92 protein-coding genes, 3 tRNA genes, 1 other RNA gene and 1 riboswitch (2 of these 97 running past the window's edge) are annotated in these 115,343 nt (G+C 69.3%); of the genes, 44 read left to right on the plus strand and 52 right to left on the minus strand.

Going from position 1 to position 115,343, the window contains the following annotated elements; all coding sequences use genetic code 11:
* The 3 genes in view from ACIA1L_RS12545 to ACIA1L_RS12555 are tightly spaced (at most 17 nt apart) and all read left to right on the plus strand, a layout consistent with a single transcriptional unit that may run on beyond the window.
* A protein-coding gene (locus ACIA1L_RS12545; protein ID WP_396072768.1) for an FtsK/SpoIIIE domain-containing protein crosses the window boundary here: on the plus strand, positions 1-274 show its end. The gene continues 2,312 nt to the left of window position 1, outside the view; only the last 274 of its 2,586 coding nucleotides appear in the window; its start codon lies beyond the left edge, outside the window; it ends in the stop codon at positions 272-274.
* A complete protein-coding gene (locus tag ACIA1L_RS12550; protein ID WP_396072769.1) occupies positions 267-905 on the plus strand; it encodes a hypothetical protein in 639 nt (212 codons plus the stop codon). The genes ACIA1L_RS12545 and ACIA1L_RS12550 overlap by 8 nt, the downstream gene beginning before the upstream one ends.
* 17 nt (positions 906-922) lie before the next feature.
* On the plus strand, positions 923-1,183 hold the full coding sequence (locus ACIA1L_RS12555; protein WP_396072770.1) for a hypothetical protein: 261 nt from the start codon (positions 923-925) through the stop codon (positions 1,181-1,183).
* A gap of 46 nt (positions 1,184-1,229) precedes the next feature.
* Here the strand turns inward: ACIA1L_RS12555 and ACIA1L_RS12560 are convergent, their stop codons facing one another.
* From ACIA1L_RS12560 to dacB, 7 genes are all read right to left on the minus strand, one after another.
* Positions 1,230-1,634 carry a RidA family protein gene (locus ACIA1L_RS12560; RefSeq protein WP_396072771.1) on the minus strand — a complete coding sequence of 135 codons (405 nt, stop codon included), beginning with the start codon at positions 1,632-1,634 and terminating at the stop codon, positions 1,230-1,232.
* Positions 1,624-2,298: a GTP cyclohydrolase I FolE gene (gene folE / locus ACIA1L_RS12565; protein ID WP_396073054.1), complete on the minus strand. Its 675-nt coding sequence runs from the start codon at positions 2,296-2,298 to the stop codon at positions 1,624-1,626. Before folE ends, ACIA1L_RS12560 begins: the two co-directional genes overlap by 11 nt.
* Positions 2,295-4,325: an ATP-dependent zinc metalloprotease FtsH gene (ftsH, locus tag ACIA1L_RS12570; RefSeq protein WP_396072772.1), complete on the minus strand. Its 2,031-nt coding sequence runs from the start codon at positions 4,323-4,325 to the stop codon at positions 2,295-2,297. Before ftsH ends, folE begins: the two co-directional genes overlap by 4 nt.
* A 380-nt stretch (positions 4,326-4,705) precedes the next feature.
* Positions 4,706-5,281, minus strand: coding sequence for a hypoxanthine phosphoribosyltransferase (gene hpt, locus ACIA1L_RS12575; protein ID WP_396072773.1), 576 nt, complete (start codon positions 5,279-5,281; stop codon positions 4,706-4,708).
* A 116-nt stretch (positions 5,282-5,397) separates the two neighbouring features.
* Positions 5,398-6,375 (minus strand): tRNA lysidine(34) synthetase TilS, encoded by a 978-nt coding sequence (gene tilS, locus ACIA1L_RS12580; protein WP_396072774.1) that lies wholly within the window; start codon positions 6,373-6,375, stop codon positions 5,398-5,400.
* 9 nt (positions 6,376-6,384) lie between these two features.
* The gene (locus tag ACIA1L_RS12585; RefSeq protein ID WP_396072775.1) at positions 6,385-7,443 is read right to left on the minus strand and encodes a zinc-dependent metalloprotease; all 1,059 of its coding nucleotides are present in this window, start codon (positions 7,441-7,443) and stop codon (positions 6,385-6,387) included.
* A 49-nt stretch (positions 7,444-7,492) separates the two neighbouring features.
* Positions 7,493-9,103 (minus strand): D-alanyl-D-alanine carboxypeptidase/D-alanyl-D-alanine-endopeptidase, encoded by a 1,611-nt coding sequence (dacB, locus tag ACIA1L_RS12590; RefSeq protein ID WP_396072776.1) that lies wholly within the window; start codon positions 9,101-9,103, stop codon positions 7,493-7,495.
* 251 nt (positions 9,104-9,354) lie between these two features.
* Here dacB and ACIA1L_RS12595 point away from each other — a divergent pair, with 251 nt between their 5' ends.
* Positions 9,355-9,858, plus strand: coding sequence for an inorganic diphosphatase (locus ACIA1L_RS12595; protein ID WP_396072777.1), 504 nt, complete (start codon positions 9,355-9,357; stop codon positions 9,856-9,858).
* Between the two features lie 62 nt (positions 9,859-9,920).
* On the opposite strand, the gene eccD is transcribed toward ACIA1L_RS12595, so the two are convergent.
* Positions 9,921-11,360 (minus strand): type VII secretion integral membrane protein EccD, encoded by a 1,440-nt coding sequence (eccD, locus tag ACIA1L_RS12600; protein ID WP_396072778.1) that lies wholly within the window; start codon positions 11,358-11,360, stop codon positions 9,921-9,923.
* A 166-nt stretch (positions 11,361-11,526) separates the two neighbouring features.
* Here eccD and eccCa point away from each other — a divergent pair, with 166 nt between their 5' ends.
* The 3 genes from eccCa to ACIA1L_RS12615 all read left to right on the plus strand — a co-directional run bounded on the left by eccCa (position 11,527) and on the right by ACIA1L_RS12615 (position 17,522).
* Positions 11,527-15,498, plus strand: a complete 3,972-nt coding sequence (eccCa, locus tag ACIA1L_RS12605) for a type VII secretion protein EccCa (RefSeq protein WP_396072779.1) — start codon at positions 11,527-11,529, stop codon at positions 15,496-15,498.
* Positions 15,499-15,707: 209 nt separating this feature from the next.
* A complete protein-coding gene (gene mycP, locus ACIA1L_RS12610; protein ID WP_396072780.1) occupies positions 15,708-17,066 on the plus strand; it encodes a type VII secretion-associated serine protease mycosin in 1,359 nt (452 codons plus the stop codon).
* A gap of 126 nt (positions 17,067-17,192) precedes the next feature.
* Positions 17,193-17,522, plus strand: a complete 330-nt coding sequence (locus tag ACIA1L_RS12615) for a hypothetical protein (RefSeq protein ID WP_396072781.1) — start codon at positions 17,193-17,195, stop codon at positions 17,520-17,522.
* Positions 17,523-17,632: 110 nt separating this feature from the next.
* Here ACIA1L_RS12615 and ACIA1L_RS12620 read toward each other — a convergent pair whose 3' ends face one another.
* From ACIA1L_RS12620 to nth, 4 genes are all read right to left on the minus strand, one after another.
* Positions 17,633-18,811 (minus strand): MarP family serine protease, encoded by a 1,179-nt coding sequence (locus ACIA1L_RS12620; RefSeq protein WP_396072782.1) that lies wholly within the window; start codon positions 18,809-18,811, stop codon positions 17,633-17,635.
* A gap of 22 nt (positions 18,812-18,833) precedes the next feature.
* Positions 18,834-19,574 (minus strand): NUDIX hydrolase, encoded by a 741-nt coding sequence (locus tag ACIA1L_RS12625; RefSeq protein WP_396073055.1) that lies wholly within the window; start codon positions 19,572-19,574, stop codon positions 18,834-18,836.
* Positions 19,575-19,699: 125 nt separating this feature from the next.
* Positions 19,700-20,383, minus strand: a complete 684-nt coding sequence (locus ACIA1L_RS12630; RefSeq protein ID WP_396072783.1) for a TlpA family protein disulfide reductase — start codon at positions 20,381-20,383, stop codon at positions 19,700-19,702.
* On the minus strand, positions 20,380-21,177 hold the full coding sequence (gene nth / locus ACIA1L_RS12635) for an endonuclease III (RefSeq protein ID WP_396073056.1): 798 nt from the start codon (positions 21,175-21,177) through the stop codon (positions 20,380-20,382). The genes ACIA1L_RS12630 and nth overlap by 4 nt, the downstream gene beginning before the upstream one ends.
* Positions 21,178-21,591: 414 nt before the next feature.
* On the opposite strand from nth, the gene ACIA1L_RS12640 reads away from it, so the two are divergent.
* The 3 genes from ACIA1L_RS12640 (at position 21,592) to ACIA1L_RS12650 (ending at position 26,004) form a co-directional block, all read left to right on the plus strand.
* The gene (locus ACIA1L_RS12640) at positions 21,592-22,269 is read left to right on the plus strand and encodes a Crp/Fnr family transcriptional regulator (RefSeq protein WP_364162541.1); all 678 of its coding nucleotides are present in this window, start codon (positions 21,592-21,594) and stop codon (positions 22,267-22,269) included.
* A gap of 254 nt (positions 22,270-22,523) precedes the next feature.
* Positions 22,524-23,969 carry a carboxyl transferase domain-containing protein gene (locus tag ACIA1L_RS12645; RefSeq protein WP_396072784.1) on the plus strand — a complete coding sequence of 482 codons (1,446 nt, stop codon included), beginning with the start codon at positions 22,524-22,526 and terminating at the stop codon, positions 23,967-23,969.
* 28 nt (positions 23,970-23,997) lie between these two features.
* The gene (locus ACIA1L_RS12650; protein ID WP_396072785.1) at positions 23,998-26,004 is read left to right on the plus strand and encodes a biotin carboxylase N-terminal domain-containing protein; all 2,007 of its coding nucleotides are present in this window, start codon (positions 23,998-24,000) and stop codon (positions 26,002-26,004) included.
* A gap of 5 nt (positions 26,005-26,009) precedes the next feature.
* Here ACIA1L_RS12650 and ACIA1L_RS12655 read toward each other — a convergent pair whose 3' ends face one another.
* The 5 genes from ACIA1L_RS12655 to ACIA1L_RS12675 all read right to left on the minus strand — a co-directional run bounded on the left by ACIA1L_RS12655 (position 26,010) and on the right by ACIA1L_RS12675 (position 32,727).
* Positions 26,010-27,521: a serine/threonine-protein kinase gene (locus ACIA1L_RS12655; protein ID WP_396072786.1), complete on the minus strand. Its 1,512-nt coding sequence runs from the start codon at positions 27,519-27,521 to the stop codon at positions 26,010-26,012.
* A gap of 31 nt (positions 27,522-27,552) precedes the next feature.
* Positions 27,553-31,197, minus strand: coding sequence for an adenylate/guanylate cyclase domain-containing protein (locus tag ACIA1L_RS12660; protein WP_396072787.1), 3,645 nt, complete (start codon positions 31,195-31,197; stop codon positions 27,553-27,555).
* Positions 31,194-31,985, minus strand: coding sequence for an MBL fold metallo-hydrolase (locus tag ACIA1L_RS12665; protein ID WP_396072788.1), 792 nt, complete (start codon positions 31,983-31,985; stop codon positions 31,194-31,196). Before ACIA1L_RS12665 ends, ACIA1L_RS12660 begins: the two co-directional genes overlap by 4 nt.
* A gap of 116 nt (positions 31,986-32,101) precedes the next feature.
* Positions 32,102-32,578 carry a RidA family protein gene (locus tag ACIA1L_RS12670; RefSeq protein ID WP_396072789.1) on the minus strand — a complete coding sequence of 159 codons (477 nt, stop codon included), beginning with the start codon at positions 32,576-32,578 and terminating at the stop codon, positions 32,102-32,104.
* Positions 32,575-32,727, minus strand: coding sequence for a hypothetical protein (locus ACIA1L_RS12675; RefSeq protein ID WP_396072790.1), 153 nt, complete (start codon positions 32,725-32,727; stop codon positions 32,575-32,577). Before ACIA1L_RS12675 ends, ACIA1L_RS12670 begins: the two co-directional genes overlap by 4 nt.
* A 160-nt stretch (positions 32,728-32,887) precedes the next feature.
* On the opposite strand from ACIA1L_RS12675, the gene ACIA1L_RS12680 reads away from it, so the two are divergent.
* From ACIA1L_RS12680 to ACIA1L_RS12690, 3 genes are all read left to right on the plus strand, one after another.
* Positions 32,888-34,012, plus strand: a complete 1,125-nt coding sequence (locus ACIA1L_RS12680; protein WP_396072791.1) for a hypothetical protein — start codon at positions 32,888-32,890, stop codon at positions 34,010-34,012.
* A 28-nt stretch (positions 34,013-34,040) separates the two neighbouring features.
* Positions 34,041-34,991: an ArsA-related P-loop ATPase gene (locus ACIA1L_RS12685; protein ID WP_396072792.1), complete on the plus strand. Its 951-nt coding sequence runs from the start codon at positions 34,041-34,043 to the stop codon at positions 34,989-34,991.
* Between the two features lie 83 nt (positions 34,992-35,074).
* A complete protein-coding gene (locus tag ACIA1L_RS12690; RefSeq protein ID WP_396072793.1) occupies positions 35,075-36,220 on the plus strand; it encodes an ArsA family ATPase in 1,146 nt (381 codons plus the stop codon).
* A gap of 1 nt (position 36,221) precedes the next feature.
* Here the strand turns inward: ACIA1L_RS12690 and ACIA1L_RS12695 are convergent, their stop codons facing one another.
* On the minus strand, positions 36,222-36,524 hold the full coding sequence (locus tag ACIA1L_RS12695) for a WhiB family transcriptional regulator (RefSeq protein WP_041832981.1): 303 nt from the start codon (positions 36,522-36,524) through the stop codon (positions 36,222-36,224).
* 307 nt (positions 36,525-36,831) lie between these two features.
* On the opposite strand from ACIA1L_RS12695, the gene ACIA1L_RS12700 reads away from it, so the two are divergent.
* Entirely contained in the window at positions 36,832-39,246 is a 2,415-nt protein-coding gene (locus tag ACIA1L_RS12700; RefSeq protein ID WP_396072794.1) for a transglycosylase domain-containing protein, read from the plus strand.
* Positions 39,247-39,356: 110 nt separating this feature from the next.
* On the opposite strand, the gene ACIA1L_RS12705 is transcribed toward ACIA1L_RS12700, so the two are convergent.
* Complete coding sequence (locus tag ACIA1L_RS12705) at positions 39,357-39,809, minus strand: GatB/YqeY domain-containing protein (RefSeq protein ID WP_396072795.1); 453 nt, start codon at positions 39,807-39,809, stop codon at positions 39,357-39,359.
* Positions 39,810-39,834: 25 nt separating this feature from the next.
* Here ACIA1L_RS12705 and ACIA1L_RS12710 point away from each other — a divergent pair, with 25 nt between their 5' ends.
* Complete coding sequence (locus ACIA1L_RS12710; protein ID WP_396072796.1) at positions 39,835-40,728, plus strand: metallophosphoesterase; 894 nt, start codon at positions 39,835-39,837, stop codon at positions 40,726-40,728.
* Positions 40,729-40,859: 131 nt separating this feature from the next.
* On the opposite strand, the gene ACIA1L_RS12715 is transcribed toward ACIA1L_RS12710, so the two are convergent.
* The 4 genes from ACIA1L_RS12715 to ACIA1L_RS12730 form a co-directional block, all read right to left on the minus strand.
* Positions 40,860-41,174, minus strand: a complete 315-nt coding sequence (locus ACIA1L_RS12715) for a DMT family transporter (RefSeq protein WP_396072797.1) — start codon at positions 41,172-41,174, stop codon at positions 40,860-40,862.
* A 14-nt stretch (positions 41,175-41,188) separates the two neighbouring features.
* Positions 41,189-41,255: riboswitch (guanidine-III (ykkC-III) riboswitch) on the minus strand.
* 190 nt (positions 41,256-41,445) lie between these two features.
* Positions 41,446-41,850, minus strand: coding sequence for a hypothetical protein (locus tag ACIA1L_RS12720; protein WP_396072798.1), 405 nt, complete (start codon positions 41,848-41,850; stop codon positions 41,446-41,448).
* Positions 41,851-42,493: 643 nt separating this feature from the next.
* Positions 42,494-42,570 (minus strand) — tRNA-Pro (locus ACIA1L_RS12725).
* Positions 42,571-42,655: 85 nt separating this feature from the next.
* Entirely contained in the window at positions 42,656-43,354 is a 699-nt protein-coding gene (locus ACIA1L_RS12730; protein WP_396072799.1) for an SDR family oxidoreductase, read from the minus strand.
* A 59-nt stretch (positions 43,355-43,413) separates the two neighbouring features.
* Between ACIA1L_RS12730 and ACIA1L_RS12735 the strand changes: the two genes are divergently transcribed.
* Together ACIA1L_RS12735 and cutA are read left to right on the plus strand one after the other, a co-directional pair.
* Positions 43,414-43,782, plus strand: a complete 369-nt coding sequence (locus tag ACIA1L_RS12735; RefSeq protein WP_396072800.1) for a MerR family transcriptional regulator — start codon at positions 43,414-43,416, stop codon at positions 43,780-43,782.
* Entirely contained in the window at positions 43,779-44,204 is a 426-nt protein-coding gene (gene cutA / locus ACIA1L_RS12740; protein WP_396072801.1) for a divalent-cation tolerance protein CutA, read from the plus strand. Before ACIA1L_RS12735 ends, cutA begins: the two co-directional genes overlap by 4 nt.
* Here the strand turns inward: cutA and pyrE are convergent.
* Positions 44,201-44,725 (minus strand): orotate phosphoribosyltransferase, encoded by a 525-nt coding sequence (pyrE, locus tag ACIA1L_RS12745; protein ID WP_396072802.1) that lies wholly within the window; start codon positions 44,723-44,725, stop codon positions 44,201-44,203. The two genes, cutA and pyrE, sit on opposite strands and share 4 nt — an antisense overlap.
* A 146-nt stretch (positions 44,726-44,871) precedes the next feature.
* Here pyrE and ACIA1L_RS12750 point away from each other — a divergent pair, with 146 nt between their 5' ends.
* Positions 44,872-45,168 carry a hypothetical protein gene (locus ACIA1L_RS12750; protein WP_396072803.1) on the plus strand — a complete coding sequence of 99 codons (297 nt, stop codon included), beginning with the start codon at positions 44,872-44,874 and terminating at the stop codon, positions 45,166-45,168.
* A gap of 174 nt (positions 45,169-45,342) precedes the next feature.
* Here the strand turns inward: ACIA1L_RS12750 and ACIA1L_RS12755 are convergent, their stop codons facing one another.
* Positions 45,343-46,407, minus strand: a complete 1,065-nt coding sequence (locus ACIA1L_RS12755) for an aspartate-semialdehyde dehydrogenase (RefSeq protein ID WP_396072804.1) — start codon at positions 46,405-46,407, stop codon at positions 45,343-45,345.
* A gap of 9 nt (positions 46,408-46,416) precedes the next feature.
* Positions 46,417-47,682: an aspartate kinase gene (locus tag ACIA1L_RS12760; RefSeq protein ID WP_396072805.1), complete on the minus strand. Its 1,266-nt coding sequence runs from the start codon at positions 47,680-47,682 to the stop codon at positions 46,417-46,419.
* Between the two features lie 268 nt (positions 47,683-47,950).
* Between ACIA1L_RS12760 and ACIA1L_RS12765 the strand changes: the two genes are divergently transcribed.
* The 5 genes from ACIA1L_RS12765 to ACIA1L_RS12785 all read left to right on the plus strand — a co-directional run bounded on the left by ACIA1L_RS12765 (position 47,951) and on the right by ACIA1L_RS12785 (position 53,387).
* Complete coding sequence (locus ACIA1L_RS12765) at positions 47,951-48,766, plus strand: hypothetical protein (protein WP_396072806.1); 816 nt, start codon at positions 47,951-47,953, stop codon at positions 48,764-48,766.
* A gap of 196 nt (positions 48,767-48,962) precedes the next feature.
* A complete protein-coding gene (gene leuA / locus ACIA1L_RS12770) occupies positions 48,963-50,702 on the plus strand; it encodes a 2-isopropylmalate synthase (protein ID WP_396072807.1) in 1,740 nt (579 codons plus the stop codon).
* A 66-nt stretch (positions 50,703-50,768) separates the two neighbouring features.
* On the plus strand, positions 50,769-51,446 hold the full coding sequence (locus ACIA1L_RS12775; protein WP_396073057.1) for an HNH endonuclease family protein: 678 nt from the start codon (positions 50,769-50,771) through the stop codon (positions 51,444-51,446).
* Positions 51,446-51,769 carry a hypothetical protein gene (locus ACIA1L_RS12780; protein WP_396072808.1) on the plus strand — a complete coding sequence of 108 codons (324 nt, stop codon included), beginning with the start codon at positions 51,446-51,448 and terminating at the stop codon, positions 51,767-51,769. Before ACIA1L_RS12775 ends, ACIA1L_RS12780 begins: the two co-directional genes overlap by 1 nt.
* 40 nt (positions 51,770-51,809) lie before the next feature.
* Positions 51,810-53,387 carry a family 20 glycosylhydrolase gene (locus ACIA1L_RS12785; protein ID WP_396072809.1) on the plus strand — a complete coding sequence of 526 codons (1,578 nt, stop codon included), beginning with the start codon at positions 51,810-51,812 and terminating at the stop codon, positions 53,385-53,387.
* 141 nt (positions 53,388-53,528) lie between these two features.
* On the opposite strand, the gene ACIA1L_RS12790 is transcribed toward ACIA1L_RS12785, so the two are convergent.
* The 10 genes from ACIA1L_RS12790 to ffs all read right to left on the minus strand — a co-directional run bounded on the left by ACIA1L_RS12790 (position 53,529) and on the right by ffs (position 66,584).
* Positions 53,529-54,542, minus strand: a complete 1,014-nt coding sequence (locus ACIA1L_RS12790) for a calcium-binding protein (protein WP_396072810.1) — start codon at positions 54,540-54,542, stop codon at positions 53,529-53,531.
* A gap of 366 nt (positions 54,543-54,908) precedes the next feature.
* Positions 54,909-55,961, minus strand: a complete 1,053-nt coding sequence (locus ACIA1L_RS12795; protein ID WP_396072811.1) for an ABC transporter ATP-binding protein — start codon at positions 55,959-55,961, stop codon at positions 54,909-54,911.
* Positions 55,962-56,037: 76 nt separating this feature from the next.
* Positions 56,038-57,105 (minus strand): ABC transporter ATP-binding protein, encoded by a 1,068-nt coding sequence (locus ACIA1L_RS12800; RefSeq protein ID WP_396072812.1) that lies wholly within the window; start codon positions 57,103-57,105, stop codon positions 56,038-56,040.
* Between the two features lie 10 nt (positions 57,106-57,115).
* Positions 57,116-58,117 carry an ABC transporter permease gene (locus ACIA1L_RS12805; protein WP_396072813.1) on the minus strand — a complete coding sequence of 334 codons (1,002 nt, stop codon included), beginning with the start codon at positions 58,115-58,117 and terminating at the stop codon, positions 57,116-57,118.
* A 118-nt stretch (positions 58,118-58,235) separates the two neighbouring features.
* Positions 58,236-59,990, minus strand: coding sequence for an ABC transporter substrate-binding protein (locus tag ACIA1L_RS12810; RefSeq protein ID WP_396072814.1), 1,755 nt, complete (start codon positions 59,988-59,990; stop codon positions 58,236-58,238).
* Between the two features lie 83 nt (positions 59,991-60,073).
* On the minus strand, positions 60,074-61,081 hold the full coding sequence (locus tag ACIA1L_RS12815; RefSeq protein WP_396072815.1) for an ABC transporter permease: 1,008 nt from the start codon (positions 61,079-61,081) through the stop codon (positions 60,074-60,076).
* 728 nt (positions 61,082-61,809) lie between these two features.
* Positions 61,810-62,403, minus strand: a complete 594-nt coding sequence (recR, locus tag ACIA1L_RS12820; RefSeq protein ID WP_396072816.1) for a recombination mediator RecR — start codon at positions 62,401-62,403, stop codon at positions 61,810-61,812.
* Positions 62,404-62,407: 4 nt separating this feature from the next.
* On the minus strand, positions 62,408-62,731 hold the full coding sequence (locus ACIA1L_RS12825; RefSeq protein WP_396072817.1) for a YbaB/EbfC family nucleoid-associated protein: 324 nt from the start codon (positions 62,729-62,731) through the stop codon (positions 62,408-62,410).
* Positions 62,732-62,807: 76 nt separating this feature from the next.
* A complete protein-coding gene (locus ACIA1L_RS12830; protein ID WP_396072818.1) occupies positions 62,808-66,419 on the minus strand; it encodes a DNA polymerase III subunit gamma and tau in 3,612 nt (1,203 codons plus the stop codon).
* A 75-nt stretch (positions 66,420-66,494) separates the two neighbouring features.
* Positions 66,495-66,584: signal recognition particle sRNA small type (gene ffs / locus ACIA1L_RS12835), an RNA gene on the minus strand.
* Between the two features lie 84 nt (positions 66,585-66,668).
* On the opposite strand from ffs, the gene ACIA1L_RS12840 reads away from it, so the two are divergent.
* Positions 66,669-66,753, plus strand: a tRNA-Ser gene (locus ACIA1L_RS12840).
* A gap of 378 nt (positions 66,754-67,131) precedes the next feature.
* Positions 67,132-67,509, plus strand: a complete 378-nt coding sequence (locus ACIA1L_RS12845) for a hypothetical protein (protein ID WP_396072819.1) — start codon at positions 67,132-67,134, stop codon at positions 67,507-67,509.
* A 134-nt stretch (positions 67,510-67,643) separates the two neighbouring features.
* Here ACIA1L_RS12845 and ACIA1L_RS12850 read toward each other — a convergent pair whose 3' ends face one another.
* From ACIA1L_RS12850 to ACIA1L_RS12860, 3 genes are all read right to left on the minus strand, one after another.
* The gene (locus ACIA1L_RS12850) at positions 67,644-67,985 is read right to left on the minus strand and encodes an STAS domain-containing protein (RefSeq protein ID WP_396072820.1); all 342 of its coding nucleotides are present in this window, start codon (positions 67,983-67,985) and stop codon (positions 67,644-67,646) included.
* A 243-nt stretch (positions 67,986-68,228) separates the two neighbouring features.
* The gene (locus tag ACIA1L_RS12855) at positions 68,229-68,438 is read right to left on the minus strand and encodes a hypothetical protein (protein ID WP_396072821.1); all 210 of its coding nucleotides are present in this window, start codon (positions 68,436-68,438) and stop codon (positions 68,229-68,231) included.
* Positions 68,439-68,884: 446 nt separating this feature from the next.
* Positions 68,885-70,444 (minus strand): SLC13 family permease, encoded by a 1,560-nt coding sequence (locus ACIA1L_RS12860; protein WP_396072822.1) that lies wholly within the window; start codon positions 70,442-70,444, stop codon positions 68,885-68,887.
* 242 nt (positions 70,445-70,686) lie between these two features.
* Between ACIA1L_RS12860 and ACIA1L_RS12865 the strand changes: the two genes are divergently transcribed.
* The gene (locus tag ACIA1L_RS12865; protein WP_396072823.1) at positions 70,687-71,211 is read left to right on the plus strand and encodes a tRNA adenosine deaminase-associated protein; all 525 of its coding nucleotides are present in this window, start codon (positions 70,687-70,689) and stop codon (positions 71,209-71,211) included.
* Positions 71,160-71,648 (plus strand): tRNA adenosine(34) deaminase TadA, encoded by a 489-nt coding sequence (gene tadA / locus ACIA1L_RS12870; protein WP_396073058.1) that lies wholly within the window; start codon positions 71,160-71,162, stop codon positions 71,646-71,648. The genes ACIA1L_RS12865 and tadA overlap by 52 nt, the downstream gene beginning before the upstream one ends.
* Here the strand turns inward: tadA and deoD are convergent.
* A complete protein-coding gene (deoD, locus tag ACIA1L_RS12875; RefSeq protein WP_396072824.1) occupies positions 71,638-72,345 on the minus strand; it encodes a purine-nucleoside phosphorylase in 708 nt (235 codons plus the stop codon). The two genes, tadA and deoD, sit on opposite strands and share 11 nt — an antisense overlap.
* Positions 72,346-72,453: 108 nt before the next feature.
* Here deoD and ACIA1L_RS12880 point away from each other — a divergent pair.
* From ACIA1L_RS12880 to ACIA1L_RS12890, 3 genes are all read left to right on the plus strand, one after another.
* Positions 72,454-72,543: transfer RNA gene (locus ACIA1L_RS12880), tRNA-Ser, on the plus strand.
* A gap of 164 nt (positions 72,544-72,707) precedes the next feature.
* A complete protein-coding gene (locus tag ACIA1L_RS12885) occupies positions 72,708-73,379 on the plus strand; it encodes a permease-like cell division protein FtsX (RefSeq protein WP_396072825.1) in 672 nt (223 codons plus the stop codon).
* Positions 73,376-73,927 carry a SigE family RNA polymerase sigma factor gene (locus ACIA1L_RS12890; RefSeq protein ID WP_396072826.1) on the plus strand — a complete coding sequence of 184 codons (552 nt, stop codon included), beginning with the start codon at positions 73,376-73,378 and terminating at the stop codon, positions 73,925-73,927. Before ACIA1L_RS12885 ends, ACIA1L_RS12890 begins: the two co-directional genes overlap by 4 nt.
* A gap of 41 nt (positions 73,928-73,968) precedes the next feature.
* Here ACIA1L_RS12890 and ACIA1L_RS12895 read toward each other — a convergent pair whose 3' ends face one another.
* Together ACIA1L_RS12895 and ACIA1L_RS12900 are read right to left on the minus strand one after the other, a co-directional pair.
* A complete protein-coding gene (locus ACIA1L_RS12895) occupies positions 73,969-74,553 on the minus strand; it encodes a DinB family protein (protein WP_396072827.1) in 585 nt (194 codons plus the stop codon).
* Positions 74,554-74,593: 40 nt separating this feature from the next.
* Positions 74,594-75,544, minus strand: a complete 951-nt coding sequence (locus ACIA1L_RS12900) for a prephenate dehydrogenase/arogenate dehydrogenase family protein (protein ID WP_396072828.1) — start codon at positions 75,542-75,544, stop codon at positions 74,594-74,596.
* A gap of 101 nt (positions 75,545-75,645) precedes the next feature.
* Between ACIA1L_RS12900 and ACIA1L_RS12905 the strand changes: the two genes are divergently transcribed.
* Entirely contained in the window at positions 75,646-76,797 is a 1,152-nt protein-coding gene (locus ACIA1L_RS12905) for a hypothetical protein (RefSeq protein ID WP_396072829.1), read from the plus strand.
* A gap of 54 nt (positions 76,798-76,851) precedes the next feature.
* On the opposite strand, the gene ACIA1L_RS12910 is transcribed toward ACIA1L_RS12905, so the two are convergent.
* Complete coding sequence (locus tag ACIA1L_RS12910; protein ID WP_396072830.1) at positions 76,852-77,604, minus strand: M23 family metallopeptidase; 753 nt, start codon at positions 77,602-77,604, stop codon at positions 76,852-76,854.
* 722 nt (positions 77,605-78,326) lie between these two features.
* Here ACIA1L_RS12910 and ACIA1L_RS12915 point away from each other — a divergent pair.
* Positions 78,327-78,635, plus strand: a complete 309-nt coding sequence (locus ACIA1L_RS12915; RefSeq protein ID WP_396072831.1) for a hypothetical protein — start codon at positions 78,327-78,329, stop codon at positions 78,633-78,635.
* 103 nt (positions 78,636-78,738) lie between these two features.
* The gene (locus ACIA1L_RS12920) at positions 78,739-78,906 is read left to right on the plus strand and encodes a hypothetical protein (protein ID WP_396072832.1); all 168 of its coding nucleotides are present in this window, start codon (positions 78,739-78,741) and stop codon (positions 78,904-78,906) included.
* 189 nt (positions 78,907-79,095) lie between these two features.
* Here the strand turns inward: ACIA1L_RS12920 and mtnA are convergent, their stop codons facing one another.
* From mtnA to ACIA1L_RS12935, 3 genes are all read right to left on the minus strand, one after another.
* The gene (gene mtnA / locus ACIA1L_RS12925; RefSeq protein WP_396072833.1) at positions 79,096-80,058 is read right to left on the minus strand and encodes an S-methyl-5-thioribose-1-phosphate isomerase; all 963 of its coding nucleotides are present in this window, start codon (positions 80,056-80,058) and stop codon (positions 79,096-79,098) included.
* A gap of 386 nt (positions 80,059-80,444) precedes the next feature.
* Complete coding sequence (locus ACIA1L_RS12930; protein WP_396072834.1) at positions 80,445-82,115, minus strand: DUF885 domain-containing protein; 1,671 nt, start codon at positions 82,113-82,115, stop codon at positions 80,445-80,447.
* A gap of 39 nt (positions 82,116-82,154) precedes the next feature.
* Entirely contained in the window at positions 82,155-83,219 is a 1,065-nt protein-coding gene (locus tag ACIA1L_RS12935; protein WP_396072835.1) for a PHP domain-containing protein, read from the minus strand.
* Positions 83,220-83,746: 527 nt separating this feature from the next.
* Between ACIA1L_RS12935 and ACIA1L_RS12940 the strand changes: the two genes are divergently transcribed.
* From ACIA1L_RS12940 to ACIA1L_RS12965, 6 genes are all read left to right on the plus strand, one after another.
* Positions 83,747-84,886, plus strand: coding sequence for a hypothetical protein (locus ACIA1L_RS12940; RefSeq protein ID WP_396072836.1), 1,140 nt, complete (start codon positions 83,747-83,749; stop codon positions 84,884-84,886).
* A complete protein-coding gene (locus ACIA1L_RS12945) occupies positions 84,873-87,773 on the plus strand; it encodes an ATP-binding protein (protein ID WP_396072837.1) in 2,901 nt (966 codons plus the stop codon). Before ACIA1L_RS12940 ends, ACIA1L_RS12945 begins: the two co-directional genes overlap by 14 nt.
* Entirely contained in the window at positions 87,770-88,210 is a 441-nt protein-coding gene (locus tag ACIA1L_RS12950; RefSeq protein WP_396072838.1) for a roadblock/LC7 domain-containing protein, read from the plus strand. The genes ACIA1L_RS12945 and ACIA1L_RS12950 overlap by 4 nt, the downstream gene beginning before the upstream one ends.
* Positions 88,207-88,680, plus strand: a complete 474-nt coding sequence (locus tag ACIA1L_RS12955; protein WP_396072839.1) for a DUF742 domain-containing protein — start codon at positions 88,207-88,209, stop codon at positions 88,678-88,680. Before ACIA1L_RS12950 ends, ACIA1L_RS12955 begins: the two co-directional genes overlap by 4 nt.
* Complete coding sequence (locus tag ACIA1L_RS12960; protein ID WP_396072840.1) at positions 88,658-89,290, plus strand: GTP-binding protein; 633 nt, start codon at positions 88,658-88,660, stop codon at positions 89,288-89,290. The genes ACIA1L_RS12955 and ACIA1L_RS12960 overlap by 23 nt, the downstream gene beginning before the upstream one ends.
* 91 nt (positions 89,291-89,381) lie before the next feature.
* Positions 89,382-89,897, plus strand: a complete 516-nt coding sequence (locus tag ACIA1L_RS12965) for a hypothetical protein (RefSeq protein ID WP_396072841.1) — start codon at positions 89,382-89,384, stop codon at positions 89,895-89,897.
* A gap of 23 nt (positions 89,898-89,920) precedes the next feature.
* Here the strand turns inward: ACIA1L_RS12965 and ACIA1L_RS12970 are convergent, their stop codons facing one another.
* The 6 genes from ACIA1L_RS12970 to ACIA1L_RS12995 form a co-directional block, all read right to left on the minus strand.
* The gene (locus ACIA1L_RS12970) at positions 89,921-94,774 is read right to left on the minus strand and encodes a DNA repair ATPase (RefSeq protein WP_396072842.1); all 4,854 of its coding nucleotides are present in this window, start codon (positions 94,772-94,774) and stop codon (positions 89,921-89,923) included.
* On the minus strand, positions 94,771-96,768 hold the full coding sequence (locus tag ACIA1L_RS12975) for an SPFH domain-containing protein (RefSeq protein WP_396072843.1): 1,998 nt from the start codon (positions 96,766-96,768) through the stop codon (positions 94,771-94,773). The genes ACIA1L_RS12970 and ACIA1L_RS12975 overlap by 4 nt, the downstream gene beginning before the upstream one ends.
* A gap of 10 nt (positions 96,769-96,778) precedes the next feature.
* Positions 96,779-97,357 carry a hypothetical protein gene (locus ACIA1L_RS12980; protein ID WP_396072844.1) on the minus strand — a complete coding sequence of 193 codons (579 nt, stop codon included), beginning with the start codon at positions 97,355-97,357 and terminating at the stop codon, positions 96,779-96,781.
* A 220-nt stretch (positions 97,358-97,577) separates the two neighbouring features.
* Complete coding sequence (locus ACIA1L_RS12985; RefSeq protein ID WP_396072845.1) at positions 97,578-97,973, minus strand: hypothetical protein; 396 nt, start codon at positions 97,971-97,973, stop codon at positions 97,578-97,580.
* Positions 97,974-99,023: 1,050 nt separating this feature from the next.
* Entirely contained in the window at positions 99,024-109,352 is a 10,329-nt protein-coding gene (locus ACIA1L_RS12990; RefSeq protein WP_396072846.1) for a LamG-like jellyroll fold domain-containing protein, read from the minus strand.
* 102 nt (positions 109,353-109,454) lie between these two features.
* Positions 109,455-110,039, minus strand: a complete 585-nt coding sequence (locus tag ACIA1L_RS12995; RefSeq protein WP_396072847.1) for a hypothetical protein — start codon at positions 110,037-110,039, stop codon at positions 109,455-109,457.
* A gap of 353 nt (positions 110,040-110,392) precedes the next feature.
* Between ACIA1L_RS12995 and ACIA1L_RS13000 the strand changes: the two genes are divergently transcribed.
* The 5 genes from ACIA1L_RS13000 to ACIA1L_RS13020 form a co-directional block, all read left to right on the plus strand.
* Entirely contained in the window at positions 110,393-111,775 is a 1,383-nt protein-coding gene (locus ACIA1L_RS13000) for a glycosyltransferase family 2 protein (protein ID WP_396072848.1), read from the plus strand.
* 35 nt (positions 111,776-111,810) lie between these two features.
* Positions 111,811-113,004 (plus strand): non-hydrolyzing UDP-N-acetylglucosamine 2-epimerase, encoded by a 1,194-nt coding sequence (gene wecB / locus ACIA1L_RS13005; RefSeq protein ID WP_396072849.1) that lies wholly within the window; start codon positions 111,811-111,813, stop codon positions 113,002-113,004.
* Positions 113,004-114,638, plus strand: coding sequence for a DUF2334 domain-containing protein (locus tag ACIA1L_RS13010; RefSeq protein WP_396072850.1), 1,635 nt, complete (start codon positions 113,004-113,006; stop codon positions 114,636-114,638). The genes wecB and ACIA1L_RS13010 overlap by 1 nt, the downstream gene beginning before the upstream one ends.
* A gap of 68 nt (positions 114,639-114,706) precedes the next feature.
* Complete coding sequence (locus ACIA1L_RS13015; protein ID WP_396072851.1) at positions 114,707-115,066, plus strand: hypothetical protein; 360 nt, start codon at positions 114,707-114,709, stop codon at positions 115,064-115,066.
* A gap of 33 nt (positions 115,067-115,099) precedes the next feature.
* Positions 115,100-115,343: the 5' portion of a VOC family protein gene (locus ACIA1L_RS13020; RefSeq protein WP_396072852.1), read on the plus strand. It continues 194 nt past the right edge of the window; 244 of the gene's 438 nt are visible here — the first part of the coding sequence; its start codon is at positions 115,100-115,102; its stop codon lies beyond the right edge, outside the window.

The following is a 115,343-nucleotide window of genomic DNA, read 5'->3' on the forward strand; positions in this document are numbered from 1 at the left end:
TCGCGTGCTGCGCGAAGGGCCAGGCCGGGGGGTGCACCTGCTGTCCTGGTGGCGGGGAGTGCGTCGGTTCTCCGACGAAACCGGCGGCAGCGCGGGCCGCGAAGACGTCGCCGGTTTGGTCTTCCTCAACGTGCCGCAGCAGGAGGTCAGCCTGATGCTGGGGCAGAGCGTGGACTGGCAGCCCCGGGAGAATCGGGCGCTGCTGCACGACCGGCATGCCGACCGTACGGTGACGATCGTGCCCTTTGCCCGACCCGAGGCCGACGATGACTGACCAACCCAGCGCGTGGGACGACTATCTCGCCGCCGCGCAGCGGCTGGACGCGGTGCGGCGCGCGGCCAGCGCTGCCGCCGGCGAGCAGGCCGTGACCGCGCAGGCGGCGCAGCAGGAGCTGCTGGCGGTGCGCGCCCGGCTGGCGCCGCAGCGGTCCCGGCTGGCGCAGGATTTCGGCGTGCCGGAGGCCCGACTCATTCCGCTGCAGGCCGAGCAGGCCGCCGCCGCGCAGGCCGTCAGCGGCGGTCCGGCAGCCGTCCTCGCTGCGCTGCGCCAGGCGCGTGCGACGGCCGACGCCGCGGACGCCGGCATGCTGGGGCCAGGGCCGGGCGAGCCGCTGCGCCCATGGGCTCGCAATCTCCTCGTGTACGGCCCGTTCGCCGCGGCCGTCCTCATCGTGCAAATCATTCTCTACCTGGTGGCGCCGGCAGGGTCGCTGCCGACGTACGCGCTGCTGTGTGGGTTGAGCCTCCCGCTGCTCGCGTACGCGCTGGGCTGGCTGACGATCGGCTTCGTCTACGGCGGCGGCCCGGAGCGGGTGGACCGTACGCCGGTGGTGGGCGCCGTGACCTGTTTGACGCCGGTCCTGTTGACCTGCATGGGTGTCGGCCTGCTGGCCTTCATCAAATAGCTGCCGGGAGGGCTGCGATGGCGAGCGTCGAGGAGATCAAGGCGAACGTGGCGGCCTCGGTGGATGGCGCGCAGCGGGCGGTCACGGGCATCCAGCAGGTCACGGACCAGCTGGACGACGCACTGGCCCGGCTGCGGATCACCGCGATCGGCTCGCTGCACCCCTCGGTCGCGGCGGCGATCGCCCAGCTTGAGCAGGCCCGCACCCGCTTGGACGAGGCCGCAACCCTCACCCGCGCCGCCATGGACAGCGCCGACACCTACCGCATGATCGTCTGACCGGCTCCGGCCGGCTGGGCTGAGGCCAGGCCGACGAAGGCCGCTGTCAGGCCGGCAGCGCCGCTGTCAGGTCCACCTCGACGAGTTGTCCCTGGTAGCCGAGGGCGGCCACCCCCAGCAACGTGCTGGCCGTGGTGAAGGCCGGTGCCAGCGCCGAGGCGTTCAGCTGTTGCCACACGGCGGCCAGGACGGAGCTGTCCGAGCTGACCACGTAGACGACCGAGCGAACCACGTCGGCGGGCTGCGTACCGGCCGCTTCGAGCACGGCCAGGCAGTTGCTGATCACCTGGTCGGTCTGCGCGGCATAGTCACCGGGCTGGCCGACGACCGCGCCGGCGAGGTCGAGCGGGCACTGCCCGGCGAGGTGGGCCAGGCGACCGGCCGAGGAGATCGTCACATGGCTGTAGCCGGCCGGCTCGTGCACGGTCGGCGGGTTGTACTTAGCGAGCATTGATGAGGGCCATGGCTTCGGCGCGGACCTTGCCGTCGCGCTGGAAGGCGCCGCGGACCGCGGAGGTGACCGTGCGGGCGCCGACTTTGCGGATGCCTCGCATCTCCATGCAGAGGTGCTCGCACTCCAGGACGACTATGACGCCGCGCGGGTCGAGCTTGTCCATCAGCAGGTCGGCGATCTGGCTGGTCAGCCGCTCCTGGACCTGGGCGCGCCGGGCGAACACCTCGACGAGGCGGGCCAGCTTGGACAGGCCGGTGATGCGGCCGTCCGCGCCGGGAATGTAGCCGATGTGGGCGACGCCCTTGAACGGCAGCAGGTGGTGCTCGCAGAGGCTCATCAGCTGGATGTCCCGGACGAGCACGAGTTCCTCGTGGTTGGCCTCGAACGAGGTGGTGAGGACCTTGGCGGGGTCGACGCGCAGGCCGGCGAAGAGTTCCGCGTAGGCGCGGGCGACCCGGGCCGGGGTGCGTTCCAGACCGTCGCGGTCCGGGTCCTCGCCGAGGGCGAGCAGGATTTCCCGGACCGCTTTCTCGATGCGGGCCAGGTCGACGGCCTGCTCGACCGGTGATCCGGTGAGTTTGCCGTCGACCAGCCGCGCCGCGAGGTAGTCGAGCTCGTCGGAGTCGTCGGGCTCCGTTGCGCTCGAGTCGAACGTGTTCAGTGTGCGCCTTCCGAGGTGCCGTTCGGGTTGGGCTCGGCGCTGCTCCCGCCGCCCACCGCGACCTGACCGTCGGCCTCGGCCTGCGCCTTCAGCTTGTCCCGCTCGGTCGGGGTGAGGACGGGCGGCGCCTCGGAGGGCAGCCGCTTGCCGAACCCGTTGAACGGGGACATCGGCGCGCGCTTCTGCACGCGGGCGCAGATGCGGTCCATGTCCTGCTGGGTGATGGTTTCCTTCTCCATCAGCTCCAGCACCATGGCGTCGAGGACGTCGCGGTATTCGACCAGGATCTCCCACGCCTCGTCGTGCGCCAGCTCGATGAGCGCGCGCACCTCGGCGTCGATCTCGGCGGCGACGGCGTCGGAGTAGTCCCGCTCGTGGCCCATGTTGCGGCCCAGGAACGGCTCGTCGTTGTTCGAGCCGTACTTGACCGCGCCCAGCTTGGAGCTCATGCCGTACTGGGTGACCATGGCCCGGGCGAGGCCGGACGCCTTCTCGATGTCGTTGCCGGCGCCGGTGGTGGGCTCGTGGAAGACCAGCTCCTCGGCTGCCCGGCCACCCAGCGCGTACGCCAGGGTGTCGATCATTTCGGCGCGGGTCTGGGTGTACTTGTCTTCGGTCGGCAACACCAGCGTGTGGCCCAGCGAGCGGCCGCGCGGCAGGATCGTCACCTTGTGCACCGGCGCGGAGTGCGGCAGCGCGTGGGCGACCAGCGCGTGCCCACCCTCGTGGTACGCGGTGATCTTCTTTTCGCTGTCGCTCATCGCGCGGGTCCGGCGCTCCGGGCCGGCGATGACCCGGTCGATCGACTCCTCGAGGAACTCGTTGGAGATGGCCCGCTTGTCGTTACGGGCGGTGAGCAGCGCCGCCTCGTTGATGACGTTGGCGAGGTCGGCGCCGGAGAAGCCGGGGGTACGCCGGGCGACCGAGTCGAGGTCGACGTCGGGCGTGAACGGCTTGCCCTTGGCGTGCACCCGCAGGATCGCCTTGCGGCCTTCCATGTCGGGGTTGTCGACCGGGATCTGCCGGTCGAAGCGGCCCGGGCGCAGCAGCGCCGGGTCGAGGATGTCCGGCCGGTTGGTGGCGGCGATCAGGATGACGCCGCCCTTGGTGTCGAAGCCGTCCATCTCGACGAGGAGCTGGTTGAGGGTCTGCTCGCGCTCGTCGTGGCCGCCGCCCATGCCGGCGCCGCGGTGCCGGCCGACGGCGTCGATCTCGTCGACGAAGACGATGGCGGGCGCGTTGGCCTTGGCCTGCTCGAAGAGGTCGCGGACCCGGCTCGCGCCGACACCCACGAACATCTCGACGAAGTCGGAGCCGGAGATCGAGTAGAACGGCACGCCGGCCTCACCCGCAACGGCCCGGGCCAGCAGGGTCTTACCCGTGCCGGGCTGGCCGAAGAGCAGGACGCCCTTGGGGATCTTGGCGCCGAGGGCCTGGTACTTCGCCGGGTTCTGCAGGAAGTCCTTGATCTCCTGCAGCTCCTCGACGGCCTCGTCGGCACCGGCCACGTCGGCGAACGTCGTCTTGGGCATGTCCTTGGTCAGCATCTTGGCCTTGGACTTGCCGAAGTTCAGGACCCGGGAACCGCCGCCCTGCATCTGCGACATGAACAGCAGCAGCAGGATCACGAGGATGGCGATCGGCAGCAGGTTGACCAGCAGGCTCAGCAGGATGCTGTCGCCGTTGACGGTGGCGTCGAAGGTGCCGGTGATCCGGCCCGCGGTCTTCGCCTCCTGGACCTTGGCCCAGACCTCGTCCGACAGCTCGTACGGATACTGGGTCTCGATCTTGTCCGTGGTGGTCTCGCCGAACCGCTCCGGGTTCTCCAGTTCGAGCTGGAGGGTCTGTTCCTTGTCCTCCTGGACGACCTTCTTGATGTTCGGCTGGTTGAGTCGCTCGAGGACGACCGAGGTCTTCTCTCGGTGGTAGCTCGGACCACTGGTGAAGTAAGAGCTCAGCGCAATCGCACCGAGGGTCACCAGAATGATCCAGACCACCGGGCGGCGGAAGAAACGCGTACGTTCCATACTGTTGTCGGGCGGCGATGCGCCCGGACCCTCCTGATCGGCGTCCTGGTCACCTGGGTGGACGTGCCTCCGCCCGCGGGCACCGACGCCGGTATCCGAGTCGCGGAGACGTTGCCGTTTCGATTTCCTCCGGGCGTTGAGGCAAACCCCAGCGACCCGTTCGCTTCCGATCCGGCCCCTCCGGCGCACGTGACACTGCGCCATCGGTCACTCGACGGTACACCGTGGGTGCCTCCCACGACTGCGTCAGCCCGGCTCCCGGAGGGGCCGCAGTCACCCGCAGTTCACGCGCGCGCAGTCGGAAAACCGCCGCAAAGACGGACAATACCCCGCGCGTCGGGACCGGTCGCCCGAATCCTGAGAGTCACCTGGGAGCCTGTTCAGCTACGGGCGTACACCTCGGGCTTGAGCACTCCCACGTACGGGACCTCGCGGTACCGCTCGGCGAAGTCCAGGCCGTAGCCGACCACGAACTCGCTCGGAATGTCGAAGCCGACGTACTTGGTGGGCACCGGGACCTTGATCGCGTCGGGCTTGCGGAACAGGGCCACCACCTCGACGCTCGCCGGCTGGCGGGAGCGGAGGTACTTCATCAGCCAGGACAGCGTCAGACCGGAGTCGACGATGTCCTCGACGACCACGACGTGCCGACCGGCGATGTCGCGGTCCAGGTCCTTGAGAATGCGCACCACCCCGGAGGATGTGGTGCCGGAGCCGTACGACGAGACGGCCATGAACTCCATCTCGGAGTAAGGACCCTGCCGGCCCAGTGCGCGGGCGAAGTCCGCCATGAACATGACCGCGCCTTTGAGCACGCAGACCAACAGCACGCCATCCTCGGCGTCCGCATAGTCGGCGGCCACCTGCTTGGCCAGCTCTTCGGTCTTCTCGCGGATCTGCTCCTCGGAGATGATCACGCGGTCAATGTCGGCGTCGTACCAGGAGCCGTCTGCCATGTGCCTAGCCTGCCGTATGCGGCGGGCTCCGCGCCGGCGGGGGCAGCGGTCGGTATCGGGAAAAGCCCGCGTTATGGAACGAAACAACCGGTTAACGCCACGCTCAGTGACATCTTTCACAAGGGCAGAGGCACTAGATCGGGTCCCTGGCGGCCGACCAGGATGCCGTCGGGCAACGCGGTCGGTCCCTGCCCGTGCCACGCCGTGACCAGGGAATCCAGCGCCATGACGTGCCGGTGGGACAGAGCCGCGCCGCCCGCGCCCAGCTCGGCGGCCCAGGAATGCAGCACCCGGCTCCGGATCGCCGGGGCCAACTCGGTCAGTGCGGCCACGGAGAGTCCTCGAGGCGTGCGGACAGCCTTCAGCGCCACGGCAGCGACGGAATCGAGATAGTCGACGTCCGAAGCGAGCAGCGCCGCGGTCCGGGCCAGGTTGCCGACCACCGCGGGTCCCAGCGCGGCGACGAGCGCGGGCAGCGCGCCGGAACGGACTCTCGCGCGGGTGAACGCCGGATCCGCGTTGTGTGGGTCAGCCCAGGCGGACAGGCCGAGCACGGCACAGGCGTCGCGGGTGTTCGCCCGAGTGACGTCCAGCAGCGGCCGGACGAACAGCCCTCGCCGCCGGGGCATCCCGGAGAGTCCCCGCGGCCCCGCCCCCCGGGCCAGGGCCAGCAGGACCGTTTCCGCTTGATCGTCACAGGTGTGCCCGAGCAGCACCGCGGCAGCGTCGAATCGGGCAGCGGCGGCGGACAGTGCCTCGTAGCGAGCATCACGGGCAGCCGCCTCAGGACCGCCCGGCCGCCCAACGACGTCGACCGTAGCCACCTCGACCGGATCGAACCCGGCCGTGCGTGCCCACTGCGCGACCGCTGACGCGCGCACCGCCGAGCCTTCCTGCAGGCCGTGGTCGACCGTGACCAGCCCGGCGGCAATGCCGAGCCGCGGTGCGACGAACGCCGTAGCGGCGGCCAGTGCCAGCGAGTCAGCGCCGCCGGAGCAGGCGACGAGCACCGGCCCGGCGAGCCCCGGCCCGGCGGTCAACTCCCGCTTGACGGCCGTGCGGATGGTCGCCACGGCAGGCGGGATGCGGGCCACGAGAAGAGGCTACGTCGCGAGACCGACCGGCCCGTGCACCCGCGCCACCCAGGCGTCCGGGTCGCTCAGCTCGTCGAGCCGCGGCAGGGTCAGCGGGGAGCTGAAGATCTTGTTGAAGCCGGTCATCCCGACCCGTTCCACGACGCCGTGCACGAATTTGCGGCCTTCGGCGTACTGACGCATCTTGACCTCGATGCCGAGCAGCCGGCGGATGGCTTTCTCCAGGGGGTTGCCGCTTTCGCGGCGCTGGTTGAACTTGGCGCGAATGGACTCGACGGACGGGATGACCTCCGGGCCGACGCCGTCCATCACGAACTCGGCGTGCCCTTCCAACAGCGTCATAAGCGCGGTCAGCCGGTCAAGGACGGCTTTCTGGGCCGGGGTCTGCACGATGTCGAGCACCGACGACCGGCTGTCCGGGTCGCGCAGCGCGTCCGACAGCGTGGCGACCCCGCGGCGCAAGCGCTCGAGGATGTGCTCCCCGCTTTGCGAGGCGTCCACGAAGGCCTGCACCTCGCCGAGGAAGTAGCCGCGCATCCACGGCACCGCTTGGAACTGGGTGAGGTGGGTGACCTCGTGCAGGCAGACCCACAGCCGGAAGTCGCGGGAGTCGGCGCCGAGTTTGCGCTCCACCTCGACGATGTTGGGCGCGTTGAGGAGGAGCTGACCCGGCTCCGCGGAAAAGACCTCGTATTGGCCGAGGACCCGGCCGGACAGGTAGGCCAGCACCGTGCCGGCTTGCACGCCGGTGACCCGGGAGCCGATGGCATCGGTGAGCGCGCCGGGCTGGCGGTCGCCGGAGAGCCGACTGACCAGCGGGATGATGACTTCCTTGAGCCCGGCGATGTTGACCGCCGCCCAGTCCTTACGGTCGACGATCCGCACCGGCGGCCCTTCGACCTGCGCGGTCAGCCCGGTGTACGCGGCGACGTGCTCCCGCGCCTCGTCGGTGAGCTCCCGCAGCTGGGTGACCACCTGCATGGCTTCCTCGTAGGACACCGCGGGGCCGGATTTCGACAGCGCGCCCGCGGTGGCGGCGGCCAGATCCCAGTCAACGAACTGCGCCATGCTGACCACCGTACCCGCGGAAGACCAGCTCCAGACCCGGAGAAATCCCCTACTGGCAGCCGCAGCTCACGAGTGCGGCGGCGATCCGGTCAAGGGCCGCGCGCGTCTCGTCGTAGCCGCCGGTGTCGTCCGCCAGGATCGCGAAGACCAGCAGGCGCCCGTCCTTGGTGATCAGGTTGCCGGAGATGGCGTGGACCCCGGTGAGCGAGCCGGTCTTGGCGCGGACGAGACCCTGACCCGCCTGGTTGGACTCGGGCGCCACGAACCGCTTCTTCAGGGTGCCGGACCAGCCGGCGACCGGCAGCCCGCCGGACATGCTGCTCAGCGCCGGGTGTTTGCCCGCAGCGGCCAGCGTCAGCAGGTCGGTGAGGAGCCGAGGGCTGATCCGGTTCTTCAGGGAGAGTCCGCTCGCGTCGGACAGCTGAGCCTGGTCGGCGGGCAGGCCCAGCTCGGTCAGCTTGGCGCTCATGGCCGCGGCAGTGCCCTCGAAGGTTGCCGGCTGCCCGGCGGCCAGCGCGACCTGCCGGGCCAGTGCCTCGGCCAGCACGTTGTCGCTCTGGTCGAGCATCCAGTCCAGGACGTGCACCAACGGTGGTGACTGCACGACACCCAGCTCGGAGCCGGGAGCGCCGGCCGTGGGCGCCGCGGAGGACTCCGGCGAGGCGGGTGCCTTACCCTCGCGGACCGCGGAGGGGTCGAGGCCGAGCTGGGCGGCGAACGCTTCCCCGGCGGCACGCGCGGGGTCGGGGAACCGCGGATCGCCGTCCTCGTCGTGCACGGGGTCGATCCGGCCGCCGTTGGTCATCAGCGCCTGGATCCGGGCGGTCTGCCCGCCGCCGATCAGGCCGGGCTCCCAGCCGGGTCCGGTCTCCGAGCCGCTGAACAGCGACTTGTCGATCACGACGGCGGTCGGCTTCTTCCCGCCGAGCGCCTTCTTGACCTGGGCGGCGAGCTGGTCGAGGCGGGCCGCGCCGGGGAACAGGTCGTCCTCGTCGACGGCGAGGGACGCGTCACCGCCGCCGATCAGCACGACCTCACCGGACGCGGCTCCGGCCACGGCCCGGGTGCTGAGCCGGTAGGCCGGGCCGCGGGCGGCCAGCACGGTCGCCGCGGTGATCAGCTTGGTGGTCGAGGCAGGGGTGGTCAGGGCGCCCGGGTTCCGCTCGTACAGGGCGGTGCCGGTCGCCGGATCGACGATCGAGATGTTGACGCGCGATCCCAGCGCGGGTGCGTCGACCAGCGAGGCGATGGCCGCGCGGATTCCGGCGGCGGTCGGTGCGGTTCCGGCGGCGGCGGCCAGCACGGGAGTGGGCGCGGGATCCGGGGCCCGGGTGGCGGCCTGCTTCGCGGCCGGGTCGTCCGACAGCCAGCCGTCGATCGGCCCGGGCCGCACCACGAACAGCACGCCGGCCAGCAGCACGACCAGGATCAAGGACGCCAGTGCCACCATTTTCGTACGCCGGACCGAACCGGTGCCCGGCTTCGCCGCTGCCGCACGCCGGCTCGCCGGGTGGTCCGGCCCGGTGACCTGGCCGCCGGGCGTGGCGGGGGGTCGCTCGACGGGCGGGAAATTTCGCACCGTCTGCGGCACCGGGGCGCCGTTCGGCGGAATCGAGGATCGGCCGTACGTCGTACCGGCGGGGCGCGGCTGCGGTGCCACAGGAGGCACACTGGCCCGCCCTACCCCACTAGCGCCGTTCTGTTGCCTCGACACGCCGTCAGGTTCGGGACCATTCTGTGAATCTTGCCTCCCCACGCGCCCCTCCCCGGTTCGTAGCGTCAGACTTAGGGGAGACTACAAACATCCGGCACACCGGCGCGCACGGATCCTGCGGGGCTCACAGCTGCCCTGCTCCTGCGCCGGACCCCACTGCGGCCGGTCCGAGTCCGGGGCGAACAAGGGAGCGAACTATGGATTTCGACGTATTGGTTGAGATCCCGAAGGGCCAGCGGAACAAGTACGAGGTCGACCACAAGACCGGCCGTATCCGGCTTGACCGCACGCTCTTCACCGCCACGCAGTATCCGGCTGACTACGGATACATCGAGGGCACCCTCGGGCAGGACGGTGACCCCCTGGACGCCCTGGTACTGATCCAGGAGCCGACGTTCCCGGGCTGCCTCGTGCGCTGCCGGGCCATCGGCATGTACCGGATGACGGACGAGAAGGGCCGCGACGACAAGGTCCTCTGCGTGCCGTTCGAGGACCCGCGCCAGGAGCACCTGCGCGACATCCACCACCTGGGCGAGTTCGACCGGATGGAGATCCAGCACTTCTTCACGGTCTACAAGGACCTCGAGCCGGGCAAGTCGGTCGAGGGCGCGACCTGGACCGGCCGGGTGGAGGCCGAGGAGGAGATCCGCGCGTCCTTCAAGCGGGCCGAGGCGGCTGAGGAGCACGGCGAGGGTCACTGACCCACTAGTTCTTTCTGCGATGGCCGGGCTTTTGCCCGGCCATCGTGCTTTATCCGCCGGCGTCAGCCGATGCTGATGCTGCTGACCAGGCCGTACAGGCCGACGACCGAGCAGGCGACCGGGATCACCGCGACCACGGCGAGGCCGTCGAGCAGGTCCGCCGCACGGCCCAGGTAGGGCGAGGGCGCCTTACGGGACCAGGTGGCGCCCGCCGCGACGGTTGCCATCGCCAGCAGCAGACCGGCCACGCTGACGCCCAGCAGCATGGTCTCGCCGGCGCCGGCCAACAGCTCGGCGCCGAGCACGAAAAGGCCGAACAGGCCGCCCGCGATCAGCGGCACCCGCTGGCGCAGCGTCACGAAGAGCCGGGACCGCAGCAGGAGAGCGGCGACGGCAAGGGCGGTCAGGATCCGCGCAGCGGTCCCGTCGGACGACGCCAGCACCACGAAGGCTGCCGCCGCCAACACGGCGTGACCGATCAGCATGCCGGTCAGCAGCTCCTCGGTGCGGCTCACCGCGGCGAAGACCCGCTTGCGCTCGGGCAGCTCCCGCGCGGCGTCGGCGTTTGTCGGCCGAGCACCGGTGAAGCCCTGCTCAGCCTCCGCACCCGTGGGCAGGGTGACCGGCGGTGTGGGCAGCTTGCCGAACCGGATCGCCAGCAGCGGCAGGGCGCCGATGCCGCACACCAGGATCGACATGACGACCGCGGCCGCGCCCGCCGCCGAGGTCAGCAGGCCGGTGAGCGCACCGATCGCGCCCAGCAAGCCGGCGGTCACCCCCGCCGTAAAGATCCGCAGCGACGCCGCCACGCCGACCCCGCACAGCGCCGCGAACAGCAGCAGGGCCGCCGACCCCGCCAGCAGCTCCGGGCCACCCAGCCACGGGAGCAGGGGAAACACCCCCGCCGGGTCGGTCACGCCTTGGCCGACCAGCACTGCGCCGCCGGCGAACGCGTACGGCAGCGAGAGGCCGCCCAGGGCAGCTCCGGCGCGCGCGTCCCCGTACGCACGCGAAGCAGTGACGCCCGCGAGGGCGAGCAGCAGTCCCACGCCGAGGCCCGCGAACGCCGCGCCGCCCCAAGCCGGTCCGGACAGCAGCACGGCGCACAGCCCGAGGGAGAGCAGCACCGCGGCGGCGACGAGCGTGGCCGTACGGGTGGAGGTGGGCGACCAGATGGTGCCGCGTCGGCGTGCGCCTTCGGCGATGGCCTCCACAACGTCGTCGTATTCGAGCTCGGGCCAGTCCTCGCGGGCCGGCACGAGGTGCAGCACTTCGCCGTCGCGCACGCCTTGGGGGAAGAGGCCCTGCCCGGTGGCGAGGGCGACACCGTCGGTGCGGCGCAGGAGCCAGCCGCCGTGCCGCTCGCCGTCGTCGGCCAGGCCTTCGCCCGCGTGCCGCAGGACCTCGGGGAGCAACTCGGCGAGCGGGACGTGTTCGGGCAGTGCCACATCGACGCGGCGCGATGGCGCGCTGATGGTGACCCTGGCCAGGCCGATACTCATGGCCGATCTCCCATCTGCGAGGCTGCGGAACTCGAGGGACTTTACCTATCCTTGGCGCTGCGCGGTGTACCGGCGACGATCATCGCGGACGGGGATGCTGCCGCCGACCTTTGTGGACAACAGCGACGAAGGCCTGCGGCTGCGGACGAAAGGGACAACTTCGGTTATGAGCACGGTGGTGATCAAGCGGGCCGCGCGCCGCCCCGCACCCGAGATCCCGGCCGGTGAGCTCGCGGTCGACCCGCCGCCCGAGATCCCCCAGGCGGCCGGCGGCCGCTGGCAGCAGGCATTCATGGTGCTGCCCATGCTGGGCGGCTCGGTCGCCATGGCCATGATGATGGGCCAGGGTCGCGGCGGTCCGCTGTCCTACGTGATCGGCGGCCTCTTCGGCATTTCGTCGCTGGCGATGCTCGCCACCTCCTTCGGCTCCGGTGCGCCCAAAAAGGCCGAAATGATGGCCGCCCGCCGCGAGTACCTGCGCCACCTCGCCAGCCTGCGCCGCCGGGTCCGCGACACCGCCACCCGGCAACGCACCGGCCTCTTCTATCGGCATCCCGACCCGGCCGGGCTGTGGTCCACCGCGGGCAGCCACCGGGTCTGGGAACGCCGCTACACCGATCCCGACTTCGGTGTCGTCCGGGTCGCGGTCGGCCCGCAGACCCTCGCCACCCCGCTCATCCCGCCGGTCACCCGGCCACTCGAGGACCTGGAACCGATGACCGCGGGAGCGCTGCGCCGATTCCTCGACGCGTACTCGGTGGTGCCGGATCTGCCGGTCGCGGTCTCCCTGCGCGGTTTCGCCCGGGTCTTCCTGCGCGGCAGCGGGCCGGACGGCGAAGCCGACGCCCGCGGCCTGACCCGGGCCGTGCTCACCCAGCTCGCCACCTTCCACGCCCCGGACGACCTGATCATCGCCGTCTGCGCCGGACCGGACCGCCGGGAGCGATGGGAATGGGTCAAGTGGCTCCCGCACAACCTGCACCCGTCCCGGACCGACCGGCTCGGCCAGGTGCGCCTGGTCGCCAGCGCCGGACCTGACCTGGAGAAACTGCTCGAAGACGTGATCGGCAACCGGCCGCGGTTCAACCCGGCCGGCCCCAGCACGGCCGGACCGCACGTGGTCATCGTCCTCGACGGCGCCAATCTCCGAGGCGCCACCCAACTCGACGACGGCATCGACGGCGTCACCGTGCTCGACCTCGACGACGTGCCGCCCCGCATGCTCGACCGCTCCCTGCTCGTCCTCGAGGTACTCGCCGAGGGCGGGCGACGCGAGCTGCACACCTACGCCATGGATCACGCCGCTGAGGTGGGGACGCCCGACCGGCTCGGCGAACAAGAGGCGGAAGCGGTTGCCCGCCGGCTCGCGCCGCTGCGGCTCGCCGCCATCTCCAAGTCGTCGGACACCCCGCTCGCCACCGAAATGGGTCTGGCCGAGCTGCTCAACCTGGGCGACCCCGACTCGTTCAGCGTGGCGCAGGCGTGGCTCCCCCGGCCCAACCGCGACAAGCTGCGCGTACCCATCGGACTCGGCGCCGACGGCTCGGCGATCGAGCTGGACCTGAAGGAATCCGCGCAGGACGGCATGGGACCGCACGGGCTGCTGATCGGCGCGACCGGCTCCGGCAAATCGGAACTGCTGCGCACGCTGGTGCTCGCGCTCGCCGCCACCCACTCGTCGGAATCGCTAAACTTCGTCCTCGTCGACTTCAAGGGCGGCGCGACCTTCTCCTCCCTCGACCGGCTGCCGCACACCGCCGCCGTCATCACCAACCTCGCCGACGAGCTGCCGCTGGTCGACCGCATGGTGGACGCCATCGACGGCGAGCTGGTCCGGCGCCAGGAAGTGCTGCGCAAGGCCGGCAACTACGCCAGCCTGCGCGACTACGAGAAGGCCCGGGCCGGCGGTGCCGCCCTGCCGCCGCTGCCCTCGCTGCTGGTCGTCTGCGACGAGTTCTCCGAACTGCTCTCCGCCAAACCAGACTTCATCGACCTGTTCGTGCAGATCGGACGATTGGGCCGGTCACTCGGCGTGCACCTGCTGCTCGCCAGCCAGCGACTCGAAGAAGGCCGGCTGCGGGGCCTCGACACCCACCTGTCCTACCGGATCGGTCTGCGAACCTTCTCGGCGCTCGAGTCCCGCGCGGTGCTGGGCGTGCCGGACGCGTACGAGCTGCCCCGCTCGCCCGGCCACGGCTACCTCAAGTTCGGCACCGAGCCACTCGTCCGGTTCAAGGCCGCGTACGTGTCCGGCGTCTTCCGGCAGGCCGGCGGCCGCGGTGCCGGCGCGACCCGGGGCGGCGCGGCGCCCGAGATCCTGCCGTACTCGACCCACTACCTCCCCGCGCCTATCCCGGTGAAGACGACCGAGCCCAAGCCGGAGGAAACGCCGGCCGGTGAAAGCCTGCTCGACGTCATGGTGGACCGCCTCAACGGCCAGGGACCACCGGCGCACCAGGTCTGGCTGCCCCCGCTGAGCCGGTCGGCGACCCTCGACGAGCTCCTCGGCCCCGTCGTCGCCGACCCGACCCGCGGGCTCGCCTTCGCCAACCCCGAACTGCACGGCGCCCTGCAGGTGCCGCTCGCGCTCATCGACAAGCCCCGCGAACAACTGCGCGACGTCATGTGGCTGCAACTAGGCGGCGGCGCGGGCCACGTGGCGGTCGTCGGCGGCGCGCAGTCCGGCAAGTCCACCGCGCTGCGTTCGCTGATCTTCGGACTCGCGCTCACCCACACCCCCGCCGAGGTGCAGGTCTACTGCCTCGACTTCGGCGGCGGCTCGCTCGGCACCCTGCGCGACCTGCCGCACGTCGGCGGCGTCTTCGGCCGTCTCGACGCGGTCGGCGTCCGGCGCACCGTCGGCGAGGTGTCCACCCTGCTCAACGAGCGCGAACGGCGCTTCGGGGAGCTGGGCATCGACTCCATGTCCTCCTACCGACGCCGCCGCGCAGCCCGCACCGAGCTGGGCACCGGCGCCGACGCGGACCCGTTCGGCGACGTCTTCCTGGTGATCGACGGGTGGACCACGCTACGCAAGGACTACGAAGAGCTTGAAGGCGTGATCACCGACATCGCGACCCGCGGCCTCTCCTACGGCATCCACGTCGTGACCAGCGCGCCCCGCTGGATGGACTACCGCCCCGCCATCCGCGACCTCTTCGGCTCGCGGGTCGAGCTGCGCCTGGGCGACCCCACCGACTCGTCCGTCAACCGGCGCCAGGCGACAAACGTGCCGGAGAAGCCCGGCCGGGGTCTCGTCGAACACCCCACGGACAAAGCCAAAGCCCTGCACTTCCTCACCGTACGGCCGGAGCTGAGCAACGCCGCCCCCACCGAACTGGTGAAGATGATCGCCACGTCGTGGCCCGGAGCGGTGGCGCCGCGGGTGCGTTTGTTGCCGCCCTCGTTGCCGTACGCGAACATCGACCTGGACCGCTCCACCGGCCTGCACCTGCCGATCGGCATCGCCGAGTCCGACCTGCAGCCGGTGGAGATCGACTTCGCGAGCGAGCCCCACTTCCTCCTCTTCGGCGACGCAGAATGCGGCAAGTCGTCATTCCTGCGCGCCCTGGCGACCACCATCACCCGGCGCTTCCAGCCGACCGAGGCCCGCATCATCCTGGTCGACTACCGCCGCAGCCTGATGGACCTGCCGGAAACCGACCACCGCATCGGGTACGGCATCCAGGCCGCGAAGACCCTCGAGCTGATGGAATCCGTGGCGGGTTACATGGAACGCCGCCTGCCCGGCCCCGATGTCACCGCCCAGCAGCTGCGCGAACGTTCCTGGTGGAACGGGCCCGAGCTGTTCGTCCTGGTCGACGACTACGACCTGGTCGCCTCCGGCCCGCGGAATCCCCTCGAACCCATCCTGGAATACCTCCCCCAGGCCCGCGACGTCGGTCTGCACCTCGTCCTCACCCGCCGGGCCGGTGGCGCGGGGCGTGCGCTGTACGACCCGGTCATCCAGCGGCTGCGCGAGCTCTCCTCACCGGGCCTCGTCATGAGCGGCCCCTCGGACGAAGGCACCCTCATCGGGCCCATCAAACCCGTCCCAATGCCCGCGGGCCGTGGGCGACTGATGACCCGACGTGAGGGCGTTCGACTGGTGCAGTTGCTGCATCAACCGCCGTACTGAGCCGTCGCACGAGCCGGACGCACCCCCGGTGCGATCCGCATCGACCGACCCCAGCGACAACTCGCGGATTCGGAGTAATCTGCCTCCCATCGACCGTCCATCATCAGAATGGCCCGCCGTCCTGTGAGCGCTGTGAGCGAAGCACTGACTACGTCCCGCCCCGCCAGGCGCGACGCTGCCGAGCCCCACCCGGCGTGCGGTGGTGCCCGTTGGTGAGAACCCTCTGCGCGCGGCTCGCCGCTGCCGGTCTAGCCGCTGGCTTGAGCGCTACCCCCGCCCTTGGCTTCCCCACCCCTGCCCTGGCCGTTCCGTCCGCGTCCACCGCTGGCTCGTCATCAGCCTTGGCATTTCCCTCGGCGGGCGCTGGCGGGCTTGCCGGGCCGTTGGCCGCGCAGGTCGGGCGTGCCGGGCCGTTGGCCGCGCCGATTCAGGGCGATTCGATTCGCAACGAGCAGTGGCATCTCAAGACCCTGAACGTCGCCGACGCGTGGACCTATTCGTCCGGCGAGGGGGTGACCGTCGCGGTCATCGACTCGGGCGTCGACCAGACCCACCCGGACCTGCAGGGCCAGGTCCTCAAGGGTCTCGACCTGGTGGACGAGAACGGCGACGGCGACACCGACCTGGTCGGCCACGGCACCACCGTCTCGGCCCTGATCGCCGGCCGCGGCGACGACACCAACGGCGTGGTCGGCATCGCCCCCAAAGCGAAAATCTTGCCCGTCCGCGTCCTGGACCGAGAAAACCGCTACGACGACGCGATGATCGTGGCTAAGGGAGTCCGCTGGGCCGTCGACAACGGCGCGCGGGTCATCAACCTTTCCCTGGGCGGCAACGGCAGCAGTCCAGCCCTAGCCGCAGCCCTCGATTACGCGTTCGCCAAGGACGTTGTCGTCGTCGCCTGCACTGGCAACGCGAGCGCCTCGACCAGCTCCGGAGTCTGGTATCCCGCCCGCGAACCGGGCGTCATCGCGGTCGCGGGCATGGAAAAGGACGGCGACGTCCTCTGGAGCGGCTCGATCACCGGCCGGGAAACCGTCGTCACCGCTCCCGCCACCCAGCTCGTCGGCGCCCGCCCGGGCGGCTACTGGCAAGTCCAGGGCACCAGTTTTGCCGCACCCATGGTGGCCGGCACGGCCGCCCTGATCCGCGCCCGCTGGCCCACCATGTCCGCGGGCGAGGTGGTCAACCGCATCATCAAGACCGCCCGCGACCGCGGCGAGGCGGGCCGTGACGCCGACTACGGCTACGGCCTGGTCGACCCGGCCGCGGCATTGACCACCGAGCTGCCCACGGTCACCCGCAACCCCCTGGACACGACGGCTTCGCCGGGGATCGCCCGCTTTGGCAGCGCCCCGGTCCCGGGCCAGGCCCAATCCGCCCCCAACAACACCACGGCCACCGCCCCGGGCGACCCAGCCCCGGGCGCCAACGCAGGCACCGCGATGACCGCCGCAACGTCCGGCACGGCCGAGGAATCCCGCGGCTGGTGGGCAGCCGTCTCCCTGTTCCTCGCCTCCCTCGTGGCCGCGGCCTGGACTATTCGCCGCTTCGCCGGCCTGGCCTAACCACCTGACACGCCTCAACCGAACCAGCACCCGGGCCGACCCCGGCCGCGTGGCTCCTCAGGTCCTACTGCTCTGCCCAAGCCCGATAGGTGGTTTCTCCTACCCGGACGAGAGAGGATGGCTGACATGGCTGACCTGGAAGCACTGGAACGGCGAATCGCCGCAATCGAGGAACGCCTCGAAATGGAGGCTGGGCTCCGCGCGAGCGGTGACCGCGACCTCGCCGGCATGGCCCAGACACTGCGCGCCCAGCAGCACACCATCCAGGCGCTCGCCATCACGCAGTCGCAACACAACGAGAAGCTCGATCACCACAACGAGAAGCTCGATCAGCAAAATGAGCGCCTGGATCGGCACGAAGCATCGCTGAGCGCGGCGCACGGCAAGCTCGACCAGATCATCGCCCTCCTCGGCCAGCTGACCGAGGAGGAGGACGGCGGCCGGTCCCACGGCTAGAGCCACTCCGCGGGCAGCAAGCCGCCCGCCCCTCGGGCGCAACCCGGACGTTCTATCGAGTCGGCGCGGTTCAGGTTGCAGGCCCGTGGGGGCAGATGGAGGTGGCTGGGTCAGGCGCAGTCGCCGGTTTTGACGCCTCGGGTGCGTTCGATGCCGAGTTGGGCGGTGCCGGCTGCCTCGGCGGCGGTGAGGGCGAATCCGACGTTACGGTCGTCTGCGGCCGCGGCGAAGATGACGCCGAGGACGTCGCCGTTGGGGGCGATGAGGGGGCCGCCGGAGTTGCCGCTCTGCACGAGGGCGCGAATCGTGTAGATCTCGCGGGTCACGTTGCCCGAGTCGTAGATGTCCGGTCCGGTGATGTTGCTGACCTCGCGCACCCGGGCGCCCTGCGCGTTGTACGGCCCGTCGAGCGGGAACCCCAGCACGATCGCGTTGGCGCCGATGCCCGCGGGCTTCCTGACGAACGGCATGACCGGCGCTTTGAGACCTGGGACGTAGAGGACGGCGAGGTCACGGTCGGGGTCGTACACCACCACTTTGCCGTCGAGGCGGCCGTCCTGGGTTTCCACTTCGATGTCGCGGGTGCCTGCCACCACGTGGGCGTTGGTCATGATGCGCTCGTCGGCGTAGACGAAGCCGGAGCCTTCGATGCGGCGGGAGCAGCTGGGGGCCGTACCCAGGACTTTGATGACCGACTTGCGCGAGTTGACCACGACCTGGCTTTTCGCCAGCGCCGGGTCGGGGGGTGCCACCTCGCGGGCGTTGGTGCGGGTCAGGTTGCCGAGGACGTCGGGGAAGCCGTTGGTGTTGAGCGATTCGCTGAGTCCGGCCGACAGCGCTTGGGCCTGGTTCGGCATGATTTCGTTGATGCCGTTGAGGATGGTGCTGCTGCGGACCTGCTTGTTGATCGCCGGGAAGGGCGTCGAGCCGAGCGGCACCGCGATGAGCCAGGCGACTAGCAGCACGGCGACCAGCGACACCACCGCGCCGCCAGCGTCGTCGAGGCGTTGCAGCGGGGGGCTCTCGATGGCCCGTCGCACCTTGGTGCCGAGCCAGCCGGCCAGGGTTTGCCCGAGCACGGCCAGGGCGAAGATCGTCACGAGCGAGACGACCAACCGGACCGTGCCGTCGGCGAACTGGTTGGCGATCAGCGGACCGATCTGGAGGCCGATCAGGACGCCGCTGAAGAAGCCGCCGAAGGACAGCGCCCCGATGACGAAACCCTGCCGGTAGCCGCTGATCGCGAAGACCAGCATGAGCAGGATCAGGATTCCATCGACCACAAGCACTCGCTCAAGTTAGAAGTGACGGTCACGAAACCACCTCGTCCGGGGTGGCGACCGCCGACGCGTCGGCGACCGGTGCGGAACCGTTGGGTACTGGTGGTGGGTCGGGCAGTGCTGAGTCGGGCAGTGGTGTGGGCGGCGGCGTGGGGTCCGGTAGTTCCATGATGCGGCCTGGATGCCAGGGCCGGCTCCAGCCAGCCATGTCGAGTAGCGCGGCGATGACGGCGGCCGTGAAGCCCCACACGAGCATGTCGCGCACCTGGAAGGCCGGTCCGATCCAGCCGGTCGGGTGGCGTACCCGGATCCGGTTGGCGGGGTCGACCAGCTCGGCGATCGGCAGCCGGGCGACGTGCGCGACCTCCGCGGGGTCGCACGATTGCACCGGGTGCGGGGCGTGCCACCAGGCCAGGACGGGAGTGACCACGAAGCCGCTCACCGGAATGTAGAGCTCGGGCAGCGTGGTGAGCACGGTGGCTGTTGTCGGGTCGAGGCCGACCTCTTCGTTGGCCTCGCGCAGGGCGGTGGCCGCGGCGTCGCGGTCACCCGGGTCGGCGGCGCCACCGGGGAAGGCCGGCTGGCCGGCATGGTTGCGCATGGTCGCGGCTCGTTGCAGGACCAGCAGGTCCGGCTGACCGGACCGATCTTCGCCGAGCAGGACGAGCACCGCGCTCGGTCGCGCGCCACCGGCCGGCGGCCGCAAAGTCGTGAAGTCTTCGGTACGCGCCGCGGCAACCCGCGTCAGCAACGGCTCCCACCACCCCGGCAACCCTGCAGGCCGAGCGGAAGGGTTGCCCGGCAGCTCTGGGCCTCCACGAGAAAGGCCGTCCGGCAGCGCTGAGTGCCCGGTGGGAAGGTCGTCCGGCGACTCGTCGGATCGGGTCTCTGCCGGCCTCATCCGGTCACCGTCACGCCGGTGTGGGTCTGCACGAGCGCTCCCAGGGCGGGCTTGTCGAGCGCTCTGCCCGTGTAGACGAAGCGTTTCCCCGAGGCGTCGAGGAACACCGTGACCGGCAGGGTCATCCGGCCGAGCGCCCCGAGCAGCTTCTGCTCCCGGTCGAACAGCGTCGCCATCCGGATTCCGCGCCCGGCGGCGAAGGATGCCCCGGCCTCGCGGTCGTCCCTGGTGTCCACGCCGATCACCTGAAGCCGGCCGGTGGTGGCATCAGCGAGCTCCTGCATCACCGGCAGCTCCTCGCGGCACGGCCCGCACCAGGAGCCCCAAAGGTTGATGACCGCGGGCCCACGCAGGTCGAGCAGCCGGACCTGCGTGTCCCCCGTGAAACAGGGCAGGGTGAGGTCCGGCAGATCAGGCGGCAAAGCGGCAACGGCGGGACTCGGCGACGACCCAACAAGAGGGCCCGGCGTGGAGGCGGCTGCGGCAGCGGGCGCGGTGAGGGTTGCGCAGTCGGCGAAGGGCGACGGGACCGGGTCTTGCCTCGCCACCGTGCCGCCGGCGCCCGGGCTCGAGGCCGTGCACGCGGCGAGCAGCGCCACCAGCGGTGGTGTCAGCCACCTGGCGGGTCCCCACCGGGCGGGGGCACGCTGCATCGCGAGAGGTCCCGCTGCACTGCTCACGGGGCCTCCGGCGTGGCGACCGCCGCGGCGGGAACCAGGTCGGGCTCGACCCCGGCTTGGACGGCCAGCTCGCGGGCCCGCGGCCCCTTCAGGAGCTTGGCCGCCGGGGCTGCCTCGGTGGGTCCCGTGCCGTACGACGGGCACATGGCGGTCAGGGTGCAGGCTCCGCAGGCGGGTTTGCGCGCGTGGCAGACGCGGCGTCCGTGGAAGATGATGCGGTGCGACAGCATGGTCCAGTCGCGTTTCTCGATCAGGTCGGCGACCAGGAATTCGATCTTGACCGGGTCTTCCTCGTCGACCCAGCCGAAGCGGTTGACCAGGCGGCGGAAGTGGGTGTCGACGGTGATGCCGGGGACGCCGAAGGCGTTGCCGAGGATGACGTTTGCGGTCTTGCGGCCGATGCCGGGCAGGGCGACCAGGTCGGCTAGCCGTCCGGGCAGTTCGCCGCCGTACCGGTCGACGAGGGCCTGGCCGAGCTTGATGAGGGAGTCGGTCTTGGCGCGGAAGAAGCCGGTCGGGCGCAGGATCTCTTCGAGCTGACCTCGGTCCGCAGCGGCGTAGTCGGCCGCGGTGAGGTACCGATTGAAGACGTGCGGGGTGACCTCGTTGACCTTTTTGTCCGTGCATTGGGCCGACAGGATCGTCGCGACGGCGAGCTGCAGCGGGGTGTCGAAGTCGAGTTCGCAGTGCGCGTCGGGGTGGGTCTCGGCGAGCAGCCGGGCGGTCTTGCGGGCGCGCCGCTTGAGCCCGATGGGCGTCTCCCCCGCGAACCGCCGAGCAGACCGGGCCAGCACAGCACCAGCACCACCCGCCGGCGCCGACCGGCTGGGCGCGGCAGGTGTGGTGGCGGCTGCGGGCGCGGCGACGGGGGGACGGGTCACGGGTGCAAGAGTACGTCGGGCCTCCGACATTCCCTGCCCGCGAAAAGACCACGAAATCCCTACAAATGGGCGGTTGCCCGGCCAGACTCCCTCGAATTCCCGCTGGACCCGCGATCCGTCATCGACCGAGACGCTAGCGTCAGGTAACGCACTGTGACGACCCGCCGAACGGCGGAGCCACGCTCACCGAGAGCGACGGTTCCGCCCGTCCGGTGCGGCAGGAATGGTTACGCTACGAGATCCATATCGAGGGGTGGCCGCCCGTTTGCGGGCCGCGTACGCCTAGACTGAACGTGCGCGGCGAAGCGCGTATTCGGAGGTACAACGATGGATGAGGTACTGGCTCGCAGCGGGATCTTCCAGGGCGTTGACCCGGAGGCTGCCGAGGCGCTCGCCAAGGAGATGGAGACGATCGAGTACCGCAAGGGCGACATCGTCTTCAATGAGGGCGAGGCGGGCGACAGCCTTTACATCGTTCTCTCCGGGAAGATCAAGCTCGGCCGCCGGGCCGCGGACGGCCGGCAGAACCTTGTCTCGATCATGGGGCCGTCGGACATGCTCGGCGAGCTGTCCCTGTTCGACCCGGGACCACGGACGGCTACCGCAACGGCGGTCACCGACACCCGGCTGGCCCGGCTGAAGAAGTCGTCCCTGCGCCCCTGGCTGAACAACCGGCCGGAGATCGCCGAGCAGCTGCTGCGGGTGCTGGCGCGCAGGCTGCGTCGGACGAACGACGCGCTGGCCGACCTGATCTTCACGGATGTCCCGGGCCGGGTGGCGAAGAACCTGCTCCAGATGGCGGGCCGGTTCGGCACCCGGGACGGCGGCGTCCTGCGGGTGACGCACGACCTGACCCAGGAGGAGCTGGCGCAGCTCGTCGGCGCCTCGCGGGAGACGGTGAACAAGGCGCTGGCCGATTTCGCGTCCCGGGCCTGGCTGCGGCTCGACGGCAAGAGTGTGATCATCCTGGACCCGGAGCGCCTGGCTCGCCGGGCCCGCGTCTAAGGACCACACAGCACTACCTGGAAGTACGGAAGGGGTCGCCCCGTCGGGCGACCCCTTTCGCATGTCCGAATAACGGACATAATGCCGCACAATCTCCGATTACCCACCTGATCAGGGGACAGAACCCGCCCGCCAAGATCCGTGTCGCCACCGGTAAGCCGCTCGTTGTGGAGGTGGTCGAGAGGCACTACGACGGTTCGAGAGGGCGCGGCTTTGAACGAGGTGGCGGGCGTGCAGCGCAGCGGGGTGACGACGTGACCGTGCTGGACACCGCGATCGACCCGCGCACCCCCGCCTATCTGGCTCATCGCAGCGCGATGCTGGAACGGCTCGCCGAGCTGGAGCTCGCGCTGGAGGCAGCCCGGGCCGGTGGCGGCGAGAAGTGGGTGACCCGGCATCACGCCCGGGGCAAGCTGCTGCCGCGGGAGCGGGTCGAGATGCTGCTCGATCAGGACAGCCCGTTCCTGGAGCTGTCGCCGGTGGCCGCGTGGGGCTCGGAGTTTCCGGTGGGTGCCAGCGTGGTGACCGGCATCGGGGTCGTCGAGGGCGTCGAGTGCGTGGTGATCGCCAACGACCCGACCGTCGACGGCGGCGCCGTGAACCCGTACACGGTGGAGAAGATCCGTCGGGCCGCGCGGATCGCGTCGGTGAACCGGCTGCCGTTGGTTAACCTGGTCGAGTCGACCGGGGCGGCCGCGCCCGCGGGACCGCCGCCGGGCGGGGCCATCGCCCGTGATCTGAGCCAGCTGACCGCCGACCGGGTGCCCACGGTGTGCGTGGTCTTCGGCGCCACGACCGGCGACGCGGCCTACCTGCCGGCGCTGTCCGACTACACGATCATGGTGCGCGGGCACGCCAAGATGCTGACGATCCACCCGCAGCCGGTCCGGGCCTCGAGTGCGAACGGCCGGCCCGCCCCCGAGGTACGCAGCGCGCCCACCGTCCCCGCCGGCGTGACCGGCCCGGCCGACCAGCTGGCCGAGGACGAGCGCGACGGGCTGCGCCTGGCCCGGCAGTGCGTACGCCGCTTCAACTGGCGCAAGCGCGGACCGGCCCCCCGCAACTTCCCGCCGGACCCGCCCAAGTACGACGCCGAGGACCTGCTGACCATGGCGGGTACGGAATCAGTCCCGCCGTTCGACCCGCGCGAGGTGCTGGCCCGGATCCTCGACGGCAGCGACTTCGACGAGTTCAAGCCCGCCACCGGCACCGGGCTGGTGACCGGCTGGGGCGAACTGCACGGCTATCCGATCGGTGTGGTCGCCAATCTCGGCCAGGCGTTCTCCCCCGCCGAGACGCAGAAGGCCGTGCACTTCATCCAGCTCGCCAACGCGACCGCCACGTCGCTGCTGTTCGTGCAATACACCGGGGTGCCCACGTCCGAGCCCCACGAGGCAGCGGACGTACGCCACGGCGCTCCCCTGGTCCACGCGGTCGCCAAGTCGACCGTGCCGCACCTGACGCTGATGATCGGCGCGACCCCCGCCGAGGAGGCCGGGGGCGTGTACGGCCGCGCGTACGAACCACGTTTCCTGTTCAGCTGGCCCGTCGAACGGCCGGCGGAGGGGCCGCTCGGAAAGCTCCCGGATGACGGGGTCATCGACCCGCGGGACACCCGTACGGTTCTCGGACTCTGCCTGTCCGCGGTGCACAGCGCGGCCGTCGAAGGTGCCGAGCACATCGGCGTCTTCCGGCCCTGACGCGATTTTCGAAAGGTAGAGCAGAGCAGTGATCCGACGTCTTCTGGTGGCCGACCGTGGGGAGATCGCCCGCCGGGTCTTCGCCACGTGCCGCCTGGTCGGCATCGAGACGGTCGCCGTCTACTCCGATGCCGACTCCGACGCGCCGCATGTCACGGAGGCGGACTACGCGGTCCGGCTCACCGGTGGTACGCCGGCGTCGACGTACCTGCGTGGTGATCTCGTCATCGCGGCGGCGAAGCGGGCCGGAGCGAACGCCATCCATCCCGGTAACGGGGTGCTGGCCGAGGATCCGGAGTTCGCGGCCGAGGTGGCGGACGCGGGGATGATCTGGGTGGGTGCGCCGGCGAAGACGCTGGGCGTGCTGCACAGCAAGATCGAGACGAAGGGTGTGGTCGCGGAGGCCGGGGTGCCGGTGCTGCCGACGTACACCGATCCGCAGGCGGTCGAGGACTTCCCGGTGCTGATCAAGCCGTCCGGCGGCAACGGCGGCGCGGGCATGCGGGTCGTTCGGGACCCGGTGACGCTGGCTGAGGCGGTCGCGTCGACGCGGCAGGAGACCGGCGACGAGGTGTTCTGCGAGCCGTACCTGGAGAACGTGCGGCACATCGAGGTGCCGATCATCGCGGACGCGCACGGTGCGGTGGTGCCGTTCGGCGAGCGGGAGTGTTCGGTCCAGCGCCGCTACCAGAAGATCATCGAGGAGACGCCGTCACCGGCGGTCGACCCCGCGCTGCGCGAGCAGCTCTGCCGGGCGGCGATCATCGCGGTCCGGTCCATCGGGTACGTGGGCGCGGGCGCCGTCGAGTTCCTGCTGGAGGAGGACGGCGACTTCTGGTTCGTCGAGCTGACGCCGAGCCTGCAGGTCGAGCACGCGGTGACCGAGTGCGTCTCCGGTTACGACCTCGTTCGTCTACAACTGCTGGTCGCCGAGGGCGGCAACCTGCCGATGCCCGGGCCGCCGCCGATCCGCGGGCACGCGATCGAGGTGCGCATCTGCGCGGAGGACCCGGCGTACGCGTGGCTGCCCGCAACGGGCACCCTGCACCGGTTCAAGGTGCCGGATGTGGCGGGCTCGTTCCGGCCGCTGCCCCAGCCGGGCTTGCGCCTGGATGCGGGTGCGGTGGACGGTTCGGTGGTCGGCGGCCAGCAGGATTCGATGCTCGCCAAGCTGATCGCCTGGGCGCCCACCCGGCAGGAGGCCGCGCGGATGTTGGCGTCGGCGTTGACCCGTACGGAATTGCACGGGGTGGTCTCGAACCGCGACTTGCTCGTCCGGGTGCTGCGGCACGGGGCTTTCCGCGCCGGAGACGTGGACACCGGCTTCCTCGACCAGCACCCGGAAGTTTTCGCGCCGCTGCTGTCGTCGGTGGACGCCGTACGCATCTCGTGTCTCGCTGCCGCCTTGGCCGGCGCCGCCGCTCGGCGCACGGCCGCCCCAGTGCTGCGGTCCTTGCCTTCGGGCTGGCGCAACGTGCCGTCCGGTTCGCAGACTGCCGTGTATGACGGCCCGGCTGGTCCGGTCGAGGTCGGCTACCGGATGAACCGGCACGGCGAGCTGGCGGGCTGGTGGGTGCGGGCGGTGGATCCGGAGGAGCTGGACCTGGCTGGCCTGGGTCAGGCGCCGACGTTGGACGACCACCCGCCGACGGTCGTGGTGCACGCCGACGGTTCCCGGGTGGACCTCGACGTCAACGGCATCCGGCTGACCCTCAAGGTGCACCGGGTCGGCGAGGTCTCGTACGTGGACAGCCCCGAGGGTTCGGTCGCCCTGCGCGAGCTGTCCCGTTTCCCGCTGCCGGCCCCGGAGGCTACCGAGGGTTCGTTGATCGCGCCGCTGCCCGGGGCGGTTCGCCGGGTGCTCGTCGTGCCGGGCCAGCGCGTCCGTGCAGGCGAGCTCCTGCTCACCCTGGAAGCGATGAAGCTGGAGCATCCGGTGCATGCGCCCTCCGCGGGCGTCGTGGCTTCCCTGCCGGTGCACCCCGGCGCCGAGGTCGACACCGGGGAACTGTTGGCGGTGCTGGACCCCGAGTAGGCGGGTCAGCCGCGGGCGAGCACCGGGCCGTGCAGCTGGTCGGCGCCTTGGCCGGCCAGGCAGCGGAAGGTCCGGTCGCTGCCGGTGGGCGGCAGCACCGACAGCGCCCACTGGTTGCTGTCGGTGCGGGTGGTGGTGCGCTGGAACATCGAGCGGCTGCACACGCGGACCACGCCGGGGTGGGTGGTGACGGCGTCCTGGTCCCGGGGGTCCACATGCGACGGCAGGGAGCCGACCGCGAAGACCTCCCAGCTGTGCCGGCGGTCGCAGGACACCTCCCGGGCCACCAGCGGCGCCTTGTCGCGCAGGCGGTAACACTCCAGCTCACCCGGGCAGTGCGTGCGGTTGCCGAGGCAGCCCGGCAGGTGCGAGATCGCGGTCGGCAGGGCGGACACGGCCGGGGCGGCGAACCGGGAGGCCATCGAGCGTACGGCCGGGGCCTGGGACGACGCGAGCAGTGCGCCGCCCATCGACGCGCCGATCAGCAGGGACACTCCGAAGCCGCCGAACAGCCAGCGGCGCTTGCTGCGCTTGGGGTTCTCGGTGTGGACGGTCGGGGTCTCGTCGGCGGTGTCCCGGGTGGGTGTGACCGGCGGAAGCGGGCGCGGCTGCGGGGTCGGGTGGATCGGCCGCGGCGCAGGCGGCACGAACGTCGACGACCGGTAGACGTTGGGCTCGCTGTTGCCCGCAGGATGCAGTCGCAGCCCGGCCAGCATCTCGCGGAGCTGCTCGGCGGTGGGCCGGTCGCCCGGGTCGTTCGCCATGCCGTAGCGCAGCACCTCCATGAGCGTGTGCGGCACGTCGGGCAGGTCGGGGATCGGCTGGTGGAAGAGGTCCATCAGGGTGATCAGGCTGGGGCTGCGGTCGGTTTCCCAGCGCGGTGGGCGGCCGCGCATGACGGCGTAGAGGGTGGCGCACAGCGCGTAGACGTCGACGGCGCCTGAGGGGTCGGCGTGCGAGAACATCTCCGGCGGCGCGTAGGCCGGGGTCAGCACCTCGAGGGTCACCGACGAATCCCGCATTTCACCCAGGACGGCCAGGCCGAAGTCAGCGAGCACGGCCGGGTTGAAGTGCGAATACAGGATGTTGGCGGGCTTGACGTCGCGGTGCAGGACGCCGTTGGCGTGCGAGTGCACGAGGGCGTCGGCGATCTTCACCCCCAGGTCGCGGGCCTCCACCGGGCCGAGCGGAGAGATGCGCATGCGATCCAGGTACGACCCGTCGCACAGCTCCATGATCAGGTACGGGTGCTGGTCCACCGTGACGCCGACGTCGAAGAGGTCCACGACGTGCGGGTGTGACGACATCCGCCCGGCAGCTTTCGCCTCGCGGAGAAACCGGGCCTGGTCCCGCGGATTGTCGAGGGTCCGGTTTTCCACCTTGATGGCAACCTCGCGACCGACCGAGTCCTGTGTCGCACGGTAAACGGTTGCGTACCCTCCGCGAGCCATGACGGTTAAGCCGGACATACCTGGCACGTAGGGCACGGGCAGGCGGCCAGGCGGGGTATCCGTCACGGCTATGAAAATACGCGACCGGGGTGCCGGATCATCCCGGCACGTCAGACGCGTACGCGACAGATTCCGCCGGCTCCACGTTGGAGTGTGCCAACGCGTCCCGAAGATCCTCTGCTACCACGCGTTCGCTGACCTGTTCGGTGGCGTGCGCCAGCCGTACGGCTTCTTCCGCGGCGGCTTGCGCGCCGGGCATGTCGCCGGCCGCCGCGAGCACCCTGGCCTGCACCATCGCCGTCACCACACCGCTGCGGACATCCTCGGCGGGGATCTGGTGCGCCCGGCTGATCCACGTGCCCGCCTCGCCCACCCGGCCGTCGGCCAGCAGCGCCGACGCGTACGACGCCAGGGCGTGCCGCCGGGAGAACAGCAGCGAACCACTGGTGTCGCTGGCGATCGGCGCGAGCAGGCCGATCGCCGTACCGGGGTCGCCCGACCGGAGCCGGGCCTCGGCCAGCAGCACCCGCGGTCCGACCTGTGCGGGTGCGAGCGGATTGTGCGGTTCCACCGCGGTCATGACCCGCCGCGCGTCGGCCTCGGCCGCCTCGACATCGCGCCGCTGCAACGCCACGAAACCGCGCAGCGTTCCGGCCATGCCGAGCAGCAGCGGATGGCCGGTCCGCCCGGCGAACTCCAGCGCATCGGTCAACAGGTCGTCGGCGTGCTCGAACTCGCCGAGCCCGCGGGCGATGCCGCCCCGGACGACGAGCGCGAGACCGCGGCCCCAATCGTCCGAAACCTTGTCGAAGTCCCGGTAGGCCCGACGCGCCTCGCCGTCCGCCTCCGCAAGATCGCCCAGCTCGGCGGCCGCGTACGACTCGACCGCCCGCAGCGTGCCCACCGCCCAGCCCTCACCGACCCGGTCGCCGAACGGCAGGAAGATCCGGGCCAGCCGCCGCGACTCCTGCAGGCGGCCGGCCAGCAGCCGTGCGAATGCAGTCGTGCCGCGCAGCCAGGAGCGGCCCACCGGATCGCCCAGCTCGGCGAAGAGCCGCGCGGCCCGGCCCAGCACCGCGTCCGTACCCGGGAAGTCACCGCGGGTCGTCGTCACCCAGGCCAGGTTCTGCAGCGCCCACGCCTGCCCGTGCCGGTCCCCCGCAGCCAACGTCACCTGGTACGCGGCGGCGAACCGGCTGCTCGCCTGACTGAGCCGCCCAGCCAGGAAGTCAGCCATACCCAGCCGGCGCATCGCGTTGGCGCGCTCCGGGGCCAGATCGGCGTCGGTGGCTACTTCGAGGGCCTCCTGCCAGGCAGCGACCGCCTTCGGTACATTCCCCATCGCCTCGCGCGCCCGGCCCACCACCAGCAACGCCTCAGCCCGGCACAACGGCTCGTCCGCGGCCGTCCCGGCGATCTGCTCGCCGCAACGCAGCGCCTCCTCGGCACGGCCCAGGCGCAACAGTGCCCGCGCGTGCACGAGCTGGTCCGAGTGCGGCAGGCCATCCTTGGCGAGGACAGCGGCCCGTTCCGCGTACGCGATCGACGCGGCCGGCTCGATGTTCGCCAACGCCCGGCGCGCCAGCCGCCCCAACGCCGTCACGCCCAGCGGCGCCACGTCCCGCACGCTGGCCTCCGGGCGCAGACGCACGGCATCGGCCAGCTGCATCGCACACTCGGCGTGGGTAGCCACGAAGGCATCCCGCTCGTTCTCGCCCAGGCTCAGCCGCGAAGCGCCGTCGTAGCCGAGGCGGTCGATCGTCTCCGGTGCCGCCCAGCGGGCCAGGAACGCGTGCCGGTCGGCCAGGTCGGCTTTACCGATGCCCGCGTACGCCGCTTCGCGCATGAGGGGGGTGGTGAACGCGTACCCGCCGCGGACCCGGTGCAGCATGCGGCGTTGCAGCAGCTCGTCGACCGCGCGTTCGAGCTCGACCGCGGCGACCGCGCCCGGCCGGGCGTCCCCCGGCGAGCGGCGGCTGCGCAGCGCCTCGACCACGCCGGTCGGCACGGTGTCACCGACCACCGCGGCGTCGCGCAGCACCGACCGCGGCTCGGTCGGCAGCGCATCGATGCGCGCGGCAAGCACGGCGGCCAGGTCACGGGACAGCAGCCGGCTGCCCATCGCCCCACCGGCGAGCTGCCATTTCCCGGCGGCGTTCGCCCCGACCGCGGGGGTCAGCGCACCGCGTTCCATCAACAGCGTGACCAGCTCGGCCAGGTAAAAAGCGTTGCCCTGCGCGGTGGCTAGCAATCGGTCCGCATCCGCCTGCGGCAGTTTGCCACCATTCAGGTACGACGTGAGCAGCCGGGACGCATCCGCTCCGCGCAACGGCGGCAACGTGTGGATCTCGGCATCGGCGAGCCGGGTCAGCGCACCCGCCGTACGGACCAGCTCCGGGCGGCCCAGCAGCAGCATCACGACCGGACCGTCCAGGCGGGACAGCACGCCGCCGAGCGCGTCGATGGTCTCGGAGGTGGCATCGTGCAGGTCGTCGACGATGACGACGAGCGGCGTCTCCCGGGCCAGAGCGGTCAGCAGTCCGGCGACGGCCACCGGGATCGTCTCGGAGTCGGGCTGGGCGCCACCGGTCGGCTGCCACTCGGCGACCGCGGCCGCACCGACCGGGTTGGCGGGCACCTCGCCGTACCCGAGGAGGGCCAGTAGGCGGTCGACGTCGATCCCGGCTGGCTCGCCGTCCCGGCTGAGCCGGGTGACGAGCTTGCGGAGCCGTTCCTCGACCACCGCGCGGCTCACCGTCGCGGCGACGTCCTTGGGCAGACCGACGGACTTGCGGACCAGGTCGGCCAGCGGCGCGAACCGGCGGCGCTCGCCGAACGCCCGGCATCTGGCCCGCAGCACCCGCGCGCCGGTGGCCGAGGCGAACCGCCCGGTCCCCACGTCGTAGCCGGCCGCGAGGCGTTTGACCTCACCCGCGAACCGGGTCTTGCCGATCCCCGCTTCCGCGGTCATCACCATCACCCGCGGGTTGCCGGAGTCGATGACCTCGGACAGCCGGCCAGCCACCCGGCCCAGCTCGGTCTCCCGGCCGACAAACGGCGCTTCGTCCCCCACACCCGACCGGGTGCCCGGCGCGTCATGCAGGCCCAGCAGCTCGTACGCCGGCACCGGCTCCCGCTTGCCCTTGAGCCGCAGCGCCCGCAGCTGCCGCCAAGAGGCGACGTGCCGGGTGCCGCCGGAGGTGCGAGCACCCGCGTAGACCGCGCCGACCGCGGCAGCGTCGGCCAGCCGGGCCGCGGTGTTCACCGTGTCGCCGATGACCGTGTATTCGATCGCCGCCTGAATGCCGGCAACAACCTCGCCCGTGTTCAGGCCGACGCGCAGGCCGAGCGGAGCACCGCCGCCGCGCTCGTCGTCCAGCACCCGGCGAACGGCGCGTTGCATGCTCAGCGCGGCCCGGACTGCGCGTTCGGCGTCGTCCTCGTGCGCCACGGGCGCCCCGAAGACCGCCATGATTCCGTCGCCGGTGAGTTTGTCGACGTGCCCGCCGAAGGTCTTGACCGCGCCGGCGAGCGCGGCCAGCACCCGGTCGGTCACCGCCCCGACCCGCTCCGGGTCCAGGTCCTCCGACCAGGAGGTGAAGTCGGAGAGGTCACCGAAGAGCACGGTCACGATGCGCCGCTCCGCCGCGGGCAGCGTGGCGGCAGCGGGCAGGGCGGCCCCGCAGTTGTGGCAGAAGCGGGCGCCAGGAACGGCCACGGTTCCGCACACGGGACAGGTCACAGCGGGTCCAACCCTTCCCGGGTGCGCTGCGATTCCCGCCGCAGGTAGTCGAGTTGGGCGCGCGCGGACCACTCCGCGGCGAACCGGACACCAGGGTCAATGTCGGGATAGACCACGTCGACGATCGCCTCAGGCGTCTCGGCGCCCGCGGCCAGCGCCGCCCGGACCTGGTCGAGGCGCTCCCGCCGGTGGGCCAGATAGGCCGCTGCGACCGCACCGCAGTCGGCCCGCACCGGGCCGTGCCCCGGCAACATCAGCTTCGGGTACGCCCGCAGCACCTCAAGACTCGCCAGGTAGGCACCCAGGTCGCCATCGGGCCACGCCACCACGGTCGTGCCCCGGCCCAGCAGGGTGTCGCCGGTGAACACGGCGTCCTCGACCACGAAACAGACCGAGTCGCCGGTGTGCCCGGGCGTCGCCACGACCTCGATGTCCAGCCCAGCGAGCTGCATCCGGGCGGGCAGCGGATCGCCGTGCTTCGGATCGGCGGCCAGGACGGGCACGCCGCCGAGCATCCGGGACAGCGTTTCGGCGCCCTCCACATGATCGTGGTGGCCGTGCGTGATGAGAATGGCGCTCAGTGGCCGGTGCTCGGCGATCGAGGCCAGGTGCCCCGCGTCGTCGGGACCCGGGTCGATCACCACGGCGTCCTCGGCATCCGGCGCCCGCAGCACCCACGTGTTGGTGCCGTCCAGGGTCATCGGACCCGCATTGGGCGCCAGCAGGGGCGTGACCCACTCCGGCAACCGCTCCACCTGCGACGACACAGACGCCACCCCCCAGCGCATGGTACGTCGCCCACGCCGCCGGGCCGAACACACGCAGTGCGACCGGCCCGGCACGCGAGTCGACCTCAGCCGGAGCTGCCCTCAGCAACGCCGGCTGTTCCGCCGATCTCGCTGCGTCAGGCGATCTCGGCGATGACTTCCACCTCGACGGGTGCGCCGAGCGGCAGCTCCGCCACACCGACCGCGCTGCGGGCGTGCTGCCCGATCTCCCCGAACACATCGCCGAAGAGCTGCGAGGCACCGTTGATCACGGCTGGCTGCCCGGTGAAGCCCGGAGCCGACGCCACGAACCCGGTCACCTTGACGATCTTCGTGACCCGGCCCAGCCCGACCAGCGCGTCGATCGCCGCGAGAGCGTTGAGTGCGCACTGCCGCGCCGCCGCGACCGCCTCTTCGGGGGTCACTTCAGCGCCGACCTTGCCGGTCTGCGGCAGCTTCCCGTCCACCATCGGCAACTGTCCCGACGTGAACACGTGGTTGCCCGACTGCACCGCCGGCACGTACGACGCCAGCGGCGGCACGACCGAGGGCAGGGTCAGGCCCAGCTCGGCCAGCTTCGCGTACGCGTCAGCACCGCTCACCGGGGTAGTCACTTCGCCCGCTTCATGTAAGCGACCAGCTGCTCCGGGTTAGGGCCGGGAACGACCTGTACCAGCTCCCAGCCGTCGTCGCCCCAGTTGTCGAGGATCTGCTTGGTCGCGTGGACCAGCAGCGGCACGGTTACGTACTCCCACTTCTGCATATCTTCCGCAGCTCCCTGAGATAGTCCGCTCGAGCCCGCCGGCCCGCACTTCGGCGACAGCCTAGCCAGGCGGCCGGAGCGGCCTCGCGGCCGACCGGATTCCATTACCCTGACGAGGGGGTGGTGCGACTCCTTGAAGCAGGTGAGAACAGGGGGCACGATGACGCGACCGTCGCCGGGCGATCCCGGGCGGACCTCGTCTCTTGCGGCTGCGGACATCCCCGACTTCTTCGGCCCCCGGCCGATGACCCCGCCGGAATGGCCGCCACCCGGTGCCTATCCGGGCGAGCCCGGCCATCCCACGATCCCGCCGCCCTTGGAGGCTCCGCCCGCGGTGTCGCCCACGAACTCCTTCGCCGGGCCGCCCACCGAGCCCGACGTCCCTGCGCCGTCCGCTGCCGAGCCGGTCATCGCGGGCTCCATGGCGATTCCGCCGGAGTGGCCGCCGCGGGAGCCCCAGACCGTCGAGACCGCGCAACCGGAGCCGGCGACCACGATCATCCCGGCGGTGGTCGGCTCGCCCAGCGAGGTGACGGCCGTTTTCGGCGCGCCGCTGGCCGCCGCGGACAGCGGGCACGGCGATGCGGTCGAGGGCGAGGTCGTGTGGCATCAGCCGCCACCCACCGAGCCGTTCCACGCCAAGCACGAGAAGCCCGGCGAATGGCGTACCCACCCGCCCGACCACCTGGCCTTCGAGCATTCGCCGCCGGCCGAGGTGCAGCCCGGGGTGCAGCACGACGAGCCAGCCGAGGCGATCCCGCTGAGCATGCTGCCGCACCCGTGGGAGGTGCCGTTCGACCCGCACCACACCGAGGTCGTCGACGAGGAAGCGCTGCCCAAGAAACGGCGTACCGGACTGTGGGTCACGCTGGCGCTGGTCGTCACGCTGCTGCTTTTCGGCGGCGGCACCGCGTCTGCGCTGCTGCTGTTGCAGAACGCGGACAGCGGCAAGGGCTCGCCCGACCCGGCGACGGCCGTCGACCGCTTCCTCAGCTCGGTCTACACCCAGCAGAACGTGAAGAACGCCGGCGACAACGTCTGCCGCGAGGCACGCGACGAGGGCGAGCTGCAGGAACGCATCGACCAGATCAAGGCGTACGCGACCGAGTACCAGGCACCGACCTATCAGTGGACCGCACCGGCCGTGTCGGGACAGGACGACGAACGGGCCACGGTGGCAGTCCAGCTGACCGTCATCACCGATGACGAGAAGAGCGCCGAGCAGCAGCTCACGTTCACCGTGATCCGCAAGACGGGGTGGCTGGTCTGCGAGGTCGCTGGCTGAGCTTCGCGACGCGCGTACGCTGAAGATCGTGGGGAGAAGCGATTGGCCCGCCCGGCTGCACGTGGTGACGGGCAAGGGCGGCACCGGTAAGACCACCGTGGCGGCGGCGCTGGCCCTGGGCCTGGCCGCTGAGGGCCACCGCACGCTGCTCGTGGAGGTGGAGGGCCGGCAGGGCATCGCCCAGCTGTTCGGCATCGACCCGCTGCCCTATGCGGAGCGTCGCATCGCGACGCCGCCGGACGCGCACGGTGAGGTCCGGGCGCTGGCGGTGGATCCCGAGGAAGCCCTCCTCGAGTACCTCGACATGTTCTACAAGCTCGGCGCCGCCGGGCGGGCGTTGCGCAAGATCGGTGCCATCGACTTCGCCACCACCATCGCACCCGGCCTGCGTGACGTGCTGCTGACCGGCAAGGTCAAGGAGGCGACCACCCGCTCGGCGGAGGGCCGCCGCGCCTATGACGCCGTGGTGCTGGACGCACCGCCGACCGGCCGGATCGGACGGTTCCTCAACGTCACCGCGGAGACCGCGAAGCTGGCGAAGATGGGGCCGATCAAGACGCAGAGCGATGGGGTCGCCTCACTGTTGCGCTCGCCGATCACCTCTGTGCACGTGGTCACACTGCTCGAGGAAATGCCGGTGCAGGAAACCTTGGACGCCATCGAGGAGCTGTCCGCCCTGACCATTCCGGTGGGCCGGATCATCGTGAACGGCGCCCGTTCACCGCTGCTCGCCGGCGCCCGGGTCACGAAGGCCGAGCTGAAGCGCGGGCTGGCCGCGGCCGGGCTGCCCGCCGACGCGGTGACGGTGGCCGGGCTGCACGCCGAGGCCAAAGCGCACCTGACCAGGCGCGAGCTGGAGGAGTCGCTGCGCGCCGAGCTGGCCGAGGCCGGACGCCCGGTGGTGGAGTTGCCGTTACTGGATGACGGAGTGGATCTCGGCGGGCTGAGCCGGCTCGCCGACGTCCTCATGAGTGTCTGACCCGCCTCCCACGAACGGCCGGATGGCTCTCCACGACAGCGCTCCACCCCGCGGCCCGGGCGTTCAGTGGTTAGGCTCGAATCGTGGCCGCTGATCAGACCGCCCCGCGCCTGGATGTCGACGCGCTGTTGGCGGACCCGACGACCCGCATCGTTGTCTGCTGTGGCGCCGGCGGCGTCGGCAAAACCACCACCGCCGCCGCGCTCGGGCTGCGCGCCGCCGAACGGCACGGCCGGCGCACGGTGGTGCTGACGATCGACCCGGCGCGCCGGCTGGCCCAGTCCATGGGGCTGACCGAGCTCGACAACACGCCGCGGCAGGTCAAGGGCATCGATACCGAGGCGACCGGCGGCGAACTGCACGCCATGATGCTCGACATGAAGCGCACCTTCGACGAGGTCGTGCAGGCGCACACCTCGCCGCAGCGTGCCACGGAGATCTTCGCGAACCCGTTCTATCAGGCCATGAGCTCGACCTTCTCCGGCACGCAGGAATACATGGCGATGGAGAAGCTGGGCCAGCTGCGGTCCCGCGACGAGTGGGACCTGATCGTGGTGGACACTCCGCCGTCGCGGTCCGCCCTCGACTTCCTGGACGCCCCGGCCCGGCTGTCCCGGTTCCTCGACGGTCGCATGCTGCGCATGCTGATGGCGCCGGCGCGCGGTGGGCGCAGCATGTTCAGCCTGGTCACCGCGTCGTTCGGGATCTTCTCGCGAGCGGTGCAGAAGATCCTCGGCGCCCAGTTGCTGACGGACCTGTCCGGCTTCGTCGCCGCCCTGGACTCCATGTTCGGCGGCTTCCGGCAGCGCGCCGATGAGACGTACCGAATCCTGCAGGACCCGCAGACCGCGTTCCTGCTCGTCGCGGCACCGGAGCGGGACGCGGTCCGGGAGGCCGCGTATTTCGCCGAACGGCTGGTCGCCGAGCGCATGCCGCTCGCCGGGCTGGTGCTCAATCGCACGCACCGCGCCGCGTTGGCCGGTGTGCCGCGCGCCGCGGCCGAGGCCGCGGCGAAAAAACTCGATGACCTGGGCGATCAGCCGACCACGGCCGACGCGCTGCGGGTGCATGCCGGGTTGCTCCGGCAAATCGACCGCGAAGTACGCGTCGCTGCGCAGTTCACCGACGCATTTCCGGCCGTGCCCACGGTGGCGGTAACGGCGCAGCCCGCCGACGTCCATGACGTCGACGGGCTGCGAACGATCGGTGAATCACTCACCGGAATCTAAATCAGCGGGTGGAGACGAGCACCTTGTCGGCGCCCTTCTCGCGCAGTGCGGCTTCGAACATCTTGCGCCAGCTCGCCACGTGCGGGTGCCGGCGCAAGAGTGCACGCCGCTCCCGTTCGGTCATGCCGCCCCACACTCCGAATTCGATCCGGTTGTCCAGTGCGTCGGCAAGGCATTCGTAGCGGACCGGGCAGCTTCGGCAGATTCTCTTCGCCACGTTCTGCTCGGCGCCCTGCACGAATAGCGCGTCAGGGTCGCCACTCTGACATGCCGCCATGCTGGGCCAGTCGCTGATCATCCCCATCTGTTCACGTCCCCCCTTGCAATTACCCCCTGACACCCCGCGCGCTCATGTCCCCCAAGCCGCGCAGGTGTCGTGCGATAGCTCGCCGGACCCATCATGCTCTGTAGTCGGGCGATTACGCAACGTTGTCCCTCAAATACGTATACCTCGGAAGTTCCGGGCATCCCTCGCCGACCGGACGGACGAAAAGTTGCCGGGATATCTCAGAAAACGGCACGCGCTGCCGATCGGCAGGGCAGAATCATTCTGGGCGAACCGTGACCAACTCGTCGCGTGGTAACGCCGCACTTTCGCGTACCCTGCTCGCGTGACCTCCTGGATGCGCAGACGCGATCACAACATCTTCACCAATGTCAGTTCGCTGCTGATCTGCGGCCTACTCGCCGGTGTCGTTGTCGCCGCCGCCGCATTCCCCGCCGTCGCGATGTCCGGATTAGCCGCGAAAGCGGGCGGTCAGACGTTCGCCAGTCTGCCCAGTGAGCTGAAAGCCGCCAGCGCCCCGCAAATCAGTCGCATCTTCGCGTCGGACGACAAGACGCAGATCTCGGTCTTCTACGACGAGTTCCGCAGTGACGTCCCACTCAAGGACATCTCGAAGTACATGCAGCAGGCGATTATCGCCGCGGAGGACCACTCTTTCTTCGACCACAACGGCGTCGACCTCAAGGGCGTCGCCCGGGCACTGGTGAGCAACAACAGCGGCAAGACCTCGCAGCAGGGCGCCTCCACCCTGACCATGCAGTACGTGCGCATGTCCCTGGCCTACTCGGCGACGAACCCCCAGGAGGTCGTCGACGCCACGAAGGACACGCCCAAACGCAAGATCACCGAGATGAAGTACGCCATGCAGGTCGAAAAGGAACTCTCCAAGGAGCAGATCCTCGAGAGCTACCTCAACCAGGCGCCCTTCGGCAACGGCTCGTACGGCGTCTTCGCCGCCAGCCAGGTCTACTTCAAGAAGAAGCCGAAAGACCTCACGATCGCCGAGTCCGCGCTGCTCGCCAGCATGGTGAAGGCGCCCACGGCGTTCAACCCGACCACCGCGAGCGGCCACCCGCAGGCGGTCGCCCGCCGCGACTACGTCGTGCAGGACATGCTCGAAATGCAGTACATCACTCCCGCAGAAGCCAAGAAGGCCACCGAAACCCCGGTCGCCAAGACGGTCCAGCGCGCGGGCAACGGCTGCGTATCCGTCGCGAAGAACCACTGGGGCTTCTTCTGCGACTACTTCTACCGCTGGTGGCTGAGCCGCGACGAGTTCGGCGCCACCACGTACGAGCGCGAGCGGCGGCTCAAGAGCGGCGGCTACCGCATCCGCACCTCCATGGACATCAAGGCGCAGGCCGCCGCGCGGGAGAACATCGCCGACCGGCTCGGCGAGAAGAACAAGAACGCCCTGCTGCTGGCCGGCATCCAGCCCGGGACCGGCAAGGTGCGCACGCTCGCCACCAACCGCCGCTTCAAGCTCGACGACCCGGCGAACCCGCAGAACAAGATCTCGTCAGACCCGGCCAAAGCCAAGAAGAAGATCCGCGGCACCTACCCCAACACCACGAACCCGCTGATGACCGGCGGCGGCGACATCACCGGCTACCAGGCCGGCTCGGTGTTCAAGATCTTCACCATCGTCGCGGCGCTGGAGAACGGCTACCCGCTCGCCTACTCCATCAACGCCCCGAAGAAATACCTCTCGAAGTACATCACCGAGCCTGGGCCCGCCACCTGCGGCAGGTACTACTGCCCCATGAACGCGAACCTCCGGGCCGGCGGCGTCCTCAACATGTGGAGCGCGTTCGGCCGGTCCACGAACACCTACTTCGTACCGCTCCAGGAACGGGTCGGTGCCGAGAAGGTCGTCAACGTCGCCAAACGCTTCGGCATCCAGTTCCGCGCCCAGTCGGACGCCAAATACGCCGCCACCGAGGAATCCGCCCACCAATGGGGCGCCTTCACCCTGGGCGTCTCCTCCTCGACCCCGCTGGACATGGCAAACGCGTACGCCACCCTCGCCGGCGACGGCATGTACTGCGATCCGACGCCAGTCGAGCAGATCACCGCGCAGAACGGCGACAAGCTCGACGTCGGCAAGCCGCACTGCGTCCGCGCCACCACCCCGGACGTGGCCCGCGCGGCCCTCGACGCCGCGCGCTGCCCGGTCGGCGACAGCCCGCAGACCGGCAGCTGCAACGGCTCCTCCACCGAGTCCCGGGCGTACAACACGATCCGGCACCCGATCTACGGCAAAACCGGCACCACCGACGGTTTCAAGACCACATCGCTGATCATCGGCAGCAGCACCCTGGCGCTCGCCGGCTACATGGTCAACCCGGACTACCAGAACCACCCCGACCGGATGGACCACGAGGTCGTCAACCCGGCCGTCTACCAAGCCATGGCGGACTACCTGAAGGGCACCCCGAAGGTCGAGTTCAAGAAGCCGGAAAGCCGCAAGCTCTCCATCGGCGACCAGCGCTCGATCCCGGACGTGACCTGTTCGACAGTCGCCGGCGCCCGCGCCCGGCTGGAAGGCTCCGGCTTCAGCGCCTCGATCGGCGTCGAGGTCGAATCCCGCTGTCCCAAGGGCACGGCCGCCGGCACCAACCCCAGCGGCCGCACCATCAAGGGCGGCTACGTCAGCATCGAAATCAGCAAGGGCAACGACAAGGACAAGCCCGGCGACGACGACGGTCCGCGTCGTCCGGGACGCCCCGGCCGCCGCTGACCCCGCACGCGGCGTTCTGACCTTCGCCCAGCCCGCACGCGGCGTTCTGACTTTCGCCCAGCCTGCGCGCGGCGTTGCTCGACGTCGCCCCGGGCCGCGGGCTGTGCTGGTCAGCTGAGCTGCTTGCGTACCTCCGCAGCTACCCGGCCGCCCTCGGCCCGGCCCGCCACCGCGGCCTGGGCGGCCTTCATAGCCGGGCCCATCTGGCCCTTGCTGGTAAAACCACCAGCGTCGAGCGCCCCCGCGACCAGCTCAGCGATCTCTTCGTCGCTAAGCTGCACCGGCAGATAACGGTCGAGGACACCGCCCTCAGCCTGCTCCCGGGCGGCCTGCTCGGTGCGCCCCGCACCCTCGAAAGCCGTCGCCGCCTCGCGCCGCTTCTTCGCCTCCTTGCCCAACACCGCAAGCACCTCGTCGTCGGAAAGCTCCCGCGCGGCATCCCCAGAAACCTCGGCCGTCCGGACGGCAGACAGCGCCATCCGCAGCGTGGCGGTAGTCAGCTCGTCGCGGCCCTTCATAGCGGCGCGCAGGTCATCGTTCAGGCGGTCCTTCAGCGTTCCCATGGACGGTCAAACTACTCTGGCCGTCATGCGTAAGCGCCCCGTTATTGCCCTGGCCGCCGCGATCACCGCCGTCGGCGGCGCCACGTTCGCCTATGCGTCGCTGGTCGAGCGCAACCTGTTCACGCTGCGTAGGTTCAGCGTCCCCGTGCTGGAACCGGACGCCGAACCGCTGCGCATCCTGCACCTGTCCGACCTGCACATGATGCCGAACCAGCACCGCAAGCAGGCCTGGGTGGCCGCACTCGCCGGCACCGACCCCGACCTCGTGGTGGTCACCGGCGACAACATGGCCTCCCCCGACGCGGTCCCCGGCGTCCTCCGCGCCCTCGAACCCCTCCTCGGCATTCCCGGCGCCTTCGTCTTCGGCTCCAACGACTACCGCGGCCCGGTCTGGAAGAACCCGCTGCAATACCTACTCCCGGAACGCGAATACGTCCAGGGCGTCGACCTGCCGACCGAAACGCTGCGACAGTCCCTCACCGACGCGGGCTGGGCCGACCTCAACAACGCCCGTACGGCCCTCAAGGCCGGCGGCCGCTCCATCGAACTCGTCGGCGTCGACGACCCGCACGTCGACCGCGACGACTACCCCGCCGTGGCCGGCGAAACCTCCCCCGGCGCCGACCTGCACCTCGGCGTCACCCACACCCCCGCCTCCCGGGTGCTGGATGCCATGGCAGCTGACGGCTTCGCGCTCATGCTGGCCGGCCACACCCACGGCGGCCAGGTCTGCGTCCCGGGCTACGGCGCCCTGACCACCAACTGCGACCTGCCGCAGTCGATGGCCAAGGGCCTGCACCGGTGGCCGGGCTCCGACTCCTGGCTGCACGTCTCGGCAGGACTCGGCACCCACCCGACGGCTCCGATCCGCTTCGCCTGCCGCCCCGAAGCCTCGATCCTGACGCTCATCCCCCGCTGAGCAGCCGGGCCTTCGCCTCTGACGCCGCGGCCCAGCCTCGGTTCTAGCGCCGCGGCCCAGCCTCGGTTCTGACGCCGCGGCCCAGCCTTGCCTCTGACGCCGCGGCCCAGCCTCGCCGCTGAGGTCGCCGGTTAGTGGAAGAACTTGAGGCCTACGACGCCGCTGATCACCAGCAGGAGGCACAGGAGGCGAGGCAGGCTGGTCGATTCACCGAGCGCGACCATGCCCACGAAGGCCGTACCCACCGCGCCGATGCCCACCCAGATCGCATAGCCGGTGCCGACCGGAATGGTCCGCAGCGCATAGCCGAGCCCCGCCATGCTCAGCACCAGCGCCACCGCGAACACGACGGTCGGCACCACGCGGCTAAATGACTCACTCTTGGCGAGCGCGATGGCCCACACGGTCTCGAGCAGGCCGGAAATGATCAGGACGATCCATGCCATGACGGACTCACCTCGGGGCGGTCGTCTTGTCAGGCCGGGTACGACACGCGCTCGTCCGGAACGCCGCGACGCGACGCCATCGCCAAGACTACCTTCATCGTCAGGCCCATACGCGCCCTCGTGAACGCAGAGCCGATGAGAGAGTCCGTTGCTCGATACGGCTCAGGGCCTGCCGCCCCCGCGCGAAACGCCGCCCCTGAAGCAGGCGGTCATCGCCGAACCGCTGTCCCGGCTCCCCTTGACTCCTGCCCGCCGATGCCATCATCCGCCGTCAGGGCACCGTCACCTGGAAGGTGAAGGTCGGCAGATCTGCACCGCCCAGCTTGTCGGGCATCACAAAGCTGTAGTCCCAAGCCTTCTTCACCTTCTTTCGAATAACCCACGTCTGCTTGATCGTATAAGTCCCCGCCTTAGGCGATGCGTAGTTCCAGTCGCAGGTGTACACATAAAGCCCTTGCCAATCAGGGTCGTACTTGTTGTCGATCCAGTCGAGATAGAACATATCGTCGAAGTTGCTACTGTTATACCTTTTGCCACATTTGGTTTTGATTTCGTCGACCTTGACGGACAGCTCACAAAACTTCCATTTACCTCCGCACTTGTTCTCCCCCTGCTGCTCCGCGGCCTGAGCCGAGGATCCAGGTAGGACCACCGACAGGCTGACCAGCAACCCCACAGCCGCCACGGCGAACCGCGATCTCACCCGACCCCGGCCAGCCCTGTCTCGTACTAATTCCCTCATTCTCCGAAAGCCCCTTCTTCATCCCGCATGTCAAAGTGTCCTAATGCGATGATCGCACCGTATGGCAGGAAGGATGAGAGAACAATGCGAAAATGCTGTGAAGGACATATGTGTGCGAGGCAACCTCGCCCAGGATCCTGCCGCCAACCGGATCATCGATCCTCGTGACATCACCAGAGATTCCATTATCCGACACTCTCCCATTTACCGAACGGATTCTCCGACGGTCGGCAGGCAGGCATTCCTCACGCCCGACCCGGCACCGAAAAAGCCGTTGAGGGGCAGCAGGTCAGGACTCAAGTTCGACGGCATGAATTGACGTCGATCAAGGTCCCCTCATCGCTGCAATGCCGACGCTATGCGTCAGACACTCGGCGACGGTCTGACTGAGCAGTGAACCGCCGCAGCAAGGAGGCTGTCGCCGCGCTCCCCGGTCGGGGTGCTCGATCGACTGCTGCAGGCACCCTGCGACGGCGATCGGCGGGATCATCTCCAAAGCTGTCTCCAAGCGGCCCTAGAGACGGCTCAGGGCCGGGACCTCCGCTTCCGGAGACCGGCCCTGAGCTGCACTTACATCTGGTCGGGGTAGCCGGATTTGAACCGACGGCCTCTTCGTCCCGAACGAAGCGCGCTACCAAGCTGCGCCATACCCCGATGCGTGCTGGGCAATAGTATCCGACGTCGCCCGGGTGGCGAAATCGGTATCCCCTTCGGCGCGTACTGGCAGCTCAGCGCGGGTTCAGCTGGCGGTCATCGCGGCGTAGAAGACGGCGGGGTCGTGGGCGAGGGAGGCTTTGACCTGGCGGCTCCAGTCGTCGGCGAGGACTTCGGCGGCGCCGGCTTCGAGGCCGTCGAGGGCGGCGGCGACGATGGCGGCGGGGGCGGTTTTGGGGCCTTGGTAGCCGGCGGCCATGTCGGTGTCGGCCATGCCGAGGTGGAGGCCGGTGACTTGGGTTTGCTGGGCGGCGAGTTCGAGGCGTACGCCGTTGGTGAGGCTCCAGGCTGCGGCTTTGGCGGCGGCGTACGCGTTGGAGCCGTCGTAGGAGAACCAGGACAGGGCGGAGAGGACGTTGAGGATCGCTCCGCCGGGGAGGGTGGGGGCGAAGGCGCGGATCATGTTGAGGGTGCCGAAGAAGTGGGTGTCGAGTTCGCGGCGGATTTCGGTGAGGTCGCCGGTGATGAGGTTGTGGCCGGTGGCGATGCCGGCGTTGTTGACGAGGAGGGTGACGTCGGCTGCCGCTTCGGCTGCGGCGGCGATTGAGGCGGGGACGGTGACGTCGAGTTGCAGGGGTACGACGCCGGGGATGTCGATGAGGTCGGGGCGGCGGGCGGTGGCGTAGACCTTGGTGGCGCCGCGGGCGAGGAGGTCGGTGGCGAATTGTTTGCCGAGGCCGCGGTTGGCGCCGGTGACGAGGGCGATGGAGCCGGAGATCTGCATGCCGGCTACGCTAAAACCTGACGTTGACGTCAGAGGCAAGGGCTGCGACGGGAGTCACCATGAGAATCGGTGAATTAGCCACAAAAGCGGGCGTTAGCGTACGCGCGCTGCGCTATTACGAAGAGCAGGGCCTCCTCGCCGCCACGCGTAGCACCAGCGGGCAGCGGCACTACCCCGAAGTGGCGGCTGAGCGGGTACGGCTCCTGCAGGTGCTCTACTCCGCTGGGCTCTCCAGCAAGACGATCGCCGAGCTGCTGCCGTGTGTCGACGCGAAGGTCAGCACTCCGGAGACGCGCGCCCGACTTGCGGCTGAACGGGACCGCATCGATGCCCAGATTGCCGAGCTCGTCCGCGCCCGCGACAAGCTGGACGCCGTCATCGCCCTGTCGACCAGCCCGCTCAGCGGCTGCCAGGTCGTGCCCGCATGACCAGCCTGGACGACGAGAAGACCGGGAACGCCGCGGACCGTCAACAGGCCGTGAGCGCCTCGGCTGGCAAGGAGGCCGCAGGGAAGACCGCGAGCGTCCTGGAAGTCGACGTGTGCGAGGTCGTCATCACGGCGGCCGATCCGGATTGGCTGGCCGACTTCACCCGGCGGCTGGTGGAGGACCGGCTCGCCGCGTGCGGGCATCAGGTCGCTGCCATCCGCTCGATCTACCGCTGGGAAGGGGCCGTGCACGACGAGCCCGAGGCGCGGGTCGCTCTGCATACCCGCGCCTCGCTCGTACCCGAGATCGTCGCCCGGGCGGACGCTGAGCACCCTTACGACGTACCGTGCGTCTTTGCTGTGCCGATTGTGGCCGGAAATCCGGCCTACCTGGCGTGGGTGTTCAGCGAGACCCGCGACTAGGCCGCGGCTTCGAGGTCCGCGCGCGTGAGGAGCGCGCGCAAGGTGATGCCGTCTGCCGACAGAGCTTGGGCGCCGCCTTCCTGGCGGTCGATCACGCAGAGCGCGTGGTCGACGTGCGCGCCCAGCCGGCGGAGGTCTTTCGTGGAGAGCACGACCTGGCCGCCGGAGGTGACCACGTCTTCGACGATGAGGACGCGCCGGCCGGCAACCTCGGCGCCCTCGGCCAGCCGCGCGGTGCCGTAGGCCTTGGCCTGCTTGCGGACGAACGCGCAGGGCAGCTTGGCGTGCCGGCCCAGGGCCGTCACCACGGCGATGCCGCCCATTTCGAGACCGGCGAGCACTTCGGTGCCTTCGGGAATGAGTACGGCCATCTGCTCGGCCAGTTTGTCGAGCAGCACCGGGTCCGATTCGAACTGGTACTTGTCGAAGTACTCGGTGGCGGTCCGGCCCGAGCGCAGGACGAATTCCCCGGTCAGTCGGCTCACGTCGCGGACCTGCCGCGCAAGGTCAGAGTCAGTCACGAACACACAGCCTTCCACCTCGCCGTCGGGGCTGCCCGCGGGGGTGCGTTCACCCGTACGCGTAATTGCTGAACCTAGTGGGTAGGGGATTGTCTAGTTTCGACTATTTTGCGGGTTATCGAGCCTCGCTCTTCGAAAGGTTTGTCGTGACACCCTTCGCGCTTCTCTTCCTCATCGCTCTCGCCGGCTCGTCGTGCTTCGCCATCGGCCGGGCACTCGGCCGCGGCGAACGGTATGAAAAGGGCTATCGCGAAGGCTTCCGCGACGGCGAAACCGGTTCCTTGGCTCGCGCCGCCCGGCTCATTCAGCTCAGCGACCGGCGGTCCATCGCGCCAGCCATCGAGTCGATGATGGTGCCCAGCCCGGTCCCGCACCAGGCCACCGGCCGCGCCGCCGCCCCCGCGATCGTCGGCATCCCCAACCGGCCGCAACTCGCCCTCTGAACGCCGTGGGGCCGCTCAGCAGCGGCGAAGAACGCAGCGGTGAGGAACGCAGCGGGGAAGATCACGGCGAGCCGGCCGCGGACCCAGAGCGGCATCGCCACAACGACGCTGCCCAGTTATCCACAAGCACCAACACCGCTTGTGGATAAAGCTGCCTGGGGATAACAACAGGCGCTAGCTCTTGGCGATTTCCTCGGCCAGGAGCTCGGCGATTTGCACCGTGTTCAGCGCCGCGCCCTTGCGCATGTTGTCGCCGGTGATGAAGAGGTCGAGGGCGCGGGGGTCGTCAATCGCGCGACGGATGCGGCCGACCCAGGAGGGGTCCGTGCCGACTGCGTCGATCGGCATGGGGAATTCGCCCGCCTCCGGGTCGTCGACCAGAATCACCGCGGGGGCGTTGCGGAGAATCTGACGGGCTTCCTCGGCGTCGAGCTCCGAGCCGAAGACCGCATGGACCGCGATGGAGTGGCCGGTCACCACCGGTACGCGTACGCAGGTGGCCGACACTTTGAGGTCCGGCAAGCCGAGAATCTTGCGGGATTCGTTGCGGAGCTTCAGTTCCTCGGACGACCAGCCGTCAGCGGCCAGGTCGCCCGACCACGGCACCACGTTGAGGGCGAGCGGCGCCGGGAACGGGCCGAGGTCGTCACCGACGGCTTGGCGGACGTTGCCGGGGCGGGAACCCAACGCCCGATCGCCGGCGACCTTGCTGAGCTGGTCGTGCAGGGTGTCGACGCCGATCTGACCGGCGCCGGAAACCGCCTGGTACGAGGCGAGGACCAGTTCACGCAGGCCGTACTCGTGGTGCAGCGGGGCGATCGCCATGATCATCGCCATTGTGGTGCAGTTGGCGTTGGCGACGATGCCGCGCGGGCGGTGGCGCAGGGCTTCCCGGTTGACCTCGGGGACCACCAGCGGCACCTCGGGGTCCATCCGGTACGCGGATGAGTTGTCGACAACGGTCACGCCGCGGGCGGTGGCGACCGGCGCCCACTCGAGGGAGACCGCGTCGGGGACGTCGAACATCGCCACATCGACGCCGTCGAACACGTCCGGGGTGAGCTCCTGGACGGTCAGTTCCTCGCCCCGGCAGGACAGTGTCTTACCCGCTGACCGGGCCGACGCGATGAGGCGAATCTCGCCCCACACGTTGCGCCGGGAGGTGAGGAGCTCGCGCATCACCGTGCCGACAGAGCCGGTGGCTCCGACGACGGCGAGGGTGGGCTGCGTCGACCCCATGGGCGCGGACTACCGGCCGGTGCCCGCGTAGACGACGGCGGTTTCGTTACCGCCCAGCTCAAAGGTGTCGTGCACGGCGCGGACCGCGGTGTCGAGGTCAGAGTCGCGGCAGACCACGGAGACCCGGATCTCCGAAGTGGAGATCATCTCGATGTTGACGCCGGCCTCGCCGATGCAGGCGAAGAAGGACGCGGCGACGCCCGGGTGCGAGCGCATGCCGGCGCCGACCAGCGACACCTTGCCGACGTGGTCGTCGAAGAGCAGGCTCTTGAACTTGATCTGCTCTTTGATCCGGTCCAGCGCGGCCATCGCGGACGGGCCGTCGGCCTTGGGCAGGGTGAACGAGATGTCGGTGCGGCCGGTGCCCTCGGTCGACACGTTCTGCACGATCATGTCGATGTTGATCTCGGCCTGGGCCACCGTCTCGAAGATCCGGCCGGCCGAGCCGGGCTCGTCGGGCACGCCGACGATAGTGATCTTGGCTTCGCTCCGGTCGTGGGCCACCCCGGTGATCAGCGCCTGTTCCACGTTCGGATCCTCCATCGAACCGGTGACGATCGTGCCCTGCTTGTGCGAGTACGACGAGCGTACGTGGATGGGTACCTTGAAACGGCGCGCATATTCCACACAGCGCAACATCAGTACCTTCGCCCCGCCGGCGGCCAGCTCGAGCATCTCCTCGTAGGTGATCTTGTCGATCTGGCGAGCATCGGGAACGATCCGCGGATCGGCGGTGAAGACACCGTCGACGTCCGTGTAGATCTCGCAGAGGTCGGCGTCCAGCGCTGCGGCCAACGCGACCGCTGTGGTGTCCGACCCGCCGCGGCCCAGCGTGGTGATGTCCTTCGTGTCCTGCGAGACACCCTGGAAGCCCGCGACGATCGCGATCGCTCCCTCGTTCAGCGCGGTCCGCAACCGGCCCGGGGTCACGTCGATGATGCGGGCCTTGCCGTGCGCCGAGGTGGTCAACACGCCAGCCTGGGAGCCGGTGTACGACCGCGCTTCGTACCCCAGGTTGTGGATCGCCATCGCCAGCAGCGCCATCGAGATGCGCTCGCCCGCGGTCAGCAACATGTCCAGTTCGCGGCCGGGCGGCAACGGGCTCACCTGGTTTGCCAGGTCCATCAGGTTGTCCGTGGTGTCACCCATCGCGGACACCACGACCACCACGTCGTGCCCCGCCTTGCGGGCGTCCACGATCCGCTCGGCCACCCGCTTGATGCGCTCGGCATCGGCCACGGACGAACCGCCGTACTTCTGCACCACCACGCCCACGGCTAGTCGACTCCCCTCACGCCGCACGTGCCGACACCGCCGGCAGTCGGTGCCGGCGGCGTCGGTCGAGTCAATCGCAGACCAGACTAGTCGCGCCGATCCCGATCTTTGACAGCCGATCCCAGTATCCGGCCGGTGGGCTGAGCCACGCGGGGCCGACCAAGAGGCCACGCGGGGCCGACCAAGAGCGGAAACACGCCGGTCCACAACGACACGCCGGAAGCACCGCACCGCGACCATACGGGCGAAGAGAGGCGAGAATGTCTCGATGCGCTCCCGTCGTGTGCTGCCCGCGCTGGCCGCCGCCCTGCTGACCGCCGGCCTCGTCGCCTGCGGAGATGCGGCGCCCGCGGAAAAGCCCGCCGCGTCGTCGCCGGCCCCCGCGCCGGCGGACACCGACGCGCGCATCGACCTGGCCGCGCGGGCCGCACTTGCCCAGGACTACCGCTTTGCGGCGCTCTACACCTTCACGTCGCCGGACCGGCCGGACCGCTCGATCGTGGCGACGGTCGCGACGGACGGCTCGTGGCGGGTGGACATCCCCGGCGGTGTGCTCGGCGGTACAGCCGACGTGTCGATCACCGAGACCGCAGCCGGCCTGTTCCAGTGCGCGATCCCGTCCGCCACCAACCCGGTCGTGCCGTTCTGCGTCCGAGTCGCCGACCGCGGCAAGCGGGTGCCGAAGAAGTACGACCCCAAGGTCCAGCGGGTCTTTCGGCAGTGGCTGTCCGTCTTCACCGATCGCCAGGCCGCGCTGTCGGTCAGCGCCGCCCAGCCCCTGCCCGGCTCCAGTGGAAGCTGCTACTCGGTCGACACGATCTCCGCGTCACTGTCCGCTCCCGTCGACGTCGGCATCTACTGCTACGCCGACGATGGGCTGCTGACCGCGGCGAAGGTCGGCTTCGGCACGCTCACCATCGCCGGTACGCCCGCAGCACCACCGGCCACGATCATCCTGCCCGGCCCGGTGATCGGCGGCGACCCGATGGGCCTGGCCGCACCGCCACCCACGACACCGCCCGCAGCGCCGCCTTCGGGCCAGGTGCGGCCGTCGGGCCAGGTGCAGCCGTCCCCGTCCGCGTGACGTACGGCGGGTTTCCCACGATCCGGGCGTACAGTTAGCGACGGCCCCGATGATCACGTAGGGTGACGTTCGACATGTGGCATGCGCTCCTTCTTCGCTGCCGCGACGAGGCCCCATCACAGGCCGGCACCTCGTCGCGGAGTTGACGCGCGCCGGTCGGTCCTCGTGAACTGACCAACTCCCGCAAGGAGCTCGCATGTCCAGCGACGTAACCGTCGATCCGATCGCCCGGCAGCGCCCCAGCCGGATGCCGTTCGAGCGCTACACCCCGTACCAAAAACAATTTGCTGTTGATCTGGTCGACCGGCAGTGGCCGGGCCGGCGGCTGGAGACCGCGCCGCGGTGGTGTGCGGTGGATCTGCGCGACGGCAACCAGGCGCTCATCGATCCGATGTCGCCCGAGCGCAAGCGGCGGATGTTCAGCCTGCTCGTCGCGATGGGCTACAAGGAGATCGAGGTCGGCTTCCCGGCCGCCAGCCAGACCGATTTCGACTTCGTCCGGCAGCTCATCGAGCAGGACCTGATTCCGGACGACGTGACGATCCAGGTGTTGGTCCAGTGCCGGGAGCACCTGATCGACCGGACGTTCGAGTCGATCCGCGGGGCCAAGCGGGCGATCGTGCACTTCTACAACTCGACGTCGACGCTGCAGCGCCGGGTCGTGTTCGGGCTCGACCGCGACGGCATCACCGACATCGCCACCACGGGCGCGCGGCTCTGCCAAAAGTACGCGGAGATCCACACCCCGGATACCGAGATCTACTACGAGTACTCCCCGGAGTCCTACACCGGCACCGAGCTGGAGTACGCGGTGGAGATCTGCTCGGCGGTCATCGACGTCATCGACCCGACCCCGGACCGCCCGCTGATCATCAACCTGCCGGCGACCGTCGAGATGGCCTCCCCCAATGTGTACGCGGACAGCATCGAATGGATGCACCGCAATCTGCCCCGCCGCGACAGCATCATCCTCAGCCTGCACCCGCACAACGACCGGGGCACCGCCGTGGCCGCCGCCGAGCTGGGCATGCTGGCCGGCGCCGACCGGGTCGAGGGCTGCCTGTTCGGCAACGGCGAGCGCACCGGCAACGTCGACCTGGTGACGCTGGGGCTGAACCTGTTCTCCCAGGGCGTCGACCCGATGATCGACTTCTCGAACATCGACGAGATCAAGCGCGCGGTCGAGTACTGCAACCAGCTGCCGGTGCACGAGCGGCACCCGTACGTGGGCGACCTGGTCTACACGGCGTTCTCCGGTTCGCACCAGGACGCGATCAACAAGGGTCTGCACGCGCTGCAGGAGGACGCCACCGCAGCCGGCAAGGACGTGGACGACTTCACCTGGGGTGTGCCTTATCTGCCGATCGACCCGAAGGACGTGGGCCGCACCTACGAGGCGGTCATCCGGGTCAACTCGCAGTCCGGCAAGGGCGGGGTGGCATACATCATGAAGGAGGAGCACAAGCTCGACCTGCCGCGTCGGCTGCAGATCGAGTTCTCCGGGGTGGTGCAGCACGTCACCGACGCCGCCGGCGGCGAGGTCGGGCCGCAGCAGATGTGGGACATCTTCGCCACGGAATACCTGGTCGACCATCAGCCGTCCGGCGTCATCGAGCTCGACCGCTACGCCACCGCCACGGTGGACGGCAAGGTCGAGGTCGACGCGGAGGTCCGGCATCGCGGCACGCGCCGGCCGCTCACGGGGCTGGGCAACGGCCCGATCGACGCGTACGTGCAAGCGCTCGAACCGCTCGCCATCAAGGTCCGGGTGCTGGACTACGCCGAGCACGCCCTGACCTCGGGTGAGGACGCGCAGGCCGCGGCCTATGTGGAGTGCGAGGTCAACGGCCGTACGGTGTGGGGCGTCGGGCTGGACGCCAACATCGTCACCGCGTCGATCAAGGCGGTCACCAGCGCGGTCAATCGCGCGAGCTGAGATTCCACGGGTACGCCGCCGGGCTCACTCCGGCGGCGTACCCTCGGCAAGCGAACCGTGCGCACCCTGCTTACGCTGGTGTTCGTGCCCCCACACAGCGCTCACCCCTGGTCCCGGCGGCTCGCCGCCCTCCTACTCGCCGCCGTGGCCGTCGCCGGCTGCGAGGTGTCCGTCAAGGACTCCGACTCGAAGCCGGGTGACACCAGCTCCACGAAGAACGCCGGTGACGCGAAGTCGCGGCTGGACGGGCTGACCGTCGCCAAGGCCGGCACGATGCGCGGCTACAGCCGGGAGAAGTTTCCGCACTGGCGCAGCACCGGCTCGAACTGCGACGTGCGGGACACCGTGCTGAAGCGGGACGGCAGCAAGGTCAAGGTCTCCGGCTGCAACGTCGTCGCCGGCACCTGGGTCAGCGTGTACGACGGCGACCAGCTGACCGACCCGGCGAAGGTGGACATCGACCACATGGTGCCGCTGGCTAATGCGTGGCGCTCGGGCGCGAGCTCCTGGCCGACTGACCGCCGCGAAGAGTTCGCCAACGACCTGACCGATCCGCAGCTCGTGGCGGTGTCGGCGTCCTCGAACCGGTCCAAGGGCGACCAGGACCCGTCGACGTGGAAGCCGGAGCGGGCCGAAGCCTGGTGCGAATACGCGGTGGACTGGATCACCGTGAAGGCACAATGGAAGCTCACGGTGACTTCTGCCGAGAAGTCCGCGCTCACCGACATGTTGGGGAAGTGCTGATGACGGACGAAAACATACCGGCGGCCCCGGCCCCGGCCCCGGCCCCGGCTCCGGCTCCGGCTCCGGCTCCGGAGAACAACAGCCACACATCGGACATCGTTGCCGGCCAAGGCGGCGTGATGACCGACGAGGTCGGCGTCATCACCGGCGACCTGACGCTGCGCACCGAGCTGTCCGGCGCCGAGGTCGTGGTCCGCGCGCAATACAAGGATGCCGACGAGTGGTACACGGTGACCGGCGCGAAGACGACCCTGAACGATCCGGCGGATCTGGCGGCCGTGCACGCCATCGCGGTCGGGATCCTGCACCGCCCGGAAGGCTAACAACCTTTACAGATCGACGTTGACCTATGTAATGTCGGGCATGACCACACTCTCCCGGCTAGTCGCCGTGGCAGCGCTGAGCCTGCCCCTGGTCGCTTCTCCCGGCACCGCCGTGGCCGCCGAGCCCGCCGGCACACCCGCACTGACCAGCGTCATTCCCGCTCCGGCCCGAGTTACCGCCGATCCGAACACCAGCTTTCGGCTCGCGTCACGCACCGTCGTCCGGGTCTCGCCCGGCGCGCGGGCGGTGGGTGAGCGGCTCGCCGCGGAGCTGCGCCCAGCCACCGGTTTTGCGCTGCCAGTGGTGGCTGCGGCCGCTCGGAGCGCTCCCGCCATCTCGCTGATGCTGGACTCGAGTGCGGCGCCGCTGGGCTCGGAGGGATATGAGCTGACGTCCGGCGCCGGGGCGCTCACGATCAAGGCGTACCGGGCTGCCGGGCTGTTCGCCGGGACGCGAACGCTGCTGCAACTGCTGCCCACCGAGATCGACTCGCCGACACCGGTCCGACGCGCGTGGACGGTGGCCGGCGGACGGATCACCGACCAGCCGCGATTCGCGTACCGGGGGGCGATGCTGGACCTGGCCCGGCACTTCCACACTCCCGGCGAGATCAAGCGCTACATCGACGAGATCAGCCGGTTCAAGGTCAACCACCTGCACCTGCACCTCTCGGACGACCAGGGGTGGCGAATCCAGATCGACGCCTGGCCCCGCCTGACCACCGTGAGCGGCGGCCCGGGCACCGGCGTCGACGGTGTGGGTCCCGGATTCCTCACCAAGAGCCAATACTCCGACCTGATCGCGTACGCCGCGGAGCGCTTCGTCACCATCGTGCCGGAGATCGACATGCCCGGGCACGTCAACGCCGCCCAGGTGGCCTACCCCGAGTTGACCTGCGACGGGGTGGCGCCGCCGCCGCGCACCGACACGGCCGTCGGCTACAGCTCGCTATGCATCGGCTCGGAAACCACGTACCGCTTCGTCGAGGACGTCATCCGCGAGCTGGCCGCCCTGACGCCGGGGCCCTACCTGCACATCGGCGGCGACGAAGCTCACGCCACTCCCGAGGCCGACTACGTGGCCTTCATGCAGCGGGTGCTGCCCCTGGTCACCAAGTACGGCAAGACCGCGTACGGCTGGAACGAGCTCGCCAAGGCTCCGGCCGCATCCACCGCCGTGGCGCAGTACTGGAACACCGGCGCGACGAACCCGACCCTGGCAGCAGCGGTCACCCGGGGCACCAAGGTCGTCATGTCACCCGCCAACCAGGCCTACCTCGACATGAAGTACGACCGCGACACCCCGCTAGGCCTGTCCTGGGCCGGCTACATCGAGGTGCGGACCGCGTACGACTGGGACCCGGCCACCCGCCTGCCCGGCGTGGCCGAACCCGCGATCCTCGGCGTCGAAGCTCCACTATGGTCGGAAACGCTGCGCACCCTGGACGACATCGAGTTCATGGCGTTCCCGCGCCTGCCCGCCCTCGCCGAACTCGGCTGGTCCCCGGTCAGCACCCACGACTGGACCTCGTTCGCCACCCGCCTCGGCACCTACGGCCCCCGCTGGACCCTCCGAGACGTGAACTTCTACCCGTCCCCGCAGATCCGGTGGAGCTAGATCAGGACCCGGGCCCCGGGCCCGCGGTCATCATCGTCGTCGGTGAGGTCGAGGGTGCAGGCGAGGCGTTGGGGCAGGTCGGCGAGTTGGTCGCGGATCCTGGTGACGTGCGTGCCCCGGGCAGGTGCCGTGCGCGCGGTATCACCAGCGCTGGAACGTCTCGCAAGAGAGCACGGTGATGGTCTCAGAGCGACTGTGGCACTGGTCGTTGTTCTCGCCGCCGTCGAGGTGGGTAACACCATAAAGGGACTGCAGGATGTCGTCGCCCCCCTCGCCGTAGAGCGTGTTGCCACCGTCCCCGCCGCGCAGGTCGTCGTTGCCGGCGCCGCCGAGGATAGTGTCGTCGCCGGCGAGACCGTCGATCTCGTTGGCCGCCGCGTTGCCGACCAGACGGTCGTTACCCGAGCCGCCGTTGAGGCGCTCCACGTCGGCACCGACGGTGTCGCGCTCGCCGGCCACGCCGTCGTCACCCGACACACCGTTGAGCGAGACGGTGACGGGCTTCTTGTAACCCTGATAGTCGACCAGGTCCAGGCCCGCGCCGCCGAGCAGCACGTCGGCGGAGACCTTGCGGTCGTCGGGGTCGCCGTACAGCTGGTCGTCGCCGGCGCCGCCCTCGATACGGTCCGCGCCGTACCAGCCCTGGAGGAAGTCGGTGCCGTTACCGCCGTACAGCTGATCGTTGCCGTTGTCGCCGAACAGGTCGTCGTTGCCGTTGCCGCCGTGGATCACGTCGTGGCCGGAGCGGTCGGGCGCGTCGACGCAGTCGCTGTCACCGAGAACCCGGTCGTTGCCGTCGCCCGCGGAGACGTAGTCAGAGCCGTCACCGGCTCTGATCCAGTCGTTGCCGGCGGCGCCCCACATCTTGTCGTTGCCGGCCGTCCGGGCGCACGGATCGTCGCCGTACAGCTCATCGGCCTTCGGTCCGCCGACAAGCGAGTCGTTGCCCGAGCCGCCGTAGGCCACCAGCCGGAGATCGCTCTTGTTCACCACCGAGTCGTTCCGGTCGTGCAGCCAGGTGACCACCTTGGCGGGCGTCTTCGTGGTCTTGCAGCGAACCTTGGTCTTGTCGCCCTTGACCTGCTTGCAGTTCTTACCGGGTTTGACGGCCACCCGGTCGTCGATCGTCACGGTCCGGCCGGAACGAGTGATCACGACCTGGTTCCTGGCTTTGGGATAGGCCCTGAACGTGATCGTCGAGGAGCCCGCGCTCACCGAACCCGCGCTCGCCGCGGCGGCAGGCCCGGCGGCAACGGCCGTGCCGGCAACGGTAGTGGCGACGCACAGAAGCAGAGCCAGCCAGACCTTACGAAACATCAAACCATCCCCCGATGTAGATATATCGACGGCATCGTAGCCTGTCGCCGTTGGGGGTGCTGCCCCTGGCGCGCAACCACTCACGCACAGTGAAGGGCGTGGGAATCCGTTCTCGGAGCGCCAGCTCCGTGGATTCCCACGCCCGGCCCGGCGGGAGCGGCGGCTTGTACCACCCACCGAGCTACGACATGAAGCTCTTGATCCTTAAGCTGATGCTCCCGCCGGACGGCGACCAGACACGACCTCGTCCTCGGCGATCGGGAAGTGGCAGGCCGTCTGGTGTGAATCCGGGTCGTCCAGCCGCACGACCAGCGGCGGCTCCTCCGTCGCGCAGATGTCCTGAGCCTTCCAGCAGCGGGTCCGGAACCGGCAACCCGACGGCGGGTTGATCGGGCTCGGCACGTCGCCGGTCAGCAGCACCCGCTCTCGCTGCGCGCGGTCGCGGCGGGCCGGGTCCGGCGTCGGCACGGCCGACATCAGCGCCACCGTGTACGGGTGCCGCGGGTTCTTGTACAGCTGGTCCCGTTCGGCGATCTCCACGACCTTGCCGAGGTACATGACAGCGACCCGGTCCGAGATGTGCCGCACCACCGACAGGTCGTGCGCGATGAACACGTAGGTCAGATCGAACTCCCGCTGCAGGTCGTCCAGCAGGTTCACGACCTGCGCCTGGATCGACACGTCCAAAGCGGACACCGGCTCGTCGGCGACGATCAACTTCGGTCGCAACGCGAGCGCGCGGGCGATGCCGATGCGCTGGCGCTGGCCGCCGGAGAACTCGTGCGGATAGCGGTTGTAGTGCTCCGGGTTGAGGCCGACCAGCTTGAGCAGGTCCTGCACCGCGGTCTTGAGACCCTTCGGCGTCGGCATCTTCTGGATCTGCAGCGGCGCCGCGATGATCGTGCCGACCGTGTGCCGCGGGTTCAGCGACGAGTACGGGTCCTGGAAGATCATCTGAACGTCTCGGCGCAGCGGGCGCAGCCCCTTGTTGCCGACGTGGCTGACGTCGCGGCCCTCGAAGACGACCTTGCCGGCGGTCGGCTCCAGGATCCGGGTCATCAGCCGGCCCGTCGTCGACTTGCCGCAGCCGGACTCGCCGACCAGGCCCAGCGTCTCGCCCGCCTTGACGTGCAAGTCAAGACCGTCGACCGCGCGCACCGCGCCGACCTGCCGCTTGAACAGGCCCTTGGTGATCGGGAAGTGCATCTTGAGGCCGCTGACCTCGAGCAGGTTCTCGCCCTGAGCCCCAGTCGTCATGCTCTCCTGGCCCTTCACTCGTTCCTCGCTCCGGTGCAGTCGATCATGACCGGCCACAATTCCTCCCGCTCGCCGCTCACAGGTTCGGAGCGACTTCCTGCTCGAAGATCGTCCGGCGCTGGTCACCGGTCATGTGGCACGCGACCGCGTGCACGCCACCGCGCAGCTCCGGAACCTCGGTGAAGGACCGGTCGCCGTTACGGCCCGCATAGGGGCACCGGGGGTGGAAAGCACAACCAGACGGCAGGTTGATCAGGCTGGGCGGCGTGCCCTTGACCGGGGTCAGCCGGTCGCGCACCTCACGGTCCAGCCGCGGCATCGACCCCAACAGCCCCCAGGTGTACGGGTGCTGCGGGTCGTGGAACACGTCGGCTGCCGGACCGCGCTCGATGATCTTTCCGCCGTACATGACCAGGACGTCGTCGGCCAGCTCGGCCACCACGCCCAGGTCGTGCGTGATCATGATGACCGCGGAGCCGAACTCCTCCTGCAGGTCCCGGATCAGGTCCAGGATCTGCGCCTGCACGGTCACGTCCAGCGCCGTGGTCGGCTCGTCCGCGATCAGCAGCTTCGGGTCGTTGACCAGCGCCATCGCGATCATGGCGCGCTGGCGCATACCACCGGAGAACTGGTGACCGTACTCGCCGAAGCGCTTCGCCGGCTGCGGGATGCCGACCCGGGCGAGCATGTCGATCGTGCGCTCCCGGGCCTCCTTCTTGGACGCCTTCGGGTGGTGCGCCTTGTACGCCTCGACGATCTGCGCCCCGACCGTGTAGTACGGGTGCATCGCGCTCAGCGGATCCTGGAAGATCATCGCCATCTTGTCACCGCGCAGCTTGCGAACCTGCTCGTCGGTGGCAGTGACCAATTCCTGGTCGTCCAACCAGATCTCGCCGGTGACCTTGGCGTTGCTCCGGGTGCGGTGCAGGCCCAGGATGCCGAGCGAGGTGACGCTCTTGCCGGAGCCCGACTCGCCCACGATGCCGAGGGTCTTGCCGCGCTCGACCGCGAACGACGACGAACTGACGGCCTGCACGATGCCGTCGTCGGTCTCGAAGCGGATGGTGAGGTCCTTGACCTCCAGGAACGGCCGGGTGCCGGAGTTGCCCGGCGCTTGCAGGCCCGCGAGGGAGTGTGTCGACATGATTCTCTCCTCAGCCCAGCCGTACGCGCGGGTCGATCACGCTGTAGAGCAGGTCGACGATGAGGTTGATGAGCACGATGAAGATCGCCGCCACCAGGGTCACACCCAGGATCACCGGCAGGTCGTTGCCGCGGATCGCCGTGAGCGCCTCGGCGCCGAGACCCCGCAGGTTGAACACCTGCTCGGTGAGGATGGCACCGGCGAGCAGCGCCCCGAAGTCCAGACCGAAGATGGTGACCAGCGGGGTCAGACCGGAACGCAACCCGTGCTTACCGATGACCGTACGCTCGCGCAGCCCCTTCGCCCGCGCGGTGCGGATGTAGTCCTCGCCCAGCGTCTCCAACATGTTGGCCCGGGTGAGTCGGGCGTACGTGGCGGCGAAAAGGAACGCCAGCGTGATCCACGGCAGGATCAGGCTGTTGAACCACGCGGCCGGATCCTCGGTGAGTGGCTTGTAGTCGCCGCCCGGCAACCAGTTCAACTTGTACACGAAGACGAGCTGCGCCAGCTGACCGGTGAAGTAGATCGGCAGCGACACGCCGGCCAATGCAATGACCATCGCTATTCGGTCCACCGCCGCACCTCTTCGGAGCGCGGACAGCACACCGATCGACACGCCGAAGATGACCCACAGCACCGCCGCACCGATCGCTAGCGACAGGGTGACCGGGATGTCGGCCATCAACATCGGGGTCACCTCCTGCTCGGTCTTGAACGAGTAGCCGAAGCAGGGCGCGTCGCAGTGCGTCACGTCCGTGCCGTTGGTGTAATCGCGGCCGACCACCAGGCCCTGCAGGAACTTGCCGTATTGCACCGGGATCGGGTCATTGAGACCCAGCTTGGTCCGGATGCCCTCCAGCGAGGCCGCATCCGCGGTCTTGCCGATGTAGAGCAGCGCCGGGTCACTACCCGTGAGCGTGGGCACGGCGAAGAAGATGCCGAAGGTCACCATCGTGACCACCAGCAAGGTGATCACGGCGTTGACGATCCGCCGGATGAGGTAAGTCAGCACGACTATTCGGCCGAACAGTGAGCGGGCGCCGATTCCTTCGCGGAACCGGCGCCCGCCCCCTGCGGGCGGCCTTCACCTGCCCTTCGATCTACCCGATGTTCAACGCGGGCAAGGTTTGTTACTTACCGTCACTCGTGCCGAGGGCCTGGAAGTCCACCATGCCGAAGGCGTCGTGAATGTAGACGTTCGTCAGCCGCGGATTGCGGTAGTTGAGCGCCTTGTCGAACACGAACGGAAGGTAGTAGGCGCCTTCCATGACCTTCGTGTTGATCTGCTTGTAGATCTCCGCGGCCTTGGCCGGGTCGGTCTCCAGCGCGGCGTCGTCGAACAGTTTGTCGATCGACGGGTCCGAGATCTCGGCCAGGTTGTAGTTGCCGTTCTTCAGGATGTACCGGCTGTCCACCAGGGCCTGCAGGTAACCGGTACCGGTCTGCCAGTCGGCACCCCAGCCGCCGATGATGATGCCGTAGCCCTTGCTGTGCACGTTGTCCGGAGCACCCGTCACCGACGCGACCTGCGAGCCGTCGTACTGCTCGATCTTCGCGTTGATCTTCACGGTGGCCAGGGCGGCCTGCAGCGCCTCAGCGGTCTTGACCTCGGCGGGCCGGTTGTTGCGGACCGCGATGATCGTGTTGAAGCCCTCCGGCTTGCCACAAGCGGCGAGCGCGGCCTGGGCCTTGTCGGCCTGCGGCTTGCCCTGCGCGCGACCGTACGGGTCGTACGACTTGTCGGAACCCGCGATGTTCGGCGGCAGCATGTTCGTGCCGATGTCGCCACCGGCCAGCGGGCCACCGCGAGCGGTCTGCAGCGAGGTCGGGTCGGACGCGTAGATCACGGCCTTACGGCACTCGGCGTTGGTGAAGGGCTCGACCTTCGAGGACATCGCGGCGTACCGGATGAAGCCGGTGGCCGGGGCGTCCGCGTACATCTTCTTCTTCGGGTCCTGAATGATCTCGGCGCGGGCCTTGGCCTGCACGCCGGTCTGGCCGACGTCGAGGTCGGCGGTGCCGGCCTGCAGCCGCGAGTCCAGGTCCTCGGCGTTCGAGGTCACCGTCAGGTTGATCGCGTCCGGCAGCGCCTTACGGATCGTGTCGGTGCTCTGGTCCCAGTGCGGGTTACGCACCAGCTTGAAGCTCTTCTTCGGGGTGTACTCGGCCACCATGTACGGGCCCGAGGAGGCCGGCTTCTCGCCGTACTTGGCGCCGGTGTCCCGGTCCTTCGGCACGGGGCCCGCGCCGGGCATGGCCAGCAGGTAGGGCAGGTCCGCGAACGGCTTCGCCAGCTTGAAGATGATCGTCGAGTCGTCCGGCGTCTCGATCGACTTCAGACCACCGTTCGGGTCCTTGTACGGGCCGGGGTACTTCTGGCCCTGGTCCAGGTGCTCCATCAGGTACACCGGGCCACCCGGCACGGTGTCCTGCGCGAAGACGCGCTCGATGCCGTACTTGATGTCCTTGGACGTGATCGGCTTGCCGTCGTCGAACTTGATGCCCGACTTCAGCTTGAAGGTGTAGGTCTTCTTGTCCGCACTGATCTCCGGCTCGGCCGCGGCCAGGTCGGGGGTGAGCTTGAGGCCGGCCTTGTCGGGCGCAGCCGCGTAGTCCATCAGCTTGCGGGTGTAGAAGCGGTTCATGTTCCACACGAAGGCGTAGTAACCCCGGACCGGGTCCCACGAGTCGGCATCCTGCGAGGTCCACAGGTTGAGCGTGCCGCCCTTCTTGTCGCTCGCGTTCACGACCGACGTGATGGCGGCGTCGAAGGCGCTCTTGCCCTCGGCTGTCGTGCTCTTGTCAGAGGCGCCACCGCACGCGGCGGTGAGACCCAACGCGATGACGGCACCTGCTGCCGCCACCACCTTTGTCTTGCTAGCCACCTGTTCTCCTACTCCTCGAAACGGAACCACGGGTTCCGTGAACCATGCGATGGTGCACCGGGCACCGGACCACCGAGCGGTGATCAGCGGGCCTTCGGGTCGAGGGCGTCGCGCAGACCGTCACCGAACAGGTTGAAGGCCAGCACGGTCACAAAGATCATGACGCCCGGAATGATCATGTACATCGGATCCGTCGTGTAGTACTGCAACGCGTCCGACAACATGCCGCCCCACGACGGGTTCGGCGGCGGAATACCGACACCGAGGAAGCTCAGCGCCGCATCCGTCAGGATGTTCGTGGGGATGATCAGAGTGGTGTAGACGAGGATCGGCGCGGCCAGGTTCGGCAGCAGCTCCCGGAAAAGAATGCGGCCCGACCGGGCACCCAGGCTCTTCGACGCCTCGACGAACTCCCGCTCCCGCAACGAGAGCGTCTGCCCGCGGACGATGCGCCCGATGTACGGCCAACCGAAGAACCCAATGACGCCGATCAGCACGATCACCCGCGACCAGCGCCCGTCCAACCCGAACAGGTCCGACGGCAGCACCGAGACCAGCGCGATCGCGAAGAGCAGCTGGGGGAACGCCAGCAGGAAGTCCATGATCCGGCTGATGACCGAGTCGACCCAGCCGCCCAGGTAGCCGGCCGCGAGGCCGAACAGGCTGCCGAGGATGGTCGACACGAGCGCGGACATCACCGCGACCACCAGAGTGGTCTGCGCGCCGTACAGGATGCGGCTGAAGATGTCCCGACCCGACGACGGCTCGACACCGAGCAGGAATTCCTTGCTGATGCCGCCGAACGCGCCCAACGGCGTCTGGATGGTCGGATCGATCTGGTCATTGTGGAACTCGTTGATCGGGTGCCCGAACCACTTGGTCAGCAGCGGCGCCAGGATCGCGAGCAGCACCAGGCCAATGATGACCACACCGCCGCCCATGGCGACCTTGTCCCGCTTGAGTCGCCGCCAGGCGATCTGCTTCAGCGACCGGCCGGCGACCGCCTTCTCGCCGCTGTCGCGAACGTCGGCGGGGTCGTCGGTGGGCGCCGAACGCTCATCGGTTATCGACGCCTCTGGGCCGATCGACATCTAACCGCCGGTCCTTTCCCAGGCCACCGGCTACCACGACGCCTCGCTCCGGCAATGCGGGGTAGCTACCCGCTCAGCCGGAGGCAATGGCCCCGTAGCGCTCCGGCAACCGATCGGTTACGCAAGCCTTCGAGTGCCGTCCTCCGTGAATCGGCCTGATCGGCCGGCCGCGAAGGCACCGGATGGCGAATGTGCCGCCATCGTTAGGAACATTCACCTACGGCGGGGACGTGGTCAAGGCCACAACGGCCTCGCGTCTGCTGTTCGTGTCTCGGCTGTGATGTGACTGTTACCTGCACGCCCGGCTAAGACCGAAATCTGTGGTCTACGAAGCCCGGAACAAGGAGATCGCGGGCAAAACGGCCGGGCGGCCCATGTGGACGAGAGGCACGTCATACGGCCGTGACACCCTGGGTGGGCGACGTCTGACCGTACGGACTATGGCGCAGATATTGATGAGAGATCCGCCTTCATTCACAACCATTAGTGAATGGCGATGCATTTCTTTGGCTGACGCTACTGCGGAACGTCCACGCGCTTTCGCGGCTTGACTCCAGACGATATTTTCGCGCTACGACGTCCGATCGCTGACCGTGGCGCTGCGCCCGGCCGGCTTCAAGGCACAGCTCGGGCCGGTCTTCCCGGCGCCGCCTCAGATCCGTCTTCCCGGCGCCGCCTCAGATCCGTCTTCCCGGGCGCCGCCTCAGATCCGTCTTCCCGGCGCCGCCTCAGATGGCGCGGCGGCCCTCGAAAGCGCGGCCAAGGGTGATCTCGTCGGCGTACTCGAGGTCGCCGCCGACGGGCAGCCCGCTAGCGAGCCGGGTCACGGCGATGCCCATCGGCTTCACCATGAGGGCCAGGTAGGTGGCCGTCGCCTCGCCTTCGGTGTTCGGGTCAGTGGCCAGGATCAGCTCGCGGACCTCGCCCGTGCCGAGCCGGACCAGCAGCTCCCGGATCCGCAGGTTGTCGGGGCCGACGCCCTCCAGCGGATTGATAGCGCCACCCAGGACGTGATAGCGGCCCCGGAACTCACCGGTCCGCTCGATCGCGACAATGTCCTTCGACTCCTCGACCACGCACAGGACTTCGTTCGTCCGACGCGTGTCCCGGCACACCCGACACTGCTCAGCCTCGGCCACGTTGAAACAGACCGTGCAGAACCGGACCAGCTCCTTCACCTTGCGCAGCGAAGTAGCCAGCCGGTTCACATCGGCCGGATCGGCGGAGAGGATGTGGAACGCGATCCGTTGAGCGCTCTTCGGGCCCACGCCCGGCAGCCGGCCCAACTCGTCGATCAGGTCCTGGATGGCGCCCTCGTACACGGGATCAGAACCCCGGCAGGGTCAGGCCACCGGAGACCGGACCCATCTTCTTCTCGGTCAGCTCCCGCTGCGCCTCCGCGGCGTTGTGGATAGCCGCGAGCACCAGGTCCTCCAGCGTCTCCACGTCGTCCGCGTCAACCGCTTTCGGGTCGATCTTCACGGACTTGTACTCGCCCAGCCCGGTCACGACCACGGTCACCAGCCCACCGCCCGCAGTGCCGGTCAGCTCGGCCTCGGCCAGCTCGGCCTGCGCCTTCGCCATCTGCTCCTGCATCTTCTGCGCCTGCTTCATGATCTGCTGCATGTTCGGCTGTCCACCGGGGCGCATACGAATCTCCTCAATCAGAGTTCAGGGGTCGGTGCCATTGTCCCGTGCGCGGCGCCCGGAACGGCGCGCGGGTCGGTCAGGACTCGCTGATCAGTTCCGCCCCGAAGGCATCCTTGAGCAGCTGCACCGCCTGCTGCTGACTGCTCTGCCGGGCGGTCTTCTCATCGATCACGTCGTCGAGCGGTTCGTCACCCGGATCGAACCCCTCCCAGGAAGCACCCTTGGGCGGACCGTCGTACTCCGGGTCGTACGGCGCTTCCTCGGTCGGTGATCCGTCGGACCACGAGCTGCCCCCGTTCCCGTTCTTTCCCGCCAATCCTGGGCCCGAGCCACCCGACGCGCCGGCCCGGACCTTCGCCGCTGCATTTCCGGCCGCGCCGGCCTGGGCAGAGTTAGTCGAACTGCTGGGAGCAGCAGGTGCTGCAGCGTTGCGCTGTGCTGCAGGTGCGGCGCCGCGCCCAGCAAGGGGCGCAGCACCCCGTGCGGCCGCCGCCCGCGCCGCGGCGATGCCCGCGCTCGGCGCCCGACCTGCTGCAGCACTAGAGGTGGCCGCCGGTGGACCCACGCTGATCGGCGTCTTGGCGGGCTCGCCGCCGCTCGGACTTGCCGCACTCGTGCCGGATCCGCCTGCGCGCACCTCAGGCACGGGCGGATCGGCCGAGCTGACCCGGCCGAATGCGCCTTCGGACTTCGGCCGAGTAGGAACTTCGCCAGCGCCGGCTGCCGGTTCGGCGGGTTCGTCAGCGCGGGTCGAGGCGGGGGGTTCGGTGGTGGCGGCGATGCCGGCTTGCGGGGAAACAGTTGCCGAGGCTGCCGGCTGCCCAGGCCGCGCCGGCTCGGGCCATTCCTCCGACTGCCCAGGCCGCGCCGGCTCGGGCCATTCGTCGTCGTGCTCGTCTGCCGCGGAACCAGCGGCCGGGACACCAGAATGTGCGGGTGACGGCGCCGTGAAGGCGAGGTCACCGGGCTTGACGGGCTCCGGCCAGCCCCCATCATCGTCCTCGTCGGACGGCTCTGCGGGGACGGGCATCGTCTGCCGCGCCGAGGCCATCGATCCTGCGGGCACCTCGGTGCGGGCCGGGATCCGCTGTTCCGGAGCCATCTCTCGGGATGGCCGACTCTGGACAGCGCCTGCGTCCTGCGGGCCGGCCGAAACCGGGCCACCCCCCACCAGCGAGCTAGCCACATCTGGGCCGCTGCCAGGCGGCGGACCAGCCGAAACAGGACCACCCCCACCTTGCGGACCAGCCGAAACGGGGCCGCCGCCGGGCTGCGGACCAGCCGAAACGGGGCCACCCCCGCCCTGCGGACCAGCCGAAACGGGGCCGCCGCCGGGCTGCGGACCAGCCGAAACGGGGCCACCCCCGCCCTGCAGACCAGCCGAAACGGGGCCGCCGCCGGGCTGCGGCCCGCGTGGGGCCGGACCACCGCCCTGCGGGCCTCGGGGTGCCGGGCCGCCAGAGCTAGGCGGCGAGCCGCCCTCGCCCGCCACGTCGCACCTGATCTGCCAGCGACCACCTAGCTCCTCATACAGAGCGTCGGCGATGAGCTGCGGTTCCGCGGCGACCATCCGGGCGTGGGCGGGGAACCGAAACGTCAGCACGACGGTTTGCCCCTCGAGCTCGCGCACGGTGGCGCCCTGCGCCAGCGCGGCGATCTTTTTGCTCTTCCGACCGACCGCCACCATGATCTGCGGCCACACCTCACGGATCGACGCCACGGTGAGTTGCCCCGGCACGGCATCGAGCACACCGCCCGGCTCCTCCGGTGCATCCGGCATCAACCCCGCCGGCTCTTCCCGCGGCCCAGTCGCTGGAGCGGCAGACGCAGCCGAGACCGACGCTGCGGCACCTGGGCTGGCCGAGACCGGCGCGGCGGCACCTGGAGCGGCCGAGGTTGGCGCGGCGGCACCTGGGCTGGCCGAGACCGGCGCGGCGGCACTTGGAGTCGCCGAGGCCGGCGCTACGGCACCTGGAGCGGCCGAGGTTGGCGCGGCAGGGACAGAGGTCGGACCCTGCGCCAGGGAGGCTGGCGCACCGGGTTCATCCACGGCCGATGCAGCGGGCACAGTCGCGGAAGGCGCAGCCGCCGGTTCCGCGGACGACATCGAGCCAGGGGCCTGCGTCCTGGAGCCTCCGGCGGCCAAATCAGCGTCCATCGGCTGACTGTCAGCAGGCATCGGAGGTGCCACGGGCGCGGCGGATGCCGGCTGGGCAGCGGCCGCGCCTGGCGGGAGCACACCGGTTGCACTAGCCACCTGGGCGGGTGCCGGGCCGGCGGGTCGGTCGGGTGCCGGGGCGGGCGCCGGGCCGGCGGGTCGGTCGGGTGCCGGGGCGGGCGGCTGGACGGGTGCCTGGCCGCGGCGGGCGGCGGCGGCAGCAGCTCGAGCCGCGGACAGGCCGACGCCGGCGACGGAGGGGCCTGCGGATGCCGAGGCGGCGACGGAGGGGTCGGCTGCCTGGGGAGCGGCGGGGGCGGCGTGGGGTGGGGACGGATGCTCCGGGCGTACGGAATCGTCGGAAGAAGTGAGGGTGAGCCGCCGCTCCATGCGTTCCAGGCGCTGGAGGAGCGCGCCCGTGGAGTCGTCGGCGCCGGGGAGGAGCATCCGGGCGGTGATCAGCTCGAGGAGGAGGCGGGGGGCGGTGGTGCCGCGCATCTCGACCAGGCCGTTGTGCACGATGTCGGCGCAGCGGGACAGGGTGGCGGGGCCGAGGCGGGTGGCCTGGGCGCCCATCTGGTCGAGTTGGTCGGCTGGGCCGTCGATGAGGCCTTTGGTGACCGCGTCGGGCACCTGCTGGAGGACGATCAGGTCGCGGAAGCGTTCGAGCAGGTCAGAGGCGAAGCGGCGGGGGTCGTGGCCGGCCTCGGCGACCCGGTCGATGGTCTGGTAGGCCGCGGCGCCGTCACCCGCGGCCAGCGCGTCACACATCTCGTCGATCAGCGCGCCGTCGGTGACGCCCAGCAGCGACACGGCGCGGGCGTAGTCCACGCCGCCCGGCCCGGCGCCGGCGATGAGCTGGTCGAGGACCGACAGTGTGTCGCGGGCGCTCCCGCCGCCGGCCCGCACGACCAGCGGAAAAACCGCCGGGTCGACGTGGGTGCCCTCGGCCTCGGTCAACTGCTGCAGGTACGGCCGGAGCACCGCCGGCGGGATCAGCCGGAACGGGTAGTGATGGGTCCGCGACCGGATCGTGCCGAGCACCTTCTCCGGCTCGGTCGTGGCGAAGATGAACTTGACGTAGTCCGGCGGCTCCTCGACCAGCTTGAGCAGCGCGTTGAAGCCGGCCGACGAGACCATGTGCGCCTCGTCGATGACGTAGATCTTGTAACGGCTGTTGGCGGGGGCGAAGAACGCCTTCTCCCGCAGCTCACGCGCGTCGTCGACGCCGCCGTGGCTGGCCGCGTCGATCTCGATGACGTCAATCGACCCGGCGCCGTCATTGGCAAGGGACTTGCAGGAGCCGCAGACCCCGCACGGCTCGGGGGTGGGACCCTGCTCACAGTTGAGTGACCGGGCCAGGATGCGAGCGCTGGACGTCTTGCCGCAGCCGCGCGGGCCGGAGAACAGATAGGCGTGGTGCAGCCGCCCGCTGCGCAGTGCCTGCGACAGCGGCTCGGTGACGTGCTCCTGCCCGATGACCTCGGCAAACGTGCGAGGACGGTACTTGCGGTAGAGGGCCAGTGCCACTCCTGCCTCCTCCTGACGACCGCGCCATTCTCCGTCGAGGGTGCGACAAGAACAAACGGCGGTGCCCCAGAAGTGAAGGACCCCCCGTGCACCCGCCAGAGCCCGCTTATCCTTGCTGCCTTCCGGCCCTGGGGAGGTTCACGAGGTAACGCCGCACGAGGGGCTGGTGGAGAGCCTACCTGGAGCAGATCGCGAGTCCACGGGTGGTCCCGCGAAAACCGGTGTGGCGGGGTCTGTATCCTGGCGCACGGAGGATTCGCCTAGTGGCCTAGGGCGCACGCTTGGAAAGCGTGTTGGGGGAAACCCCTCACGAGTTCGAATCTCGTATCCTCCGCCTTGCCTCACAAGGGCAGACGCACGAAAGGCCGGACCCCACGGGTCCGGCCTTTCAGCTTTCTCGCACCCGGTTCGCCCCCGCCTGGGTCCTGCAGACCCGCACGCGCCCAGCCGGGCAGCCTTGGCTTGCCGCGGATCGACGATGAGGGCTTCCCATCCGATGTCCCATCCTGGGTGTATCGCTGCTGCTCAGCGCCCTTCTGTCATCCCGCTGTCCCGATGCACCTTGCTCGCCTTGCCCCACTCCGGGCGCGGGCGGAACTCTGCGTTTCGGCCGCCGTCCGGCGCGCCGGGGACGAGGAGTTGGGGCATGAAGACAACACGGCGTTTGAGGGCACTGGCCGGCGCGGCGGGGGGCGTGCTGCTAGGTGTGGCGTTGGCGGTCGCGCCGAGCAGCCAGGCGCAGGCGGCGACCTGCTACGGCGGTGCCGCCAGCTGGAACTCCTCGGCATCGCACGACAACGTGATGCTGCCGAATGCGATCAGTGCACCGGCGCGCTGGACGACGACGTCGCGCTGCGGCGACATCAACTTCTTCGTCGATGAGGGCACTGGCACGTTCAACGCGAACGTGCGGGTCTGCTTCGACCGGACCGGGTGCCAGAGCAGCTGGAAGCAGTTCCGCGCGGGCGACGCCGAGAAGTGGCGGGTCATTGCTACTGACGTGCTTGATGGCACCAAGTTCCGGATCGAGATCGATTACCAGTTCGTGCCGCAGGGTGGACGGCGTTACGGCGGCAAGGTCGCCTTCTGACCCCGTTGCCCGCGAGGTCAAAGCCGGCAGCCCAGCTCTGACCACCGCCTGCGAGGTCAAAGCCGGCAGCCCAGCTCTGAGCACCGCCTGCGAGGTCAAAGCCGGCAGCCCAGCTCTGACCACCGCCTGCGAGGTCAGAGCTGGGCTGCTGCGATGGCGTCGTCCACTTCCGGGAAGATGGCGAAGTATCGGCTCAGGCCCACGGTGTCGAGCAGATCGACGAGGAAACGGTTGGCCCCGGCGAAACTCAGCCAGCCGCCGCGGGCGGTGATCACCTGCTTTGCGGTGATGAAGGCGCTGAGTCCGACGGAATCGCAGAAGTGGAGTGCGGACAGGTCGACCACGATCCGGGGGACCGGTCGTTCCAGCAGGTCCGCGAGGAGGTCGTGCAGTTTCGCGGCGGTGTCGGCGTCGAGCTCGCCGCTCAGGCGGAGCACGGCGACGTCGGTGCGGTGGTCGGTCACTGTGGCCTGCATGGCATCGCTTTCGTCCTGGATAGGGGATTCATAGGGTAGATGTGGCCGATCAGGCGATGGCGCACAAAGCGTCCGTCCAGATCGCGCATCAGAATCCGCATTGCGCGAAAACAAGCCCGTCGCCCAGTGGACAGCGGCGGGGCCAGAGATGAGAACGGGCCGGACTCCTCGAGGGAGTCCGGCCCGGACGTTCGGCTGGCCGAGAGATTGAAGCGAGTGCGGCGCAGCCCGGCTCCTGGCGCCTTACAGCTGACGCCACTGCCAGCGTGGCCCGCGCCACGCGTCGGCCAGGATCAGCGCGGAGGCCTTTCCTGGACACTGCTGCACCTTGGACTTGCCCTGGGGGCCGCCCATCTGGGCTTCGACCTCCCAGATCTGTCCGTCGGTGCGGACGTAGACGTCCCGGCGCGCAAGTCGGACGTCACCATTCCACCAGTGCTGCTCAACTCTCACGTGTCGACCTTATGACAGATATCGACGTCACCGGGCGGGGCAAATCTGCGAAAGTTTTTCGCCGGCAGGGCGAAGCGTATTGACCGATCCGGTGGTTTTCCGCGTGACCACTTGCGCCGGGGGAACATATTAGGGCGGCTCCCTATCTAGCACTCTGCGTAGTCGCCGCAGGTCGTGCGAGGATCGCGAGACGATGGGACGGCACCGACTCTCGCCTGCCGTCTGGCCTGGCTGTTTGATCATGTTAACGAGCTGGCGGATCGCGGCGACTCGGGTTCACTCGAGAGAAACCTGCACGGTGCGTGATCAAGGTCCGAAACGGTAGGGTGTTCCGGCTTCGCAATTGATTAGACCGCGGTCATCGCCTTGTGCCAATGTTCATCGCTGATCGGTAAGTGGGTCGGCTCGCTACGTCAGCGCCAGAACCACAAAGAGTGATCCCGTCTTCACAATCCGGTGACTCTTAAACTCACCCAGAGCATCAAGACCCCTACTGCGAGGCATGCGGGAACGGTGAGTGCACCCAGCCGCAGAAACTCCCTCGCGACCGGCGGCTGCCCTCGACCATGCAGAATCTGCCGCCAGAGCAGCGTCGCCAGTGATCCCACGTAGGTCAGGTTCGGCCCGATATTGGCGCCCAGCAGCACCGCCAGCACCAGGCCTGGCGACGACTCCGCCAACGGCAGCAGCAACAACGTCGCCGGCAGATTGTTCAGCAGGTTCGCGAGCACCGCCGCCAGGCCGGCCATCAGCAACAACCCCACCAGGTTCGCATGATCCGGCGTCACCCGCCCGATCAGCGTCCCCAACCCGCTGCGGCTCACCGCCAACACGACCACGCCGAGGGCAAGCACAAACAAACAAAACCCCGGATTGGCCTTGCGTACGAGCGTCCCTACCCGCTCCTTTCGGCGTACGGCCAAAGTCAACGCCCCTGCCAACGCCACCCATGCCGGATGCACGCCCCACGGTCCCGCCACCGCGAACCCGGCCAGCGTCACCCCCAGCACCACCAGCGCAAAGCGCGGAACAGCCAGGCCGGGCTCGACCACGGCCAGCTCAGAGGATGCGCCGGAGACAGGAGCCGGGGAGGAAACGCGGACACCTGCTGTGCTAGGGGTACCCGCGTCACCGGCCGCCGGCCTCGCACCGTCTGCCAGGCGGCCGCCCCCACCAGCGGCCACGTCAGCAGGATGGCCCAGACCAGCAGCCGAGCCAGCAGGGCCAACTGAGCATCCACCAGCAGCCGAGCCAGCAGGGCCGACTGAGCATCCACCAGCAGCCGAGCCAGCAGGGCCGACTGAGCATCCACCAGCAGCCGAGCCAGCAGGGCCGACTGAGCATCCACCAGCAGCCGGGTCGAGCTGAGCGCCGCCCCCACCGGCAGGTGCGGCGCTCGGGCGGAGGTCGGTGGCGAAATATCGGCGGAGGATGAGGTATTCGACGGCGATGACCGCGAGCCACGGCAGGGCCATCAGGCCGGCGAAGGCCAGGAAGCTCAGCGACGCGGCGGACATGGCCAGCAGGTTGGTGAGGTTGGAGACCGGCAGCAGCAGGGACGCCGAGTTAGCCAGGTGGTTGCACGCGTACACGTGGGGTGTGGGCTGGGCAGAAATCCCGACGGCGGTGGCGAAGACGACCGGGGTCAGCAGGACGACCGTGGCGTCGAGGCTCAGCGCGGCGGTGACTACGGAAGCGAGGATGAAGACCATGCCGAAAAGGCGCTGGGCCGAGCCTCGGCTCCAACGGGCGGCGACCGCTCCCGCGTACCGGAAAACGCCGGACTCGTCGGCAAGGTAGGCGAGGAGCAGCACGGCCGCGAGGAAGCCGACCGTCGGACCCAACTCGGCAAGCTCGTGCACCGCGTCCCGCCACGGGACGAGCCCCGCCACGACGGCGATGACGGCGGCAGGGACGGCGGCGACGGCTTCAGGGAGCCGGGCCGGGCGGGCTACAGCAAACCCGAGGACGCCGGCCAGCAGCACGAGCGACACCACGGTAGTCACAAGTCACCCCTGGTGCCCTCGGCTTACCTCGCCGAAACAGCAAAGGCCGGCGTCATTGTGCCGCTGCTGCCCGGCGGCCGCGTCCCGGGGCCGGGACGGCAGCGGCTGGGCGGTGTGCCACGGGACGGTGCTGTGACCGTACGGAAAAATGACCGTGCTCTCCTTCGGGGTGTGGCGCTGCGCTGATGACGATGCAGCCGCTACCGTCACTCGCTGAGAGCTGAAGCTTCGTGGGGGGATTCGTGTCGACTTTCGCTGCCGCCGTCGCTCGGGGCAAGATTGGCTGGACGGCGTCCGAGCTGGAGCTGACCGGGCTGTCCGACCTCGATGAGGTGGTGGACCGGTTGCGGGACGCCGAGCCGGACGCCGAGCTGTCGTTGCTGTTCGTCGAGGCCGACGACCAGTACCTGGTCATCTTGCGGCTGGATGAGGGTGAGGACCTGCGGGTCTTCGGTTCGGACTCGGCGTTCGCCGACGAGTCACGGCTCGGGGCCCTGCTGCTCGCTGACGTGGAGACGCCGGCGTTGGAGATCGACGAGTTGGCTGCGCCGCGCGGCGGGGACGACGAGGACGAGGATGACCGGCCGGCCGCCGACCCCGACGCTGACCCGGTGGGCGACGTGGAGTTGCTGGCCGACCTGGGCATCGGCTCGCATCGGCTGCTCACGCTGTGCGGGCTGGACGGCATGATGCCGTCCGACGTGACCGCGGAGATCTGCCAGAAGCTGGGCTGCGGCGACGAGCTGGAAGAGCTGCGCGACGCGTGAGGCCGCACGAGGCGTGGATGCGGCGGGCCATGGCCGTCGCCGCCTCGTTTCCCGAGGATGTGCCGGTCGGCGCGGTGGTGTTCGACGCGGCCGGCAACGAGCTGGCCGCCGCCGGCAACGAACGGGAGGCGACCGGCGACCCGACCGCGCACGCCGAGGTCCTGGCGTTGCGCCGGGCCGCCGCGAGCGTCGGCAGCTGGCGGCTTGAGGACTGCACGCTCGTCGTCACGCTGGAGCCCTGCACGATGTGTGCGGGTGCCCTCGTGCTGGCCCGGATCGGCACGCTGGTCTTCGGCGCCTGGGAGCCGAAGACCGGCGCGGCCGGATCGTTGTGGGACGTGGTGCGGGACCGGCGCCTCAACCACCGCCCCGAGGTCTACTCGGGGGTGCTGGAAGCCGAGTGCGCCGCCCTCATCCGGGACTTCTTCAGGCGATGACGGTGTCGAGACCGATCTGCACCATGTTCGAGAAGCCCTGCTCGCGCTGCGCCGAGTCCATCTTCTCGCCGCGCTTGATGTGGTCGCTGACGGTCAGGATGGTCAGCGCCTTCGCCCGGAACCGGGCCGCGGTGGTGTAGATGGCGGCCGACTCCATCTCGACCGCCAGCACGCCGTAATCGGCCAGCGTGTCGAACAGGTCGGGGCGGTCGGTGTAGAACGCGTCCGCGGCAAGCACCGGACCCACCCGCATCGCGACCTCACGCCGCTCCGCCACGTCCACCGCGGTCCGCAGCAGGCCGAAGTCGGCAACCGGCGCGTAGTCGATGAGACCGTCGAACCGCGCCCGGTTCATGTTCGAGTCGGTGGCCGACCCGATCGCGGCGATCACGTCACCCAGGTTCAGGTCGTCCAGCAGGGCGCCGCAGGAGCCGATCCGGATCAGCGACTTCACGCCGTACTCGGTGATCAACTCGTGGCTGTAGATCGAGGCGGACGGCATGCCCATCCCGGAGCCCTGAACCGAGACGCGCTCGCCCTGCCACGTGCCGGTGAAGCCCAGCATCCCCCGCACCTCGGTGTAACAGACGGGGTCCTTCAAAAACGTTTCGGCGATCCACTTCGCCCGCATCGGGTCCCCAGGAAGCAGAACCCGCTCGGCGATCTCGCCCGGCTGCGCGCCGATGTGCACACTCATTCTGGTGATCCTCCCAGACCGGCCCGCGACAGGTGGCGCTACCTGCCTGTTCACGGTTATCCGGCACCCGCCGTCGGGGCCCGGGAGGCGTCCGGTAACCTACTTCGCGGTGGTGTGTCCGAGCGGCCTAAGGAGCACGCCTCGAAAGCGTGTGAGGGTGCAAGCCCTCCAAGGGTTCAAATCCCTTCACCACCGCCACGTCGAACGCCCGGCAGATCTTTCTGCCGGGCGTTCCGCTTTTTCTTAGGTACGGGCACAGCACCGTCCCGTGACACCCCGCCCGGCTGGCTGCCGTCCCGACCTGGTCATGCCGCCGCCGGGCATGCCATCGTTGCCGGGCTGCAAACCGTTGCCCCGCGCCGGTGACCAATTCGGTGGCTCGACCAGTCATGAAGAGAGCCAGCCCTTCAGACACCGGGAGAACCGCCATGGAGCAGGACCTTCGAGATCTGTTCGAACGAGCCCTGGATGACGAGCCCGCCCGCCCACCGGGGGATCCAGCCCGGCTGGCTATGGCGCAGGGGCGGCGGATCCGGCGGCGGCGCACCCTGGTGATGGGCGGCTCGGGGGTTCTGGCCGTTATCGCCGCGGCGGTGGTCGCCGGGAACGTGACTTCGCCGCTCGCCGGCAGGCCGCCAGCGCAATCGACCGCCGCGGCAAGCCCGGCGCCGTCGACGCCCGCCATGCCCTCGAAGCCCGCGTGTCCGTTGCCCGCCGATGACCGGCCCGTCGAGGTCGCCATCTTCCTCACCGACAAGATTGCAGAGGTGCAGTTCTCCCGCATCCGAGCCATCCTCGATGCCAGTCCGCTGGAGTGGGACATGCGAATCGAGAGCTACGAGCAGGCTGATCCGCAGCCCGGCAGACTGTTGGTGGACTTGCCGGACCTCACGGCCTCTCCCGACTCGCTGCCCGAATCGTTCCGGGTCATGCTGACCACGTCGGCCGCGTATCCGGAGTTTGCCGCGAAGTTCGAGGACCTCGGCGGGCGCACCGCGCTTGTCGGCCGCACCTGCCCGGGAGCAGGCGAGTGACGGACGTCGTGTCGTCCGAGGCCGGCTGGAGCTGGCGCTGGCGGCGGGAGCGGGCCGCCAGGGATGCGGAGTTCGCGTCGTTCGTCGCGGCCGCCACGCCACGGTTGCGGCGTACCGCGTACCTGATGTGCCGGGACTGGCACCTGGCCGAGGACCTGACGCAGCTCACCCTGGCGAAGATGTACGCGTCCTGGACCCGGATCTGGCGCACCGCGAACCTGGAGGCCTACAGCCGCCGGGTCCTCATGAATGCGGTCTTCGACCAGCGGAAGCTGCACAGCACCGGCGAGGTGGTGCTCGCGGAGCTGCCCGACCGGCCCGAGCAGCGGGCGGAATCCACGGCGGACCTGCACGTCACGCTGATGAGCGCGCTGGCCTCCCTGTCGGTCCGGGACCAGGCCATCGTGGTCCTGCGGCACTGGGAGGACCACAGCGTCGACACGGTCGCCGAGATTCTGGGCGTTTCCAGCTCCGTGGTGAAGATGCGCAGCATGCGGGCGCTGGGCCGGCTTCGGAAGTTGCTGGGCGAGGAGTTCGCCCGGTCTTGAGCACCGTCCGGCAGGTTGCCCTGCCGGACGGTCTGCGAACGTCAGACCTGCTGGTCGCCGGAGGGCTGCCACTTCTGCATCCAGGGCGAGTCCGGCCAGTCCTCGGCGGCGGCCATGATCGGGTACGCCGTACCGCCGTCGATCCCTTCGCGGATGATGTCGGCGTGTCCGGTGTGCCGGGCGGTTTCCTGGATCAGGTGCAGGAGGACCCAGCGGACCGACCAGTTGTCGATGTCCTTGGGATTCCACGGGACCGAGTGGTCGATGGGGACGTCCTGGCCCAGGTCGGCGATGTCCGCGATCGTCTTCTCGGTCCGCGCGGCGACCCGCTCGTAGTACGCGAGCACGTCCTCGATCGTCTCGCCGTCCGCCAGCCGGAAGTTGTTCTCGTACGCCTCGTAGTCGACCGGCTGCTGTTCCCGGAGCACGGTCGTGATCCAGCCCTCTTCGACGGATGCGCAGTGCTTGATGAGGCCGCCGACGGACAGGGTGCTGGCGGAGGGAGTGGCGCGGAGCTGGTCGGGGGTGAGTCCGTGGGCGGTGAGGCGCAGGACGTACCGCATCTGGGCGAGGTAGGCGAGCAGACCTTCACGCTCGTTGCTGATGGCGCCGACCTGACCGGGCATGACCTTCTCCTGTCGTTGTTCCTCGCTGACAGGACCAAGCCTAGAAACTATTGCGGTCAGTTCCTGGCCGCATTGCGACGAGTTTCGTGCCCGAGTCGGCAGGTCCGCTGACACCAACCCGGGACACCCAACCTCCCGCGCGCCCGAGGCTCCACAACGCCTCGCGCTCCGGCTCGACCTCCACCGGCTCGGCGGCCGGTGCGGGCCAGCCTCGACGCAGCTCCACGGGTCGGCGCAGCAGCGCAGTCAGGGGATCCGGTGTGGACAGGGCGTTTGCGTAAGAGTCCAGGTCCTCGACCACGCCGGGTAGCACGCGCCGGACGGCTGCCGCGTTGCCGCCGCACATGGCTGCGATGAGTTCGGCGCGGGTGGCGGCTACCCGCGTACCGTCGCGAAATGATCCGGCCGCGAGGGCGGCAGCTAGCGGATGACCGTCGATCAGGTTGGCGAGGGCGGCCGCGAGCAGGTGTGGGACGTGGCTGATGCGGGCCACTGCCTCGTCGTGCTCGTCGGCGGTGGCCGGAACGACCCGGGCGCCAAGAGCTGTGAACAGCGCGCACAGGCGCAGCCAGTCGGCCAGGTCGGTCTCCGGTTCGAGGCACAACACCCAGGCACAGCCGGCGAACAGGTGCGGATCGGCGGCGGCGAAGCCGGACTCGGCGGTGCCCGCCATCGGGTGCCCGCCGACGAAACGTTGGCCGGCGATGAGGTCGCGGACCGGGCCCTTCACCGAGGTGACGTCCGTGATCAGGCCGGGAAAGTCAGTGAGCTCGGCGAGTACGCCCGGCAGCGCCGGCAACGGGACGGCGAGCACCACGACGTCAGCACCGGCGACGGCTGCGGGAATGCTGTCGGCGATGTCTGCAAAACTGCGCGCGGCCGTCCGGGTCTCCGCACTCAGGTCGAACCCGGTTACTGCATGGCCGTGGGCGGTCAGGGCGTGCAGCAGGGAGCCGCCGATGAGGCCGAGGCCGAGGATCGTGACGTTCACGCTGGTGACTTTCGCACAGGGTGGCATCAGCCGTACGGACGTGTCGGTTTTAGTCCGTTTCGTCACTAGCTAACCGAGATCAATACGGTTACGTTCGAGAAGTGACGTATAGGGGCAAACTGCGCAAAAGGTTCATGGTGCTCGCGGGGGCGGTCGGCACGGTCGCGGCCCTGTCCACGCCCGCACAGGCGGCGCCGGCGGAGTCGTCGGACAGCGTGCCGGGCTTCAACGGGACAGTGCTCGCCGTGGCGTACTCGGGCAACACCGTGTACATCGGCGGCACCTTCACGCAAGCCATCGTCAAAGGCAAACCCGTCACGCGGAACCGGCTCGCCGCGGTCAATGCGGCCACCGGCGAACTCCTGCCCTGGGCGCCCAGCGCCGACAACCGGGTGAAGGCGCTCGCGGTCAGCGGCTCGTCCGTCTACATCGGTGGCGACTTCGGCTACGTCAGCGGGCAGAAGCGGGACAGCCTCGCCCGGCTCGACGCCACCAGCGGCGCGGTCCACAGCACCTTCAAACACGCCATCGACGGCAAACCGTACGCCCTGGCCGCCGCCAACGGCCGCCTCTACGTCGGTGGCACGCTGACCAAGGTCAACGGGCAGGCTCGCACCAAGCTGGCCGCCTTCAACCTCACCACCGGCGTCCTCGACACCGCCTGGAAGCCCGTCGTCGACGACCAGGTCGAGGCGCTGGCAACCGCGAGCGGCCGCATCTACGTCGGCGGGAAATTCCACAAAGTCAACAGCACCAAGGGGTACGACCGGCTGGTCGCCCTGAACCCCACCTCGGGCGCGATCGTCACCGCGTTCAAGCCCAAACCCGCCGTCATCGTGTTCGCCATCGCCGTCACCTCCGACAGCGTCTACACGGCACACGGCGGCCAGGGCGGCCAGGGCAGCGCCTACACGCTGACCGGAAGCAAGCGCTGGACCATGGCCTTCGACGGCGACGCACAAGCCGTCACCACCCTCGGCGACACCGTGTATGTCGGAGGCCACTTCGACCACGCCTGCCGTACCACCCGCACCGGCGCCCAGGGCGTCTGCCTCGACGGCGCCGACGACCGGGTGAAGATCGCGGCGCTGGCGATGGACGACGGCCACCTGCGCGACTGGACCGCCAACATGAACGGCATCGAAGGCGTCCTGACCCTGGCGACGAACACCAGCCTCGGCGCAGTGGCGGCCGGCGGCGCCTTCACCACGATCGAAGGGGCATCACAGAAACGCTTCGCGCAGTTCAGCTAGGCGAGCACGCAAAGGGCCGCATCCCGGGCGAGGGTGCGGCCCTTTTGCGTACGGTCAACCTTTGCAGTCTTCGGCCTTCCGCCACTGCTCGACCTCGGCCACCGGGCTTTTGCCGCCGCCCTTACGCCACGAATTGAGGAACGGCGCCGGCCACACCACGCCGCGCCGCACATCCCAGTCGCCGACCTTCTCGCACGGCGGCGAAATGCCATAGTGCAGGTGGCAGACATTGTTCGCATTCCCGGTGTGGCCCACCGCACCGAGTAGCTGACCGCTGCTCACCCGCACGCCAGGCTTGATCCCGCCCTGCACCTTGCTCAAGTGCGAGCCGTAATAGCGCACCCCGTCGTCGCCCAGAATCGACACGAACAATCCACCGTTCAGCGGTCCATCCGGCCGACCCTTCACGAACGTGTCCGTCAGGCTGATCTCCAACACCACGCCACTCGTCGTGGCGACAACAGGCTCACCGCAGTCGGCAAAAATGTCGGTTGCCGGGTACGCCGAGTGGGTCGGGTGATAGTCGACGTTCGACGCGCGTACCGGGAAGGTGTATTTGACGCTCGCGGGCTTCTTGTTTGCCGTTACCGTGGGCTTCGCGCTGGCCGGCCCGGTAACCGTGGGCGCCGCTGAGGGCGCGAGGGGCGGCGTGACCGAGGCGGGCGGAATCGAAGCGGGTGCCGATGCCACCGACGGCTCCACGAACTGCGGCGTCGCGGTCGCCGTCGGCTCGTCCGCAGACCCGCCACAGGCGGCGAGCGAGAACGCAGCAACGGTCAGCACCGAGAAAGTACGCAGGGAGACCACGGCGCCATCCTGGCAGAAAGCGTCTCCGCCCGCTGCCGACCGCCGATGGATAGGGTTGACGAGGAACCGTCGACGCCCGGGAGGATCGCATGGCCGAGCAGCGCGGAGGGTGGGCCGACACGACCCCGCCCCCCGGATGGTTGCCGCCATCCGCCCGACCGACCCCGCCCGGCACGCCACCGGTCCCGGACGAGCCACCCATCGACTCCGACCTTCTCAGCCATTCCGCGAACGCCAACTCCGCTCCACCGCCGGCCACCCCGACATCGCCCGGCGCTGTTGTGAGCGCCCCGGCGCCGGGGGGCCCACGCTCCCAGATGCCGAGGGATCCATCGGAGGCGCTGCCCGAACCGCTTGCCGGACCGCCCACGCCGCCCGGGCTCTTTCCTTGGCCTTTTCCCGGGCAGCAGATCCCGCATTCAGGCCACCCCGCGCATTACCCCGGCCAGCAGGCGCCATCGCCTTCCGCCAGCAGTTGGCCCGCAGCGGAAACGCAGCCCTTCACCGGCGCGTGGTCTGCGGCAGGGACACAGCAAGGCGCAGGCGCCTGGCCTGCGGCAGGGACACAGCAAGGCGCAGGCGCCTGGCCTGCGGCAGGGACACAGCAAGGCGCAGGCGCCTGGCCTGCGGCAGGAACTCAGCGAGGCGCAGGCGGACAAATGTCGCCGTGGGGAGCGCCGCCGGCCGGCTTCGTGCATGCACCCCAGGGTGGCCCCGCATTAATGCCGATACCGACGCGGCCGGTCTATCGGGAGCCGCATCCGGTCCGGACGGTGCCGCTGTTGGCTGGCCTCGGTGCCGGGTCGGTGTGGTTTGCCCTGTTCGGCAGCATCGGGCGCGATTTGCTGAGCTACGCCTGGTGGACGATCGCCGCGGCCATCTCCGCGTGGGTAGTGGCGCTCGTCCTGGGCTTCATCGGCGACCGCGGAGTGGCGGTAGGCGCAGCGCTGGCGAGCGGACTCGGTCTATCGATAGCTGCCGGTTTCGTCGGTGCGAGGTGGATCACCACTGCAGACTGGCCGCTGTGGTGAATGTCCAGCTCTGCGGGGAAGTGTCATCGACGATCAGTACACCTCTGGTGGCGCAGAGCACTCGACCTTGACGAACGGCGGAAGGCTCGGCAGGCTCGGGCACATGGCCCACGTACCGCAGCGACTCGACCCTGATCGTCGCCGTCGCAGGCTCGAGCTCCTCGCCGCTCTTGCCAACGCGAAGTCGGCCCGCGAGCACACCCAACCCCAGCGCCTCCGCGGCGCCCGCATCCGCGAACTGATCGCCAGCCGGCGCCGTCTAGCCAACTGATCCGCCCCGCCGAGCAACCCGCCTCAGCGCAGCCGCCTAGCTCAGCGCAGCCCACTAGCTCAGCGCAGCCGCCCAGCTCAGCGCAGCCGCCCAGCTCAGCGCAGCCGCCCAGCTCAGCGCAGCCGCCAAGCTCAGCGCAGCCGCCCAGCGCAACCGCCCAGCCTGGCAACTCTCACCCCAGCGCAGCCGTTAGAGCTTCTCGCCGCGGTCGAGGCGCACGATGCGACGATCGGTGATGATGGCCGTGACGAGGTCGTGGGGTGTGATGTCAAAGGCGGGGTTGACCGCCGCCGAGTAGGGCGTCACTTCCGCTGCGCCCCGGTCCTCGATCTCCACCGCCGCGCCGTCCGGAGTGTCCGGGTCCACCGTAGATTCCGGAGCGACCACGAGGAACGGTACGCCCGCTCGCTGTGCGCCGAGGGCGTGTGAGTAGCTGCCGACCTTGTTCACCACGTCGCCGTTGGCGCAGATCCGGTCGGCGCCGAGAATGACCGCGTCAGCCTCGCCTCGGGCCAGCAAGAAGGGGCCGGCGGAGTCGACCGCGACGCGGAAGTCGATGCCGGCCCGCGCCAGCTCCCAGCCGGTCAGCCGGGCCCCCTGTAAGAGCGGCCGGGTCTCGCTAGCGATCACCCCGGCCAGCGCCCCGCGGCGGTGCAGCTCGAACACCACGGCCAGCGCGGTGCCACCCACGACCGTGGCCAGGCCTCCGGTGTTGCAGTGGGTCAGCACCCGCGGCCGTTCCCCACACAACTCGGTCAGCAGGTCCGCTCCGCGCATTGCCATCGCTTCGGACGCCGCAATCTCCTCGTCCCGCACCGCGCAGGCCTCGGCGAGCACCGCTTCGAATCCATCGTCCAAGCGCGCCGCGGCTCGCCGCACGCCCCGGGCGAGATTCACCGCGGTGGGCCGGGCAACTTCCACCGCTCGCACGGCCCGCGCCAACCCGTCCGGATCCCCAGCGAACTCCCGCGCGGCTACCGCGACTCCGAACGCGCCTGCCACCCCCAGCGCCGGGGCGCCACGCACGGCAAGCGACTGGATTGCCGCGATCAGGTCGGCGACGGTGGTAATTCGCAGCACGGTGAGCTGGTCGGGCAGCACGGTCTGGTCGATGAGCTCAACGGCCCCGTCGACCCAGTCAATGGTCCGCATGCGCGGCAGCCTAACCGTCCGCCCGTGCCCGCACTCGCTGAGCAAGAACCCGTGCCCGCACTCGCTGAGCAAGAGCCCGAGCCCGCACTCGCTGAGCAAGAGCCCGTACCCGCACTCGCTGAGCAAGAGCCCGTACCCGCACTCGCTGAGCAAGAACCCGTACCCGCACTCGCTGAGCAAGAGCCAAACTCCGCACCCGCGAGCCAACGCCGGGACGCACAGCGCCTGCCCATGCTTCCGGCCAAGGCGCGAACAGGCCGAGCTCCAGGCGACTGCACAACCGAACGCCGCCGAGCGAACCCCACAGCACAAGCGGAGCTAGCCACGCCCGCCCAAGCCTCCCCGGTTGCGCACGAAGAGGACCTGGGCGGGAGCAGCGTTTGGGGTTAAAGGCGGGCGAGGGCTTTGCGGAGCGGGTCGAGGCCGAGGGCGCCGAGGTTGAGGGCGTCACGGTGGAACTTTTTGAGGTCGAAATCGGCGCCCTGGCGTGCTTTGGCGTCGTCGCGGGCCTGGAGCCAGATGCGTTCGCCGACCTTGTAGGAGGGGGCTTGGCCGGGCCAGCCGAGGTAGCGCTTCCATTCGAAGCGGAGTACGTCCTCGTGCATGCGGGTGTGCTGGCTCAGGAACTGCAGGCCGAGTTCGGGCGTCCAACGGGCGCCGGGCTCGAAGCCGAACGGGTTGTCGCGCGGGATTTCGAGCTCGAGGTGCATGCCGATGTCGACGATGACTCGGGTGGCGCGGAGCGCCTGGGCGTCGAGCATGCCGAGGCGGTCGCCCGGGTCGGCGAGGTAGCCGAGGTCCTGCATGAGGCGCTCAGCGTAGAGGGCCCAGCCTTCACCGTGGCCGGAGCACCAGCAGAGCAGGCGCTGCCAGCGGTTGAGCAGGTCGGCGCGGTAGATCGTCTGGCCGATCTGGAGGTGATGGCCGGGCACGCCCTCGTGGTAGACCGTGGACGTTTCGCGCCAGGTGGAGAACTCGGTCTGGTTTTCGGGAACGGCCCACCACATGCGTCCGGGACGGGTGAAGTCCTCGCTGGGCGCGGTGTAGTAGATGCCGCCATCGCTGGTGGGGGCGAGGCAGGCCTGCACCGACAGGACCTCGGCGGGAATGTCGAAGTGGGTGCCGTTCAGGTCGGCGACGGCCTTGTCCGCGGTGGCCTGCATCCAGTCGCGGAAGGCTTCCTTGCTGCCGATCATGCGGGCCGGGTCGGCGTCGAGCACCGCGACGGCCTCGTCGATCGTGGCGCCGGAGCCCGCGATCTCGGCGGCGACCGCGCGCATCTCGCGCTCCAGCCGGTCGAGTTCTTCGAAGCCCCACGCGTACGTTTCTTCGAGGTCGACTTTGGCGCCGAGGAAGTACTGGGAGGCGCGGGCGTACCGGTCGGGGCCGGCTGCTTCTTTGTCGCGGCCGTGCGGTGCCAGCTCCGTACGCAAGAAGTGTCCGAAGTCGGCGGTGGCGGCCGTGGCCGCGGCAGCGTTGCGTTGCAATTCCGTGGCGAGGGCGCCCTGCGCGTCCAGGCCGGCGGCGAGGGTGTGGAAGAAGTTGTCGCGGGTCGGGTCGGTCCAGGCGACGCACTGGTCGGCGACCTCGACGAGCTGGTTGCGGGCGCTGACGTTGCCCTTGGCGGCCTGTTCGAGCAGGCTGCGCTGGTATTGCTGGAGGGCGCGGGGGAAGGCGCCGAGTCGGGCCGAGATGTTGGCGACGGCTTCCTCGCCCTGCACCGGCATCAAGTCGAAAGCCATCCGCAAGCCGTGCACCGCGCTGCTGATGACGCTGATCTCGCTGGCGGTGTCGCCGGAGTCGAGGCGGGCCAGGTCGAGGCCGAGCCGCTCCTGCATGGCGTCCTTGGCGACGTGCTCGGCCTCGTGCTCGGGCTCGAGCGGGTCGAGCTCGGCGAGGGTGCGCCGGATCAGCTCGGCCTGCGCCACGTATCCGTCGGGCGACAGGTCGTCGAGTTTGTCGTCGTGGCCGGCAACGCCGACGTAGGTGGCGCCGGTCGGGTTGAGCGGAGCCCACTCGTCGACGAAGCGGTTGGCGAGGTCATCAATCTGTCCCACGGGGCGACCCTACGGGAGACCACCGACACTTCGCTGGACCTATTCCCCGCTGTGACCCGCCGTCCAGGTGAGCAAGCGCTCGGCGGACCACGTGTTGACGACTCGATCGACCGGTACGCCGCAGAGCGCGGCCCGTTCGCAGCCGAAGTGCTGCCAGTCGAGCTGGCCGGGAGCGTGCGCGTCAGTGTCGATGCTGAACAGACAACCGGCCTCGACGGCGACGGTAAGCATGCGTTTGGGCGGGTCGAGCCGGTCCGGCCGCGAGTTGATCTCGATGGCCTTGTCGTGGTCGAGGCAGGCGGCGAGCACCTTTTCCAGGTCGAAGTCGCTGGGTGGCCGGGTGCGGCCGCCGCGGTGGGCTTTGTCCCCTTCGCCCTTGGTGGCGACCTTGCGGCCGGTCAGGTGGCCGAGGATGTCGAGGTGCGGGTTGGCGATCGCGGCCAGCATGCGGCGGGTCATCTTCGCCGAGTCGTCGCGCAGACCACTGTGCACGGAGCCGACCACGACATCGAGCCGTTCGAGCAGCTCGTCCTCCTGGTCGAGCGAGCCGTCGGCGAGGATGTCGACCTCGATGCCGGTGAGGATGCGGAAGCCGTCCGGCAACGCGGCGTTGAGCGCGGCCACGTGGTCGAGCTGTTTGCGCAGCCGGGCGGCGCTGAGGCCGTGCGCGACGGTCAGCCGGGGTGAGTGGTCGGTGAGGACGAGGTATTCGTGGCCGAGCTCGACCGCGGCGAGCGCCATTTCTTCGATCGGCGAGCCGCCGTCCGACCAGTCCGAGTGTGAGTGGCAGTCGCCCCGGAGCGCTTCGCGCAGGGTGGCGGCGGCCTCGCTGAGGTCGGTGCCCGCGGTGGCGGAGATTCGCCGCAGATAGACGGGCTCTTCGCCCGCGAGCGATTCGGTGATGCAGCGGGCGGTCACGTCACCCACGCCGGAGAGTTTCGCGAGGGTGCCTTCTTCCGTACGGGTGGCAAGCTCCGCCGGGGGCAGCGCGGCGATCGTGGCGGCTGCCGAACGGAAGGCTTTCACCCGGTATGTCGCCTCGTTGGCGCGCTCGAGGAGGAACGCGATGCGTCGCAGGTCGGCGACCGGGTCACGGGATGCCATAGGTCCAGCCTAGGGCCACCAGCCCGGCGGCACATGCGGACGATCCGGGCGAACCGGATGCCGAAATGCAAGGGCTGAACGCCCGCCACCGCGCTCCCCCGGCCGGGCTTTCTCATTTCCTCGTCCACATCGCGGGAAATGAACCGTGTTCGAATAACTACTTTTAGTTACTACTTACCGTGGCGTGATGGTTTCGTTATCGATCTTTAATCGAAGCGGGGCGGAGCATCTTACTCCATTGTGGAAGCCTCGAACGAGTCGGCAGAGCCGTTCCGTAGCGCTCCCCGCACGGAGTGCTGAACATCGCTGACCTGCGCCGGCATTGCCGTAGCTGCGTGTGCAACCGACGTGTACGACCAGGTCACCGCAAGGGTCCATCCCCCGATCAGACGACCCAACTCTGACCCTAAGAAAGGGGTCGCTTGCTGGTTTCCCGGATAGATTGACCCGGATCGGTGCGCCCAAAAGGCTACGGAGAGTAGCCGCCAAATCGGTTCATCCCGGGTGCATGGCGGAGGAAGTGGGCAATGACAGTCTCGGTGGATAGTCGGCGCAGCCGGACCCGGTCCGCGCTCGCGGCTGTTCTGACGGTTTTGATCCTCGTACCGACCGGAGTTCTGTTCACCCGGGTCTGGAACGACGTCTCGGACTCCGTCGAGAGCAGCGAGCTCGAGCAGAAGGGCATCGAATACATCACCGCCCTCAGCCCGCTGATCAGCGCGCTCGCCGAGAATCAGTCCTCGGCACTGGCCGGCGTGAACACGACCCCCGGTTCGCTCGCCGCGGCGATCACGGCCGTCAACTCCGTCGACCAACGCCTCGGTGCCGAGCTGGGCACCCGCGACCGGTGGACCGGCCTGAAGCAGAAGATCGACCTGCTGCCGAAGGAGACCGGCGCCCCGGCCACCCTGCTCGAGGCACACGTCGAGGTCGCCGAGCTGGCCCTCGCCCTGTACGAAACGGTGCGCGACAACTCGGACCTGCTGCACGACCCGGACAACGACATCGCCCACCTGGCCGAGGCGGTCGCCGTCGACCTGCCCACCACGGTGATCCAGGTGAGCCGGATGGGTGACCTCAGCCAGCTGGTCGCCAAGGCGAAAGGCCAGCAGCAGGATGCCCTCGCCGCCCAGTTCGCCGCCGCGCTCCTCGAGGTCAACACCTCCGTCGGCAGCCTGACGGACAACCTGCAGGAAGCCGTCGACGACACCAACAGCCCGACGCTGAGCGGCAACCTGGTCACCGGCCTCGACACGTTCCGCCGTGGCGTCGAGTCCCTGACCCGGGGCGCCAACCCGGGCGGCGCGCCGAACCCGGCCACCATGGTCACCGCGCAGAGCCAGCTCCAGCTGTCACTCGCCAACCTGACCGGCATCACCAACCGGGAGATGGCCCGCCTCCTCGAGGCCCGGCTCGACGACCTGGACTACCGCGAGATCGAGGCGTTGGTGGTCGCCGGCGCCGCGGTGCTGCTGGCGCTCGCCGCGATCGTGATCCCGCTGACCGGCCGCAGCCGCCCCGCACCGGCACGCCGTTCGAAGCGCAACTCCGGCTCTGGCGAGGCTCCGCGGGACCTGACCGTGGGCGCCGGCGGCGAACCCGACCCCTACGCGATGTACGGCGAAGCCGCCACCAACCAGAGGGAGCGGTCCGGTGCTCTTCGGTAAGCTCCGCATCCTCGGAAAACTGACCCTCCTCGTCCTGGTGCCGCTGCTCGGCGTCGTCGCGCTCGCCGTGCCGATCGTCGTCAACCGGGTCGACGTCGCCCAGGATGCGCAACACACGTCGGACAAGGTGCGCCTCGCCACCCAGATCGGCTCGGCCCTCCAGGAGCTCCAAGAAGAGCGTCTGCTGTCCGTCAGCTACCTCTTCGGCCTGGTCCGGGAGTCCGAGCTGAGCGTGCAGAGCGCCAAGGCGACCGACCGCATCCGGGCACTCAAGTCGCTCGACCAGCCGCTGTCCGCCGGTCTGAGCAAGGCCGTCGACGACGTGTCGAAACTGGCCAGCACCCGGGCCAACGTGCTCAACCGCAGCATCCGGCCGGACGAGATCGTCACCCAGTTCACCGCGGTGGTCACGCCGATCATCGACCAGCTCGCGCTGGCCCGGGAGGCGGACCTGTCCACCTCCGCCGGCCGCCAGGTGTTCGCGCTCGAGCAGGCGCTGCGCTCCGACGACATGATCGGCCAGGCCGCCGGATACCTCAGCGGCGCCGTGGTGACCAAGAACATCGCGCTGGTCGGCCTGTTCAACCAGACGCTGGTGCAGCTGCAGCTGCTCATCCAGAACTCGCAGCCGTACTTCACCGACGCGCAGTACAAGCTCTATCTCGGCGCGCAGGAGGCGTTCGCGTCCCGGGTGGGTCAGCGCTTCCTCGCGGAGGTGGGCCTCGACCCGGTGGGGGCCATCAAACTGCTGGACATCCAGTCGCTGCTGCCGTCGCTGCGGTCCGTCCTCGTCCTCGGTGGCTTCGTGGAGAAGCGCGTGGCCGCCGACGTGGACGTGGCGGTGACCGAGGATCGTGACAACGCCCTGCGGACCGCCGCCCTGGTCGGTGGCGTGTCGACCGTCCTGCTGCTGCTGGTGGTGGCGCTGTCGCTGTTCATGGCGCGGGCGGTCGCCCGGCCGCTGCGCCGCCTCACCAAGTCGGCGGACCGGATCGCCCGCGAAGCCGAGTCCGAGCTGCTGCGGGTCGCCGACGACGAGGCCGAGGCCTCCCGGCCGATCCGCCTCGACCCGGTCGACGTGGAAGGCCGCGACGAGATCGGCGACCTGGCCCGCGCGTTCGACCGCGTGCAGACCACCGCTGCTCAGCTCGTGGAACGCCAGGTGCTCAGCCGCCGCAACGTTGCCCAGATGTTCGGGCACGTCGGCCGGCGTACGCAGAACCTGGTCGGTCGGCAGCTCTCGCTGATCGACAAGCTGGAGCGCCGCGAGACCGACAGCGAACGCCTCCGCGACCTCTACCGCCTCGACCACCTGTCGAGCCGCCTCGGCCGGAACGCCGGTTCGCTGGTCGTGCTCTCCGGTGCAGCTGGCACCAACGACCACATGGCGCCGCTGGGCCTGTCCGACGTCGTCCGCCTCGCCCTCGGTGAGATCGAGGACTACACCCGCGTCGACGTCGACGTGCCCGAGGATCTCGTCGTCGTGCCCGCCGTCGTGGCGGACCTGACGCTGCTGCTCGCCGAGCTGATGGAGAACGCGACGACGTTCTCACCGCCGCACACCCGGGTCACCGTGACCGCGGCCGACCTGCACGGCGGCGCCCGCCTCGCGATCATGGACAACGGCCTCGGGCTGTCGCCGGAGCGGCTGGCCGAGGAGAACGCCCGACTGACCCGTCGCGAGCGGCTCGACCTGGCCCCGACCGAGGTGCTCGGCCTCTTCGTGGTCGGCCGGCTGGCCCGCCGGCACGGCGTCGAGGTCACCCTGACCGAATCGCACGACGGCGGAGTCACGGCGTGGGTCGACCTCCAGCCGGGACACCTGGTGGCCCGTCCGGAGCCGGTGCCCGCGTCACTCGCGCCGCTCCAGGCCACCGCATCGGTGCCGAGCAACCACACCGAGTTCGCGCCGCTGGTCGCCGGCGGGGCAGCCCGGTCCGCGCCGGGCAGCGCCCAGCCGTTCGACGCGGGCAAGCTGACCCGGGCCACGAAGACCCTCGAGGTCGCACAGACCTGGAATGCCTTCACGGTGCGCGAGTCCGCCCCGCAGCTCGAGACGCCGATCGAGGCTGAGGTGGACGTTGCGGCGCAGCCGACGGCGTACACCACGCCGGTTGCTGGCCGCTTCCCTGCGCTGCCAGCCCTGCCGGAGCTGCCCGCCGCCGGCCGGCCCGCCCCGACCGACGCCATGTATCAACGGCCTGCCCTCGAGTCGGCCGCCGCCCCGCAGGCCGCGGTGGCCCGGGCGACCGTGGCCCCACCGCCGGTCACTCCGCGAGTCGCCCCGCCGCATCCGGCACCGGTTTCGCCGGTCCACCCGGTTGTGCCGCAGGCAGCGGCACCCGCACCCGCAGCCCCGTCGGTGCCTCAGCAACGAACGAGCCCCGAGGGGGGCCCGCCCGGCCTGCGCCGTCGGGTGCCCGGTAACCAGCTGCCGGTGGAGACCGGGCCGCGGGCGAACGCCGCGCTGCCCACCCCGGACGACGCCCTCGCCGCCCGGGACGCGTTCAACGACTTCGAGGCCGGCGTGTCCCGCGCACAGTGGGGCGGGGTGGAGCACGACAACACCGCCGCACCGCAGGCAACGAGCCCCGCACCGCAGGCCATGGGCGCACCGCAGGCCACGGGCAGCCCCGCGCCACAGGCCAGGAGTGGACCGCAGCCCATCGGCGGCCACGCGCCGCAGGCAGCGGGCCATTCGGCGCTGACCCGGCGGGTGCCCGGGGCGACGCTGCCGCTCAGCACACCCGCGACCCCGGCCCCGCCGGCCAGCCCGACCCAACCGCTCGACCCGGAGGCCGCCCGTGCCCTGATGGACCAGTTCGAGTACGGCGTAGCCCGAGCACTGCACGAAACCCAGCCACAACACGAGGGACAACCGCGATGACCTACCCCGCAGACACCTCGCAGCTCAGCGCGGAGGCGAAGACCTTCAACTGGCTGCTCGACTCGTTCACGTCGAGCACGGCCGGTGTCGTCGAAGCCATCGCCGTCTCCTCGGACGGCCTGCTCATGGCGATGTCCGCGATCCAGGACCGGCCCAACGCCGAACGCCTGGCCGCGGTGGTTTCCGGGCTCACCAGCCTCGCCGGGGGCGCCGCCAGCTGGTACCAGCTGGGCAGCCTCAATCGGGTCATCATCGACATGAACGACGGTTACCTGCTCGTGACGGCGATCAGCGCCGGCTCGGTGCTCGGGGTGATCGCGGACCGGACGGCCAATCTCGGCACCCTGGCGTACGAGATGACGCTGTTCGCGACGCGCGCCGGCGGTGCCCTGAGCCCGCGTCTCATCGCTGAATTGAAGAACGCCGTCCAGCAGTGAGGCACACGGCCGGCCCCGACGACGACCACCCGGACTTCCCGGCGGCGCCCGGAGTTCGGCCGTTCCTGCGCAACATGGGAGCCGCCCGGCACGATCCGCCGGTCTCTGCTTCCGCGCCCGCCCCGGCCCCGGCCGACGAGCACGCGACCGCGTTGCGGCCGTTCGTCATCACCTCGGGCCGGGTCAGCGGTCAAGACGCCGACATCGGGCTCGAGACGCAGGTCAGCGCGCTACCCGGCGCGCTGGCGGCGCGGCTTTCGCCCGAACGGCGGGCCATCGTCCAGCTCTGCGGCCAGCCCTTGTCGGTGGCCGAGATCTCGGCCCGGCTCCAGATGCACCTCGGTGTCATCCGGATCCTGGTCGACGACTTGCGCGCTACCGGGCACCTGGACGTGCAGCTGACGCAGAGCGACTTCCCCGACCCCGACACCATCCTGCGAGTGATCCGTGGCCTTCGATCAATATCCTGACAACCGCGTTGTCGGCACCGCGCGCGTGCAAGGCGCGCCGCCCAAGGCCGCACCGCCGGTGCCGGTCAAGATCATCGTGGCGGGCGGCTTCGGGGTGGGCAAGACCACGACCGTCGGCGCCATCTCGGAGATCTCGCCGCTGACCACCGAGGCCGAGATGACCTCGGAGTCGGTCGGGGTCGACAACCCCAACGAGTCGACCGTCAAGGCCACGACCACCGTGGCGATGGACTTCGGCTGCGTCACCATCGACCACACCCTCAAGCTCTACCTCTTCGGTACGCCCGGCCAGACCCGTTTCGCCTTCATGTGGGACGACCTGGTCCGCGGGGCCCTCGGCGCGCTGGTCGTGGTGGACACTTCCCGGATCGACGACTGCTACCCGGCGATCGACTACTTCGAGCGGGCCGGCCTGCCGTTCGTCGTCGGCGTCAACACCTTCAACGGTGAGCTCGGGTATACGCTCGATGAGGTGCGCTGGGCCCTGGCGATTCCCGACGAGGTGCCCCTTCTGCAGTTTGATGCCCGATTCCGCGGCTCCGTCCGGGACGCTTTGCTCGTGGTGCTCGATCGAGCCCTCGACAAGGCGATGCGCATGCGATCGTCGTAAGGTGTGCGCCGAGTCGCCGCGTTCCGGTTCGCGATCCAACCGCCGGCCGGGCACAGTGGTAGGGGCGACTGCGGGACGGGAGGACGGTGACGTGCGAGGACTGGACGACGCGCTCGACAAGCTGGCCCGCCGCGACGAGCTGCGCCGCCGGGCCGCCGGGGAGTCCACGGGCACCCCGCCGGCCGTGACGGAGTTGGTCGAGGCGATCGCCGCCGTCGTGGGCCGCCACCCCGAACTGGGCGTGACCGTCGGCGTCGAGGGCGCCGGCGACCCGGTGCTGCTGCACTTCGCGCTCGAGGACGGCATCGTGCAGGTCAGCGCGGACAACTCGGTGGCCCAGCGGGCGAGCGAGCCGCACTACGGCGAGATCATCGACGTGGAGCCCGAGCCGACGCCCCCACCGACCGCACACCACCACCACCACCGCTACGAGGAGCCTGCGCCCCAGCAGGAGTACTACCAGCAGGAGTATTACCAGCAGCAGCCGCCCATGCCGACGCCGCTGCCCGAGCCGGTCCCCCTGCAGGTCGACGAGGAGGAAACGGAGTTGGCAGCGAAGCGACTCGCCGCCATGCTCCGCGCCGATCCCTCCCTGCTGAACGACTGACCCGCCACTGAGCGACCGCTGCGCTACGTCCGGCGCAGGATCGCCTGTTCCACCGCGCCGACCCGGTCGGCGAGCAGGCCCACCGCGCCGACGGCCCGGGTCATCGGATCGTCGCCGGCGCCGCCGAGCGCTTGTTCCCGCAGGTACGCCGCCTTCACCTCGGCCCAGCGCGCGGCCTGCTCCGGGGTGAGCCGCCCGCGCAGCTCGGCCAGTTTGAGCAGGTTGGCCTCCGCACCGGAGGTGAGCGTCTGCGCTTCCCCGAGATAGTGGTCGTCGATCACCAGCTCCAGTTCCGCGTCGTTCATGACGGGCACGATCCGCTCGGCGAGCTTGTTCATGTTGCGGTACGACCCCTGCAGCCGGAACGGCGGCTCGGTCCGCGACGAATCCGCCTGCGACGCCGACGCGATGTACGCCTGGTTGTTGCGCAGCACGATCTTCTGCACCAGCCGCATCTTGCGCAGCACCGACAACACCTGTTCCAGCTCGGTGGCGGAGTACGCGTGGCTGAGCCGGTCGGACCGGACCGAGTCGTCACCCTCGGCGAGCCGGACGAGCAGCGGCAGGTCGGTGCGGTCGCGGGCGGACAGCGGCGCGAGCACCGGGTTCGACGTGAGCGCGTTCTCCAGGTACGACATCTCGAACGCGTCCTGCTGACCGGCGAGCACGTCACCGAGGTTCCACACGTCGGCCCGGTTGGCAAGCATGTCCGGAATCCGGAACCGCTTGCCGGTCTCCGTGTACGGGTTACCGGCCATGCACACCGCGAACCGCTTGCCCCGCAGGTCGTACGTGCGGGTCCGGCCTTCCCACACGCCTTCCATCCGGCGCTGGGCGTCGCAGAGTGAAATGAACTTTTGCAGCAGCTCCGGCGAGGTGTGCTGGATGTCGTCCAGGTAGAGCAGGACGTTGTTGCCCATCTCGAGGGCGAAGGAGATCTTTTCGACTTCCTGCCGGGCGGTGGCGTTCGGGGCTTCGGCCGGGTCGAGCGAGGTCACGTCGTGTCCGAGCGCCGGGCCGTTGACCTTCACGAAGACCAGTCCGAGGCGGTTGGCGACGTACTCCATGAGGGTCGTCTTGCCGTAGCCGGGCGGGGAGATCAACAGCAGCAGCCCGGATTGATCCGTGCGCCGCCCCGCGCCGGTCGCGCCGAGCTGCCGGGCCAGGTTGTCGCCGATCAGTGGCAGGTAGACCTCGTCGAGAAGCCGGTTGCGGACGAACGCCGACATGACCCCCGGCTGGTACTCGTCTAGCCGCAGCCGCTCCCGTTCGGCCGCGGCCAGGGCCGTCCGCTGTTTCTGGTACGCCCGGTAGGCCGGCACCCGCTCCTCGCGGAACCGCCGGGTCGTCTCCAGGAACTCGTCCAGCCGCACGGTGAGCTGACCGCCGACGATGCGCGGGTGCGCCGAAAGCAGCCCGGTCACTGTCTCGCTCACCGCGGCAGCCGAGTCGTAGCGGGTCAGCGCAGTTCCGGTGAGCTCGATTGCGGCGGCCTCGACGACATCGCTCGCGTCCCCGGCCTCGGGGTGCGCCCGCTGGAACGCGGAGAGCCACGCGTGCACGAGCTGTTCGCGGGCGATCCGCTCCCCGTCCAGTGCCCGCAGGTCAGCCTCATAGAGCGAGGCGTGCTCGGCGGACAACGCCCGGTGGAAGCGGTCGAGGAATGTCCGTGCGGTCGCGCTGGTGACGAAGCCGGCCGGAGTCGCGGCCAGCTCCTCGACCAGATACTCCCCCACGATCCGACCCGCGGCCCTGAAGCCAGCGGCCGGTCCGGCGCCCGCCGCGGCTACGGAACCGGCCGGCCCCGCGCCCGCAGCTGCGGCGAGGGCATCGGCCAGGTCGGTGAGATCCTCGCCTGCCCCGAACAAGTCCCGCGCGCGGACCAGCGACGCGGCCCGGACTGACCAGGTGGCCTGCTCGGCGGCGGGTAGGCCGGCCCAGAAAAGCTGGGCGGCGGCCCGGACCGGCGCCGGGTAGCGCAGCAGGCCCGCGGCGGCGTGCAGCCGGATCAGGGCGTCGAGGATTCGGGTGGCGTCGCTGTCGTGCACCCCGCGCTCGTAGCCTTCGTCGTAGCGGGACTCTGCTGCCCGGCGTACCCAAAGATCGAGGTCGCCTTGGGGGTTTTCGGCGAAGACGGCCGCGGCAAGGTATTCGGCACGGGAGAGCTCGGTGGATTCCGAGACCATGGGCTGGTCCCAGAACGGACGGGTCGCTAGGAACGCCTCGTCGCGGACCGGGCCGCGGTAGTCGGTGCCGGTGATCGCGAAGGCCAGGTCCGGACCGTTCGGCACCAGCGTGAGGTCGATGGTCTGGGTGTTCACGGCGAAGGTGTGCCGGCCCAGGCTGAGGGTGGTGCCGTCGGCGCCGTACAGGTCCAGTCGGTCGCGGAGAGACCGCCCGGCCTCCTGCCGCGCGGCCTTGACCCGGCCCGCCAGCTCTTCGGCCCGAACCGCATCGCCGAGGGTACGCAGCTCGTCCGCGACCTGCCGCAGCTTGCCGACCATCGGATCGGTGGCGAAGTAGGTGTTGACGTCGTCGAGGCTGCCCAGCCCAGCGACCCGGCGTTGGACGCTCGCGAGGGTGCGCTGGGCGGAGTCGACGAGCCGGTCGGCGCGCCGGGCCCGCTCGTCCAGCAGGGCCTGTCGCCGGGCAGCAAATGCCTCATAGATTTCGGCGCGCTTGGCGGTGAGCTGGTCGGTGAAGTCGTCGAAGTCGCCGAACCGCGACTCCAGCGCCTCGACCTGCAGCATCAGCTTGGCGAGCTGCTCGTCGCAGCGGTCCGGGGTGTCGGCGGCGGAGATCCCGGCGGTCACCGACTGGGTGAGCAGGGCAAACTCTGCGGCGAAAGCGGCCCGGCCCTCGGCCGCGGCCAGTTCACGGCGACGGCCATCCAAGGTCGCCCGGGCGCGGTTGACGCCACCGAGCACCTCGCCGATCCGTTCGAGGATGCCGACGCGGATCGTGGCGTCGGCGATGTCGAGCCCGCCGACCACCTCGGTCACCACCTGCAGCCCGTCGGCCTGCTCGGTGAGGCGCTCGGCGATCGGTGTGGCCGCGGCGACGGTGGCGATGCCGCCTGCGTCGGTCACGAGCTGGTCGACCGACTGCTGGTAACCGGCGAAGGCGTCCGGGCGCTGCAGGAACTCGACGGCGCGGCGGGCGGTCGAGTCCACCTCGGTGGACAGCTCCGCGGCCAGCTGGTCGAGCCGGGCGGTGTCGACGTAGCGCAGTTCGCGCAGGGTCACGACCCGGCCCTGAGCCTGGCGCAGCGCGGCGAGCTGGCGAATCCACGCGTCGGTGCTGGCGGGCACCTCGCCGCGGGCGCGCCGGATCAGCGAGGTGGTGGCCGCGCTGGCCTCCTCGACCGCGGTCGTGGCCTGTGCGGTCAGCGCCTGCACCGACTCGAACTCGTCGAGCACCTGCTCGGCGGTCGTGCGTACCTCGGCGAGCGGGCCGCCCAGGTTTTCCAGCTCGGCGTCGGCCAGCCAGTGGTACTGGTCGAAGAGCCGGGAGCAGGCCGCGATGATCGCCTCGAAGACCGCCCCGGACGGCGTCATCTCGTCGATCATCCGGGACACGGACAGCGCGTCGGCGATGCCGCGGACCAGGTCAGCGTTGCCCACCCGGTCCAGTGGGCCGGTGCCGACCGGCTGCGCGGCGGCGTACGTGTCCGACACGTACGGGGTCTGCCACACCTGCATCGGGTGCACGCGCGTCGGCTCGTCGGAGCCCGCCCGGAAAGCCACGAGCGTGCCGTCGTCGAACAGCGAATAGCCGTGACACGGGATCGGCGTGGCGACTTCCTTGCGAATCACGTTGTACGGCAACAGCAGGTAGCGCCCGGCGACCCGCGCGTGGAAGACGTAGAGCACGTCCTCGCCGTTGACCGAGCGCACGACCCGTTCGAACTCCAGGTCGGCCACGTCGGCGTCGAACGTCTTGGCCAGGCCGGTAGCCAGGTAGTAGCCGCCGGGGAAGATGATGCCCTGGTCCTCGGGCAGCCGCTGACAGGCCTGCCCGATCCCATCCAACCGCACCACGTCCCGGGTCCGGGTGTTGAACACCAGATACCGCTGCGTCGTCTCCTTATACGGCAACACGCGCAGCAGGATCAAAGGGCCGATTCGCGCGTACGCGATTTCCGCGTCGGCGAGGCTCTGCAACTTCTCGTCGACCGGTTCGGAGAAGATGCCTTCGCCGTCCTCGGTGTTGTTCTCCACCTTGACGGTCAGCGTGCCGCCGACCGTCTCCACAAAGACTTCGTCCGCAATGGACACGTGCGGGTGCCGGCCGAGGACGTGCTGCTCACGGGTGGTGAGCGTCCACTCGAAGTCGTGCGCGGGCGGGAAGACGTGGTCGCGTTCGCCGCGGTTGTCGACGTACTCGACCGCACCACCGGTGCCCACCCGCCAGCGCAGCACCTTGAGGTCGTCGGCGCGGGCGCCGGTCTGGAAGACCGCGAGGAGCAGCCCCTCCAGCCGGCGCAACTGCAGCAGGTGCGTCTCGCGGTAGTACCGGTAAAGCTCGGCGAAGTCGCGTTGGAACTGCGGGTCGTCGAGCAGCCCCGGCAGCGTCGCCGCCTGGAAAGCGCCTTCGGCAAATCCGTGTACGGCAAACACATCGCCGATCGCGGTCTCGCTGCGGAGTCCAATGAAGACGTTGTAGCCGAACAGCATGGCGCCGCCGACCTGCACGATGTCGCGGGGCACGCAGTTGTTCTCGGTGCGGACCCGTTCCGTGCCGGCCAGCCGCATCTGCTGCCCGCCGAACGTCTCCGTCCGGCGGGTATTCAGCGCCTCCGCGCGTCCGGCCAGTTCCTTGGCCTGCGCACCCAGCCGGGCACGCAGGACCTCGTACGTTCCGGCGTCGAGCGTCACCGGGCCGCCGGGACCTTGGCATCGCCCAGACCCATCTCCTTGGCGGCGGCGAGCAGCTCACGCAGCTTGCCGGAGTCCTTGCCGCCCGCCCGGATCTGCTGGGTGAGGAACGCCGACAGGGTCAGGTTGGCGACGTCGCCGGTGTTCACCGAGCCGAGCACCCGGCCCAGGTCGTCGGCGAAGTTCGCGGAACCGTTCAGGTAGCGCGCACCGAGGCCCTGGACGACGTCGGAATGCTGGACGAAGCCGTCGACGGCCTTGCCCATCGTGATCGAGCCGATCAGCTTGTCGAAGAAGATCGAGTCGCCGCCGACGATGTCGATGTCTGCCTTCTCCAAGCCGGTGGCGATGAGCGAGGCCTGCGCTTCGGCGATCTCCTTGTGCACGTTGATGCCGGCCAGGCGGATCTCCTTCTCCGTCTCCAACCGCAGCCGGTACTCCTCGTGCTCCCGGGTCGCGTCGTCGAGTGCCGCCATCGCGCCGGCCTTCTCCTGCAGACCTTCGGCCTCGCCCTTGAGCTTCTCGCGAATAGCCTCGGCGGCGACCAGCGCCTTCTCCCGCTCGACCGCGGCCTCGGCGCGGCCGGTCTTCTCCACCACCTCAGCGTTGCGTTCGCGCACCTGCACGTCGGCGAGGCCGGCAGCCGCGGCCTCGGCTTGCGTTCCCTCGGCGAGGCGGATCTTGGCGCGGGCGTCCAGCTCGGCGGTCTGCTGGCGGGTCTCCGCCAGCAGCAGCTCCTCGCGGGCCTTGAACTTCGCGGCGGCCTCGGCCGCCTCCGCGGCCTTGATGTCCTTGACCAGGGCCTCCTGCGCCTCGGCCTCGGCGTTGATGATGACGGCCTGCCGGGTACGCTCCGCCTCCTCGACGACGCGCAGCCGCTTGATGTTCTCCTCCTGCTCGGCGACCGTCTTCTCCACGGCGATGCGCTCGCGGATCACCTCGGCGATCGAGCGCTTCTCCGCCTCGACCTCCTTGTTCTTGGCGATCGTGGACAGCTCGGTCTCCCGGTCACGCCCGATGACCTCGAGCATCCGGTCCTTCTCGATCCGCTCGGTCTCGATCGCGATGACCCGCTCACGGTTCTTCTCGGCTACCGCGATCTCGCGAGCCTTGTTCTCCTGCTGCACCCCGAGCTGCTGTTCCGTACGCAGGTGAGCGCCTTCGGCCCGCAGCCGCTCCTCGGCGTGCGCAAGGGCGATTTCGGCCTCCTCGCGGGCCCGCATCGTCTCGATTTCCCGGCGCTGCTTGATCTCCGCGTCCGCCTGCCGGCGCTCCAGTTCGAGGATCGCCTCCTTGGCGTCCACGTTCTGCCGGGTGATCTCCTTCTCCTCGTTGCGCCGGAAGTCGTTCGTGCGGACCGCCTCGATCGCGGTCAGCTCGGTGATCTTCCGGATGCCCTGCGCGTCCAGGATGTTCTTCGGATCGAGCGACACCATCGGCGTCTGCTCGAGGAAGTCGATCGCCGCGTCCTCCAGGCTGTACCCGTTCAGGTCGGTACCGATCACCTCGATGATCTGGTCCCGGAACTCGTTGCGCTTCGTGTAGAGGTCGACGAAGTCCAGCTGCTTACCGACGGTCTTCAGCGCCTCGGAGAACTTGGCGTTGAACAGCTCCTGCAACGTCTGCTCACTGCTCGCCCGCGTGGTGCCGATCGCCTGAGCCACCTTGATGACGTCCTCGGTGGTCTTGTTCACGCGTACGAAAAAGGTGATCCGGATGTCCGCACGGATGTTGTCGCGGCAGATCAGGCCTTCCCGGCCGGTCCGCGAGATCTCGATCGTCTTCACCGAGATGTCCATCGTCTCGGCCTTGTGCAGCACCGGCAGCACGACCGCACCCGTGAAGGTGACGTCGACCCGGCGCACCTTGGACACGATGAGCGCCTTGCCCTGTTCCACCTTGCGGAACATGCGGCTGAGGAAGAACACGACGCCGAGCACGATGAGCAGCACCACGGCGAGGAGCACACCGAAACCGGTGGAGATCACATCCATTGCGGATCCTTTATGTCGATGCGATATCGGCGGGGACGATCCAGAAGAACTCGCCGTCGGGATCAACGTCGTAGAGCAGGGCGACGGTGCCCGCCTTGAGGTCGTCGTCGCCGGCCTGCCGGACCTGCACGATCGCGGACGAACCGTCCGGGGCATGCACCTCGGCCTGTCCGAAGGACTGCGTCACACGCCCAGTCCGGACGATGCAGGTCATGCCGACGAAATCGGCACGTGACGGCTCGGGACCGGCGGGCAGAAAACGCTTGATCAGAAGTACGCACAGCCGCGCGATCACCCAGGCGACGACGACCGCCCCGGCGAGGATCAGCGCGGCGGGAATGGCGCCCAGCAGCTCAGCGCCGGCCAGGGTGGTGAACCAGGCGAACACAACGAGCAGGGAGAGAACGACCGAGGCGGGCACGCCACCCAGGCCGAGGAAGCCGAGGAAACCGCCGGCCTCCGCGCCGCCATCGCCTTCGGGATCGGCCCCGCCGACCACGACAACGAGCCAGTATCCGATGACGACGACCAGGAGTGGGGTGAGGATGACGGTGGGGAAGCTGAGCACAGCCTCGAAGAACCCACCCATGCAGTGACCGCCCCCGCGTCGTGCCGCAGGCCCCGTCGCCCTCTGTGGCGTCTCAACCCCCTGCGGTGACATCGATGATGGCAGCCCCGGTCAAATCCCGCGCCCCCACTCCGGCCGCACCTAGATCGTCTCTTCGGCCAAGTAACGCTTTGGCGATACATCGCGCGGGCCTATGTGTCTCGGCGTACGACCCATCAAAGACACGAACGCCCTCAACGGGTCAGCTCATGTTCAGAACTTCACGCGTCACAGTATCTGCCAATGCGAGGAGGGTGGCGCGTTCCTGCTGCGGTATAACAAAATTCATCTCGACAGCGTGCGCGATAAAATTATCATCTAATACCAGATGATAATTTCTCACATAGAAAGGCAAATCCTGGCGCCACACCCAGCTCCCATCGGTCAAAATGGATGATCCTCCAGAAATGCGCTCCTCGCCACCAACCACGTCGGTTGTGGATTCCATGATATCCACCAAGGGGATACCCGAGTCCAAATATTCTGCTAAATTTCCTTCAAGCCTCCCCGGCGCCACCCGAACGGCTTCGATCAAGCTTTCACGGAAGATGCCAGGGCGCCGCGGCTCCAGCTCTTTGTATAAGCCGAGGGCTCGCATTCCACACTCCTACACTCGAGTTAGACAGACAAAGCATCAGATGACACTAGGCAGTCATGCATTCAGCGCCCGCCGCAACAATCGGCAACTTCCTAGAAGCAAGAGGGCATCCGATCCTCGATCGAGTTGATTCGCCTTCGCGAGCTGTCGGTGGCCGTGCGTGCTCGCCGGCAGGGTCACGAGGATGGAGCGACGCCAATATAGATCGGACTTGTCTGACGCTCGGTGGGCGTGGCCCATTCTTCGACGCTGCACCCGCCCTACGACCAACCGCTTCCAGTTCGCCGCTATTTCCGCGAGCCGGTTCCACGGTCATGACCGATCAAGATCGACGACATGACCGGCGAACTGGCAACTCGCGTCCCGACGTCCGACGCCGCCGGAGTTTGTAAACCCGCACAACCGGCTTGAAACATGGTGAATCCCGCAGCTCGAGCGCAGCACCACGTCAGCCGGGAAGTCGATGAGGCTTCTCATCGCCTATTGCCGAAGTCGATTTCAACCGCTACTTGGAAGGGGCTCTGCTTCAATACCAATCTGAAACGAACCTCGGCGAGCGCGTCACTAAATTCGTCAGTATTCCGCTCTGAAAGACTGGCATCTCGCTTGACAAACGGTCACGAACTATGGCCTATGGACTAACTCGGGCCAAGCAAGTCGAACCGTCAGAACCGAGTCATTCCTATCGGGCTCCGGGGGCGCTGAAACTTTGCGGCAAGCGCCCATCCTGCCAGGCTCGATCCAAGTCTTTGAAGAAGTCTGCTGACCCCTCCCACCGAGAACGCTCGTCCTGACTCAACGCCGCCCAGGGATCGGTAAAGTCGAACTCGGGGACATGCGCCCCCGTCGACCCTGCGAAGCGCCGACAGGCTGCACACCACGTGTAGCTCACTAAGCTGCGCGCACGCCGGGTAGAGCGATACATGTAGGTGCGAACGGAACGGTGCCCACAGACAGGGCACAGGCGTTCTACAGGCTCTTCACGAAAGGGCCGATTCTTTGCCAGCTTGGTGACGTCACTAGCGTCATAGCGAACCATCTGATGCGCACTCATTGGCGGCGTGTCCTTCTGATGTATTCGTCCTTCTTGCGCTGACCGTACTCCTCAGCCTGGTCCTCACGGTCCAGCTCACCTCGAGTCTGGTGATGATAGATCTCATGGAACACCGTGGCGACGGCCTCATCCATGCTGGCAAGCGCCATGTCGGAAATCTGAATCAGAGGCCTGCCCCGCTTACCTCGCATCGGAGCGCCATCGACATGCGGACTGTTCCCGAACGCTCGGCCGCCATCGGCCTGTTCGATGACGGGAACATGCTCGATGTCGTACTTCCTGACACTCATGCCTGCTTGCCCTAGAGAGCGTTTGACCTGCCGCACGGATACTGCCGGACCGTCTTGCCCGCCGGGCGACGCTTGGGAGGCCCCGCGATAAGGACCAGCCTGGGACGGGGAGTCGAGTGCGCGCCCAGCGCCCTTGGACTTGCGGCTGACGGCGCCGAGGCCGGGTACAACCCCCAGGACTGCCGACTTGACGTCGACGCGCCCGGTGGTGACCGCCTGGGTGACCACTTCGCTGACGCCGTTTTCGGCGGCTTCGGTGGCGAGGCGGCCGACCACGCCGGTGCCGACCTTGCCGGCGATCATCGTGCCGACCTTGCCGGCGATCATGCCGCCGGCGCCGCCGGCCAGGCCGGAGAGGGCGCCGGTGCCCATCGAGCCGAGGGCGTCGCCGATGTTGTGGATGTCGCCCTGGGCAGCGTCCTTCGCAAGGTTGATCAGGGCGCCCGCGCCGACCATGCAGGCCACCGCGCCGACACCGGCCGTGACCGCCGTGCAGGCGACGCCGGCGAGGATGGCGCCGCCGATGGCGGCTACCTCGAGGATGGCGTCCTTGTGTTCGACGATGAACTTGCCGGTGGCCTTGGCGGCGTCCTTGACGACGGTGACCGTCTGCTTGACGACGCGCTTGGCCTTGGCAACGACCGCCTTACCGGCCTGTTTGACCTTCTTGACGATCTTCTTCTTGATTTCCTTGACCTTGTGGTAAGCCTTTTTCACCCATTTCTTGGTGTGCTTCTTGACCGAGGCAACGGTCTTGTTCCAGCCGCGCTTGACCTTCGAGACGCCCTGGTTCCACTTCTTCGCGACCTGCTTCTTGAAGGAGTTCCACTGCCTGCCGGCCGACTGGACCTTCTTCTTCACGTACGACTTGGCCGAGCTGATCTTGGCCGTGGTGTAGTTCGACACCGAGCGGTACGTCGACGACACGAACGAGGTGGTCGTGTTGACGGCCGAGGTGAAGGTGGAAGTTACCGAGCTGGCGGCCTTCTTGATGAAGTTGGGGATGCCCCAGTGGCCGGTGGGGTCGGTGACCGTCATCGGGTTCGCGTCGCCGTACTGGTAACGGTTGGCGTTGATCGAGTCGGGGGCCGGGTTGTTGGAGGCCGTGTCGCGGGTGTCGAACTGGCCGGTGTCGGTGTTGTACCAGCGGGCCATCATGTTGACGCGGCTGGTCGTGTTGTCGGTCCATTCCGACTGGTAGCCGAGGTTGCCGGTCGAGCCGTTCTTGGCGATGACCTTGCCCAGCGGGTCGTAGACCGTGGAGGCGGCCAACGTCGTGCCGGTGGCGGTGAACTGGCCGACTACGTCGTCGTGCAGGTCGGTCCAGGTCTGGGTGGTGACGCCGCCGGACTGCTGGGCGATCACCTCTTCCGCCGCGCCGCGGACGTAGGTGGCGGTGCCGTCGCCGGCGAGGTCGTTGTCGAGGCCGGAGTAGGCGAACCCGTCGCGGATGACCCGACCCAGGGCGTCGTACTTGTAGGTCTGGTCGGCGCCGCCCACCGCGCCCTGCGTGATGACCTGGCCGTAGGCGTCGGCCTTCGTCTGCTGCGGGCCGGACGAGCGGAGCGTGCCGCGCGGGGTGTAGTTGTACATGGCGCCGTCGCCGGTGAGCAGGCGGTTGCGGGCGTCGTACGTGAACGTCTTGCTGCCGTTCTGCAGCCGGTTACCGGACTTGTCGTAGGCGTACGCCGTGGTGGTGGTGCCGTTGTTCCACGAGGTGAGCCGGTCGGCCAGGTCGTAGTCGTAGGTGTTGGTGATCGTCGTGCCGTCGCCGAAGTTGGTGGTCTTCTTCGACGTCAGGTCGTCGTTGTCGTTCCAGCCGTATTCGATCTTCGCGACCGAGGCGCCGCCGGCCGTCTTGAGTTCGTCGCCGGTGAGTCGCTTGAGGCCGTCGTAGGCGAACTTGCGGCTGTTGCCGCCGCTGTAGGTGATCTTGTCGACTAGGGACAGCGAGTTGTACGCGTACGTCTGGTCGACACCCTTGCCGGAGTTGACGAGCTTGTTCAGCCGGCCGGCCCCGTCGTAGCCGTACGCGGTGGTGCCGGCGGCGTCGGTGCGGCTGGTGAGTGCGCCGTCGCCGTTGTAGCGGAACTCCGAGGTGCCGGACGACCCGGTGATGCTGCGAGCCAGCCCGCGGTCGTCGTAGCCGATCTCGTTGCTGCCAGTGGCGTTGGCGAACTTCGTCAGCCGGCCGCCGCGGTCGTACTCGAAGGTCCGATCTTCGGTGGTGGCCTCGGCACCCTGGCCGCTCTGCTTCTTGAGCTGACCCATCAGGTCGTACTCGTTGCTGATGGTGACCCCGCCCGGCAGCGACTGCTTCGCCACCCGGCCGGCCTTGTCGTAGGCGAAGGTGAAGGTGCGGTCCGCCGCCTGCGGGTGGGCCGCCGTCGCCGGTTCGATCTGCGACTCGGTCAGGCCCCACGAGTTGTACGTCGTCCAGAAAGCGTTGCCGCGCCCGTCGGTGAACCGGGTCCGGTTGCCTTCGAGGTCGTAGCCGAAGCTGGTCTCGATGGCGTCGGAGCCGCTGATCGGCTGCCGCTCCTTAACCAGCAGGCCGGTGGCGTCGTACTCGAAGGTGGTCCGGGTCTTGCGGCCGTCGATGGTGGCGACCGCGTTGCCCGCCGCGTCGTATTCCGTGGACTCGCTCTGCAGCAGCTGGTCGGCCGCGTCGTAGGAGGCCGACCGCAGCGGCCGGCCGCCCATGTCGTACTTGGTGGTGCGGTAGGTGTTGTCCGGCATGGTGGTCTTCACCGCACGACCGGCACCGTCGTACGTCATCTTGGTGACGTTGCGGGCGCCGTCCTGGACGGTGACCGGTTCGCCCAGGTCGTTGTACGTGGTGCTGGTCTTGACACCGGTGGCCGAGGTGACCTCGGCGAGCCAGCCGCCGCGGCCGTACTTGAAGCTGGTGGTGGCGGATGTCGCGTCCTGCCGGATCACGTCGGTCGAGGTGACCCGCCGGCCGAGGTAGTCCCAGGTGGCGCTGGAGACCGCGCCGGTCGGGTCGGTCACGGAGAGCAGGTCACCGGTGAGGTCGTAGCTGTACCGAGTAACGCCGTCGTCCGCGGTCGTGGTCTTGGTCAAGCGGTCGAGCTGGTCGTACTCGTAGCGGGTGACGTTGCCGAACGGGTCGGCGACGGTCGCGAGCTCACCACCCGGGTGGTAGGTCCGGTTGATCTCGGCGGTGACCGGGGTCGTGGACCCCGGCGCGGTGTACTCGGGCATCCGCTGCCGGACGGGGCGGCCGTCCGCGTCGTAGTGGGTCACCGACCAGTTGCCGAGGGCGTCCTTGGTGTCGGTGACCTCGCCGAAGGTGTTGTAGCCGGTCCAGCTCACCGCGTTGGCGACCGTGGCACCGTTGACGGTCTCCGCCTTGGCGGCGGGTGCCGTCGACTTCACCGGGTTGCCGTCCTCGTCGTACGCGACGTACGAGGTGTTGCCGTTCGGGTCGGTCGCCGCGACGACGTTGTCGTCCTCGTCGTACACGTAGCTGGTGCGGCTGAGCTTTGGACCACCCGCGGGCAGCGCCCCGGAATGCACGTCCGCAGCCTCGCCGGCGCTGAGCGCTTGCTGGTAGACCTGGACGTCGCTGATCGCGCCCTTGAACTCGTTGCCGTAGGCGGAGTTCCACATGCCGGCGCCGATGACCATCGGGCCGCTGCCCTTGAACGCCTTGGCCGGGTGGGTGCCTTCGAGCTTGCCGTCGACGTAGAGCTTGCTGCTGCCCGCCGCAGCGTCGTACGTGCCGACGAGGTGAGTCCACTGGCCCGCTTGGGGCACCGAGGTGGACAGCGCCTCCGTGGCGGCGCCGGTGTTGGGCACGTCCGTGCCGACGACCATGAAGCGCCAGCGGTCGCTGTCCTTGTCGTAGGACAGGTCGAACGGGGACTGCTCGACGCTGCCGGCGGAGACCGCGCGGTAGAGGCGGTCCTTGTCGGTGAGCTTCAACCAGGCCGACACGCTGAAACTGCGCGAGGTGTCGAGGACCGTGCCGGCGGTGAGCAGCTGTCCCGTGCCGGCGAAGACCGCCGAGCCGCCGCGCTCGTCGCTGTGGGTCACGCCGCCGGTCGAGGTGGCCGGGCTGTTGCCCGCCGTGTCAGCGGCGGGCGACACCGAGCCGGCGAAACGCCAGCGGCCGGCCGGGGCAGTGCCTTCGGTGCCCTCCGACAGGTACGTCGTCTCGGCCAGCGTCCGGCCGGCCGGGTCGACGAGTGCCTCCATCTTGGACAGGACCGAGCCCGAGGCGTCCTTCAGCGTGCTCGCAACCACGTGGTCGTCGAGGTTGTAACTGAGCTGAGTGGTCCGCTTCGCGCCGTCCGGGTCGTGGACCGTGCTGGTCTCGCGTCCGGCGGCGTCGTAGGCATGGGTGACCCTGGTGACGCCGTTGTTGGCGGTCTCCTCGATGACGTTGCCGGCCGCGTCGTACTTCTTGGCGGTCAGCACGAACGTCTCGGTGCCGTCGGTGCGGCTGACCTCGGCCTCAAGGCCGTTGTCCGTGTACGTGTGGGTGGTGGTCCAGCCCATCGCGTCGGTCTCGGTGGCGAGCCGGCCCGCGGGGTCGTACGAGCTGCGGGCCACCACGAGGTCGCGCGGCTCTGCGTCGCCGGATTCGCCCTTCCAGCCGACGAGGATCGAGCGGAGCAGGTTGCCGGCGGTGTCGTACTCGCTGCGGGTGGTCTGCCCGTCGGGGCCGGTCTGGTCGACCATCCGGCCGGAGCTGTCGTAGGTGAACCGGGTCGTCGCACCGCCGGCCGTGGTGTAGCTGGTCTCCCGGCCGAACTCGTCGTAGCCGTGCCGCTCGGTCCGGGCGGCGTCCCCGCCGGTGGCGTCGGCCCGGGTGACCTCGAGCGGGTTGCCGTCCACGTCGTACTTCGAGGTGGCGACCAGGGTGTGCACGGCGCCGGTGACGCGGTTGGTCGACGGCGGGTCGGTTTGGGTGACCTCGCGGCCCATCCGGTCGTAGGTGAACGAGGTGACCACGCCGGCCGGGTTGGCCTCGGTGACCTCGGTCTGAGTGCGGACCTGGCCGAGGGCGTCGTACGCGAACTTGGTGATCTTGCCGTTGGTCTCGGTCACCTGGGCGACGTCGCCCGACTTGAAATAGGTAACCGTCTGCTCGGCTCCCGCCGGCGTCACCATCTTGGTGGGCAGGCCGGGCGGCGGGGTCCCGCCGTCGGCCGCCACGGTGGCGGCATCCGTGAAGGAAGTCCGGGTGACCCGCTTGAGCGGGTCCGTGACCGACGTCAGGTTGCCCTTGTCGTCGTAGGCGTTGCTGGTCAGGTACGTGTCGTCGGTCGCCGACGCGGACCGGCCGTCCCGGACGGTGAGCAGCAGGTCGTTCTTCGGGTTCGGCGCGAGCGTGCTGCTGGTGGCGTCGGGGAAGTAGGTGAAGTACACCGACGAGCACTTGTTGGCGCTCTGGTCCTGGCAGGTGATCGACTGCTTGGTGTTGCCGCGGGCGTCCTGGAGGGTTTGAGTCAGCACACCGTTCGGGTCGTACACCATGCTGGAGAAGCCGCCGACGTCGTAGCCGAAGCGGGTGGTGTTGCCCAGCTCGTCGGTCTGCGCGACGATCCGGTTGCCGTTGACCAGGTCGAAGCTGGACGTCTGCTTCGCACCGGTGGGCGTGGTGACGGTGACCTGGGAGACCGGCATCGGAACGGCCTTCGCGACCCCGGCGATCATCGTCATGGCAACCGGCGCAGTCCGCTTGACCGTGGCGAAGTGCTCGCCGACCTGCGCGCCGTTGAGCGCCGACTGGTAGAAGGCGAAGTCCGCGATGGCGCCCGGGAACCAGCCGGTGTCGGTGGTGCCGTGGGCGGGCCAGCCGCCGGCCCACCGGCCCGTGCCGAGGTAGGCGCTGGTGGCACCGGTGGCCATGAGGTTGCCGGCCCGGCCGGCGACCACGACGCCGTCCAGGTAGAGCGCCTGTGCGTTGGTCGTCGCGGTCAGTGCCACGTGGTGCCACTTGCCGTCGTTGACCGCGGTAGGGGCGGTCATCGGGTTCACGCCGGTGCTGTCCCAGAACTGGCCGCGCAGCTTGCCGTCGGTGCCGACGTAGAGGGCGGGGACCCACTCCGTCGGGTTCGGCTCGTCGAGTGCTGGCGCCTGGTAGCCGAACAGCACGCCGCCCTTGGTGTTGCCAGCCGGCATCTTGAACCACAGTTCGGCCGAGTGCGGGCCACCCGTCGGGATGTCCTCTGGCGGCAGCGAGACGAACGACGTCGAGCCGTCGAACTGGGCCGCCGTCGCGTCCGGGAACGGACCCGCCGCGTTCAGCGTGACGTTGTTGTAGGTGGCGGTGCCGCCGGCGACCTCATTGACCGCGTCGGTCACCTCGTTGTCGCCGAGCCGCCAGTAGTCCTGCGGGCGGGCGCCGAGGACCGCCGCCGCGTAGACGCGGCTGCTGCCCGCGACCGTCGGCTGGTCCAGCTTCCAGGTGCCGCCGTTCTCGTCGATGACGGCATCCGTACGGCCGGTCGTCTTGTTGTAGCCGACGCGAGCGGTGACGCCGCCGCTGGGCCGGAGCACGGCGTCGAGCACGGGCTGCTCGGCCCGGCCGGTCCGGTTCAGCAAGGCCGCCCGGGTGCTGTCGAGGGTCTGGTTGAAGAACGCGACGTCCGAGATGGCGCCCTTGAAGAAGGTGGCCTTCGCCGGGGAGACGCCGGTGTTGGCGTGGTCCGGCCAGCCGCCGCCCACGTACCCGGCGCCGATGTTGATGTTGGCGCCACTGGCGGAGGTGGCGAGGTAGATGGTGCCGTTCAGCGAACCCTTGGCGACGCCGTCCAGGTAGAGCGTCTGGGTGTTGCCTGCGCCCGCCAGGACGACGTGGTGCCACTTGTCGTCGGTGACCACGGTGTTCGAGTTCAGCGCGGTGGTGGCCGAGCCGGTCCACAGCTCGGACCGCAGCTTGCCGAACTTGTCGATGTACAGCGCCGGCGTGTAGTCACCGGTCGTGGTGCCCTTGCTCATCGGGTCGCCGTTGTAGCTGAACAGCACGCCGCCGGGCGTCGCCGTCTTGAACCACATGCTGACGGACTGGTACTGGCCGCCGGCGAGCAGGTTGCTCGGCAGCTGCACGTACGAGCTGGTGCCGTTGAAGCCGGCCGCCGAGGCCGCACTGCCGGGCAGCGGGCCGGGCTGGCCGAGGGCGACCGCGTTGTACCGCGCGGTGTCCATGCCCGCGTTCGACAGCACAGCGCTGCTCGCCGCCGAACCGTCCGGGTCCCCGAGCGGCCAGTACGACTCGGGGTCGAGGTTGAGCACGGTGTTGCGGTACTGCGAGGTGGTCGTGTAGCCGTACTTCCAGCACTGGGTGTTGTTGTCCGGCTGGCACACCGTGCTGAGCCGGTCGCCGTTCTCGTAACCGTAGGTCCAGGTGTTCGCCGAGTCCGGGTTCGCGGCGTCGAGCCGGTCGGTCGCCACGGCGGAGACGTGCGGCGCGCTCGCCCCGGCCGGAGTCGACCACTGCACGGTGAGCTTGCGGCCGGAGGCGCTGGTCAGCGTCGACGGATTGCCGTCTGCGGCGTACTCGAGGGACAGCTTGCGGCCGTTGGCGTCGGTGATCGCCGTCAGCCGGAACACGCCGCCAGCGGCGCCGCGGCCGAAGGTGTAGACGGTCGCCTGCTTGTCGGTCAGCGTGTAGCCCGTGACCGTGGTCCCGCTCTTGGTCTCCGCGAAGGTGGCGAAGCGGCCGGCCGGCGGCACGAACGCGCCGTTTCCGGAACGCCCGAACGCAACCTCCTCGCCGGTCGGATAGGTGACCCGCACCGACTGGACAACGCCCGCAGCGTCGGGAACCTGGGTGGCCTTGGCGTCGAGGATGCTCGACCAGCCCGCCCCGAACGCGGTGTCGCGCCGGGTGTCCAGGCTGTTGTAGTTACGGGTGATCGCCAGCGAGGGGCCAACGGTGGTGACGCTCGCGTCGGTGGCCGAGGTGGTGTAGTTGCCGTTGCTCGCGTCGAAGCCCTTGCCGCCGTTCTGGGCAAGGCCACTGGTCACGACCGGCTGCGGGACGCTGGTGGTGAACGCGTACGACGTGGTCGCCGCGCTGGTCGACACGGTGTCGTTCGCCTTGATCGTGTAGAGGTACGTGGTGTTCCAATCCAGCTTGCCGGCCGGGACGGTCCACGCGGAGGTCACCGCGGGCGAGGTGGCGACGGTGGTCTTACCGTCCGCGCTGGTCACGGTGTAGGTGTAGGTGAGCCCCTTGGCGGGCCAGTTGTCCGCGTCGTGGCCCTTGACCAGCAGCTGCGGGGTCAGCGTCGGGACGACCGCGTTGTTCGCGGGGTAGCGCACGTCGACCTGCGGCGCGATGTTGCTGGCGTAGGTGAGCTCCAGCACCGGCTTGTACTTGCCGCTGTCGAAGTTCGCCGAGGTGAAGCGCTTCCAGGCGTTGGAGTCGCTCTCCGACGCGGTCAGCGCCAGGCCGTAGTTGGGTTCGCCCTTGGCCCACTTGTCGAAGGTGGCGACGTTGAGCGGGACGGTGACCCACTTGCCCTTGGTCCGGTCGCCACCGGTGTTCTTGCAGGCCGCGCCCGGGTCGGTGACAGTGAGCGAGCCGATGGACCCGGAGTAGGACGGGCCGGGCCAGCCGCCCTTGGTCAGGTCGGCCACGGTCCATTTCTCGGTCGACGCGCGAACGTCGAATGCCCGGTCGACCGTGCAGCTGAAGGTCCAGGTCAGGTAGAGCTTGAGCTGGGCCTTGGTGATCCGCTTGCCCTTGAAGCCCTTGTCGTCGAACTCGTCCAGGTGGATGAACGACCGGGCCTTGGTCTTGCCGCCGTCGTAGGTGCCGATCGGCAGGTTGTCGCCGTTCTGGTTGCCGGTGGAGCTGGTGGTGTCGACGTAGACGTCACCGGTGACGCCGGTGGTCGCGGTCGGGTCGACCCGGACCGGGTAGGCCCGGGCGGGGTCGTCGAGCCAGGCCCGGTCCGCCTCGATCCGCAACGCCGAGCCGCCCTGCCAGTCGATGATCTGGTAGGTGACGGCGTGCGACTCGGCCGGCGCGCCCGAGCGCGGGTCGACCTTGGCGTCCTGCATAAAGCCCTTGGGCAGCCAGGCGACGGCCTTGCCCGCGGCGTTGCGCAGCTCGATGCTGCCGGTCGCGTCCACGCGCGGGGTGAGCCCGTTCAGGGCCAGCGGGAAGGTCCAGACGTTGGCCGCCGAGCGCGACTTCAGGACCATCGTCTCCTTGATGCCCGCGTCGAAGGTCTGCAGCTCGAGGTCGGTCTCCGGGAGGATTCCGGCGTAGGTGGCGGTGCTGCCCTTGACGGTCGGGACGACCGGGTTGGCGCCGTCCAGCCAGTAGCCGATGCTCTCGCCGGTGGGCAGCTTCAACTCGGCAAGCTTGGCGCCGCTGGGCTTCGCGGGCTCAGCCTTCGCAGCGTCAGGCTGCGCGGGAGTTGACGGCTGCGCGCCCGCGGCCGGCTCGGCAGCGGGGGTGGGACTTGCCGGTGCGGCGGCCTTCGGTGCGGTGACTGCGGCGGCGACCGAGGCGTCGAGGCTGTTGGCGGCGACGTGCAACCGGCCGTCCGCGCGCTTCTCCAGATCGGTGTCGATCGGCTGCCAGCTGCCGTCTTTGGCCTTGAAGTTGATCGGCCGAACGTAGGTCTTCTCGGTGAGCGAGCCGTCCTCGTTCTTGAACACGTCGGACCGGGCATCGGAGCGGCTCGGGTCCCGGTCGCTGGTCGCGGGGTCGAAGCCGAGCGCAGCGTCCTCGGTCACCTGCCGTTCGGCGTTCGGCACGTGCGGCTGGTACGCGTCCAGCGTGTTCGGCGCCGGCTTCGGAGCTCGGCCCGCCCCACCGTCAGCGGTGGTGACGGTGGCGGAAACCTGGCCGTCGACGCCGCCCTTGCCCTGGGTCTGCTTCGGCCCGGTGGGGTCCGGCTTGGCCCAGGCCGGCCGTTGACCGACCCAGTCCCAGAGCCAGGAAACCGGCAGTTCGGGGTCGCGCACAGCACCGACCGGCGCGGCGACAGTCAGTCCGAACACGACCGCCGTGACGACAGCGATCTTCTTTGAGACACGGCGCATCGCCGCTTCCTCCCCCGTTGGTGCCGGTAACGCGGGGAGGATCTTGCGACATCGATCAACGCTGAAGCAAACCCGTGGGCAACAAATTGACCGTTCGGTTGATCACTCGCCGGCGGCGGCCTTCAGGACGGCAGTGACCCGCGCCTCGACCTGTGACTTCACCTGATCTGGACGCTGCGCTTCCACAACGGACACATTGCCCTGCGGGGAGCCTCGACCCACCAGGACAAACTGGGCATTCGGGTAGGTGGCTGCCGCGCCGGCCAGGGCCGCATTCGGGGCCTCACCCGCAGTGAGAATCAGGTCACACTCGCCGCCGGCCAGGGTCGCCAGGAACGTTTTGGCGTTCTCTGCGGTCTGTGGGCCATCGACCTCGAGGAACTGCACCTTGCCGCGGGTGACGAGAGAGGCCTGTTGCATGCCGGCCCAGACCGGCGCCGCCTGGCTGTCGGTGACGCCAACAGCGGGAGTCAGCAGGCAGGCGGTCGCTTCGGTGTAGATCCGCGCCCGCGGGTCCAGTTCGGCTTCCGGCCACCAGATCCAGGTCGCCAGGCCGGCCACGAGGGCACCGGCGACACCGCCGGCGATCAGCCGCTCGCGGCGACCTCCGGGCAGCGTGAAGCGAGGGCCGGCGTGCCGCCCTCGCGCCGAGCCGATGAGCCGCTTGTCCATCCGTCCGCCGAGCATGGCGGGGAGAGTACCGGCAGGGACCGCGTCCGCCAACCGCAGACGCTACTGAACGTGACGGGACCGGCGTCCCGGCAGAAGGTTACTCAGAGTATCCGCCCAGCTGCCCATGGCTCGACTTTATCCGGCCTTGAGGCGACCCCGAGGCCCCGTTGAACTTCCGAAATATCCGCTTCCGTCCTGCTTGCGCCGCCTGAGATGTCTGACATGGCCCAAATGGTCAATCCGCGCCAGCACTTCGGCTCACGACCCTTGTTGCACTCTCTGTAGTCAAATATTGTCCTAATACGTCCAGCGACGCGGCAAGGGTCGCTGGCTTCAAGACACGAACGGTGACGGGAAGAGGTGTGGCAATGACGGCGTCCGACAGCTGGCTCGTGCTGGTCACCGGATACGCGATCCTGCTCGCCTGGCCGGTCTCCACCCTCGCCCTCGTCAGCTTCGCCGTGCGCTACGTGGCTTCCCACCGCAAAGCGCTCGTCTCGAAATCCCTCGAGCACGGCGACGGCACGCCCGAGCACTTCTGGATCATCGTTCCGGCGCTGAACGAAGAGGTCGTGGTCGGTAACACCGTTCGTGCCGCGCTCGGTCTAGGCGGCCCCGGCGGCACGCTCGCCCGGGTGCTGGTGGTCGATGACGGTTCCGACGACCGGACGCCCGAGGTGCTCGCGGCGATCGACCACCCGCGGCTGCAGGTGCTGCGCCGGGAACTGCCCGAAGCGCGCAAGGGCAAGGGCGAGGCGCTGAACGCGGCGTACCGCTACATCTCCGAGCGCACGGCCGAGGCCGGAGTCAGCCCCAGCAAGGTGGTCGTCGGCATCATCGACGGCGACGGGCAGGGCAGCCAGAACATCCTGCTCGAGGTGTCCCGGATGATGCGCGACACGAACATCGGTGCCGTGCAGGTGCAGGTCCGCATTCGCAACCGCGACAAGCTGCTCGGCGCGGTGCAGGACCTCGAATTCGGCGCGATCGTCAACGCCTGTCAGACCCTGCGCGACGCCATCGACACGGTCGGGCTCGGCGGCAACGGACAGTTCACCCGGCTCTCCGGGCTGCAGGCCCTGGGCGATGCGCCTTGGTCCGCCTGCCTGGTCGAGGACCTCGAACTGGGCCTGCGCATGCACCTCGACGGGGTCGGGATCCGCTACACCTCCCGCGCCTCGGTCACCCAGCAGGCCGTCGTCGACCTGAAGCGGCTCACTCGCCAGCGCACCCGCTGGGCGCAGGGCAACCTGCAGTGCGCCGGCTACCTGCGCAAGCTCGCCGTGTCGAAGCGGATCGGGGTCACCTCGCTGATCGAGATGACGCACTACCTGGTCTCGCCCTGGCTCAACGCGCTGGTGACGGTCTTCCTGGTCGGCGGCGTCCTCCTCGCCGCCGGCGGCCTGACGGTCGGCCACCCGATGCCGTACCTGCCGACCTGGTCCCAGCTCGCCTACAGCGGCGAGGTGTGGCTCGGCGTCACCCTGTTCCCCGGCTTCGTCTGGGCGCTGGTGCACCGGCACCGGCTCCGCGACGAAAAGCTTTCCCGGCTGTTCACCGCGGCCGTCGCGTACCCGGTGTTCCTGATCCTGGGCCTGGTGGCGACCTACCGGGCGCTGGGCCGCCAGGCCACCGGCCGGTCGGCCTGGGCCAAGACCGAGCGGCTCGCCGAAGCGCCGCTCGAAGCACCACTGCAAATCCCCGCTCCCGCTCCCAGCACCGCTCCCGCTCCTGTTCCCGTCCCCGCCTGAGGCTCCCCCCTCCTCGAAGTAAGGGCTCCCCCCACATGTCACTGCCCGAAGTGCATCTGATCGGCGGCACCCGTCCCGAAGCCGTCAAGCTCGCCCCGGTGGTTCTCGCCTTCCGCGAGGCCGGCCTGCTCGCCCCGGTCCTGGTGGCAAGCGGCCAGCACCCGACGATGGTCAGCCAGGCGCTCGCCGCCTTCGACCTGACGCCGGACATCACGCTGCAGGTCGAGCGGGGCACCGGCAGCCAGGCCGAGCTGCTCACTGCGATGATCCGGGAGCTCGACGAGCTGTGGGCGGTCCGCACCCCGGCCGCGGTGATCGTCCAGGGCGACACCACCACCAGCCTGGCCGGCGCGCTCGCCGCGTTCTGGCGCCGGATCCCGGTCGTGCACCTCGAAGCCGGACTGCGCTCCGGCGACCTCGACTCGCCGTTCCCCGAGGAGGCCAACCGCCGCCTGGTCGCCCAGGTGTCGGCGCTGCACCTGGCCCCGACCCCGCTGGCCGCGATGAACCTGCTGGACGAAAACATTCCCACCCAGGACGTCCTCATCGCCGGCAACACCGTCGTGGACGCCACGCTCGCCGTCGCCGGCCGCCGGATGCCGTTCGAGAACCCACAGGTCGCGGCCGCCCGCGCCGCCGCCGGGGACCGCCGACTGGTGCTCGTCACCGCGCACCGGCGCGAGTCGTGGGGCGCCCCGCTCGACCGCATCCTCGCCGCGGTCCGCGAGCTGGTCGACAAGTACGCCGACATCGACGTCATCCTGCCCAGCCACCCCAACCCCGCCGTCCGCGCGCAGGTCGAGGCCGGGCTCGCCGGACTGGACCGGGTCACGGTCACCGACCCGCTGCCGTACCCGGACCTGGCCCGGTTGCTGTCCGAGGCCTACCTGGTGCTGACCGACTCGGGCGGCATCCAGGAGGAGGCGCCGTCGTTCCGGGTGCCGGCCCTGGTGCTGCGGGACGTGACCGAGCGGGTCGAGTCGCTGCACGCCGGCTGTGCGCGGCTGGTCGGCTCCGACACCGAACTGATCGTCAAGGAGTCCGCCGAGCTGCTGGACAGCCGGATCCGCCGCGACGCGATGACCGCGGGCGGCAACCCGTACGGCGACGGTCTCGCCGCCCGCCGCACCGCGCAGGCCACCGCCGCCCTGCTCGGACTCGCCGAGAAGCCGTCCCCCATGCCCGCTCTCGAATCCCCCGCCACTGCCACGTACGGAGCGTCCTTCTGATGCGAGTTCCCAAGTTCACCCGCCGCTGGTTCGTCGGCGCCGGCGCCGCTCTCACCGCGACCGCCATGCTCAGCATGGGCGTCGTCACGGCCGACGCGGCGGAGCGCGCTGTCCCGGTCGCTCCGATCGCTGCGAAGTCCGGCAAGGCCGCTCCCGGCGGCGGCAAGGCCAAGACCCTCGTCCTGTACGACACCACGGGCGACTACGGCTGGATGGGTGAGGTCTACGCCACCCAGACCGCCAACCTGACCTCGCACTTCGGCTCGTGGACCGCCTCGCCGGTGATGAACTACAAGTCGAAGGACCTGGACGCGTACTCGGCGGTGGTCTACCTCGGCTCAACCTACGACGAGGCGCTGCCGAAGGCGTTCCTGGACGACGTCGCCGTCACGAAGAAGCCGGTGACCTGGGTCTTCGACAATATCTGGCAGCTCACCTCGCGGCCGGAGTTCGCCGCCGAGCACGGCTTCACCAGCGGTGCGTTCGACGTGACCGACGTGGCCACGGTCGACTACAAGGGTCGCAAGCTCACCCGTGACACCACCAACAAGTCCGGGATCATGAACCTGTCGATCACCGACCCGAGCAAGCTGAAGACGCTGGCAACCGCGGTCCGCGCGGACGGCTCGTCGTTCCCGTGGGCGGTGCAGTCCGGCAACTTCACCTACGTCGGCGAGATCCCGTTCTCGTACGTGACCCACGACGACCGCTACCTGGCCTTCGCCGACCTGCTGTTCGACTCGCTGGGTGACACCGGCGTGGCCCGCGAGCGGCACCGCGCCCTCGCCCGCATCGAGGACGTCGGCCCGGACTCGGACCCGGCCGAGCTGCGCGCCATCGCCGACTACCTGTACGCCGAGAAGGTCCCGTTCAGCGTCGCCGTCTACCCGCGCTTCCGGAACCCGAAGGGCGTGGAGAACAACGGCAAGGCCGAGGACTACACGCTGCTCCAGCGCCCGCAGGTCGTCTCGGCGCTGCGCTACATGCAGCAGCGCGGCGGCACCCTGCTCATGCACGGCTACACGCACCAGAACGGCAACACCGCCAACCCGTACGACGGTATGAGCGCGAACGACTTCGAGTTCTACATGGCGCACGTGGACGCCAAGGACAGCGTCATCTACGACGGCCCGGTCCCCGGCGACTCGGCCGCCTTCGCCGCCAGCAAGATCGCCGCGTCGGGTCTGACCTTCGCCCTCGCCGGTCTGGGCATCCCCAGCACGTTCGAGTTCCCGCACTACGCGGGCAGCGCCGTCGACTACCAGACGGTCAACGCGATCATCGGCAAGCGCTACGACCGGGGCCTGTACTTCCCGGGTGTCCTCACCGGACGCAAGTTCGACTACACCCGCCACTTCGGGCAGTTCTTCCCGTACTCGGTGCGTGACGTCTACGGTTCGGTCATCATCCCGGAGAACATCGGCAACGTCGAGCCGACCGCGTTCAACAACCACCCGGCCCGGCTCCCGTCGGACCTGGTCGCCTCGGCCGAACGCAACCTGGTCGTCCGCGACGGCGTGGCGAGCTTCTTCTACCACCCGTACCTGGGCACGGACTACCTGAAGCAGCTTGTCCCGGGCATCAAGGGCGCCGGTTACACCTTCGTGTCCGGTGACTCGATGGTCGCCAACTGATCGCATTTCATCGGCAGCGGCCGTCGTCCCTGGAGGGCGGCGGCCGCTGTCTCTGCCAAGGAGCTCGCATGCAGACCACCGAGGTGGCCGCCCGGTATTCCGCGTCCTGGATCAGCGGAGACCGCGTCGCGGTGCGCCGGACCATCGCCCCGGACGCCGAAATCGAGTGGAACCTGGACCTCCCGGTGGACGACGAGGAGCTGATCCAGATCCTGCATCGGATCGCCGGCTTCGCCGACTCGATCTCGGTCGTCTCGCAGATCTGCACCGGCGACAGCGCCTCGTTCATCTACGACTGCGCGGCGCCCTTCGGCACGGTCCGGCTTTGCGAGTTTCTCACCGTCACGGGTGACAAGATCAGCGAGATCAGGCACGTGTACGACACCACTGCGCTGCGCCGATACTTCCCGGGCCTGCTCGATGACTGATTTTTTGTCGGTGGCCCGTTCTAGGCTGCGGGCATGGCATACGACTTTCAGGTGACCGTCGACTGCGCCGACCCGCACACTCAGGCGAAGTGGTGGGCCGAGACGCTGGGTTGGCAGGTCGAGCCGCAGGACGAGGGCTTCATCAAGGACATGGTCGCCAAGGGCTTCGCGAAGGAAGACGAAACCCTGGTGTTCGAGGGCAAGCTGGTCTGGAAGACCGGCGCCGCCATCGTCCACGAGGAGAAGCTGCCCAGCGGCAAGCCCCGCCGAGTGCTGT

Origin of the sequence: Actinoplanes sp. NPDC051859, assembly GCF_044452725.1 — a bacterium.
Taxonomy (GTDB): Bacteria; Actinomycetota; Actinomycetes; order Mycobacteriales; family Micromonosporaceae; genus Actinoplanes.

Coding starts and splice junctions, on each gene's coding strand:
- mtnA (WP_396072833.1), bottom strand. CDS start 80,058: ATGCGGACCATTGACTGGGTCGACGGGGCCGTTGAGCTCATCGACCAG.
- ACIA1L_RS12950 (WP_396072838.1), top strand. CDS start 87,770: ATGACCTACCCCGCAGACACCTCGCAGCTCAGCGCGGAGGCGAAGACC.
- ACIA1L_RS12710 (WP_396072796.1), top strand. CDS start 39,835: ATGCGTAAGCGCCCCGTTATTGCCCTGGCCGCCGCGATCACCGCCGTC.
- ACIA1L_RS13015 (WP_396072851.1), top strand. CDS start 114,707: ATGCAGACCACCGAGGTGGCCGCCCGGTATTCCGCGTCCTGGATCAGC.
- ACIA1L_RS13000 (WP_396072848.1), top strand. CDS start 110,393: ATGACGGCGTCCGACAGCTGGCTCGTGCTGGTCACCGGATACGCGATC.
- deoD (WP_396072824.1), bottom strand. CDS start 72,345: ATGAGTGTGCACATCGGCGCGCAGCCGGGCGAGATCGCCGAGCGGGTT.
- ACIA1L_RS12680 (WP_396072791.1), top strand. CDS start 32,888: ATGACGCGACCGTCGCCGGGCGATCCCGGGCGGACCTCGTCTCTTGCG.
- ACIA1L_RS12560 (WP_396072771.1), bottom strand. CDS start 1,634: ATGCTCGCTAAGTACAACCCGCCGACCGTGCACGAGCCGGCCGGCTAC.
- eccD (WP_396072778.1), bottom strand. CDS start 11,360: ATGAGTATCGGCCTGGCCAGGGTCACCATCAGCGCGCCATCGCGCCGC.
- ACIA1L_RS12675 (WP_396072790.1), bottom strand. CDS start 32,727: ATGCAGAAGTGGGAGTACGTAACCGTGCCGCTGCTGGTCCACGCGACC.
- ACIA1L_RS12785 (WP_396072809.1), top strand. CDS start 51,810: ATGACCACACTCTCCCGGCTAGTCGCCGTGGCAGCGCTGAGCCTGCCC.
- wecB (WP_396072849.1), top strand. CDS start 111,811: ATGTCACTGCCCGAAGTGCATCTGATCGGCGGCACCCGTCCCGAAGCC.
- ACIA1L_RS12665 (WP_396072788.1), bottom strand. CDS start 31,985: ATGCGCTGGGGGGTGGCGTCTGTGTCGTCGCAGGTGGAGCGGTTGCCG.
- ACIA1L_RS12640 (WP_364162541.1), top strand. CDS start 21,592: ATGGATGAGGTACTGGCTCGCAGCGGGATCTTCCAGGGCGTTGACCCG.
- ACIA1L_RS12765 (WP_396072806.1), top strand. CDS start 47,951: ATGCGCTCCCGTCGTGTGCTGCCCGCGCTGGCCGCCGCCCTGCTGACC.
- ACIA1L_RS12995 (WP_396072847.1), bottom strand. CDS start 110,039: ATGCTCGGCGGACGGATGGACAAGCGGCTCATCGGCTCGGCGCGAGGG.
- ACIA1L_RS12550 (WP_396072769.1), top strand. CDS start 267: ATGACTGACCAACCCAGCGCGTGGGACGACTATCTCGCCGCCGCGCAG.
- ACIA1L_RS12920 (WP_396072832.1), top strand. CDS start 78,739: ATGGCCCACGTACCGCAGCGACTCGACCCTGATCGTCGCCGTCGCAGG.
- ACIA1L_RS12895 (WP_396072827.1), bottom strand. CDS start 74,553: ATGCCCGGTCAGGTCGGCGCCATCAGCAACGAGCGTGAAGGTCTGCTC.
- leuA (WP_396072807.1), top strand. CDS start 48,963: ATGTCCAGCGACGTAACCGTCGATCCGATCGCCCGGCAGCGCCCCAGC.
- eccCa (WP_396072779.1), top strand. CDS start 11,527: ATGAGCACGGTGGTGATCAAGCGGGCCGCGCGCCGCCCCGCACCCGAG.
- cutA (WP_396072801.1), top strand. CDS start 43,779: ATGACCAGCCTGGACGACGAGAAGACCGGGAACGCCGCGGACCGTCAA.
- ACIA1L_RS12825 (WP_396072817.1), bottom strand. CDS start 62,731: ATGCGCCCCGGTGGACAGCCGAACATGCAGCAGATCATGAAGCAGGCG.
- ACIA1L_RS12615 (WP_396072781.1), top strand. CDS start 17,193: ATGGCTGACCTGGAAGCACTGGAACGGCGAATCGCCGCAATCGAGGAA.
- ACIA1L_RS12990 (WP_396072846.1), bottom strand. CDS start 109,352: ATGCGCCGTGTCTCAAAGAAGATCGCTGTCGTCACGGCGGTCGTGTTC.
- ACIA1L_RS12715 (WP_396072797.1), bottom strand. CDS start 41,174: ATGGCATGGATCGTCCTGATCATTTCCGGCCTGCTCGAGACCGTGTGG.
- ACIA1L_RS12980 (WP_396072844.1), bottom strand. CDS start 97,357: ATGGGTGGGTTCTTCGAGGCTGTGCTCAGCTTCCCCACCGTCATCCTC.
- ACIA1L_RS12555 (WP_396072770.1), top strand. CDS start 923: ATGGCGAGCGTCGAGGAGATCAAGGCGAACGTGGCGGCCTCGGTGGAT.
- hpt (WP_396072773.1), bottom strand. CDS start 5,281: ATGGCAGACGGCTCCTGGTACGACGCCGACATTGACCGCGTGATCATC.
- ACIA1L_RS12940 (WP_396072836.1), top strand. CDS start 83,747: ATGACAGTCTCGGTGGATAGTCGGCGCAGCCGGACCCGGTCCGCGCTC.
- ACIA1L_RS12915 (WP_396072831.1), top strand. CDS start 78,327: ATGCCGATACCGACGCGGCCGGTCTATCGGGAGCCGCATCCGGTCCGG.
- ACIA1L_RS12800 (WP_396072812.1), bottom strand. CDS start 57,105: ATGTCGACACACTCCCTCGCGGGCCTGCAAGCGCCGGGCAACTCCGGC.
- ACIA1L_RS12795 (WP_396072811.1), bottom strand. CDS start 55,961: ATGACGACTGGGGCTCAGGGCGAGAACCTGCTCGAGGTCAGCGGCCTC.
- ACIA1L_RS12735 (WP_396072800.1), top strand. CDS start 43,414: ATGAGAATCGGTGAATTAGCCACAAAAGCGGGCGTTAGCGTACGCGCG.
- ftsH (WP_396072772.1), bottom strand. CDS start 4,325: ATGGAACGTACGCGTTTCTTCCGCCGCCCGGTGGTCTGGATCATTCTG.
- ACIA1L_RS12585 (WP_396072775.1), bottom strand. CDS start 7,443: ATGGCGCAGTTCGTTGACTGGGATCTGGCCGCCGCCACCGCGGGCGCG.
- ACIA1L_RS12985 (WP_396072845.1), bottom strand. CDS start 97,973: ATGCGAGCCCTCGGCTTATACAAAGAGCTGGAGCCGCGGCGCCCTGGC.
- ACIA1L_RS12935 (WP_396072835.1), bottom strand. CDS start 83,219: ATGGCATCCCGTGACCCGGTCGCCGACCTGCGACGCATCGCGTTCCTC.
- ACIA1L_RS13010 (WP_396072850.1), top strand. CDS start 113,004: ATGCGAGTTCCCAAGTTCACCCGCCGCTGGTTCGTCGGCGCCGGCGCC.
- ACIA1L_RS12705 (WP_396072795.1), bottom strand. CDS start 39,809: ATGGGAACGCTGAAGGACCGCCTGAACGATGACCTGCGCGCCGCTATG.
- ACIA1L_RS12850 (WP_396072820.1), bottom strand. CDS start 67,985: ATGCAGGCCACAGTGACCGACCACCGCACCGACGTCGCCGTGCTCCGC.
- ACIA1L_RS12730 (WP_396072799.1), bottom strand. CDS start 43,354: ATGCAGATCTCCGGCTCCATCGCCCTCGTCACCGGCGCCAACCGCGGC.
- ACIA1L_RS12755 (WP_396072804.1), bottom strand. CDS start 46,407: ATGGGGTCGACGCAGCCCACCCTCGCCGTCGTCGGAGCCACCGGCTCT.
- ACIA1L_RS12695 (WP_041832981.1), bottom strand. CDS start 36,524: ATGGGGATGATCAGCGACTGGCCCAGCATGGCGGCATGTCAGAGTGGC.
- ACIA1L_RS12780 (WP_396072808.1), top strand. CDS start 51,446: ATGACGGACGAAAACATACCGGCGGCCCCGGCCCCGGCCCCGGCCCCG.
- ACIA1L_RS12975 (WP_396072843.1), bottom strand. CDS start 96,768: ATGGATGTGATCTCCACCGGTTTCGGTGTGCTCCTCGCCGTGGTGCTG.
- ACIA1L_RS12595 (WP_396072777.1), top strand. CDS start 9,355: ATGGATTTCGACGTATTGGTTGAGATCCCGAAGGGCCAGCGGAACAAG.
- ACIA1L_RS12815 (WP_396072815.1), bottom strand. CDS start 61,081: ATGTCGATCGGCCCAGAGGCGTCGATAACCGATGAGCGTTCGGCGCCC.